Source organism: Selenomonas timonae, assembly GCF_014250475.1.
Classification (GTDB): Bacteria; Bacillota; Negativicutes; order Selenomonadales; family Selenomonadaceae; genus Centipeda; species Centipeda timonae.
In genome coordinates this window covers 1,670,455-1,785,797 of sequence record NZ_CP060204.1, presented here as the reverse complement: position 1 = coordinate 1,785,797, position 115,343 = coordinate 1,670,455, and the positions used below count along the sequence as shown (strand labels likewise).

Genomic DNA, 115,343 nt, shown 5'->3' with positions numbered 1-115,343 from the left:
GTCAGCGTCGGTCTTACCGTCGTAGGTCTTACTCTGCTGCGCGACTGCGCCGAGGGTCAGCGCACGCTGCGCGATCGTGCCGATGCCCGTGAGCGCAGTCTTATCGAGCGTGTAATTGCCCGCGCCCGTGCCCGTGAGGGTCAGCCCGCCAAAGGTGACGGCTTTGTCTGCGGCGGCATTCTTGTCCGTGTATGTGCCTGTGCCCGTGACCGTGATGCCCGTGCCCTCGCTGCCGACAAAGCCCGTGAGGGTATAGTTCCCGCCCTTCGTGAGTGACTGCGTGACGTTTGCATTGCCGTCATAGGTCTTGTCAAAGCGTGCGCCGCCCGCGAGCGCGAGATTCAGCTGCTTCGCCGTGATCCTGCCCGCGCCCTGTGCAGTCGTCGCGGCAAGACTGTAGTTCGCCGCACCCGCGCCTGTGAGCGCGAGCCCTGTATAGCCCACCGTATTTGCCGCAGCGACGTTCTTATCGTTGTATGCCGCGCCTGTGGCGGTCGCCGTTACGCTGCCTTCCTCGCCCGCGACGACATTGCCGAGCGTCGCTTGGAACTTCGACGTGTCTGCGGCGGTATTGCCGTCGTAGATCTTACTCTGCGCCGCGACGGTATCAACGGTCAGCGCACGCCGCGTGATCGTCCCCGCGCCCTGTGCCGTGGTGGCGGCGAGCGTGTAGTTCCCCGCCTCCGCACCTGCGAGGGCAACGTCCGTATAGCCTACTGTGCCTGCCGTCGCGACATCCTTGCTGTTATACGCCGCGCCGCTCGCAGTCGCCTTCACGCTGTTCTCCTCGCCTGCGACGACATTATTCAGCCCCGCATGGAACTTCGATGCGTCTGCCAATGTATTTCCGTCGTAGGTCTTCGTCTGTGCCGTGACTGCGCCGAGCGTCAGCGCACGCCGCGCGATCGTACCAATGCCCGTGAGCGTGGTCTTGTCGAGCGTGTAGTTGCCCGCGCCCGTGCCCGTGAGCGTCAGCCCGTTAAACGTGACAGCTTTGTCTGCGGCGGCATTCTTGTCGCTATATGTGCCTGTAGAGGAAGCGAGCGCAATGCCATTGCCCTCGCCCGTAACAAAGCCCGTGAGGGTATAGTTCGTCCCCTTCGTGAGCGACTGCGTGACGTTCACATTCCCATCGTAGGTCTTGTCAAAGCGCGTGCCGCCCACGAGGTCGAGCGTCAGCTGCTTCGGCGTGATTGTCCCAACGCCCTGCGCCTTTTTGATGGTATAGTTCTTCGCCCCCTCTCCTTTGAGCGCGAGATTTTGGAACGTCACTTCCTTATCCCTGCCTGCGTTCTTGTCCGCATACGTGCCCATGACATTACCCGTCGCCAGGTCGATATCCGCGCCCTCGCTGCCGACAAAGCCCGTGAGACCATAGTGCTGCCCCTTCGTGAGCGTCCGCGTGACGTTTGCATTCCCGTCGTAGGTCTTGTCAAAGCGCGTGCCGTTCGTAAAGTTGAGCGTCAGCTCCTTCGGCTTGACTGTGTACGCGCCGCCGGTGATGTCATACTGCTCGCTGTAGGCATAATATGTGCCGGCATCCTTCCCTGCCGTCCAACTGATACCGGGGGCGAGACCCGCAATCGTCGGAGCCGTGCCGTTGTAGACACTCTCGCGGTTTGCAAGATGCTTCGTCCGGAGGAATGCCGTGAGCAGCGGCATGGTCTTGCCGTCGTAGATGCGCCACGGCGTCCTCTTGCCGCCCTCGGTGGCAACGTCACTGCCCCATGCCGCGTATGTCGCCGCCTTCTTCATATCGTCCAGACTGTGCTCTTTGACATCGCGCACTGTAGTATTTCCCTGCTCTTTGCCAATACCCTTCCGGATCAGAGCGCTGTTCCCATCCTTTACACTGCCCTCCTTCCATACGGCATGGCTGACCGTGGCATCGTTCAAAATTCCCACAACGCCGCCGACTTGCGAATCCGTCTGTCCCGCTCGTTGCTCCACGTCTCCCGTCTGCACGGCGTTCTGAATGCGGCTGTCCCACTCTACCGAGCCCGCAATGCCGCCGAGCTGCCTATTTCCTACGACCTTGCCCGCATTTCGGACGTTCTGAACGGTGCAGTTGCCAATCACATATCCCACAATGCCGCCGACCGCACCGGTCCCTTCGATCGTGCCATCATTGTAGGCATTCTCAATCCTACTTTGGTTTAGTGTTCCCACAATGCCGCCGGCACAGTTATCGTAAAGTCCAGTACCGCCTCCATGAACCTCACCGCTGAAGGAGACGTTCCGTATGGCAGACCATTCTGCACTTCCCACAATGCCGCCGACATCCTTCACTCCCGACACGGAGGCACCCTTCAGGGAGACATTCTCGATGTGCGCGCTCTGGATGGATCCAAACATCCCGCGAGAAACCGTCCCGGTAGTATCGGTCGGTGGCTTAATGGTAAGACCCGTGATCGTGTGCCGAGCGCCGTCAAATCGTCCCGTAAAGGACCCTCTAGTAGCATCGCCAATCGGCTGAAAGCCCTCGGTCCAGTTCTTTGTCTCGCTTGCATTGATGTCATCCGCGAGCATATAACTGCCGAGTATCTTCCTCTTATCGGGATCCGCGTCATAAAGCTGATTCACGTCCATGTGCTGCAGCTCGTAGACGTTATGCACGCGCATATAGTCATAGTCCGTATGCGCCGTGCCGCCGAGGTTCTGGACAACCCACCCGCGCGATGTTGCAGATTTTGAATTGTTCGCATTCGCATAGTCGGAAACATTCTTGGTGACCGTTGCGCCGTTTACGGTAAAGTTCCGCGTCGTGGTATTGGCGACATCGTAGCCAATATGCGGCGTTTCCTCGCTGCGGATCGTGACCGCGCTGCCCGTGAGCGCCGTGCCGTTTGCGTCCGTTACAGCATCCGTGTTGAGGACTTTGACGTTCTTGCCCTCGATGTAGAGTTTGCTCGCCTTTACCGTGCCGAGGTTCAGCACGTCGCCCGTCTGTGCAGACGCAGTGAGTGGACTTGTTCCGTTTGTCCTGAATGTGTTCGTCGCTGCGGCAATATCAGCGGGATTTGCCGTCGAGAGGTAGAGTGCGCCCGTATTGACCTGCGAGCCCTTCGCGAAGAGGATGCCGTGCGGGTTGACGAGATAGACGTTCCTGCCGCCCTCGATCGTGCCGTAGATGTTCGACGCGCCCTCGCCCGTGACGAGGTTCAGATAGTCGCGTGTCTGATTGCCGCCGTCGAAGCGCACCTTCTCGTTCTGCTCGATGGAGAAGTCCTCCCAGCGGAGGACGTTGTGCTCCGTCTTGCCCGCGATGTCCATGACCGTGCCGCTCGTGGAGATATTCGCCTCTCCTGCGTTCGCTGCGGCGTTCGCGCCCTCGATGGGGAGCGCATACGCCGTCTGTGCGGCAAAGGGGGCGGCGAGTGCACCCGCAACGAGGGCACAGAGGAGTTTGCGGCGCAGCTGCTTCTTCGATACTGATTTCATATTGCTTCGTCCTTTCTTGTTTTAGAACTCGATGCGCACGCCGAGATTCGCCTTCCACTTCTCGCTGATGGCATCCGCGCCCGCCGTACGGCTGAGCTCGCCGTAGATGTCCGCTCTGCCGACGCGGCGCATGAAGCCCAGTCCATACTCGAAATAGCTGTCCCGCGCTGAATAGCTGCGATCAATCGAGGTGGAGGCATACTGCGCCCGCATGTGGAGGTCGCCCTTGAACTCATGCAGAAAGCCGAGCTTCAGATAGACCGCGCCGCGCTCATCCTCATAGCCGATCTGCGTGCCGATACGCCCGAGGAGTGTGGTGACGGCATCGTTTGCGATGTGAGCCCCCGGCAAAGAACCTGCACGCATCGTGTAGTCTGCCGCGCCGATGCGTCCATAGTTCAACTCAACCTGTGGTGTCCAGTAGAAATGCGGGTTGATGGCTATGCGGTGTCCGTATTCGACGGAGATGTTCCAACCGTTCACACCGTAGCCGCCCGTGTATGCCGTACCGTCAAAGACGGCGGTTGCGTCGTTCGTCATGCGTCCGTATTTCACGATCGCGTCGAGGTAGTCGCCGCGTTTGCCCATGTAGCTGCCGTACACACCGAAAAAGTGTGCACGATGGCTGCCGTCGAGATCGCTGTTCCGCGCCGTGCCGCTCGATGTTGAGGCTGCAACCCCCATGAAGAGCGTGCCTCCATGGAGCGAAGCAGCACGGTCAATACCGACCTGTACGCCACTGTAGCGCCCCTCCGTAGGATAGCTGCCGAACTCCGTCCTGCCGCCGTAGCCGCGCACCCACGCGCCGGATGCTCCGCCCGCACGCAGTCCGCCCATGCGCCGATGCAGGTCGTTGTTCTCGCCGCGCCATGCACTGAGCTGGGCGAGTGCCATATCCATGAGAAGGTCGGCCGTGCGCAGCGCGGGACCCGGGGTTGGATTGGGGGTTGGATTTGGGTTGGGGTTCGGATTCGGGTTTGGATTCGGATTCGGGTTCGGATTCGGATTTGGGTTCGGATTCGGATTGGGGTTCGGATTCGGATTCGGGTTCGGATTTGGGTTGGGGTTAGGATTCGGGTTTGATTCGGATTTGGGTTGGTTAGATTCGGTCGGGTTCGGGTTCGTGGGGTTCGATTCGATTTGGGTTCGGGTTGGGGTTCGGATTCGGGTTCGGGTTCGGGTTCGGTTCGGGTTCGGTGACGATGGTGTCATATCTGTAACCTCGATCTTTGTTACACACACGATCTTTCTACCGTTCTCCGTTGCCTTAAGTGTCGGTTTTACCTTGAAGTCCTTTTGCAGCAGCCCTGCCGCAACAGCTTTTCGCGTAATATACTCCGATGCCTCTACTGTATCACCCGTATTGTCGGAATCCAGTACGGGAATGCCGCCCGCGACCGTGGGGGCAATCACATAGTTTGTCTGATTTGCGGCATCGTTCATCTTCGGGTCAAAGCCGATTTGCAGCTTGTACTGATTGCTCGCTCCTGTAACACCGTTTAGCGTGATCTTATCTGCCTTGTTCTCCGTAAGATTCGTGGAGATGCGGAAGGTCGCGCCATTAAGCGCCGCCCGCGTATTGTCAAAGGTCAACCTGCGCTCTCCTGCAGGAGTAGTGTTTGGACGCTTTTCGTTTGGTGCAGCAAACGCCATGTCGATCACGCCGCCATTCGCCGAGAGATGGAAGCCGAGCGGCTTGTTCTGATCCTCTGCCCAGTGCAGTCCCCTGTCCGTACTCGTCTCACCAAAATCCTGTGAGAGCGTATAGTCATCCCCCTTCGGATACCACGTCGCCCCATCCGAGAGTTCGAGACGTACGCCGCCGCGTTGATGCAGAGCCTTACCGTCTAGATCTGTAATCCCGCCCGCAAAGTAGGACTTCTCGCCCTTCAGATAGAGATTGACATAGCCGCCCTTCTCGTAGGAGTTATCAGGTCTGCCCACGAGAATATCGCCGCGCAGCTCTACCTTGCTCGTTCTGTCAGGATTGATCCTCAGAATCCCCGACCAGTCCCCCGTACCATCCCCGCGACTGAGCGCCTCGAGGACATTGCCCGACGAATTTATAATCTTGACATTTCCCTTGAGGGTTGCCGTACGGTTCGCATGCTGTGACGTGGGAGTATCCTGATCGATGCCCTCCACTGTGATCGTTCCATCCGCAATATCCACATCATCCGTCACCGTTACATCCGCTGTATAAGTCTGGGACGCGGTGATCGGTGCGGCGAGTGCCGTACTTGGCACAAACGCTGTGCCAAGGGTGAGTGCAAGAGCGATCTGTGCGCTAAGGCGCATCTGTTTGTTGTCTGCATTCGTCTTCATGTTCAATGCTCCTGTCCCGATTGATTGATCCTGCTCGTCTGTTCCAGATAGAACTGCATGAGCCGCTCCGCCGCCGCGTGAAAATACTGCGCCGCCGTGCGGTAGTCCTCCGCCTGCTCGGCGTGACAGCCCGCGAGGTAGGCGATGCGCGTCTCCCACGGCTCGGACGGCGTGAGGTCGCTCCACGGCGATCTGCGCACGATCTGCCAATATGGCTCACGCACACGCGGATCGGCATAGCGAACCCACGGTTTCCCCTCGTTGAGAAAATGCCAGATCGTATGCTCCGCCGCAAAGTCCACATCCCACGGCGCAAAGGCATCCATCAGCCGCACATGACGCTTTTCGAGCACGGCAAAATCCCCGTCCAGAACATAGTTGAGCGCGTCCTGTTCGAGGAGGGGGAACGAGATGCCATGCGTGCGCCACGCATCGAGGACGCATGCGGTCAGCTGCATGGAACGCCACCGCGCGAGGTCGATGAGCATGACGCCCGCGTTGAAGTAGTCCGTCCCCTGCAGGCCGATGCGCTGTGCCTTGCGTACACCGTCGCCCTCACGGGCAGCGGCGAGCGGTGTCGTGCCGAGCTCGTGCACATAGAGGTCGGCGAGCCGCCCGACGCAGAGCGTGTCGGCATCGAGGTAGAGGATCCGCGTCAGCTCCTGCGGTACCAGCTCCGGCATGAGAATCCGCGTGAATACGCTGCGGTTGATCCGCTCATGCGGAATCCCGTTGGGAAATGGAATGGCATCGAGTGCCGCGCGTGCGTCATAGATATGGACATCCGTCCTCGGAAAGGCGGCACGGAATTCCTGCAGTCGTTCGATGTCCTCCTCCGCGATCCCGTCACAAACAAGATGAAAGCCAATCTCCTCCCCCGTATTCTCTGCGGCAATGGAGGTCATGACGATGCCCGCATACTTCACATAACGCGCGTCCACACCGAATGCAATCTCGCAACGCATCATTTCCACCACTCTCTGAGATAAAAGGACAATATGCCCGTAGGATACATTTGCTTATACTATCATTATTTTCTCATATATAAGAAAAAGTTCAATAAAAGTTGTCATAAACGCCGAAAGTATGTCATGAACGCAAAAGATTTTAAATTGGACTTGCGTATTGCAAGACTTTTTCATAGAATATTTTAAAGAGAAAATCAGGAGGTCATTATATGAAGATTGCTGTACTGGACGATAATGCGGATGATCTGCACGCGCTATGCGCGATGATTGATACCGTCTGCGCGGAGCAAACGACGCGCCCCATGATCCGTGCATTCACGGACGACAGGAAGTTCCTCGCACATATGTCCTCCGCGCGCGCCGACATTGTTTTTCTCGACATCTATCTAAAGGAGCGCACGGGCATCCGTACGGCGCAGATTCTGCGCTCCTTCAATACAAGCTGCGCAATCATCTTCGTGACATCGAGCCGCGAGCACGCGATCGAGGCGTTCGATGTGACAGCGTCGCACTATCTCATCAAGCCCGTGACGGAGAAAGGTGTCCGCGCGGCGCTTGCACGCACGCCATTTTTTAAGAAGGATCGCCCGACGATCGCGCTCACCATTGACTATACGGAGCAGCGCATACCAATCGAACAGATCCGTTATGTCGATGCCAACGGACGGCGCTGCTCCTTCCATCTGGTAGACGGTACGACGCTCGCCCCCTATATGACGATGGCACGCGCACGCGAGCTCCTGGAGCCTCTGCCGGTTTTCCTGTCCTGCCACCGCAGTCTGCTGATCAATATGGACTATATACGCCAGCTGACATCGGATGGAGTCCTGCTCATGGACGGGACTCTCCTCCCCATTGCAACGCGCCGCACAAGCGAGGTCGGTCACGAATACCGCACCTATATGCTGCGGAAGATGCGCGCAGGGTTTACGCCCTGAAATATTCTGCATGACGAGGCACTCCGCTTTCTCCGTCTGTATATAGGAGAAGATTCATGAATCTGCCGATTACATTTGAGTTGTTGCAGCATCCGCTCGCCGTTCCAATGGTGACGCTGTTCTATACGATTGTCCACGTTCTGCCCGGGAATCTGATCCGTCTCTATCTCTTCCGCCGCTATCTGCGCTTTTCCCCGCAGTTGGTTATCGCGGGGCTGCTCGTGCTCATCGGCATCGAGGCAGTCATCCAGATCGAGGCGGTCACGGTCTTCTCGCGGCGCATCGCCTTTCCGTTTCTCTTCTTTATCTTCTTCTATCTGGTTGCAGTGACACGCGTGCCGATTGCCAAGCAGATCTGCATCATCGCCCCGCTCGGTCTCCTCTGGTTCGGTATGCAGACGGCAGTCTTTGCCATCGAGGATGCCTATCCTGTATTTGAGATCCCATTCCTGCTCTCAGGGCTGCTCATCCTCGCAAGCCTGCTCGTCATCGCTCCGTTCTGCCTGTACTACGGGCGTACAGTCGCCGATCCGCTGCTCGCAGATGACTCCTTCGACGCCGTCTGGAAGCCGCTCGCATGGCTTGGTACGCTCATCCTGGTGCTCACTATTCTCCTGTCTCCGTTCAATGAGCTGCGAACAAATACGGCGCTTTTCGTCCGTCTGAGTGCGGCAATCGGCGCATTCTGCTGCATTGGGCTGGCCCTCTACGCCATGAACGAACGCCTGCGGCAGCGCGCGCTGCGCGAGCAGCTTGCACACGAGGCAGAGATGGCGGAGATCACGCGCCAGAATGCGGTGCAAATGGAGGAAAACGAACGTGTGACACGAATTTTTCGCGCGCAGTTCACAGAGCTGATTGAAGAAGCAGAGGAAAAGCTCGCGTACGAGGACTATGCGGGCATCGAGCAGCTGATGCGCGATGCTGCTGCGCAGATTAACACGAGCTATGCTCCTGTCTGTGCAAATGAAATTGTGAACATCCTCATCGGTTACTGGCAGCCTGTCTTTGATCGTCTGGGCGCACGTACGGAGTACCGCATCGAGATCGGTACGGAGAATCCCATCGACCCGCTCGATCTGACAGCCATCCTCGGCAATCTCCTCCGCAATGCAGCAGAGGCGATGGAGAGCCTTGCCCCGGGAACAAAGCGTATTCTTCGTCTCGCACTCGTACATCAGGCAGATTTGCTCTTTCTGACGATGGACAACAGCTTTGACGGCACGCTGCGCTATGATGCGGACGGCAATCTGCTCTCGTCCAAGCGCGCCCACAGCGAGCGTGGCATAGGGCTGGAAAGCATTCGCACAAGTCTTGCGCGCTATGACGGCACGATGGAGGTCACGGTCGAGGACGGTCTCTTCGCAGTCGATATAACACTAACTGCGGCAATGGGCGCGCACAGAGAGATCTCTTCTGTAGGAAGCAGCGATCAGTACGGGAAGGCAGACGATATATCATGAGTGATTTTGAAATTCGGCTGCTGCATACACTTGTATGCGCGCCTCCCTTTGATCTCCTGATTTTCTATTTTTTTCGCAAACGTCTAAGTTTTAGGCGGTCATACGTCATCATCGGCTATCTTCTCCTACTCTCCTTGACGATGACTATACAGATGTCATCCACATTGGATATGTCCCTGACCGCGCTCCTGTGCCGCCCGCTCGCCCTCCTCTATATGACGGCGGTGATCCGCGATCATCCACTGCGCATCCTGTCGATTGCGCTGCTCGTCTATCCGCTCCTCCTGCTTGCATCGACGCTCGGGACGACGATGGAGATCTTCTTCGGCGAGGGGCTGCCGCATGGGCTGTGGAAATGTCTGCTGATCCCGATGTTCTTCCTCCTCGTTCTGCCTGCTGCGCTGCATACGATCCGCCATCTGCTCACGCCCATGCTCCGTGTGGATGACTGGAGGCTCTGGATGTACCTCTGCGGCTATGAGCTGATCCTCATTGCGCTCGCAGTTGCTGCCGATCCGTCGAGCAGCTCCGTCCGTCCGACCATCATTGCCGCGCGCCTGCTGCTCCCGTTCGCCCTCATCCAGTATCTTCGCGTGTCCGATCTCCTCACCCGCTATACGGAGGAAGGGAATGCCCTCCATCAGCGGCAGATGCACGAGCGGATGATCCGCAAATCAGAGGAGGCGCGCTATCATACAATGCTGGAGATCTGGCGCAGCTCGCGGCGCATGCGTCACGATCTCAGTCACCATGCGACGTTGATTGCACAACTCGCACGCGAGGGCAGACGAGAACACCTTGCGGCATATCTGCACAATCTCGCGGAGCAGTTTACTGTGATGCCCGAGATAAAGAAGTGATCAAAAATAGAGCTGTTGCACAAAGTCGTTTTGACTCGTACAACAGCTCTTTATTATGCTTTTGTTCGTATTGGGCGTTCAAAACGCCCCTTCCACTGCTTACGCGATCCTCCTCCCCCGTCGCAACGGGGGAAGTGGCGAACGCAGTGAGCCGATAAGGACACTTGTGATCTCGAATCAGATTTTCTCCGCCAGCCGCTCTGCGAGGAGGGTGTAGCGGCGGCGCGTGCGGTCGTTGCTGACCGCCGCAAAGAGCGCCATGCGGTCGCCGACGATGATAACGCCCTTCTTCGCGCGCGTCACGGCGGTATAGAGGAGGTTCCGCTGCAGCATGATGTGATGCGCGCGCACAAGTGGCAGGATGACGATGTCGTACTCGCTGCCCTGACTCTTGTGAACGCTCATCGCATAGGCGAGTGTGAGTGCGCCGAACTCATCGCGCGTATAGGGAATGTCCATATTCTCCGCAAAGGTCACAACCATGTGCTCGGAGTCAATCCTCGTGATGCGCCCGATGTCCCCGTTGAATACGTTCTTCATATAGTCGTTCCGCGTCTGCATGACCTTGTCGCCGAGGCGGAAGCCGGCAGCCTCCTCCTTGCCCATGCCCGCAGGATTGAGCGCATTCTGTAGGCTGCGGTTGAGCAGATCAACCCCACACGCCTCGCGCCGCATGGGCGAGAGCACCTGCAAGTCCATGAGTCCCGTGCCCGCGCGCAGCAGGCGCGTGCAGAGCGAGACGATCTGTGCGGCGGCATCCTCACTCGATACGGCGGGGACAAATGTGAAATCCGCCTCCGTAAACGAGGGCACGCGCCCCGCATTGATTGCGTGGGCATTCAGCACAATGGTGCCCGTATTGTTCTGTCGGAAGATCTCCGTGAGGCGGACGCTCGGAATGACGTTCGAGCGCAGGATGTCCTTGAGCACGGAGCCAGGGCCGACGGCAGGCAGCTGATCCACGTCGCCGACGAGGATGACGTGTGTGCCGGGAAGCACGGCGGTGAGAAGATGCTGCATAAGCACAATGTCCATCATGGACACCTCGTCGATGATGATGACATCCGCCTCGAGCTGTGTCTCGGCGTCGCGCCCGAAGCGCATCTCGCCGTCCTCCCTGCCCTGCGCCTCGAGCATGCGGTGCACGGTTGCGGCAGGGCAGCCCGTCGCCTCCGCGAGTCGCTTTGCCGCGCGCCCTGTCGGCGCAGCGAGCAGGATCTCAAGCCCCTGCGCGCCGAGGATGTCGATCATGCTCCGCACAACGGTGGTCTTGCCCGTGCCGGGGCCGCCCGTCAAGACGAGGACGCCGTGCGTGAGCGAAGCGATCACAGCCTCGCGCTGTGCGGGGGCAAGGCTGACCGCATGATCTGACTCCCATGCGGCAACGAGAGACTCCGCATCGTGCACATGAATATGATCCGCCTTCTTCTGCAGCATGAGGAGAAGGCGTGCCGTCATTTCCTCCGCCTTGTAGAGCTGCGGCGCGTAGATCAGCCTCTCACCCATCTCGTCCACGGCATAGAGACGGCTCATCTTCACCTCGCGGCTGATGATCTCCATGACCTCAGTCCGCGTGACACCGAGCCGCTGCGCCGCGCGATCTGCAAGCATGGCCTCCGGAATGCAGCAGTGGCCGCCAGAGGAGATCTGCGTGAGCTCATAGGAGAGCCCTGCCGCAATGCGCTCGGAGGAGTTCTTCTCCCATCCTGCCGCGACGGCGATGGTATCTGCCGTGATGAAGCCGATGCCGTCGATCTCCTGCGCGAGACGGTAGGGCGCCTTCTCCATCACCTCGATTGCAAGCGAACCGTACGCCTTGAAGATGCGCGCAGCATATGCACCCGTGACGCCGTGCTCCTCGAGCCAGAGCATGATGTCCCTGAGCTCGGACTGCCGCATATAGGAGGCGACGATCTTCTCCACGGTCTTCGGGCCGATGCCCGCGACCTCTTTCAGGCGGCTCGGCGCGCGCTCGATGATCTGCAGTGCCTCCGCGCCGAATCGCTCCACAATGCGCCGCGCCATCGCGGGGCCAACGCCGTCGATCGTACCTGACGCGAGAAAGCGCTCGATGCCCGCCGCACTTGTGGGCGCGCTCACGCGCATTCGCTGCGCCTGGAACTGGCGCCCAAAGCGCGGATGCGTGACCCAGCTGCCCGCAAGATACACCTCCTGACCGACGAGGGGCGCTGCCCCGCGCACAGTCGCGGTACACTTCCCCTGCTGCGCTAGACGCAGACGAAAGACGGAGAACGCACCGTCTCCCGCAGAAAAGATGATATGGTCGACAACGCCTGTCAGCTCTTCCTCGGCGGAGTGAAAGCCAAGATTTTGCTGAAATTCCATGTCACGCCTCCGTCAGCTGCTCCCACTTCTCATAGTGCTGCGTGATCTCGAGCTCCTTTGCCGCATACGCCTCGGCGATCTCACGGCTGCGCTCGGGATCGAGCTGGGTCTCGGGGCGGTTCATCTCGTACTCGAGCCCCTTGAGCTCCGCCTCCGCCATCGCAATCTCCGCCTCCGTGCGCTCAAGCATCTCCTGCCGCCGCGCGGCGGGAATGGCGTTATGCACGGCTGCCTTTGGCGGCGTCTTCTCCGCACGCGGCTGCTGTGCCTGTGCGGGAGCGGGACGTTCCCTCTTCTCCGCCCCGCGCTCTTCTGCCGCTTCCTCTGCCTCGGCTTCCTTTTTCATCAGATAGTAGCTGTAGTTGCCGAGATACTCCGTGATCTTCCCGTCACGCAGTTCGAGCGTGCAGTTTGCCGTCTTATCGAGGAAGTAGCGGTCATGCGAGACGGCGATGAATGTGCCGGGGAACGCCATCAGCGCCTCCTCGACCGCCTCGCGCGCGGGAATGTCGAGATGGTTCGTCGGCTCGTCCAGTACGAGGAAGTTCGCGCCCGTCAGCATGAGTTTCAGAAATGCCACGCGTGCTTGCTCGCCGCCCGAGAGTGCCCCGATGAGCCGCTGCACGTCGTCGCCGTGGAAGAGGAATGCGCCCAGATAGTTTCGCGCCGTCTCCTCGTCCAGTCCGTATGTATAGCAGATCTCATCGAGGATGGTCTTGCTCGGATCAAGCCCCTCGTGCTGCTGCGAGAAGTAGCCGATCTTGACGCGGCTGCCGATCTTCAGGCGTCCGCTTGCCTCGAGCTCGCCGACGAGAATCTGCAGGAGGGTCGTCTTTCCGACGCCGTTCTCCCCGATGAGCGCCACGCCGTCCCCCTTACGGATGAGGAGGGAGATGCGGTCGAGCACACGCTGCCCGCCGGGGTAGGCAAATGTAATGTCCTCAAGCTCCGCCACGCGCTGCGCGCACTCCGTTGGCTTCGTAAAGGCAAAGTACTTGAAGCGCGCTGCCTCGGGCGGGAGCATGATGCGCTCAAGGCGATTCAGCTGGCTCTGCCGCCCACGCGCCTGCTTCGCCTTGATACCCGCCCGATAGCGGCTGATGTACTCCTCGGTCTTCTTGATCTGCGCCTGCTGCTTCTCATAGGCACTCAGGAGAGCCGCACGGCGGTCGTTCTTCACGCGCATATAGTGCGTGTAGTTGCCCGCGTACGCCGTCACCTCGGCGTGATCAAGCTCCAATATCCGCGTTGCAACGCGGTCGAGGAAGTAGCGGTCATGCGAGATCAGGAGGACTCCACCGCGATAGGATTGCAGGAATTTTTCGAGCCACTCGATCATGCCAATGTCCAGATGGTTCGTCGGCTCATCGAGGAAGAGAAAGTCCGGCTCGCGCAGCAGTGCCTTCGCAAGGCAGATGCGCGTCGTCTGCCCGCCGGAGAAATGGCGCACATCCTTTGCAAGATCCGCCTCGGAGAAGCCGAGTCCGAATGCAACGCGGCGAATGCGGCTCTCGAAGTCGTAGCCGTCCATCGCCTCGAAGCGCGTCACGAGGTTCCCGTATGCGGCAAGCTCCTCCTCGCTCGCCGCTCCGCCGGCAATGTCCTGCTCCATGCGCTCCTTCTCCGCACGCAGCGCAATGAGGTCGGAGAACGCGCTGCGCAGCTCTTCGTAGAGCGTGTCATGGGAGAATACCGCCTGCTGCTCGACATAGCCGACGGTATCGGCACGATCCATTACGATCTGGCCGCCGTCGCTTTCCTCACGTCCGAGCAGAATGCGCATGAGCGTCGTCTTGCCCGTGCCGTTTGCGCCGACGAGCCCGACCTTGTCCCCACGCTGTACTTCGAAATTCACATGTGAAAAGAGCGTCCGTATGCCGTACGCCTTTTCGAGACCAATGACCTTCAAGCTCCCCATATCACTCTTCTCCATCCGCATGTACGGCATCAGGCCGATAGTCGCGCCCAATGATGACAATCGCCTGCTGCTCTCCCGCCCCGTCGACAGGCATGATGACGCAGGGGAACGGCATGCCGTAGAATAGGTTCACGTGTGTTTCTGCCGTCATGATTGCTGTCTTTGGACGGTCAGACGCATTCCCCGTTTCCACACTCGAAATACGGAATCCCTTTGCTCGCAGCGTATCGGCAATCTCCGCACCCGCACCGTCGATGCCGCTCGCATTGATAATCATAACAGAGATATCGTCCGCAGTATCCTTGCTGCTCTTCTTTACCGGCGCAGGTTCCTGCTTCTCCTTCGCCTCTTCTCTCTGCACCGCAGCTTTCTTCTCGGCAGCGCTGCGCTCAGCACGCTGCTCTCCGATCACACGGTCACCCTCTGCGAGCAGTTCCTCAGAGGAGGGCAGCAGCTCCCTGTCGTCCTCTTCCGCCATGATGCGCAGTCGCTCCGGCATGTCCTTCCGATAGACGGCTGCATCGTGCTCCGCCGCCTCCTGCATGCGCTCGGACATTTCCTTGCCCACGCCTGCAAAGAGCTCTCTGCGTGTCTCCACAAGATCTGGAATCCAGTAGCTCACATCGCCGAGATAGGCAGGGGTTCCCGCAACCATCTGCATGGAGATGCCGTCCGACTCCATGTCCTTGAGACGCGTTGCCAGCGTCAGCAGCTGGCGCGTTGTCAGATCCGTATCAACCGCATTCTTCACCTCATCGACGACTGCCGCAAGGCGCGGGAGTACCTGCGGAGAGAGGAATTGTGCCAGGAGTGCGCGCATAAAGCGCTGTTGCCGCCCAATGCGCCCGATATCCCCCTCGCCGTCACGATAGCGCACGTATTGAATCGCCTGTGCGCCGTTCATATGCTGCTCCCCGGCTTGGAGGTCGATGACGAGGCCGCCGTTGTCGTCCCACGGATCCTCATAGTACATCCGCTTCTCAACGTCGATGTCCACGCCGCCGACGGCATCTACAATCCGCTCGAACGCCGAGGTGTCGATCATGATGTAATGCGTGACGGGAGCACCTACGAGCGCACTGACCGAGGCGAGCGTCATCTCGTGCCCGCCGAACGCATAGGCGTGATTGATCTTATCGTAGCCATAGCTGCCGACCTCGATGCGCGTATCGCGAGGGATCGAGAGCAGCGCCGCGCGCCCGTTCTCCTCATCGACGGCAGCGAGCATCAGCGTATCGCTGCGGCCGACATCCCCCTCCCTGCGGTCGACTCCCATGAGGAGCACATAGCCCAGCTCATGTTCCGGCAGATCGGCGAACGCATTCACATCGCGCAGCGAGCCTGACATGAAGTAAGAGCTTGCATAGTAGATGCCGCAGACGAGCAAAAAGGACAGTGCGAATACAGCCCCTGCGTATTTGATGAATGTACGGTCCGCTTTTTCGTGCGGTGATTTTTCCTGTGACAATCCGTATATCGTCCTCTCCCAATAGATTGTTATCAGTATAACAAAAACAAGAGTTCCATGCAAATGGAATGATGAGACCTATTCCTCTTTACAAAATATAGTATTTCATGTAAACTTAACATATCTATCAATACTATTTGACCGCAATCAGGGGAGCTGCTCTTGTCGGCAGAATGCGGCGATACATACCGAACGGAGCAAGGGGGAAAAAATGCTACGACTTCCTGTCTCGAAGTTAAAGGATGGCATGGTGCTTGGGCAGAGTCTGTTCAATACCGCAGGGGGAAGCTACCTCGTCAAGGGACAGCCGGTTACGATTGACTATATTCGAAAACTGCATCAGCTCGGCATTCAAAATATTACCGTGACCTCCATGGACCCGAGCCACAAGCTTCCGCCGCCGCCCGATGTGATCGAGGAGAAGACGCGCGTCAAGGCAATCGGCGCTGTCTACGATACGTTTCAATCGATCGAGGAAAGCGGGACGCTCGACATCCCTGCCCTGCAAAAGGTGACGGATGCGATTGTCTTCGACCTTTTCGACAACCATGAAAACCTCGTCCAGCTGACGGACATCCGCACGCATGACGCCTATACCTTTGCACACAGCGTCAACGTCGCCGTCCTCTCCGCGATGATGGGGATGCTCTGTCATCTACCGAAGGAGGATCTGTCGCTCATCACGCTCGGCGGACTTCTGCACGATCTCGGAAAGATCGAGGTGCATACGGATATTCTCAACAAGAACCGCAGTCTGAGCAACAGCGAGTTCGACATCATGAAGAAGCACCCCTCCGATGGTGCGCGGCGCATCCTGAAGATGCCGGGGCTGCCAAAATCGAGCATACTTGCGGCAATCGCGGGTCAGCATCACGAGCACATCGACGGAACGGGCTATCCGCGCGGCATTAAGGGCGATGAAATGCACCGCTTTGCAAAGATTGCGGCGATTGCAGATGTCTACGATGCCCTCACGAGCGAGCGCCCCTACAAGAAGGCGTATATGCCAAACATCGCCTACAACATCATGCACAACATCAACAAGGGGCAGTTCGACCCGAAACTGCTCGATCTGTTCTTCAACAATGTCGCCCTCTATCCCGAGGGTGCGGTGCTCAAGACCACGTTTGGCTTTGCCGTTGTGAAGGAGAGCAAGTTCGGGCGCACGACAACGCCCGTCATCATCCTCTTTGCCGATACCAACGGCAAGCTGCTGAGTCAGCGCACGGTCATCGATCTCTCCGAGGAGAAGGATGGTGCCGAATCAATACAGGTCGTTCCAACGGGCAATGACCTCTACCATTTCATCCATGAGCTGGGCGTCGATCCTTCTTACTACCTCGAGGAAGAGCGTGAGAAGGACAAGGCGGCAGGAATAAAGCCCTCCGGAGTCCCCACCTCGCCGCGCATGCGCATGAGATCATACTGAAATACAAAAAAACCGGACGTGACTGTCCGGTTTTTTGTGCATTTATCGTTCTTCCAAAATCTTTGCCGCCATCTCCTCCACTGTCATGCAGTCTGCGACGGGATAGCCCGCAGCGTCGAGCTTCTGTCCAAGCTGCAGGAGATGCGGCGCGGCAAGTGCGGCGCGCGCGAGGAGTTCGTCCTGACGAAAGAGCTCCTGGGGCGTCCCCTCGCCAATCACCTGCCCGCCCGCGAGGATGACCATGTGATTGGCAACACGCAGGATGTCCTCCATGCTGTGTGAGACGAGGACGATGCTGACGCCGCGCTCCCTGTAGAGCATGGTGAGCATGGAGAGCAGCGCCTCACGTCCGCGCGGGTCGAGTCCTGCCGCCGGCTCGTCGAGCACGAGGTAGTGCGGTGCGAGCGCGAGTACGCCCGCAATCGCGACGCGTCTGCGCTCGCCGCCCGAGAGTGCGAATGGGGAGCGATCACGATATGTCTCGGGCAGATGGACGAGTTCCATCGCCTCGCGCACGCGGGCTTCGACCTCGCCATCCGTCAGCCCCTGATTGCGCGGGCCGAAGGCAATGTCCTCATAGACCGTCTCCTCGAAGAGCTGATGCTCGGGATATTGGAATACCATGCCGACGCGAAAGCGCGCCGTGCGTGCCGCCTCTTTTTCCGCTTTGCTTTTACCATAGAGGCTGACGCCATCGACACGCACCTGCCCTGCTGTCGGCGTGAGAAGTCCGCCGATGAGCTGCATGAGCGTGGATTTGCCCGCGCCCGTCTCCCCCGCAATCGCCGTAAATGCGCCCTCTCTGATCGTCAGTGTGACATCGTGCAGCGCAGTGTGCGAAAGCGGCGTGTCCTCCATGTAGGTGTAGGACAGTGATTCTATCTCGATAGACAATGCAGCAGCTCCTCATCCGTTACGATATCCTGCGGGAGATCCCGCCCGCCGCGCCGGAGGCGTTCGGCGATGTCGGCGGCAAGGGGCACATCCAGTCCCAGTGCACGCACCTTCTCCGGCTGCGAGAAGATCTCGCGCGGCGTGCCGTCCATGACGACCTGCCCCGCATCCATCAGTACGATGCGGTCAGCCGCAATCGCCTCTTCCATAAAATGCGTGATGTAGACGATCGTCATGCCCTGCTCCTCGTGCAGCCTCTCTACGGCGCTCAGTACCTCTGCCCTGCCGCGCGGGTCGAGCATCGCCGTCGGCTCGTCGAGAACGAGCGCGTGCGTCTGCATGGCAATCGCGCCCGCAATGGCGATACGCTGCTTCTGCCCGCCCGAGAGGAGATGCGGCGCCGCCTGTGTATAGCGCTCCATGCCGACAAGCGCGAGCGCATCCGCAACACGCCGCCGTATCTCTGCAGGCGGCACGCCGAGGTTCTCGGGGCCGAAGGCGACATCATCCGCCACAACCGCCGCAATGAGCTGGTTGTCCGGATTCTGGAACACCATGCTGACCTCCTGTCTGATGTCCCAGCGCAGTGCCTCGTCGCGCGTATCCATGCCGCGCACATAGCAGTGCCCCTCGCTCGGAAGGAGGAGTGCGTTTAGATGGCGCGCGAGGGTCGACTTGCCCGAGCCATTCGCGCCGAGCACCGCAACGAACTCCCCCGCGCCGATGGAGAGGGTGACGCCGCGCAGCGCCTCGTGTCCCTCGCCCTCACCGCTTTGGTAGACGTGGGTGACATGATCGAGTTCAAAAAATTTCTCTGCCATAGTTCTCTCTAATTCTTTATGCGTGTTTTGAGGTGTACGCGGAATGTCGTGCCCTTGCCCATCTCGCTTTCGACCGCAATCGCCCCTCCGTGCGCCTCCGCGATCTCGCGCGCAATAGCAAGTCCCAGTCCGTTGCCGCCCATGCGACGTGAGCGCGCCTTGTCCACGCGGTAGAAGCGGTCAAAGATGCGCTCCTGATCCTCGGGCGCAATGCCGATGCCCGTATCCGCGACGGAGAGCTGAACGCCCCCCTTCTCCTCCTGCAGTGAGACAGTGATGCGCCCATGCTCCGGCGTATACTTGACTGCATTGTCGACGAGGATCAGGATGAGCTGACGGATCTTCTGCTCGTCCGCATTGATCTCCGTGCGCTTCGGCAGCTCCTCGGCGATGACGATGTCCTTCTTCTCGGCAAATGGGCGCATGATGCGTACCGTCTGCTGTGCGGCGGCGACGAGATCCATACGCACGGGCTTCAGCTGGTTTGCCCTGCCATCTGTACGTGCGACGGTGAGGAGGTCGCCGACGAGCTTCGTCATCTTCTTGACCTCGTCGCGCACATCCTCGATGACCTGCTTCAAAAAGGGCGAGGTGATCGAAGGATCGCTCCGCAGCAGATCTGCCGAGGCAAGCACGACGGCGAGCGGCGTGCGCAGCTCATGCGAGGCATCGGCGGCGAACTGGCGCTGACGCTCGTATGCCTCGCGCACGGGCTTCATCGCGCCGCCCGAGAGCACGTAGCCGACCGCTGCGGCGCAGATGAGTGCGAGTCCCCCGAGGACGGCGAGCGCCCATGTCGCCTTCTCCATGCCGTTGTACATGGCGGTGACATCCTTGCCGACGTAGACCGTCTGGACGGGCAACGGCGGGCTGAATACGGTCTGCGCCGTCATCATCACCTTCGTCGACGCGCCGCGCTCGTTCGTCTTTGTAAAGACGCGCACCTCCCGCTCGGGTGCATCCCATACGCCCACGATGTCGAGCACAAAGGACTCGATGCGGTACGAGGCGCGCGAGAAGCTGACGAGCCGCCCCTGCCCGTCGAACACATAGTAGAAGAGGCGGTCGTTCGTGCTGCGGTACAGCTGCGTCTCGTCCACATCCGTGTCTGCATGGAGCAGCGCGTATGCCTGTGACTCGGAGACGCTGTCCGCCGTATCAAGGAGCTCACGCGCCTGCTCTGACGTGATCGCCCACTCCATCGTCTTGTGCATGGCAAAGAGGAGGACGATGACCAGTCCTCCCATGACAAGCGCATAGCGGAGCATGAGCCGCAGTCGGCTGCGGCCGAATACGTTCTGCTCGTTCAATGCGGCGTCTCCAATTTGTAACCGACGCCACGAATCGTCTTGATCGCATCGCCCTCGCCCGCTGCGTCGAGCTTCTTGCGCAGCATCTTCATATAGGAGTCAATGTTGTTCGAACTGACATCCGCCTCAAGCCCCCAGATGCGGTCGAGAATGATGTCGCGCGGCACGACGATGCCGATATTCTGTGCAAGAAGATCAAACAGCTGGAACTCGCGCGGCGAGAGCTGAATCACCTTGCCGTTCTTCTCGAGAATATTCGCCGTGCGGTTCAGCTTGAATCCGCCGATCTCATCCACCTCGTGCTGAATCCTCTGCGTCGCACGCCGCCCAAGCGCGCGCAGACGCGCGAGCAGCTCTGAGAACTCGAACGGCTTGACGAGGTAGTCATCCGCGCCCGCATCCAGCCCCGTCACGCGATCCTCCACAGAATCGCGCGCCGTCAGCATGAGTATTGCGCGGTCATACCCATTGCGGCGCAGGCGCGCACACGCCTCCACGCCCGTCTCTCCCGGCATCATCCAGTCCAGGATCAGGATGTCGTACTCCGTATAGGTCGCATACTCATAGATGTCCTTGCCGTCCGTGACCCACTCCACCGTGATGTCATTCTGTTCGAGCATATATTGAATGAGCTTTCCGAGGCGCAGATCGTCCTCTGCCAAAAGCACGCGCATAATATCATCTCCCTATCGAAAATTATAGGAAAACGGGGTGAAAGATAGCTGAAAGCGATTTTTTATTCGCCAAAGTACGAATTCAGATCAATTTCCGACAGATTGTGCACAATGCGCGCACAGCCTGAGAAGTCCTGTACACCGCTGTGCGGGCTGCAGAATCCGATGCAGGTCATCCCCGCACGCACTGCCGCCTGTGCCCCCACCGCAGCATCCTCGAGGACAAGGCAGTCCGCAGGAGCAACGCCGAGCAGCTCCGCCGTCTGCAAGTAGATCGTCGGATCGGGCTTCGACATGGGAAGCTCCGCGCCCGAGACGATGGCGTCGAATTTGTCCGCAATCCCCAACGTCTCTGTGACATGGTTGATTGTTTCATAGGGGCTCGAGCTTGCAATGGCCGTGCGGATGCCGCGCGCGCGCAGCGCATTGGTCGCCTTGATGAGGTCGAGCGCGCCATCGATCGCAATCAACTCCTCTGTTTGAAGCAGATGCCGCATCAGCACATCCTTTTCCGCAACAATGCCCGCCACATCATAGGATGCATCGTATTTGTCCTTGATATCCTCGAACATCGTTGCGTCACTCGTGCCGCGGTACGGCATGAGCAGAGCTTCGTCCGTCTCGATGCCATAGCGCGCAAGGAGGATTGTCTCCGCCTTCATGTGGATGATCTCGCTGTCGACAATCACGCCGTCCATGTCATAGATAAATGCCTTCATTTAATTTCGCCTCCTATTTTATGTGATCTGCCGCAATCATGCGGTAAAAAACGAGGGTACCCAGTCCGTAGCCCGTCAGCATGATGAACCCCATTGGAATCGCCGTATGATCGCCCGCAATGCCGACGACGGGCATCATGCACGCGCCGAGCAGCATGGAGAAGCAGCCGATGAGCGCCGAGGCGCTGCCCGCGTTCTTTCCCTGCCGCGAAAGCGCAAGGGAGAAGCTCGCAGCCCCCATCACGGACAGCGGAACGACCGTCAGGAAGAGCAGGACGAGAATCACGGCAATCGGCGCAGAGAAATAAAAGCCGACGAGGAGCAGCGCGCTCCCCACGAACGGCACAAGTACGGCGTATTTCAGCATGACGATGTCCGGCACACGCCCCGCCAATCGCGCGGGCAGAACGCCCGCGAGCAGGAGTCCCGCGCCGATCACGGCAAAGATTATGCTGTAGACCTGCGGCGAGACGGCATAGATGTTCTGAAAGACAAAGGAAGATCCCGAGAGATACGAGAAGAACGCGCCGAACACGAAGCACTGCAGGAGGCAGTGCCCGAGGAAGTAGCGGTCACGTAGGAGCGCGGGAAATTTCTTCAGCGAATCGGTCATATTCGCGCTCCGCTTCTCCTTCGGCAGGGTCTCCCGATAGATGAGGGTCGCCCCTGCGAGGAGGACACCGATGAGCGTGAGGAGTACGAAGGTCGCGCGCCATTCGGCAAAGAAGAGAATCTGACCGCCGATGATCGGTGCAATGATCGGCGCGAAGCCGTTTACCATCATCAAGACCGCAAAGAAACGCGTCAGCTCCGCGCCCTCGCAGACATCGCGCGCAATCGCACGCGCGATCACAATGCCGCTCGCCCCCGCAAATCCTGCAAAGAAGCGGAAGAAGAGGAAGAGATAGATGTCCTCGGCGAGGACGCAGCCGAGCGTTGCGCCGATAAAGACGAGCATCCCGATGAAGAGTGGAATGCGACGCCCGTGGAGGTCGCTCAGAGGCCCCGCGAGAATCTGCCCGAGCGCCATGCCGAGCGTCGTCATTGTCAGCGTCAGCTGGACGAGCGAAGTTGACACAGCAAAGTCCGTCTGCACCTCGGGCAGCGCGGGCAGGTACATATCGGTCGAGAGCGGCGCAATCGCCGTCATGATGCCGAGAAAAATCGTCAGCCACAGGCGCGTGCGCGTGTTCATTGCCATATCGTTTAGCTTTCCCCCTGTGTTTCGCAGCAGGTCTCTGTGTCAGAAGTCCCAATGTTTTTCTTCTGCTTTATGAGCCATGCCTTGACCGTCTCCCAGATTGCCGTTGCAATCACGATGCCCGCCGCAATGGATACGGCGTAGAGGAAGGTCTTGATGCCTTGCGCGCCGAACCTCTCCCAGTCTGCCGCAACGGCGTAGAACATTGTGCGGTACAGCGAACCGCCGGGCACCATCGCAATGACACCGATAATGAGGAAGATGGTCGCGGGGCTTTTGTAGAAGCGCGCGAGAATCTCCGCCGCAATCGTGGCAAAGACCGCGCCTGCAAAATAGCCCGCGAACTCGTTCCACTCCATCGCGACAAAGAGCATCGTAAAGCCCCACGCACCCATGCAGACGACTGCGCCCACGGCAGCGTCCTTGATGTGCCCGTGCCAGAGCAGGTGGAAGCAGAAGCCGCCGACAAACGAGGTTAGCAGATACACCCACCATGTCGTTTCAAAGGCGATGAGCGTGCCCGTCGCGCTGAACGCAAAGCCCGTCGCGATGAGCAGGCTCAGGATGAACGCCTCTGCGCTCTTGATGAGCCCCGAGATTGTCTCCTGACTGAACATATCACGAATCGAATTCATCAGAGCCAGCCCCGGAATCACAGGCATGATATTGCCCATATTGATTGCAGCGGGATGAATGTCCATGCCGACCCACATGAAGGAGTTCGCGAGGATGCCCCCGATAAAGCTGAGCAGGACGAGCGCAAAGTACGGATTCAGCTTCGTCTGCCCGAGCAGATACTGCACGAGGCGCAGAAAAACGCCGACGATGCCCGCGCAGACGGCATCCTCGAGTCGTCCGCCAAAGAATGCGGAGAAGCTCGCGGCGATCAGCGCCCAATAGAAGAGAGACGCCTTGAGGGAGATGGTCTCCATCGTATCGATCTCGCGAATGCGCGCCTTGATCTCATCCGAGGTCTTCGGGTTCGCGCAGATCTCGCGCGAGAGCTGATTCAGCGCCTTGAGCCGCTGAAAGTCGAAGTTCTGCCCCGGCACGCGCCGCATCTGCGTAAGGACGCCGATGTCGTTGCCACGCAGCGTCACAATGATGCTCGTCGTAATGACCATCACGTCCACATGGCGCACGCCGTAGGCGCGGCAAATGAAGTTGATCGTGCGCTCCACGCGGCTGACCTCCGCGCCCGTAACGAGCATGCGCTGCCCGATGTCGATTGCGCGCTCGAGGATGTTGTTGATGTTGATTCGTGCTGCTTCGTTTATCATAATGAACATAGTTATAGCATGAGTTGACGGTCTTGTCACGCCTTTTCAGAGAAAAACAGCAGAGTCCCGCCTTGAGACTCTGCTGTCATATTCTTTTGAAATTTACTCGACCGTAACCGACTTCGCAAGGTTACGCGGCTTGTCCACATCGCAGCCGCGCGTAATCGCCGCATAGTAGGCGAGCAGCTGCAGGGGGATGACGGAGAGGATCGGCATGATGAACTCATCCGATGCCGGCACGTGCATGACGTGATCGACATACTTCTCAAGCTCGGTATCGCCCTCGGCGGCAATGCCGATGACGACGGCGTCGCGCGCCTTGACCTCCTTGATGTTCGAGAGCGTCTTCTCGTAGACATTGCGCTGCGTTGCGAGCGCGATGACGGGCACCCCCTCGACGATCAGTGCGAGCGTGCCGTGCTTCAGCTCGCCCGCCGCATATGCCTCGGCGTGGATGTAGGAAATCTCCTTGAGCTTGAGCGCGCCTTCGAGCGAGACGGCATAGTCCAGACCGCGCCCGATGTAGAAGACATCCTCGTTGAAGCCGTATTGCTTCGCAAAGGTCTTGATCGGATCGACATCGGAGAGGATCTCCGAGATCTGCGCGGGAATCTCCTGCAGCTGTGCAACGAGCTCTGCCGTACGCTCCGCCGCAATCGTCCCCTTGATCTCTGCCATATAGAGCGCGAGCATGAAAAAGAGGACGAGCTGGGTCGTATACGCCTTCGTCGAAGCGACTGCGATCTCAGGGCCTGCCCACGTATAGACGACCTGATCCGCTTCGCGTGCAATGGACGAGCCGACCACATTCGTGATCGCAAGGGTCTTTGCCCCGCGTCGCTTCGACTCCTTCAGCGCTGCGAGCGTGTCGCTCGTCTCGCCCGACTGGGAGACCACGATGAGAAGCGTATGCTCGTCGACAATCGGATCTCGATAGCGGAACTCCGAGGCGACGTCCACCTCGACGAGGACGCGCGCCATCTTCTCGATGTAGTATTTGCCGACCAGCCCTGCATGGTATGCCGTGCCGCACGCGACAATGTAGATTTTATTGAACGAATTGAGATACGCGGCATCCCATCCGAGCTCCTCGAAGGAAATCGACTTCTTATCCCCCGTGATGCGCTGACTCATCGTGTCGCGCACCGCTTTCGGCTGCTCGTTGATCTCCTTGAGCATGAAATGCTCATAGCCGCCCTTCTCCGCCGCCTCGGCGTTCCACGTCACCTCGAACACCTTCTTCGGCACGACTGCGCCCAGATGATTCGTCACCTCGACCGCATCCTTGCGGACAATCGCAAGCTCGCCATCGGCAAGGATATAGGTACGGCGTGTCTTCGAGATGATGGCGGGAATATCCGAGGCGATGAAGTTCTCGCCCTCGCCGAGTCCGATGATGAGCGGGTTGTCCTGCTTCGTGCACAGCAGCATATCCGGATGCTTCCGGCTCATGAACGCGAGCGCATACGAGCCTTCAATCCGCTCGAGCACCGCGCGCACGGCGGCAATGAAGTCCCCGCTGTATACCTCCTCGAGGAGGTGTACGACGACCTCGGTATCCGTCTCAGACTTGAAGACATGCCCCTTTGCAATGAGCTCTTCCTTCAGCGAGAGATAGTTCTCGATGATTCCGTTGTGCACGATGGCAAAGTCACCGTGGCAGTCCGTATGCGGATGCGAATTCACATCCGACGGACGCCCGTGCGTCGCCCAGCGCGTATGCCCGATACCGAGGCTGCCCGTCGGCACATTCCCCTTGATCTTGTCGCGCAGTGCAGCGAGGCGTCCGACGCTCTTTTCGACGCGAATCTCACCGTCGTTGTAGACGGCAATGCCCGCCGAGTCATAGCCGCGATACTCGAGCTTTGAGAGTCCGTCGAGCAGGAACTCCGCCGCCTGACGATCCCCAACATAACCCACGATTCCACACATAAAAATACCTCCTGATCGAAAAGGAATCCACACGAAATGAATTCCCCACAACATCGTTCAGGGATTTCGCTCCATCTGCAGCTTTGTCCGCAGGGTCACCCCTGCGCTTTGACCGCAGACTCTCGACAGAGCGTGCCGGAAGGCATCCGCTGACGGCTCGACAACCTTCTCCTCGTCCTCTGAAATGCGACGCATCCCAGAGCCAGCGCTAAGAAAAAATCTTTTTGATAAAAGAAATCCCTATGCATCTACGATGCACAGGGTCATTCTATCCGATATTGTACGAGAAGTCAATCATTTACATAGTGACTGAAGCTGCCGATCACAAGCTGCGGGAACTCCGCGTGAAGCGCCTCCATAAATCCCCTCGTGCCGACGGGTGCACCCTCTGCCTGCGGCATCGTCTGCAAGAAAATCGTCGGGTCAATGTTCAGATTCCGCATCTGTATCATCTGAACGGGCAGAACGCGAAAGAATTCCTGCCACGCTGCAAGCTCTTCCACACGATCCGTAAAGCCCGGGAAGTGCAGGAGGTTCAGCGAGACGTAGACGCCGTGATCGAGCGCGTAACGGAGGGATTCCTTTACGTTGTCCAACGGATAACTTGCGCGATAATATGCATCATAGCTCTCGTCGCGTGCACTGATGATGGAGACGCGCAGGGAGTCGAGTCCCGCGTCCACAATCTTCCGCATTCCTGCGGGAAAGCCCGCGTTCGAGTTCATATTGATCTGCCCGCGCTGCGTCACGGCACGAATCCTACGAATTCCCTCGGCAATCCGATCCGCCGCAAGTGACGGCTCACCCTCGCAGCCCTGCCCAAAGCTGATGATGCCGTCGGGTGCAATGGAGAGATGGTAGATGCCGACCTCGGCAATCTCCTCCGGCGTCGGCGAAAATGTAATGCGCTCCTGCGGCGAGGGACAGCACTCCGAGCTCTGCAGCGAGATACATCCGAGACAATTCGCATTGCATACAGGCGATGTCGGTACGCCGCACTCCCAACGCCTGTAGAAGAGATTCTGCGCCGTCAGGCAGTGATAGTTCAGCGAGCAGTTCCCGACCTGCTCCACAATGCGGTTATGCGGCAGCTCCTTCATCGTGCGACGCACGAGTTTTTTGAGTTCCTTTCCGTTGTAGTTGGCAGGATCCCATTTCTCGTTTTCATCCGTATAGACGGCGGCGACGCAGAGCTGCCCGCGATGGGAGACGACAGCGGTATATCCGTAGAGCGGCAGCGGCGCAGCGCCCTCCATGCGGTCGAATGCGGGCAGATGCGTGCGCGTATAGCCCTGCGGGAGGATTGCCGCGACCGCCGTGCCCGCGATGCGCTTCTCCGTGCCGTCAGCGCCCTGCCCTGTAGCCAGATGATCGGGCATAAACATGAGATCGGCGCTCTCGGGAAGAGGAATCAGATCGTCAGGACGGAGCGGAAGATTGGACGAACCAATGCGCCCCATCCCACGCACGCCCTCTGCCTCGCAGATGTTTCCGCGAAGGTCGGCGTAGACCGCCGTGATCTCACTCCGCTGTGCACGCTTCGCTGCTTTCGCCTTCATGACTCTCCTCTTGTTTTCGCGCCTTCTTCTTGTGCGGATTGTAACGGTTCATCGCGAGCTCCACGCCGTCCGTCACAATGCACTCCACGGCGGGCAGGAGATAGCCGATCGCCTCGCGAATTTTCGGCGCATCCTCCGCAAGGAACGGCGCAAGCACGTGGTTGATGACCGTCCACCCCGCAGGCGGCCGCCCGACACCGATGCGGACGCGCGCAAAGTTCTCGCCACCGACGTGTGCAATGATAGACTTGATGCCGTTGTGCCCGCCCGAGCTGCCCTTTTTCCGAATGCGCACCGTCCCCGCAGGGATGTCCATGTCATCGTGAACGACGGTCAGATCGTCCGCCGCCATCTTATAGTAGGAAAGCATGGGGCCGATCGCCTCGCCACTGTTGTTCATATAGGTGAGCGGCTTGACGAGAAAGACCTTCTCGCCGCCAATGCGCACCTCTGTGACAGCCGAAAAAAAATCTTCCTTCCATGCGGGCGCGTTCAGCCGCTCCGCGAGCGCGTCCACGAGCATAAAGCCGACGTTGTGCTTCGTCTGGGCATACTCCGCGCCGGGGTTGCCGAGCCCCGCAATCATCTTCATGATTTACTCCTTCGTCGGATCGCCGATCAGGAAGAGATAGGCGAGCACAATGATACCGAGCGCGATGCGGTACCAGCCGAATGCCGTGAAATCATTGCGTTTGATATAGCGCAGGAGGAACTGGATCGAGAGGATGGAGACGATGAATGCCGTAACCATGCCAACGCCCAGAATGACAAGTTCCGTGCCCGAGTAGTTCCATCCGAATTTGACGAGTTTCAAAAAGGATGCGCCGAACATGACGGGAATCGCGAGGAAGAAGGTGAACTCCGTCGCAACGTAGCGGCTCGCACCGAAGATGATGCCGCCGAGGATCGTCGCGCCTGAGCGGCTTGTGCCCGGCACAAGCGAGAGCACCTGAAACATGCCGATGATGAACGCCGTGCGGTAATCAAGCGCAGAGAGGGCGTCCACACGCGGCGTGCGGCGCTTGTTCCAACGCTCCACCACGATGAAGAGCACGCCATAGAGAATTAACATGGAGGCGACCACGGGCGCATTCATGAAATGCTCTTCCATATATTTATTGAAGGCAAGTCCAATCACGGCTGCGGGCAGACAGGCAACGATGACCTTGCCCCAGAGGTCGAGAGTTGCGCGGCGCTCCGCCTGCGACTTGCTGCTCAGAAACGGATTGAGCTTCTCCGCATTCAGCACGACAACGGCGAGAATCGCCCCGAGCTGAATGACGACGAGGAACATATCCATGAACGCCGTCGACACATCGAGACGGATGAACTCATCGACGAGGATCATATGCCCCGTACTGGACACGGGCAGCCATTCCGTCAGACCTTCCACGATGCCGAGAATGACGACCTTCACCAATTCTACCAATGCAATATCCACTGTAAATATACGCCTCCTGTGAGTTTCTCAGTAAAATCCCGCCTATTATAGCACACTTCTCCGCTTTATGCACAAAAAAGGCTGCCGAAGCAGCCCTTGATTTGTGATTATAGTCTTACACGAGCCCGTGTGCGAGCATAACATCCGCAACCTTCGAGAACGCAGTGATGTTTGCACCTGCGACGAGATCGTCGGGGTCAGCGTAGAGCTCCGCATTCTTCTTTGCATCGCGGTAGATGTGGCTCATGATCTTGCGGAGGCGCTTATCAACCTTCTCAAACGTCCACTGACGACGCTCGGAGTTCTGCGACATCTCGAGTGCCGAGACTGCAACGCCGCCCGCATTTGCCGCCTTTGCAGGAGCAAAGAGAACACCGTTCTTCTGGAAGTACGCAATCGCGTCAAGCGTGGACGGCATATTTGCGCCCTCGCCAACCGCCTGCACGCCGTTTGCAACGAGCAGCTTTGCAGACTCCAGATCGATTTCGCTCTGCGTTGCGCACGGGAGCGCGATATCGCATTTCACCGACCATACGCCCGTGCAGCCCTCGTGATACTCTGCATTCGGATGCGTGTCCGCATACTCCTTGATGCGCGCACGACGGACTTCCTTGATGTCCTTGAGCGCTGCGAGATCGATGCCGTCCGGATCGTAGATGTAGCCGTTCGAGTCGGAGCAGGTGACAACCTTTGCGCCGAATTCCTGCGCCTTTTCGATCGCATAGGTCGCAACATTGCCCGCGCCGGATACGACGACCGTCTTGCCCGCAATGTCGATGCCCTTTGCCTCGAGCATATCCTGCACAAAGTAGAGGAGTCCATAGCCTGTCGCCTCGGTACGCGCAAGGCTGCCCCAGTAGTCCGTGCGCTTGCCCGTGAGGACGCCTGCGTCATAGGAGTCGCGGATGCGCTTGTACTGGCCGAAGAGATAGCCGATCTCGCGGCCGCCGACGCCGATGTCGCCCGCAGGAACGTCCACGTTCGGGCCAATGTGGCGATAGAGCTCCGTCATAAAGCTCTGGCAGAACTTCATGACCTCGTTGTCGGAGCGACCATGCGGGTCGAAGTCCGAGCCGCCCTTGCCTCCGCCGATCGGAAGTCCCGTCAGTGCATTCTTGAAGACCTGCTCAAAGGCGAGGAACTTCAGAATGTCGAGCGTGACGCTCGGATGGAAGCGCAGACCGCCCTTGTAGGGGCCAAGCGTGCTGGACATCTGAACGCGGAATCCACGGTTGACCTGAATCTCGCCCTTGTCATCCACCCACGGCACACGGAACGAGATGATGCGATCCGGCTCGATCATGCGCTCGAGGATCTTGTGCTCCTTGTACTCGGGGTGCTTCTCCAAAAGGGGAACGACGGATGTCAGAACCTCGGATACCGTATTCTTGAAATGCGTTTGATCGGGGTCGCGCTTCGACACCAGATCGAGAATATCATTTACATACTGCTTCATGTCAGACATTATAATTCCTCCCTCTGTTTGTTCGGTGCCCTTCATCGAACGTGACTGAGTATAGCACACGGCACAAAGGTTTGTATAGGGATTACAGTCATGAATACAATATGCAGTGGAAATACAAAAAAGAAGTGCCGATTGCGGCACTTCTCCAAAATTTACAGGTGATAGGGTTCTCCCCTGCTGATCTTGAACGCGCGGTAGATCTGCTCCATAAGAAAGAGTCGGATGAGCTGATGCGGGAGCGTAAAATGCGAGAACGAAAGGCGCAGATCAGCACGTCTCCTGACCTCATCTGCAAGCCCAAAGGGACCGCCGATCAGAAAGGCGATATGACTCCGCCCGCCAACGGTGAGTGTGTCAATCTTTGCCGAAAACTCCTCCGAGGAGAGCTCCGCGCCGCCCACATCCAAGACGATGAGATAGGCGTCCTGCGGCACCTGTGCGAGGAGGCGCTCCCCCTCGCGGCGCAGGATATCCGCCTTTTCCGCAGCGGAGGGCTTTTCCTTCATCCGCTCCTCTGCAATCTCGATCGTGCGCACGTCCGCGTATGGGCGCAGACGCTTCTCATACTCCGCGATTCCCTCGCGCAGATATTTCTCCTTCAGCTTCCCTGCACAGACAACGGTGATCTTCACCGGTCATCCTGCGGCATTTCTTCGAGCGTGACCTCTGTCTTGCGCTTCGTATCGTTGCGGTCGTAGGTCACAGTCACCTTGTCGCCGACCTTGTACGAGGCGATCTTCGTGCGCAGCTCCGCAACACTGTTGACCTCCTCGCCGTCGATCTCGAGGATGATGTCGCCGCGCTGGAAGCCTGCCTTGCCGCACGGGCCGTCGAGCGTCAGGCGGAAGATGTAGACGCCCTTGTCGATGTTCAGCTGATAGCCGTAGCGTGCCGCCGTCGCTGGGTCAAAGACGGATACACCAAGGTACGGACGCGCCACATAGCCCTTTTCGATCAGTTCGTTCACGATGGTCTGCACCGTATTGATCGGGATGGCAAATCCCATGCCCTCGACGGCAGCAGCAGCAACCTTTGCACTGTTGATGCCGATGACCTCACCATCCGCATTGACAAGCGCACCGCCCGAGTTACCGGGGCTGATTGCCGCATCGGTCTGCAGCAGCTTTACACGCTTGTCGCTGACATCGAGCGTGCGGTTCAGTGCGCTGATGACACCAACGGTAACGCTGCCCTGAAACTCAAGCCCGAGCGGGTTACCGATTGCAATCGCAGGCTCACCGACCACAACCGTATCCGAGTTGCCAAAAGTCGCCGTCGGCAGATCCTTTTCATCCACCTTTACCACGGCGAGATCCGTGAATTCATCCTGCCCGATAAGCTTGCCCTTGAGACTGCGCCCATCGGAGAGCGAGACAATGATCTCCTTCGCCCCGTCAATCACATGATTGTTTGTCACGATGTAGCCGTCACTGCGGAAGATCACGCCGGAGCCGACGCCCTCCGTCTCGACAGGGTTGTTGAACCAGTCACGGGCGACCGCCTTGTTCGTGATGCCGACGACCGCAGGGCCGACCGCCTTTGCCGCACGTACGACAGGTGTATTGCGCGCGTCCGAAAGACCTGAAACGTCGACCGTCTGCGCCGGCTTCATGCCGCCGACCGTGTTGTCTGCCGCCGTCCCCATCGAGCAGCCGCCGAAGATGACAAAAGACGCCATGACAGCTGCGGCGACGAGGGCAATGCCCTTGCGCTTCTTGATTCGGATGTTCATAGAAACATCTCCTTTTCACATAATAATTTCTGCCCCGCCCTCCGGCAGACAGCTCTCTATGTCGAGCGTGATGCCGCGTGAGGCGAGGATGTCATTCACCGTATCGCGCGCGAGCGTCGGACGGTTGTTCTCCTCCGAGAGATGCGCGAGATAGACCTTGTGCGGTGGCTTCTTCATACGCGTGAGCGCCCATGCGGCGTCACCGTTCGCAAGATGTCCGCGATTCGAGAGAATGCGCCGCTTGAGCGGCCACGGGTAGCTGCCCTGACGCAGGAGGTCGGCGTCATGATTCGCCTCAAGTACGAGCACGTCCGCCCCCTCCATCGCATCCTGCACCGTCTCGGTGACAATGCCGAGATCCGTTGCCAGCGTGCAGCAGTGCGAGCCTTCAAGGCGAAAGCCGCACGGCTCTGCCGCATCATGTGAGATCGGAAAGGGGCGCACGGTCACAGCACCGATGGTGAAATCATCCGAAATGCGGTGCATGTCCTCCGCAAATGCCGCGCCGCCGTCGATGCCCGCAAGCGTTCCACGCGTGGCGAGGATCGGCACATGGTACTGCTTGGCGAGCGTCCTCAGCCCGCGCACGTGGTCGATATGCTCATGCGTCACGAGCACAGCGTCCAGAGACTGCGGCTCGACGCCGCGCGCGCGCAGCCCCTTTGTGATCCGCGCCGCGCTGATGCCCGCGTCAATGAGAATGCGCGCGCCATCCATCTCCACATAGACCGCATTTCCCTTGCTTCCGCTCGCCAGTACTGCTACCTGCAACGAACATCCCCCTTTCTTTCGCACATCATATTCCTTTTTTCTGTAAATTGTCTGCATATTTTCTTTGACGGGTATGTGATGATTGCAGGAAATGCGAATCTGCGGATCAGCCCTGCGACAGACACAGATCCGAGTGGATTTTTCTCCTACGATGTCATATCATTTTCCCACAAGAGCGCTTCCTGCTCCAACCATATGCCCTCGGCGAGCATGACGCGGATGAGTTCGTGCCACAGGGCAAAATCCTCACGGCAAAGAAGCGCCTTGAGGCGTTTTTTCTGTGCGTCCGTCAAGTTTTGGGCAAAGGCACGATGGGCGCGCAGTTCCTCCACGTCCATCCGATACGGTATCAGATGGGAAAAGAAGTTCTTGCGCAGATATTCAAAAATGCGAATCCCGCCATAGTCCAGATCGCCCCAATGCGCTATATCAGGGGGCTGCATTCTCGAAATCTTCGACAGCAACGCCTGTATGGTGCGATTTGGAAATCCCGCCGTATAGATGAGGAGGTAATCCGCCCCCTCCTGTGCAAGGACCTCTGCATTCGTCAGATTCTCGACCGTCAGGATGGAGGGCGGCAGCGTTTCAATCTTCATTGCTGCTACGGTGTCATAGGTCAGCTCGATCCCGCCCGCAAAGTCGGCAAGCATATACGCTCTTCCATGCAGCGAAAAATCCATGCGCCCTGCAATCCATACTTTCCCATGATGACCCGTGATGCCCGCCATATCCAGATACGCGGCATCTGTTTCACAGGGTTCCTCTGCGAAGCGCCGCAGAAGGATGAGAAGGGGCGTCTCGATGCATCGTTCAAAATACTTGCTGTCGCCAAAGACGCGCTGACTGAATACGCGCTTCGGTATGGCATTCTCCCCCGCAGCGGGAAGTGAGAGGATGGCGCGGATCAGATTTGCACAAAGTGCCTTCTCCTTGGGTAGGAATGCGGGAATCCTGTTCGCGGACAATATTCTATGCGCTTCGTTGCAGCAACGCCGCACCCATACGCCCTTTGCCGCCGCCAGCCGCGAAATCTCAGAACGGTACTCCTCCACGCGCACAAGCGGCATTGTGCGCCCCATACGCTCATAGAGCTGCGCCGCATCCACTGCAAGCAGAATGCGCTCGATCCGTCCCGTGCCATGACGCTCCCACACGACAGAGATCATGCCCTGCCGTTCGAGTTCCTCTGCCGCCGCCTCGATTGCCTCACGCCGATCCGCATCAAGCTCGTCCGCATAGGCAGAGGCAAGCGCTGATTTCCGCAGGCGAAACTGAGGCCGCCGTCCCGCCCCGCCGATGGCAGCGTTGCTGCGCTCGTATTTCTCGAGAAGGATGCTCAGTATCTCCCGCTCATAGTAAGTCCTGCTCTCCGCTTGCCTCATGTGTCATCCCCTTCTCCCACGTCCGCACATCGCCCAATTCATCAGTAAAGCAGTGATTGCCCGCATTTGTTACGATGATCGACTGATCCATCAGGGGGGCAATGGCGGCGAGCTTCTCATCCGGGACGGCGACAATCAGCTGCATGTCCATGCGCTTGATGAGCTGAATGCAGGATTTGATGCGCTCCTCGTCCATTTTATTGAACGCCTCGTCAAAGACGGTGAGGCGTATGGTCTTGTCGTTGTAAATCTGCTGAAACGCGGCAAGGATTGCAATGTAGAACGGCGTCTGCGTCTCGCCGCCCGAGGTCTGCCGCAGAACGCGCGAGTACAGATAGGACTGCCCCGCTGTATCCGTGATGCGGATGTCGTAGTCGAGATAGCGCCGATAGTCGGAGAACTCCTCCTGTTCCTCAGGCGTTCCTTTGACCAGTTTTTCAAACAGCTCCATCGCCTGCTCGTTTGCCGCCGCATCGGTCTCCGCAAAGAGCCCGCCCGCCATCTCCCAATCCGCCGTCATGACCGCATCGTAAAACGGCTTGTACTTCGCGCTGGGCGTGATGAGGAAGCTGTATTTATCCTTGTGGAACTGAAATTGATCGAGCGAATAGTTCAGGTCACGGAATTCATGCCGCGCACTCTCGATCGCTTCGCGCATACTGAAGATGAAATGCGCCTTGAACTCCATCTCCGACTGCGCCAGAGCCTCGCGCGCCTTCTCCTCGAAGGCGGGAATATCCGTCGCCGCAAGGCGTGCGTGGATCTGTGCGTAGTAGGCATGATCGGGGTCATAGACGTGCCCCGTATCGCCGTGTTCCAGCCCGTAGCGCTCGCGCGCGACAAGCAGCTGCTGCCACATATTGTCACGCCGCGTCTCGTTGCCGCGCCGGCTGCTCTCGTAGCTCTGCAGACGCTCCTCCATGCTGCGCTCGCCGTGTGCCTCCTGCATGAGAGCGGCAAGCCGCGCCTCGGCTGCCTCGGACAGCTCCGGATAGGCATCGCGCCACGCCCGAACCGCCTGCCCCGACTCCTCCTCCGCGCGTGCAAGAAGCGGCAGTGCGCGCTCCGCCTGGTCGAGCGCAGACTCGGCACGGGCCTGCTCCTTCGTCGTCTCACTGCATGCGCGTGCCGCCTCCTCTGCGCGCTGACGCGCCTCCTCATAGGCGGCTTTCAGGCGCTCCGCCTCGCTGAGATCCATGCCGGAGAGCTCCTCAGCCATCCGCGCCAGCTCCGCTGCGCAGGCTTCGAGTTCGGACAGGACGCCCAGCTGCTCGGCAAAATCTCCATACCGATGCAGAGGCTCGTGCAGAAGGTCGGCAAATGTCTGCATGCGGCGCGCTTCCTCTGCGAGCGCAGCAAGTCGTTGACGCACCTCCTCCAACTCCCGCTGACGGATCTCTAGCTGACGCTCAATCGCGCCCGCGCCGATGTACGGGATCTCATAGAAGCGCCGTGGTATCTGACGCGCCACAAGACCCTTGTAGGACATACAGCTCTTGGTTGCGGCGCTCCGATACGTTATCATCTCCTGCTCGTCCGCAGCCTGCATAACCGACCCAAGCAGATGGTCAATGCGCGCCTGTGCAAGGGGATTCTTCGCCTGCAGGAGGGCTGCAAGCGATCCGTTTTCCTGTACGCCGAGATACTTTTTCTCTGCCTCCGTATTGACAAGCCCGACGCCGTCGAAATGGCGCTGCTTCTTTTCACGCTCATAGATATGCAGCGCCTCACGAAAGACAGACTCATCCACGAGGAGATCGAAGCGCTGGGTGTTCAGATAGCCTTCCAGTGTATCGCGCCACTCCTCGTCCAGAATCTCCAGCTCCTCGCAGAGCACATAGACCCCGGAGCGTCCCGCAAGCCGCTGCTCCAAGAGCTCCTTGAGCCGCGTCATCTCGGGGCGGTATTTGCGCTGCCGCCGCTTGAGCCCGTCGATCTCCGCGCGCAGTTCCTCCTGCCTCGCTCCGGCTGCCGTCTGCTCCTGTTCCAAGAGGAGTGCGCCGCGCTGCATCCCTGCGCCGATCTCAGCGAGCAGTGTGCCGCCATCGCGCAGCCCCCCTTGCAGCTGCCCAATCTCCTCCGCCCGTACGTCAGCCTCCGCCGCATGTGTGAGTATCTGCGACAGCTCGCCCAAGGATGCCGCCGCGCCCTCCGGCAGCGCATAGAATTCGCCCGCAGGATATGCGGCAAGCGCTGCAATTCGCTCGGATTCCCGCAGCATTTTCTGCTGCAGCTGTCGATGGGATGCTCTGAGCGCACGCTGCTTCTCCTCGCATTCCTTCTGCGCTGCAAGCAGTTCGTCACGCCTTCGCTTTGTATCATTGCCCTGCCACGCGGCATATGCCTCCTGCTGCTCAAGATTCCTGCGCTCGGACAGCCGCTCCTGCTCGTGCATTCTGACCTGCAGCTCATCCACGCGTTCGCGGCAGGACTCTTTCTGCATACGCCCCGCATCCAGCTTTTCCGCCTCGCGCATATGCCTGTAGGACAGGAGGACAAACTCCTGCTCGCATGCGGTATCCCGCCACTTGCAGAAGGAATCATAGTGCTCCTGCAGCGTTTCCAGTTCGTGCTTCTGCGCGCGCAGCCCCTGCAGATCGCGCTCGAATTTCTGATAGGAGTAGAACACCTCGCGCAGGACGTCCAATTTCAGATCGCGCGGGAGGAGGATGTACTCATAGATAAAATCGCGCACCTGATTGATGGGGCGAAAGGCGAGCGCGCGTGAAAAAGCCGGCAAGAAGCGTGCAGAAAGCTGCCCCAGTCGGTTCATCAGGCGCCGCTACCACTGCTTCTTCCCCGTCTCGAAGACGCTGCTGCCGTGTGCATAGCGCCGATGAAATGCCTCCCGCGTATAGAGCGCGCCGTCCTCCCCACGAAACTCGACCTCCGAGAGGGCACGTCGATCGAGCAGGAAGAATTCCTCCTGCAAACTATCATCGCGGAAGACATCGACCACATATCCTGCAAGAAAGGAAACCTTTTTTATATCGTCATAGAATTCCAGCACGATGTAGGAGGTAAATTCATCCGCGCGCAGATACTGTACCCCTTCTGCCTTGATCTTGCCGCGCAGATAGTGCAGCAGCGTCCGCCGTGCTTCCTGCGTCGCCGCCGCGTTGAACCGCGCCTGCGTCTGACTCCCAATGAAGATGTACTGCAGGGCGTCGAGCAGGGTGGACTTGCCCGCGCCGCTGTGCCCCGAGAGCATGGTTGCCGAGCCGAAGGAAATCTCGTCCTCATCGAAATAATGCCAATTAATGACCTTCATTTTCCGCAGCTTCTTCATCGTCCTCCTCCTTTCTCTGCCGATAGATCTCCAGTCTCTTGTGCAGTTCCGACAGCTCCTCCCCGTCGACGGCAAGCACAAGCGTGTGGAAGAGGCGGATGCGTGCCTCCTCGGACAGCTCCCGATCGAGTACATCTGCGAGGCGGTATTGCTTCGAGAGCTGTGTGAGGCGCTGCAGTGCCGTTTTCTTGAGGTCTGGCAGATGGAGTGCCAGATATTTGGCGCGGATCTCTGCGAGCGTGGTCATCGGGAATGTGCTCAGACTCAGCCCTGTACGCTTTTCCTCATAGATGAGCCGCAGTACGAGCAGCCAGATGCTCTCCTCCAACGTCAGGGATCGCCTGTGCGCCATCCCCGTGGAGAGCAGCCACACAATCTCATAGCGCTCGTCCACGCGGAACTCCCATCCGATCACCTGAAAATACTCCACAAGCTCCTCGCGGTAGCGCCGCGCCGCAATGTAGAGTGCGGCATCGTGTTCGCGCGTCAGAAAATTGCACGCCAAAAGCGACTGTATAACGCTCCGGATGCGTGTGCGCTCCTCTTCGTTCAGCAGTTCCAGCTTCATTTTCTCTTCTCCCTGCGCCTGAGCGTGCGGTTGCTGTATCGTATCGTATCCTGCTCGCGTATCTCCTTGTGCTTGCCCAGCCGGTATTTCGCCAGCTCGTCGTGCCCATAGAGATAGACATAGAGCAGCTGCAGGAGGTCGGGCTCCGCCGTCTCACGGAGGATGGTCAGCAGCTCCTCGATCTCCATCGAGCCGCGCTGCCCGAGCACATCCAGAATCCACGCCTCGATTTTCTGCCGCGAGATGCCGCGCGCAACGCGCTCCGCACTCTCACGCCGCACACGCGCACGCAGCTCCTCATCAATGCTGCGCACGGGCGTGGCCGCAGCCGGTTCCAGAATGCGCTTCTTACGCGGTACATAGCGGGATGAGGGTAGGAGCATATCCATTGCTTGCAGACGGAAGAGGCGCGCCAGACCCCCGACCTCGCTTCCCTCCTCGCGCGCCTCGGCTATGGCGAGGAGAACGCCCGCAATCATGCTTTCCGTTCGAGCACTGCCCGCCTGCTGCAAGTACAGCGCACGCTCGTAGGACGCGCGCACATACTGATTGTGGCGACGGTCGATCTGGGCAAACATATCATCGAGTCCCCGATAGATCTCCTCGATCGTCTGCAGCGATGCGTTCATGCGGTATTCCGCAGTCTCCACCGAGTCGGCAAGCTGACGGCGCACGGCATCGTCGCAGAGGGCACGCAGACGCTCCTTGTTCTGCCGTATCTCCTGCACTTCCTGTAGGATGCGGATACGATAGCGCGAGACGTGATCCGAGGTCTTGAGGCGATGATAGCTGCGATCCACAATGTCCGCCCGATATTCGACGAAATGATGAGACAGCACATCCTGCAGACTCGTCTGTGCGGAGACCTGTTCCATCTTGCTCTTGATATTGTTCAGCAGAATGCGCAGTTCCTCGACGAACTCCTCGGCGAGCCGCTCCGCCTCGAGCACAGCCATGCTCGGCTGCGCCTTTGCCGCCTCGCCCGAGAGCACCTGATAGGTCGTAAAGGCAAAGCGCTGGTACTCCACCGCACGCCCCTCGCAGAGATTTGCAAAAAGCCCCCACAAGCGGCTGCTGTAATGTGGGAGCAAAATAAATATTTTGAAGTTTTCACGCTGCTCATAGTCCAGCCAGCCGAATTCCTTCATGCGGCGGATCATGTGATTTGCTTTGGCGCGCGACTCCTCCGCGCCGGCATCCTTCGCCGAAAAGTCCTCATCCTCGTAGGCAACGCCGGCTTCCGCCCAGCTCTCGATGAGCTCCTGGAATTTATCGCGCAGAATCTCCTGCTCGATGCCGAACTGGGCAAGGCGGTACCGCTCGTAGAGGCAGAGTCCCGCCTCCGCATAGATCCGCCGGCATTTCCCCGCCAACAGCCCGAAGAAATGTTCGGGCAGAACATCAAACAGTTCCATTTCCTCACCTTACGTTCTATTCACTTACGCGCAAGTTCTTCCTTCATCTGCGCAATATGTGCCATGATCTCCTCGGAGAAGGTGTCCAACGATTCCTTGCTCTTGCGGTCGCCGTGGAACGAGATCGGCATGCCGTACATAATGCGCAGCTGCGGTATCAGCCCACCGTTTGTAAATATGCGATGCGTGTTCAGAATGGCAACGGGCACAATCGGTGCGCCCGTCATGGCGGCGATGAGAGCGACGCCCGCCTCCGCCTTTTGCAGCTCGCCCGTCTTGCTGCGCGTGCCCTCGGGGAAGAGCCCCAGAACGCGCCCCTCCTTCAGCACCGTAACCGCCGCCTTGATCGCGCCGCGGTCGGATGCGCCGCGCTTCACGGGAAAGGCATGACAGCGGCGAATCGCCGCGCCGAAGATCGGATTCTCGAACAGCTCGATCTTCGCCATGTAGCTGACGGGGCGCTCGATGAGGCTCGCCATGAGCGGCGGGTCGATATTGCTCGCGTGGTTTGCAGCGAGGATGACCGCGCCCTCAGCGGGGATATTCTCACGTCCATAGACGCGCGTGCGGAAAAGGGTATAGAAAATCAATCGGAAGAAATACTGTAAAAATCCGTAAAGCATATCCGCCCCGCCTATTCCGATAGTTCCAAGATCCGCGCGACAACGTCGTCGATGGAGAGCGCCGTCGAGTCGAGCAGCACAGCGTCCTCCGCCTGCCGCAGAGGTGAGATTGTGCGCTCGCTGTCCTGCTTGTCACGGGATGCAATCTCATCTTTCAGCTCATCAAAGTCAACGGCATAGCCCTTTGCCACCATCTCGTCATAGCGGCGGCGTGCGCGTTCCTCCACGGATGCCGTGAGGAAGATCTTCACGTCGGCATTTGGCAGCACATTCGTCCCGATGTCGCGCCCGTCCATCACAACGGCACCGTCCACCGCCATCGCGCGCTGCAGCTCCACCATCTTCTCGCGGACGGGGCCGAGTGCCGCAACGCGCGAGACGATGTGCGTGACCTCGGGCGTGCGGATCTCAGCGGTCACATCCGTGCCGTCGACCGTGACGCGCGTACCACTCTTCGTGCAGGCAAGGCGCACGTCGATATCGTGAACCGCACGCAGGATCGCCTCATCGGTCGCCTCTTTGTCATCCCGCAGGGTTTTCCAGGCAACGCCGCGATACATCGCGCCCGTGTCGATATAGGTATAGCCGAGCTTTTCCGCCACAATCTTGGCGACGGTGCTCTTGCCCGCACCTGCGGGGCCGTCAATCGCAATCACACGCTTCATAAAGATCCTCCTTTGCTCAGACGCTCCATCTCGGAGAAGAATGCCGGATATGAGATATTCACGCTGTCCGGCTCCTCGATCCGAACGCCCTCCGCCGCCACGCCGAGGACGGCAAGCGACATTGCCATGCGGTGATCGCCCCAGCTGCTGACCTGCGCCTGACGTATCTCAGTTTTTCCGTGGATGATGAGCCCGTCCTCCTGCTCCTCGACGCTGCCGGGCGCGAGCTTTTGAAACTCCTCGGCGATTGCGTGGAGACGGTCGGTTTCCTTCACACGCAATTCGCCCGCGCCCGTGATGACGGTATCGCCCTCGGCAAAGAGCGCGGCGACGGCGATCACGGGAATCTCGTCGATGAGGCGCGGCATGATCTCCGCACCAAAGGAGATGCCGCGCAGGGACGCCGACGCGACAATGATGTCCGCCACGCGCTCCCCGCCGCTCGTGCGCTCGTTTTCGAGCTGAATATTAGCGCCCATCTCTGTGAGTACGTCGAGAATGCCCGTACGCGTCGGATTGATGCCCACATTTTTCAGCAGGAGTCGGCTGCCCTCGATGATTGTACCTGCGACGAGGAAGTACGCTGCCGAGCTGATATCCCCGGGCACGGTGATTTCCTCGGGCGCACGATAGCCACCCTCCTCCACGGGGAATAAAGTAACGTTCGTCCCTGTGCGCTCCAAACGCACGCCAAAGCCCGCGAGCATCTGCTCCGTATGGTCACGCGATACATATGGCTCTGTCACGGTAGTCGGTGCATCAGCATAGAGCCCTGCAAGCAGAATTGCAGACTTGACCTGTGCACTCGCAACAGGGCTCTCATAGTGGATGCCGCGCAGCTTCTCTCCCGTCGGTACAATCGTAAGCGGGAGGTTGTTGTTTGTATTTCGCCCGTAGATTCGTGCGCCCATCGCGGAGAGCGGCAGGAGCACGCGCCCCATCGGGCGGCGCGTCAGCGATGCGTCACCGCAAAATGTCGAGAGGAAGGGCTGCGGAGCGAGCAGTCCCATCATGAGGCGCAGAGTCGTCCCGGAGTTGCCCGCATCGAGCACCGTCATCGGCTCGGTCAGACCGTGCAGCCCCTTCCCCGTAACGATCAGCTCGTTCTCATTCAAAAACTCCACATCCACGCCGAGCGCGCGCATGACGCCGACCGTCGAGAGGCAGTCCGCCGCATGGAGAAAATTCCTGATATGAACGGGCGTATTGCCCAGCCCCGCAAACATGACGCTGCGGTGCGAGATGGACTTGTCGCCCGGAATCTCGACCTCGCCCTGCCAGCCGTGCCGCACGGGCGCAATCGTTTGAATCTCTGCCATTCACTTGTCCCCTTCCAAATTCCAAACGCTGTAAGAACCGGCGGCATGTCCCATCGAAAACGCCGCCTGTAAATTGTAGCCGCCCGTATGCGCATCCACATCGACCAGTTCGCCGACGAAATAGAGATGTTTCACAAGTTTGGACTCCATTGTGCGCGGATCGATCTCTCGCGTCGCAACGCCGCCCGCCGTCACAATCGCCTCTGCAATGGGACGCGTCCCCGTGACCCGCAACGCCAGCGCCTGCAAGGTGTGTACGAGACGTTCCCGCTCCTTGGCGGAGACCTGCTGGGCGGAGCGCTCGGGCGAGAGGTCTGCCGCATTCAGTACGGGATCGATCAGGCGCTTTGGCAGGAGATCGATCATCGCATTGCGGAGCTGCTTGCGCTCGTACGTTGCAAAGTCGCGCTCCACGCGCTCGCGCAGCTTCTCGTGCGTCAGTGCGGGTTTCAGATTCAGCCGCAGCTCGAGCTCCTCCTGTCCCGCCGCAAGGAGTTCCGACGCGCGTCGACTCAGCTGCAAAATAATGGGACCCGTTACGCCGAAATGCGTGAAGAGCATCTCCCCGAAGAAGTCCTGTTCCTTTCTGCCCGCATGGTAGAGGGTCGCGCGCACATTGCGCAGCGAGAGCCCCTGCACATCCTTCACCCACGCATCACTTGTCACGAGCGGGACAAGCGCGGGGAAAATCTCCGTCACCGTGTGCCCCGCCGCACGTGCAAGCGCATAGCCGTCACCCGTCGAGCCCGTCGCGGGATAGGAGGCGCCGCCCGTCGCGAGAATCACGGCAGCCGCCTCGATCTGTGTGCCGTCCGCAAGTCGGACACCACACACACGACCGTCCTCGATGATGAGTTCCGTCACCGCTGCATTCGTCCGAATCTCGACCTTTTGATCGTGCAGATGGCGCACGATAGCATCCACCACATCGAGCGCACGGTCGCTCACGGGAAAGACACGATTGCCACGCTCCGTCTTGAGCGGTACGCCCAGACGCTCAAAGAACGCCATGACATCCACATTGTCAAAGGCGCGCAGACTGCTGTTGAGGAATCTGCCGTTGCCCACAATGTTTTTGATGATGTCAGGAATCTCGTCTGCGCTTGTGACGTTGCAGCGTCCCTTTCCCGTAATCATCATCTTGCGCCCGACACGCGGCATCTTCTCGAGAAGCAGAACGCTCCCGCCGCACTCTGCCGCTGCCGCCGCTGCCATCATGCCGGCAGGTCCCGCCCCCACCACAATGATTCTTTTCACGCTCTGTCACCCCCGCAATTTCACGAAGCTCCCGAATCTCCTCTGCCGTCAGATGACGGAATGCCCCGCAGGCAAGTCCTCTCAGCGTCAGCTGCGCGAATCGCACGCGCCGCAGGGAGACGACACGGCAGCCAATCGCCGCAAACATACGGCGCACCTGACGATTGCGCCCTTCGTGAATGATCGTCTCGACCACCGTGCGTCCTTCCTCTGCCCTGAGGATTCGTACCCTTGCAGGAGCAGTCATGCCGTCCTCGAGGAGAATCCCACGGCGCAGCTGGGCAAGCCCCGCTTCTGTGACTTCCCCGACAATCTCCGCATGATATGTTTTCGTGATCTCAAAGCGCGGATGCAGGAGACCCTGCGTCATCGCGCCGTCATTCGTAATGAGGAGCAGCCCCTCCGTATCTGCGTCCAATCGTCCCACGGGATAGAGACGTGCCGAAAAGTCGGGCAGGAGGTCGAGCACGGTCTTGCGTCCCCGATCATCCCGTGCTGTCGAGAGATAGCCGCGCGGTTTGTTGAGGAGGATGTAGTATTTCTGCTCTTCCGCCCCTATTCGTACACCATCAACGGTGATCTCGTGCTGTGCGGCATCGTATTTCGCGCCGAGCTCCGTCACAACAGTACCGTCCACCGCCACGCGCCTCGCACGAATCATTTCCTCTACTGCTCGTCGTGACGCCACGCCCGCATGGCTGAGGATCTTCTGCAGTCGTTCTTCCATATCGCTCCCTATCGCACCTTGACAGCGCTCTCGCCCATAAGCGCCGTAAGAGCCTGACGCACCGCCGCCGAACCGTCAATCCAGTAATTTTCGTGCAGCGGACGCCAGCTCCCGTCACTGCGGACATAGACGGGATGATCTCCCGGGTGTGCGGCAAAGAGCTCCTGCATCTGCGTCCACAGCGTACGGCGGTCAGCATCGGCAGACGGAATCAGATAGAAGGAGGAACGATATTCGCTCATCCGCCAGATCTGATCGGCGAGCAGCTTCGGCTCCTCGCCCGTCGTATCGACATGCCCCTCCACGACGAGAATCATATCCGTCTCCAAATCGGACACGTGCGCATAGAAGACACGCGGAAACACCGTTAGTTCGATCTTGCCGCTGAAATCTTCAAGCTCCGCGAAGAGCATGGTGTCGCCCTTCTTCGTCGTAAAGCGCTTCGTACTCGTCAGTATGCCCCCGATCCGCACGAGCTGGCGATCCCTCTTTACCGTGTTCGGAATTTCGCCGATGGAGAGGAGCCCGCCGAGCGTATCGCTGTAATCGTCGAGCGGATGTCCCGTGATGTAGAAACCCGTCGCCTCCTTCTCCCATGCCAGGCGCTCACGCGCAGTGCTCGGCGGAACATCGGAGGGTATCTGAATCTGATGAACCTCCTCCATCGTGTCCTCCCCAAAGAGGCCGATCTGCCCGCTCATGAGATCGCGCTGACGGCGCGCTGCATCCTGCATCGCGGCATCAAGCGCCACAAGCATCTGATTGCGCTCCGTGCCGAGGCTGTCAAACGCGCCGCATTTGATGAGGCTTTCGATTGCGCGCTTGTTGACCGTACGCATATCGACGCGCGCGCAGAAGTCCACGAGCGAGCGGAACTGTCCGCCCTCCGCGCGCACGCGCTCCATGCTCACAATCGCATTCTCGCCGACATTGCGCACGGCGGCAAGCCCGAAGCGGATCGCGCCATCCTCGATGCCGAATGTCGCCGCACTCGAGTTGATGTCGGGCGGCAAAATTTTAATCCCCATCTGGCGGCAGAGCTGAATGTAGACGGGAATCTTGTCCGTCTTGTCCATAATGCTCGTCAGAACGCCTGCCATGAACTCGACAGGGTAATGCGCCTTGAGATACGCTGTCTGCCATGCAAGCAGTCCGTAGGCAGCGCTGTGAGACTTGTTGAACCCATAGTCCGCAAAATGCGTCAGGAGGTCAAAGATATGGTTCGCAAGCCCCGCCTCAATCGCATTCTTCGCGCAGCCCTGCAAGAAGATCTCCTTCTGCGCCATCAGGAGGTCGTGCTTCTTCTTCCCCATCGCACGGCGCAGGAGATCCGCCTGACCGAGGCTGAATCCCGCGAGCACCTGCACAATCTGCATAACCTGCTCCTGATAGAGTACGACGCCGAACGTCTCCTTGAGGATTGGCTCGAGCAGGGGGTGCATGTAGACGACCTCTTTCTTCCCGTGCAAGCCGTCGATGAAGTCCGTCACCATCCCACTGCCGAGCGGCCCCGGACGATAGAGCGCAACCGTCGGAATGAGATCGACGAAGCCCTTCGGCTGCAAGTCCTTGACGAGATTCGTCATGCCCGCTGACTCCATCTGGAAGACAGCTCCTGTATCTCCATCACACAGCATTTGTGATGTTTTCTCATCGACAAGTGGTATCGCATCAACATCCAGTTCAATCCCATGCGATGTACGTATATGACGCACTGTATCTGCAATAATGGTGAGGGTACGCAGCCCCAGAAAGTCCATCTTGAGCAGACCGAGTGCTTCCACATCGTCTTTGTCGAACTCCGTAACAAGCGTGCCCTCAGAGACCCAGACGGGCACCTGACTCGACAACGGATTCTTCGCAATCACAACGCCCGCCGCATGGATGGAGGTATTGCGCGGTAACCCTTCAATTTTGCGCGCGAGGTCGATCACTCTAGCGACGTTCTCGTCCTCCTCGTAGGCACGGCGAAAATCCGCGGACTCCTTGAGTGCGCGCTCCAATGTGATATTCAACTCTGCGGGCACAAGCTTCGTGATCGCAGAGACCTCGCTGAACGACATTTCGAGGACGCGCCCGACATCGCGAATCGCGCCCTTCGCTCCCATCGTACCGAAGGTGGCAATCTGTGCGACATGGTCGTCGCCATAGCGCTCCTTTACATACGAAATCACCTTCCCGCGGTTGATATCGTCAAAGTCGATATCAATATCCGGCATGGATACGCGTTCCGGATTGAGGAAGCGCTCAAAGAGGAGCGCATACTGCAGTGGATCGATATTCGTGATCTCGAGGAGATAGGCGACAATGCTGCCCGCTGCCGAACCACGCCCGGGACCAACGGCAACGCCGTGCTTCCGCGCGTAGTTGATGAAGTCCCACACGATGAGGAAGTAGCTCGCATATCCCATGTCGCGAATGACGCCAAGCTCATAGGAGAGGCGCTCGCGAATTTCATCCGTGACATCCGCATAACGCGCAGAGAGGCGCTCCTCACAAAGTGCACGAAGATACGCGTCGTCGCTCTCATAGGGCGCGGGCAAGGGATAGAACGGGAGCTGCAGTTCTCCAAAGGTGAAATCCACCTGACAGCGCGCAGCAATCTTCGCCGTGTTCTCAATCGCCCCCGGATAGTCCGCAAAGAGCGCCGCCATCTCCTGCTCCGATTTCAGATAGTAATCGGGACCCGAAAACTTCATGCGGTCAGGATCGTTGATGGTTCTCCCTGTCTGCACACAGAGAAGAATGTCATGAAATTCGCTATCGTCTGCATGGACATAGTGCACATCATTTGTTGCAACAAGGCTAATCTCATGTTTTTTCGCAAGATCACGAATCGCATGGTTGACTGTCTTTTCCTCAGGCAGACCATGATCCTGTATCTCGAGAAAGAAGTTCTCCCGACCGAAGATCTCCACATATTCACGGACGAGCACGTCCGCCTGCTCCATATTCCCGCGCAGGATTGCCTGCGGAATTTCCCCCGCCACACAGGCAGAGAGCGCAATAATTCCCTCGTGGTATTTCCGTAGCAGCTCCTTGTCCACACGCGGCTTATAATAATATCCCTCGATATTTGCGAGGGATATGAGCTGCACCAGATTGCGGTAGCCGGTTTCATTTTCGGCGAGAAGGATTAAATGGTAGTAGCGTGTGCCGTCCACCTCCGCGCGCTCCTGCCGCATACGCGGCGCGAGATAGACCTCGCAGCCAATGATGGGATGGATGCCCTGCGCCTTTGCTTCCTTATAGAATCGGACAGCACCGTACATAACGCCGTGATCGGTCATAGCGACTGCGTCCATGCCGAGCTCCTTCGTGCGCCGAACAAGTTCCTTGACACGGCTCGCACCGTCGAGCAGACTGTACTCTGTATGCACATGCAGATGTGCAAAGGCCATGCTTCTCCTCCCTTCCGTTCATTTATCTCGTCAAGTCTAAATTTTCGATGCGCAGAATTTCTCCCAGATTTCCTGATATAGGTTTTCCAAGTCTTCCATATAGCCTTGTACGTTCATCAGGGGCGAGCGCTTCATATTTGCGCGCAGTCCCATATGGTACGCCTCGATCAGCTTTGGCGACTCTGCAAGTTGAACCGCGCGTCGTACATAGTTGATGTCGTTCTCCGCAACGAGCTCGCGTACGCCCGCATTTGTCAAAATGGAGGCACCGAAGCGGGAGCCGTGCGTACGCCCGCGCAGCGAGATGACAGGAACCCCCATATAGAGCGCTTCGCACGTTGTCAGACCGCCGTTATAGGGAGCGGTGTCGAGCGCGATGTCAATGTCCCGATACTGCTCGAGGTAGTCCGGACTATACGGACGAAATTCCACGCGTGTAAGATCATAGTTCAGCAAGGAGAGGCGGTGCTTGGCAAAATTGAGCCCTGCGTCAATGCTTGCGATCTTCCCCTTGATAATGAGCTTCGAGCCCTTAACAGATTCGAGAATTCCACGCCATAGGAGCAGGATTTCATCCGTAACCTTGGCAAAATTATTGAAGCTACCAAACGTCACATAGCCGTTCCTGCGCACGGGAGTCTCATACCCCGCCTCAGGCATTGCACGGATCTCCTCGGGCGCATAGCAGAGGTGGGAGTGCGGCATGCGCAGAATCCGCTCGGTAAAACCGACCTCTGCCGCGCGGTCACCCTTGGGAATGCAGATCTCATCGGAGAGGAAGTAGTCAATCACGTGCAGTCCCGTCGTATTCGTATAGCCGATCCCCGAAATCTGAACAGGAGCAGGACGGTACGCCATAATCGGCAGTGCGTTGTCTTGCGAATGTCCAGACAAATCCACCAATACATCAATCTTATCCTCTGCAATGAGTCGTGCCGCCGTCCGCGGCTGGCGTCCGCGCAGATCACGCCATGTGACACGACGTGTGCGGAAACGCTCCGTCACGGCATCGCTCCTGCCCGTTGCATAGCAGAACACCATGAACTGCTCGCCGTCAAAATGACGCAGCAGAGGCGTCAGGAAATACGAGACAGCATGCTCACGAAAATCGGGCGAAATATACCCAATGCGAAGTTTTCGCTGCGATGAACGTACGATATTGTCATGCACATAGGGCTGAACATCTATGAGACTGTCATAGTATTCCGCCTTGATCCGCCCCTCTTTCGCTCCGAGATGGCGATAGTTGCGCATGAAGAGATACTTGCTGTAGAGCTCCGCTGCTTCATCCGCCTCATCCGCAAGACGACTGGACATAAGGAGTTCATGAGCCGCCCCCTTTGCCTCTCCCGCCAGGTAGAGCGCATCGGCAAGCCATCCGCGTGCACGCTTCAGCATCTGATGATAGATTGCGTAGGAGAGATCCTCCTCGCCAAGCACCTTCGCCTTGCAGCTCAGTTCCTCAATCAGATCTGCGAGCAGCGGTATCTCGTCGTCCAGACGAAACTCCAGCGCCGCAAGTCCGGCCTGCACCATGCGGGCACGCGGATGGCGCGGCTGAACACTCAGTACCTTTGCAGCAAGCTCCTCTGCCTCGTCGATTCGGCCACTGTAGAGCGCCACTTCGGCATTGACGGCCATCGCGTCAATATCCCCCTCCATCAGGCGATCCACCTCCTGGGCACAGGCGCGCATTCCTTTCAGATCGCCATCGGCAGAGAATTTCGTTGCAAGCCTCAGCCAGTTGAGCTTTTCCTCCGCCGCGTGTTCAGCCTTTGGCGGCTGTTCCTGCATAAACGAAAACCTCCTTTCCACACAATTTATTCAAACCTCGGGGTGTAATTCTGCACCGTACTCATGCAGGAAAATCTTTTGATAGCGCTTGTACTCAGGTGCGAGCGGCTTCTCGCGTGGACAGTGAATGCACCAGAAGTCCTCCTCCTGATTCGGTACAACCACTTTAAAATCATGCCGCTGCATCTCCATGCACATCGAGGTGTCATAGAGATGCCAGCCTGTAAACAGATCCTCCCGCCAGCGGATGTCGTACTGCGTGGCGAGGAAGAGCCCATCCACCGCCTCCACGTCGATGTATGCGCCATCCGGCTCCATGCAGTGCGAATCCACAACGCTCTCAGGCTCGCAGTGATGGAGGACTCGCCCGTACGTGCGCAGTCCGTCCCACCAGACACCCGAGCGCGGCAGACTGCGGCAGCCGATCATACCGATCAGCCCGACCGTCTCGTCCGCAAAGATAGAAAGCAGATCCGCGATAAGATTCTTATTGACGACGAGCACATCCTGATGCAGATATACCTTGTATTTCGCATTTGTTGCACGCACCCCCTCGTTATAGCCTGCACACATGGATGCGGCATTCCGTACTGGTACGTAATCCACTGTCATCCCATCGGGAATATGGAGCGACTGTAAATACAAAAGACACTCACTGTATACATCCTCATCGTTGACACAAGTGATGAAGGCGACTCTATTCCGATCCAGATCCATCTTCTTATCTCTTTCCATTGGACATATCTCTCTGCATGCTGCGATAGCACTCTCGCTCGATCGGATCAACGCTCTCCATCGCACTCGCATCCATCATCTCGTAAATAAAATCACCCCGCCCATTTGCCTCCTCTAATATCCGCTGATAGAACGACTCTGTATGGACAACAGTCTCACGCACTAATGAAGATAGATATGCGGGAAACACCGCAAGGCGATCCACCATATCCCACAATCCGCACACTGATGCCGCACTCTCCACATCGTACTCAATCCGATGAATGAGACGTACAATGCGCTCACGTTCAGCCGACGTATACATGGATTTCAGCAGGGAAAGCTCTGGCATGGAACGATCCGCACGCACGAGATAGAACTCTGTCTCCAGATCATCCTGCTCGTTTTCAAAGCCTGCTGTCACGAGACGTTCAATCAGATCTTTCGGCGCTTCACGCTGCTGCTGACGCACGCGGACACTTTTATAAAACGAGGCATAGAGAAGATTTTCAAACTCACGTCTGGCGTAGAGACGGGAAACTATATTGTAATAATGTCCCTCCATCAGATTTTGGAGCACAGACCAATGCCGAATATTGCGGAAGCTTGTGAGAAGCGCCCCCGTCTCCTTGAGAAACATGGAAAAACCCGCAGCAATATCCTGCGGATTGTCGGCGTTCTCAAAGGTAAGATCCGAAATAATATAGTCAAAGAATCCACGCGTATAGGGGAGCGGCACCACAAGATAGTCCAGAATCTGCCAGTGAACCTCTGACAGCTCATCAATCTCCGCCTCGTCCGGCTCAGCCGCAACGACATAGAGCTCTGCCTGCGGAAACATCCTGCGCAGCTCATGCAGATACGTCAGACTCTCAATCACCAGAATGCGCAGATGTGCGGCATTCGGCTTTAGAAAGGCGAGCAAATCAGGACGGATTTTTTCAGCCAAGTGTTGCCCCTCCATTTTGTAATAATATCTCTGCGAACAAAGACCTTTTTATTATATCACAAAATGTAAAGAACATATACGGCTATACGTCCCGCTTTTATCCCAGAAGTGGGATGACAAAAATCTCCGGCGTCTCATAGGGATGTATTGCTCTGATCGCCGCAAGCGTCTCCTCTGCCCGATTCGCATCCACGCGCAGCTCGACCTTGAGTTCCGGCGCCTCGCAGAGTTCACCGATTGTCCCCTCGTACGGAGACGCCTCCGCGAGCGGACGCCATGAACCCGTCACACGGGAGTAAGCAAGACAGCTATCATAGTTCCCGATCTGTCCTGCCCCCACCGAACGGAGCGCCTGCCGCAGCTGGGGCAAATGCGACTCAGGGATAAATATCTCCAACTTCACGTATTTTATTTGCGTGGTCATGACGTGTCCTCCGTTTTCGGGTGCATTCAATCAATATTCAGACCGACATCGCTGCGCAGCTGTATTGCCTCCGCAATATGCGCCGCTGTGATGGCCGTACTTTGCCCCAGATCGGCAATCGTCCGTGCTACCTTGATAATGCGGTCATGCGAGCGTGCCGATAGGTTAATCTGATGAAACGCCGCCTCGAGTATCGCTTCCGCATCCTTATCCAGTCGGCAATATTTCTTTATCATACTGTGATTCATCTGTGCATTGCAAAAGAGGCCGTGTCTCTGCAATCGCTCGCGTTGAATAATGCGAGCCGCCACAACGCGCTGACGAATGGATTCAGAGGATTCCGCCTTACGCGTAGCATGAAGCTCCGCATAGGTTACACGCGACACACGGATATGAAGATCGATACGGTCAAGCAACGGCCCTGATAATTTTCGTGTATATCGCTTGATCTCGCCCGCAGAACACTCACATATATGATCCTTATCTCCGTGAAATCCGCAGGGGCACGGATTCATTGCCGCTACCAAAATGATACTAGAGGGAAAGGTCAGCGTCGCGTTCGCACGCGACACCGTAATCTGACGATCCTCGATTGGCTCACGCAGCACCTCAAGCGTCTTCTTGCTGAACTCCGGCAGTTCATCCAGAAAGAGCACGCCATGATGCGCAAGTGTCACCTCGCCCGGGCGCGGGATGCTCCCACCGCCGATCATCGCCACCGTCGAGGAGGTATGGTGCGGACTGCGGAAGGGCCGCGTGGTCACAAGCCCTGTATCTTTACCCAGCAGCCCCGAGATGCTATAGATCTTCGTGATCTCAATGGCTTCTTCCTTCGTCAGCTCCGGCAGAATCGAAGGCATCCGACGTGCCAGCATCGTCTTGCCCGAGCCGGGCACGCCGACCATGAGCACATTGTGCCCTCCCGCCGCTGCAATCTCAAGCGCACGCTTCGCCTGATACTGCCCCTGTACGTCCGCAAAGTCATCCGTAAAAGCAGCGTCCTTTTTCTGCTCTGTTGGGTGTGGTACAGCAGGAGTCAGCGTCTCCGTGCCCGTCAGATGGCGCACAAGTTGCGCCAGATTCTCGACCGCATAGACCTTCAGCCCGTCAATAAGAAGTGCCTCATCTGCATTGGACGGTGCAACGTAGAACTCTGTCAGACCGTGCTCACGCGCCGTAATCGCCATCGGGAGAATGCCGCTGATCGGACGGCAGTTCCCATCAAGGGAAAGCTCTGCCGAGAAAAGCGCACTCTGCACCGCCGCCTCCGGAACCATACCGTAGGATGCAAGGAGTCCGACGGCAATCGGCAGATCAAGCCCAGAGCTGTCCTTTCGCACATCGGCAGGTGCAAGATTCACCGTCACCCGCTCCTGCCGCAGTTGAATACCGGAGTTGCGGATGGCAGTGCGTACCCGCTCCTTCGACTCCTTTACCGACGTATCGGGAAGCCCGACCAGCTCAAAGCCCGGAAGCCCCGGAGACACATCCACCTCAACGTCGATAATCCGTCCGTCTATCCCGAGGGTCGTCGCACCATAGGTCTTTGCAAACAACGGCCTTCCCTCCTACGTTTCAAATATAAGAAAATTATAACACAGGATAGGGCAAGATGGCTAATGATTCTTTGCAAAAGAAAAGAGATTCCAAACGCTAGGTAGGGCGAATGGAATCTCACATATCGACAACTTTTCCGTTACCGTAGCACGATATGTGTGTGGTATTGCGTTAAGGCTTTATCTCGTTGGTTTAATCATGGGTTAAATTGTATTTTACTTTTTTGCTTCCAGATAAATTGTTTTTAAGGAATCACTGATAAATAGTGGATAATCACAGCCAGCTGATCCGCAGACACAAATTGCAATACAAAAGAGCGTGCAATACTGCTCTCATTGCCCCTTTTTCTTCCCCGAATCGCCCATTTCACCGGGAAATTTGGGAAAAAGGGCGCACTTATCCCATTGTCATGCAGAACGCCCTCTGCCTTCCTGCCCTCAAACACATGACGAGGTTCGCCGATGCAAAGAGCAGATAGTAACGGAGCAGGTTCTTCTTGATGCCACGATACCTTGTCCTGCCCGCTTGGAACAGCCGCTTCACAATGAGGAACGGATGCTCCACCTTGCAGCGGATGGAAGTTTTCTCGTGTTCGATCTTCTTGTCTCAGTTGACTCCTGCATACGCCTTTGTTGTGCGGTTCTGTGAAGGTCTTTTCGCAATACGGTAATCCACGCTCGATAGATGAGGATCTTCAAGGAGTTCTGCGCGCTTTTCCACGCCGAGATACCCAGAGTCCCCATAGACGCTGTGGTCATCCGCTCGGATCAATGCGTGCGCCTGCACGATGTCATGCACGTTGGCTGCTGTCCCTGTGATTGTATGAACGTAGCCTGTTGCCGCATCCGTACCGGAATGAATCTTCATGCCGAAGAACCATTGATTCCCTTTCCTGACGGAGTGCATTTCAGGGTCGCGGGTCTTCGTGGCGTTCTTGGTCGAGCTTGGTGCATGGATGATGGTGGCGTCAACGATTGTACCGCCGTGCATGATGAGTCCTGCGGCGTCCAGCCGCTCTTTCACGTCATCGAACATCTTGCGGGTGATGTCATGCTTTTCCAGCAGGTGTCGAAAGTGCAGGAGTGTCGTAGCATCCGGTGTCCGTTCGATGGAGAAGTCGATCTTCAGGAAGCGCTTCATGGCATAGCTGTCATAGATTGCATCCTCGATTCCCTCGTCCGAGAGACCGAACCAGTTCTGCATGAGATACATGCGCAGCATCGTTTCGAGCGGGATTAACTTCCTGCCACGCTCTTTCTGGACATAGAACGGCGCAATGAGTTCCATCCATTCTTTCCAAGGGATGATGGATTCCATGGCATCCAGGAAGGCTTCACGCTTTGTTGTTCTGTTACGGTTTGCCTATTCCATGTCTGTAAATGTTTGCTGCACCATTTTTGTCTCTCCCTCATCGTTTATTGTCTTTCTCTATTGTAATCTTTCGAGGCAGAGTTGCGCAACATAAGAATTTATCAGTGTTTCCTTAAGTTGTGCCGTAAATGCCTTGTAATCCTTGCTCGGAACGTATTTAAGAGAATTGCGTATCAGGTGAACAATGCACCGCTGTACCACGACGTTCTTAAAGATCGACTTTGCGCCGTCTTCCAGGCCGCTCACTCCGTCCATTGATATGAAGCCGATGTCCTGTACGCCGCGTGCTTTGATCTCGTCAAATACCTGCATCCAGTGATGTTTGCTTTCCGTATCGCCCATCCATAGCCCTAGAACGTCTTTCTTGCCTTTCAGGTCATATCCGAGGATCACATATACCGCTTGATCAGATACGCCTTTGTCACCGCGCATTGAAACATAGATACAGTCAACGAAGACAAATGGATAAAATGCCTTGAGCGGTCGATTTTGCCATTCATGCAGCTCATCAAGCACACTGTCTGTAATATGCGAGATTTGCTCAGCACTGAGCATAAAGCCATAGATGTCATCGATGGTCGAGGAGATGTCTCGCTGACTCATTCCTCTGGCATACATCGCGAGAACTTTTCCTTCAATGGACGAGACGTCCGTCTGTCTTTTGGGAACGATTTGCGGTGTAAAAGAGCCGTCACGGTCTCTTGGGACGCTGATGGGAACCTCGCCTGCTGAGGTTTTGAGGACTTTTTGGGTATATCCGTTGCGGCGATTTGCTGTATCCTTTTCGCTGCGCTCGTTGCTCATGTAACCGAGATGGTTTTCCATCTCGCCGTTGAGCATGGCTTCAAACATGGGGCCGAAGATTTCTTTGAGGGCGTTTTGCATGTCTTCTACACTCTTGGGCTGATACTCTTCGATAATTGCCTTAGCGAGCGTTGCACCGCGCCGTGGGGGTCTCTTTGACATAAGGTTTCCTCCTTAGTTTTTGACTTCCCCTCACGGGGAGTGCTCCTAAGCTGTCTTCCTACTTACACAGTTTATTATACACTCCCCGCTCTTTTGTATTGCAGTTTGTGTCTGCGGATCAGCTGGCCGTGATTATCCACTATTTATCAGTGATTCCTTAACTCATTTCCAATTTTTCTATATAATCTTTTGCTTTTTCAACTATATCAGAAATTCTTGGATATCCATCTTCTTCGATTACTATGTTCTCAAGAATATAATCAATAAGAACGCCTTCACCCATTTTCTGCTTTACTTCCTCATAATCCCATTCAGAAAAATCAAATTTCTTTTGTAATATATAAGGTACAAGTACTTGCAAATAATCGAGTATATCAAATTTACCATTTATACTTGAATGAAAAAGCAAATCAAAATATTGAAAAGCAATATCATTCCTAATATATGGCATAATTCTTAAGTTCTGCATACAATTAAATGTTGCCATCGCCCCCATGCAATGCTGAATTACTAAGATAAAAAATAGATCAGATTCACTCATCGATTCCATGAACGGAATATACTCTTTTTCGGCATTAAGAGCTTTTTTACATTTTTCTTCTATTGACAATTTACTATCTTCAATAGAATCAAAAACCAATCTTTCTTTTATCCAGCTGTATAAATGGTTATCTAACTCCTCATATGAAGAATTATCATTCTTCATTTCCTCAATAGAACCATACCGCTTAGAAAAAAACGACAATAACATTTGTTCCGCAGCATCAACAAGCGCCTTATGATATTCGTCGTTATCTGTAGTAGTTATTGTTTCTAATAGAATTACAAAAAAGTCTTCAGAATACTCACGTAAAAGCACAAGCATATCAGAAAAACAATCCTTTAAATATCTATTTGCTGTTTCAAAATTTATTTCACCATCTGTTCCATGATAAAAAGACGTCATTTTCATTAATGGATCATTTACTAACTTACATCCTTTTACAATAATATACTCTTTGTGACCAGAATTTTTTATATCCAATCTTACAGCCCCTGATAAATATGTTACATTATCCTCTTTATCAATATTTGAAAGAAAATAACGTATATAACGTTTCTGACGATACCAAAATAAGCGAACTTCTCCTATCAGCCTCTTAATATCTTCTTGTTCAAAACAATCTATTTTGTCTTCGTATTTTTCAAGAATAGAAAGATATTCCTTCATTATTCTCTTTAATGGTTTTGTTTCGATCAACCTAATTTCTCCCTCCTGAACTTACTCAACATAATAGAAATCCGGAAGTTCAATATATCCTGAAATAAGTTCAAATAATTTCCTCATAATCATATCACAATCATCTTGCACGCTTCTTAATTTCTGTTCGGCATAATAATCAGGGACAGTATGGTAATTATGGGCTGGATTGTCACATATAAGCATTGAAGTTTCTCTTATTGCTCCCCAAAAACCGTGAGTAAAATTTGTTCCATATTCGTAGTAAATTTCATACAACATTAGTTCATCACACAAAGTAAATTTTTTGTTTATCTGAGTTTTGTCAAAGTATCCAAAACTAGTATTAACAAATGCTTCGTCCATATCCTCATTAACAAGAAGTTCCATGATTCTTTGGTGAAACTGCGCATCATCAGAAACAGAATATTTCCCTTCCCTCATCTTGGCCATAACAAGCTTGTACTTCCCAAGTCCATAAGCCTTAAATCTATTATACACATCAGGAATTTCTTTTTCTTGCAACATAATATATTTCAAATTTATGTAACTTTCCACCATAGTTCTAAAAAGTATCCTTCCGCTTATGTTGTTCTCAAGTTTTTTTTCTGATATTTCTCTGTAAATTTTATAAATATAGCAAGTAAGCCCCATTATAACCGCATACTTTTCATCCATCTTTTTGTCATCATTAGTCGCAGCAATATAATCAATAACTTTTGTTATCTTATCAAAGAATTTCATTTTTTCACTTCCGTCCCACAGTATTATTAATGGATTACATTCAGATACTTCTCCCAATCTTCCCCATATCAATTTTGAAAATTCTTTACTACTATCAATACTACATAACCCTTGAAATGTTGACCTTATTACAGGTCTATACGTCCTCATTATCTCATCAGAATGATCATATTTGTAATAAGCAGTCAATGCCTGTGGCAATAGATCTACTCCACTTGAAATATGTAATCTCCCACTCTTTACATAGAACCAATCCAAGGCGAAACATATATCTGTTGTAAGCTCATCATGAAATTTACTACATTCTTTAATTATTGTAAAAAGTTCAGAAATGCTCTCATCAATATTTATCGAATAATCAAAAAAGAAATTATAAAAGACATCATCTATATCTGGTGTCACAACAATTGTAAATGAAGCCAATACATCACGATCCACATATTTTAAGACGATAGACCAAAAACGCTCTCTTTTTTCTCGCTCTAAGTCAAGTATTTTCGAAAACTGAGGAACACATATCGACCATGAGTTTAATTCATCAATAATATGATAAATTCTCTCTAAGCCTATTTTTCTCCCGTATTTATGAATAATTAGCCCAATCCATAAAAATTCTGGAAGCCAATTCTGAGACCAGCTCGATAAACTTAACGCAGATCCAAGCCCTTCCGGATCGGTATAAGGAGTATATAGTGTATCACCTTTTTTTATATGCTTTGATAGTTCGATTCTATCCATCAAAATGACTCCTCTCAATATAATAATAAATATATCTATTTCTCTTCTTCAAACATTAAAGAAAACCTTATCCCCTATTTTAAGGAATCACTGATAAATAGTGGATAATCACAGCCAGCTGATCCGCAGACACAAATTTCACAAATTGCAATACAAAAGAGCGTGCAATACTGCTCTCATTGCCCCTTTTTCTTCCCCGAATCGCCCGTTTCACCGGGAAATTTGGGAAAAAGGGCGCACTTATCCCATTGTCATGCAGAACGCCCTCTGCCTTCCTGCCCTCAAACACATGACGAGGTTCGCCGATGCAAAGAGTAGATAGTAACGGAGCAGGTTCTTCTTGATGCCACGATACCTTGTCCTGCCCGCTTGGAACAGCCGCTTCACAATGAGGAACGGATGCTCCACCTTGCAGCGGATGGAAGTTTTCTCGTGCTCGATCTGTCTGTCCCAATTCATTCCTTTGTATTCTTTCGTCATGCGGTTCTGCGAGAGTCTTTGGGCAATGCGGTAGTCCACGTCTGAAAGAGCGGGTGTCTCTCGGATTTCCGTGCGCTTTTCCACACCGAGATACCCTGAATCCCCATAGAAAAAATGATCATCTTCGCGGATCAGCGCATGGGCTTGGACAATGTCGTGCACGTTGGCGGCGGTCGCTGTGATCGTATGGACTTAGCCTGTTCCGGCATCCGCACCGGAATGGATCTTCATGCCGAAGAACCATTGATTCCCTTTCCTGACGGAGTGCATTTCAGGGTCGCGGGTCTTCGTGGCGTTCTTGGTCGAACTCGGTGCATGAATGATGGTTGCGTCAACGATTGTACCGCCGTGCATGATGAGCCCCGAGGCGTCCAGCCGCTGTTTTACGTCATCAAAGATCTTGCGCGTGATGTCGTGTTTTTCCAGCAAGTGGCGGAAGTGAAGGAGTGTCGTGGCATCGGGTGTCTGTTCTCTGGAGAAGTCGATCTTCAGGAAGTGTTTCATGGCGTAGCTGTCATAGATGGCATCCTCGACTCCCTCGTCCGAGAGACCGAACCGGATCTGCAGGATGTACATACGCAACATTGTCTCAAGCGGGATCAGTTTTCTGCCACGCTCTTTCTGGATATAGTGCGGCGCGATGAGCGCCATCCATTCGTTCCAAGGAATGATGGATTCCATGGCTTGCAGAAAGGCTTCACGCCGTGTTGTTCTCTTGCGGTTTGCGTACTCCATGTCGGTAAAGGTTTGCTGCACCATGATGTTGCCTCTCTCTCGTCGTGTTGCTGTCTTCCTCTATTGTAATATTTCGGAGCTCAATCGTGCAACAAAAGAATTTTTCAGCGTTTCCCTAACTTTTGGGGGGCAGGTCATTATGCAGTCCTATGTGTTTTTTCTTCACAACATACGAAATCCGTCCACAAGCACTGATTACGTCGCCTCATTTTCCTCTACTACAGGGGCTTCGGGCAGGAAATGTACCTCTACACTGCGCTGTGCTTTGGCAGAAAGCCACTCGGTCAGACGTGTACGCGCCGCTTCGTCCAGATCAGCTTGAAGATAGACGAACGCAATGTGCATTTCACTCAGAGAAGCCACTTTATCTGCCGCAGGGGCTGGGGCGTGCACACTCCCGACGGCGATGCGGGAGATTTGCGGAAATACAATGCGCGCCTCACGATTCCAGTCCAAGATGTAAGTGCTCTGCTTCTCGCTTTCCTCGCGGGCAGACTTGAGTGCGGTCACGGTCTGCTGTTCCTGCACGGTGGGAATGCCTCTTTTTTCAACCTCGCTGAGCCTGCGCTCGATCATCGCCTCCGTCTTTTCCCGCTCTTCCACCGTTTCCGCAGAAAAGACCTCCAGCTGGAATGGTCTGAGGTGTTTCTTTTCATGCAGCTTCTCCGTCAATGCCGCCAAGTCGTCCTCCGCTATTCCGGCAGTCGTAAATACCGTCAGCATTTTCTTCTCGTTGTCCAACGTATAGGAGATTGCCAGACGGGGCGGTGCTTTGAAATTCTCCTCGATATAACTCTTTGCCTGCTCGTTCTGCAGATTTTCCTCCACGCTCTGATACGCAAAGAAACAGCTGGGCAAGGTGACAATCATGGCAATGGTCAGCAAATAGTGTTTCTGCCTTGAAAACTCGACAGAATCCCGCGCAATCTTCGAGGGGACATCAATGATTTTGAGGACAACAAATGCCGTCAGACAGATAAAGAAACTGTTGATAAAGAACAGATAGAGAGCCCCCACCGCGTACGCTGTCACGCCCGTCGCAAAGCCATATCCTGCGGTACAGAGCGGCGGCATCAGAGCCGTCGCAATCGCAACACCGGGGATGACATTCCCGCCCTCTTTGCGGGTTACACCGATGATGCCCGCGAGCCCGCCAAAGACCGCGATCAAAACGTCCCAGATGGTCGGCGATGTCCGCGCAAGTAGTTCCGACGAGGGCGTATCAATCGGTGTGAGGGAAAAATAAAGCGTCGATGTGGCAATCGAAATGAACACTTGGGCGAACAGACTCCCTGCGCTGGAACAGATATATGTGCCGTCATAACGAGCAAGTCCATAGCCAATCCCAAGGATCGACCCCATCAGCGGAGAGATCAGCATCGCGCCGATAATGACTGCCGTACTGTTCATATTGAGACCGATGGAGGCAATGAAGATCGCCAGCATCAGGACACTGAGATTCGTCCCCCGAAACTGAACGCCAGCGTTGATCCGCTCTGTAATTTCCTGTATTGACGCAATGTCTCCATGCAAGTCAAAAATTTTTTTAGCTTATCCAAAATCAAACAAATATTCTCCTTTTGTCCTATATCAAGATATTGGTTATTTATGAAAATTATACCATAGAACACGCCGTGTTGCCTAATGCTTTTTTGAAAGAGATATTCAAAACATACAATATGACGAATGGAAGCTCTCCTATATTCTCACCCCTCAACACCAATCTCAATCCCGCCCTTGAAAACAACAATCACCGCTCCGCCCTCCTTAACCACAATGTGGTCGAGCAGCCCACTCCATAGCTCCTCGTCAAACGCAACCTGCTCCCCGTTGATACCGCATATCACTTGAATCATGCCCTCCAAGGTGTTTCTCTTGCTCTCCCTTTCGGCAATTTGCTCGTCCAACCTCATCAGATGATCCTGCTTTTCCAGATAGTGTGCACGAATCTTATTTTCCTGTTTCAGATACTCCGTCTGATCCTGTGCTACCCGTGCATTCTCACGAATCAGCATTTCGAGCCGTTCTGTCAAAACGCAGAGTTCCTGCTCTGTTCTATCGTGTTCCTCAGTCAACTCCCCTGTCTGGCAAACGCCGTTAATCAGGGATCTGAGTTCCGCAATCACATTCTCTTTGACTTCCACCAAGGAGTTCAGAGCCTTAACGAAAATCCGTTTGATTTCCTCTTCCGTCAAATGCCGTGTGCTGCACGGCTTCTCCTTGTGGGCATATTTCTTGTTGCAGCGGTAGATGATCCTGCGGTACTTATCCGTGGAGTGCCACACTTTCGCCCCGTAGTAACCGCCGCAGCAGCCGCATTTGATTTTGTTCGCGAAGATGCTCACGCCGCTGTGCTTCCCGTTCTGCTCTCTGCGTTTTATCTCCAATTGCACAAAGTCGAATAAGTCCGGCGGAATAATCGCCTCGTGGTGCTCTTCCACATAATACTGCGGAATCTCGCCCGTGTTCTTACGTCGCGTCTTATCCAAGAAGTCTGCCGTATATTGTTTCTGAATCAGCGCATCGCCGCGATACTTCTCGTTTGTGAGGATGGAGCGCACTGTGGAAATTAGACCGGCTGATTCACGACCGTTGGGTCTTTGAAGTCCCGCGCCATCAATGTCGGACATTTCTCCTTTGCAAAATGAGAGTGGCAGCCCGTGGTCATGGCATAGACCGCATGACGGTCGGCTGTGTTGAGGGTAAAACTCACATTCTCTGCGATGCCGCTTCCCTGCGGGCCGTTCTTCTCCTGTCGTCCGATCATCGAACCTTGGATGGAAACAACGGCAACGCCGCCCTGACAGCACGCAGGGTTCCCGCCGCTTTGGTCAATCGTCCGCGCCGTCTCCGTTTCGTATATGCCAGAGTTTGGGTTATCCGAGCGCATAGCGTTGGACTGGAATGACGAGATGCCGTATGCTTGTACGTCCTTCAATACAAGCGGCTGATTGTTCCCGCCCGTGCCGTAATGGCGAGAGACCGTCGGCGCAACAGGAAGGGGTCCGCTATACCGCGCGTCTGCCCCATGCGATTCAAATACGGCAGGGACTCTGCCCGCACGAAGCGTTGGAGATGTCTCCTCCGCATAGCCAATGCTGCGGCTCTGTGCGGAATGCTCGGTACAGAAACCCGCACTTACCCTCTCGCTTGCCGTTCCAGTGCCATCCGCAAACTCTCTGGCAGTGCCTTGCCACGCAGCGAAGCACGGCGCAAGATCCCGACGCACGCTTTCGGTGTCAAATAGTATCTCTCCGGCACTTGATCCTCCAAAATCTGCGACAAGGTAGATTCTGCGCCGACGCTGTGGAACTCCCCAGCCCTGTGCGTCCATGAGCCGGTACGCAACGCTCCATCCGTCTCCCAGAAGAATGTCTGCGTATGCCCATCCATCCTTTTGAGGCAAAGGCACCTCGGGAGCCTGCGGCTCCTTGATGCGGACGATCTCCGTAAGGACAGACTGGAAGTCACGCCCCTCGGCACTTGAGAATGCTCCCGCGACGTTTTCCCACACGATGAATCTCGGATATTTCCCATCCGTCCCCCTCCTCATTTCCCGAACGATACGAATTGCCTCGAAGAACAGTATGGACTCCTGCCCATGCAGCCCCTCCCTCCGTCCCGCGATGCTGAGATTCGTGCAGGGAGAACCGAAGGTGATGATGTCCACAGGCTCGATCTCATCGCCGTGAATCCGATGGATGTCTCCAAGATGTTTGACGGAAGGAAGCCGCTTCGTGGTGACGCGAATCGGGAACGGCTCAACCTCCGATGCCCACTTTGGTGTAATCCCCGCAAGAACAGCACCGAGTGTGAATCCTCCACTCCCGTCAAACAAACTCCCGAGCGTCATCATTTCACAGAATGAGGGGAAGTCATGCGCTCAAGCATCTTGCCCGTCATCCAGATTGCCCCGTCGATGACAAGCGGCAAGAAGATGCGGTCACGGAATCTGCACCATCCCGTTTCCTTCTCGGCACTCTCGCGAAGTGCCGCCGTATACGCCGCCGATACTTCACACGCCGCCGGGAGTCCTTTCTCGTGCAGCCAAAGAACGGTCGCTTCCTTTGCCTCCGTCCGCACGAAATCCCCCACATGATTCTTCAACTCATTTTGAATGTGTTCCAGTTTCATCTTCAGCACTCTCCTTCATAGTCCGTTACTCCGCGTGCAATCGCACGCGCGAATTCATCCTGCCGGCTGCGGAGCAACTGTGCATCACCCGCATGGTCGATAAACGCAAGCTCCACAAGTATGGCAACCGCATCGGTGTTGCTAAGAACGTACAGACCGTTAACACCGGGCTTTGCGCCCTTCACGCCGCGATCCACAGTTCCGATCGCATCCACGATCTGATTCTGGATGCAGCGTGCCAGCTTCTCGCCTTCGGTGCTTCCGTAGTAGTGCCACGTCTCCGTCCCGTTCGCACTGCCGTTACAAGCGTTGCAGTGAACAGAGATGAACACATCGGCATCCGCACGATTGGAAGCGGAGACAACTTCATGGAGGCTATCAGATTGCAGACAGCCGCCCACCTCGACACCTGCGGCAGCGAGATAACCCGCTACAAGGTCTGTGACGTTCTTTGCCACATCGCACTCACGGAGTCCATAGCCGCACGCGCCGGGGTCGGGATTCCCGTCCGGGGCATGACCTGGATTCAAAAACAAACGCATCACGATACCTCCTCTACTCTTGGCACATCCGCATACGGAATGCGCTCACCATCACGTTCCAAAAACACATCTTCGATGTTGCCGTCCTTGCTCTGGATGTACCGCTCGACGGCGACATCCACGAACTTCGGCTCAAGCTCTACGCCATAGCAGATACGCCCCAACTGGTCACAGGCGATGAGCGTTGATGCAGAACCAAGGAAGCCATCGAGAACGATACCGTTCGTCTGCGTACACTGCTTGACGAGATACGCGATGAGCGGAACGGGCTTCGAGGACGGATGTCCGCAGCCGTCCTTCTTCGAGTCCTTGATACGGTCGAATGCAAAGACGGTAGTCTGCTTTTGATCGCCGTACCATCTGTGCCGCCCGTCCTTCCGCCAGCCCCAGATAATCGGCTCGTGGATGTACTTCCAGTCCGTCCGTGTGAGGACGAGACGGTCTTTCTTCCACACTAGACCTGCGCCAACTTTAAAGCCCGCATCCTCATAAGCGTCATGAAAGATGCGGGCTTTTGCTGTTGCGTAGAAAACGTAGATGGATGCGTCCGTCGCCATCGCCGAGTGAAAGGCGATAAAGGCAGATTTCAGGAAGTCGTAAGCGTCCTTGTCATTCAGATCGTCATTCTTGATTTTCCCCGACGTGCTTTCAAGCTGGATCATATATGGGGGATCGGTGCAGACGAGATTGACTTTCTCGCTGCCGAGCAGACGTTCATACGTCTCCGGCAACGTGGAATCTCCGCAGATAACACGATGCTTGCCGAGATGCCAGACATCACCAGAGCGAGAGACGCAAGGTCTCTGAAGCTCTGCTTCCACATCAAAGTCATCTTCCTGCGCTTCACCATCATCCAGTGAGAGCAGATCGGCAATCTCGGATTCGTCAAAGCCCGTGAGCGAGATGTCAAAGTCCATACCCTGCAAGGCTTCCATCTCGACGCGCAGCATTTCCTCGTCCCAGCCCGCATCGAGTGCGAAACGGTTGTCCGCGAGGATGTATGCCTTCTTCTGCGCCTCGGTCAGATGATCGACGAATACGCACGGCACATTCTCCATGCCCTCTGCCCGCGCCGCTGCAACACGTCCGTGTCCTGCGAGAATGCCGTAGTCCTTGTCGATGATGACGGGACTCACAAATCCAAACTCACGCAGACTGCCGCGCAGCTTATTGATCTGCTCCGGCGAATGTGTTCGTGCATTGTTGGCATACGGGACGAGCCTCTCGATTGGAACGAGCTTCATCTCCGATGTTGTTTTGTTCAAATGAATCCCTCCTTACTTCCTCGAACGCAGCAGCCGCTCCATCCGGTCCTCCTGCGGAGAGCCGACGAATGTGGTGGTGCAGTTCTGCTTTACGATGTCGAATATCTCATACCAGAGCAGATTGGACTGCTTTTGAAATGCCTGTCCCATCTGGACGAAGGGGCTTGCAATCGCACCTCCTGTCGTCGGATGCTTTCCAATGAGCCCGTATTGACTCATCGCCTCCTCACACTGGATGAAGCGGGCAAATGCCTGCGCGTAGCTTTCAATCAGGCGCGGATTCACAAGCCGCTCACAACCGCGCTCCTTGAGCCACAGCCACGTCTCGCGAAAAATCTCATCCGCACCGAGCGGCTTTCCGTTCCGCTGTCGCGCAGACAGGAACTCGCTCGGCGTTGGCATCTCCTCACCATAGAGGTCGGCGGCGTCCACAAGGTCTGTGCCGTCCAGTTCCGTCATGGGAAACTCCATGATGTGCGCCGTTCGCCCGCCCGCGATTTTATCTGCCAGTGCTTCGGGCTTATCTCCCGCGCGGATGCGCCGTCCTCCGCGATTTGTACCGTCACGCGCCATCTTTTCGTCCCCTTCCCTTAATACCCCGTTTGAACCGACGTTTTTATGCGTACGCCCCCTCCCCGGTCTAGCAATGGCGCGGTTTTAGAGATTTAACCGCCCCCTAGGGGGTATCCATCGCCTCTGCCGCGCTGATGAATCCGCTCATGACAGGATACGCAGAGCGACATCAAATTGCTCTCGTCATGCGTGCCGCCGTCGGCGAGAGGTCGAATGTGATGCACAAGCGTCGCGAGGACGTACCTGCCCTGCTCCTTGCAGCACTCGCAAAGTGGATGCGCTGCCAAATAGCGGTCACGAATCCTGCGCCACGCGCTGCCGTACCTCTCGTGCTGATCGTAGCCACGAGCGAAATGGTCATAATGCCTCTGCATCGTTTTCTCGTGCGTCTCGCAGTAGCAGCTTTTTCGATCCGTAAGGTTCGGACAGCCCGTCATGCGGCAGGGTCGCTTCGGCTTTCTCGGCATCGCTTCACCTCCATCAAAAAAGCCCTCGCGGAGAATTGCTTCTCCGAGAAGGCTGATTCCATATCCTATTCTTGCTGAGTGTATCATATCACATCGGTCGTACTGACATCAACCTGACATTCACTGACATTTTGTGACATTTTTCCGCTTTTTGACATTTCATGACATTCCCTGACATTTCATGACATTTCATGCTCTTCACGAAGGAACGACCACACTTTGCAGACCGCGCTCATGGATGCGGTATATCTGTCGCTCCCCGACTTCCATGCGCCTGGCAATCTCCGTGACCGTGTGATACCCCATGTAGCGCATCTCCAAGACCAGCCGCTCATCCATATCCTCCACAGCCTGTATCACGCCATAGATCTCGGCGCGGAGGCTTACCAAGCGGTCAATCTCACGATCAATCTCCTCCTCCTGCTCCACCAGCTTCACCACCACATCGGAGAGCTTGTGCGGATTCTTCGTAGCACTCCCCGGCATATCGCTAAGGACGGTGGTGGTCTTGGTGGCCATGCTGCGCAGCCGCACGGACTGTTCCAACATACTGTCTATTTTTCTGTCAATCTTGAATGCCTGGCTCAGATATTCCTTAGCTGTCATCATGATCAGCCCTTCTTTTCGTAGCGGGAGCAGCCCGGCTGCCAAACGTCGCCACCTGTATATCCTATGGGAACAGTCTGCCCCGCCTCCTGCACACAGTCGTTGCAGTTCCAGCATGTAAGTCGATGGGCGCAGGATGGGCAGATACATTTTTTGCAAGACGCGTGCGTTCCGCATCGATCATGGGGCATGACTTCCTCGCTGTCAAATTCCTCCGTGCCTTCCCAAATTGTCAGCCGATGATGAACGGCGTACAGATATTCCTCCATGCAGCCGTTGCTGTCCTTCCAGTTTCCTGCCATGATCAAACCGTTGCATTTGCCGAGAAGCGTCTTGCACTGTTCCAAGACCGTATCGTAGGGAATCTTGGCGGCCTTCAAGTGCCGCATGGCATCCAGCGGATTGACGAACAGGACATGCGGGTATTTCCTGGCGAGCTCCGCCGCAATCGCCGCTGCTGCCTTGCGGTTCTCTTTTTCAGCTCCCGTGTAGGGATGGGAAATATAAATCATGTTCATAGCGATCTGCTCCTTTCTTACTTGCAGTGCCTCAGCGCGTCTCTTGCTGTAGGGTCGCTGTAGCCTTCCCCATTGCGGTTCGATGTGCGCTGAATCCCCAGCTGCTTGATTTCAATGTGAATCCCCGGCTCTGCCGCCCACTGCTTTTCCACAATCTCCCGCACGACTTGGGCATCGTCCTCCCAGTAGCCGCACTTGGTCATGCAGTCCTTGAGCATTTTCTGCAGATTGTCGGTGTCCGGGCGGGTCGTGCGCCACTCGCCGCTTTTATGGGATTTGCCCATCGGAAAGAGCCATGTGGTGCGAAGTTCCAAGGCTCCGTCCAGAGGTGCGGTCGGACGGTGTTTCCCCAGATGTGCGGTCAAAAGCACCTTTGCCTTCTTTAGGGGAGTCGGGTCATAAAATATCGGTCTGCCGCCCACGATCCGCACGGATTTCTCCTGCGCGGTCGCCGTAGGAGGATTGATGTCGAGGAAAAATATCATTTTCTAAACCTGCCTTTCTTTTGGTTCCTCTCGGCTGTTTTGTCACGTTACTCTCCTCAAAGGGGAAGGACAGGACGTAGTACGTCCTTCCCACTTTGGGAGGGTAACGACGTTTCTTCTGTTTATATGTATATATAAACAGCGTAGAAGAAGAATTTACTCAAAATCCTTGGAAGCCCCGTCATTCCTTAAGATACGGCCTTTTTTGAGGATGAATTCGCCGTCCAGTTTTTTGAGTCTTGCGTAGACGGTTTTGTCCGATACATTGAGATAACCCATCATGTCGGAAACCGTCACGTTTCCGTCCATATTGAGTGCCTGATAAGCGTTTCGGAACTCCTCCGCACACGCCTCCGCAGTCTTGGCGTGGCTGTTCTTCATGCGTCCCGCCTCCAGTGTTCCCTGTGCGGGCATCTCACCAAGATTGCCATTCGTGTCCAACCGATGAATGGGATACTCGAACCAGAAGTTCACCGGCTCGATGTTCTCGAATTCACGAAGGCTCGACTCCAAACGCCAAGCCGTAGCGTGACCGTCACGCAGGTTGTTCTTGATGTCTTCCGTGAGTTCCAACTGGATCATGTCAAGCTGGGCATCGGGGTCGCGGGCAAATACGCCGGAGCCGGAAGCCCTGTCCATCGCCCGCTTGTTCCCCTGCGCGCCCTTGCTGTGATGATGGCAGTAAATCGCAGAGCAGCCGGTCTCCGTGCAAATCTTGTCGAACTGGTTGCAGAACTGCCCCATTTCGGATGCGTTGTTTTCATCTCCCGTGATGACCTTGTAGATGGGATCGATAACAATGGCATCCAAATGCTGGTCACGAACACGGCGGACGAGTTTGGGCACAAGCTGGTCTAATGGCACAGCGTGGCCTCTCAAGTTCCAGATGACGATGTTTTCCGATTTGTTTATAGGCAGATGAAGGGCATCGTAAATTTTGAGGAAGCGGGTGATGCAGCTTGCCGGATCAATTTCGAGATTGACATAGAGCACCCGCCCTTGGCGGCAAGTGAACCCCAGCCACGGGATTCCCTCAGCGATGGAGACGCAAAGCTCCATGAGGAGAAACGACTTTCCCGCCTTGGACGATCCGGAAATGAGCATCTTATGCCCGCGCCGCAGGATTCCGTGGATCAACTCTTCGGGGAGCAAAGGTGGATTATCCTTGTACGCCGAGAGTGGGGTCATTGGTGGAAGTTCATCCGTCACGCCCTCCACGAAATCCATCCAGTCCGTCCATGACTTCCTGCCGATGTTCGTTGCGGCGAGGTACTGGCGATTGCCGTTTCGAGTAAGCCCCGGCATCCGGGAAAGCCGTGAGGGATTGCGGTTCTGCTTGTCGATGGGGACGCCCTGATTTTCCATGAAGTCGTAGAGAAAAGCCACGCGCTTTCGGTATTCCTCATAGTCAGCGGCATCCACACGCACTATGGCATGAAGGCTCTTTCCTCCACTATGCACCAGAGCTGCAATCGGCAGTTCCAGCTTGCGAAAGAAGACATCCTGCTCGGCGATGGGAAGCGTATCGGATTCCACCAAAGCATACTTGTACTTGGTGACGTTCTCGTTTTTTACGCCCTCGCCGTCCAGCGGATTGAACCGAATCCAACCGCCCACCTCCGGTTTCCAGTCACCCACGGTTGCTCCGATGTCATCGGCGTGCTTCTTGAGGGATGCGATCAGCTCCCCTGCCGTGCGGTCGTACACGCCCTTACTGGGCAGCCACTTGCCCTCGCCCCCCTGCCATACGTCGCCCGTGACATAGCCCACTCGGTCAGCAGGATCAAACAGCAGAGAGAGATAGTCGATCAAGTCCTGCACGGGATTCCACGCATCGGGCGGCGAAAATCCGTTGAAGCCGTCGTTACCGTCATATTCGATGGTGTCATCCCATGCCATCGCGCCCTCAGCGCAAGGAGTCCAACCGCGCTCTTTTGCCAGCTGCACAATCGTGCCACCCTTGACGGGAGTGGCCGTGCCGCTAAAGCCCGCCCACTTCTTTTCGCATTCGCCGGGATGGTAACGAGGATCTCTCTGACTCCAATCATCCCAGATGGAGCATGGATAACCTTCCTCCTTGAGTGCCATGCCAACCTGAATCCAGTCGGCGCGGTCAACCTCCGCAACGTTGATGTACTTCAAAGCCGACAAGATATTCTTGTCCATGAAAAATCACGTCCTTTCACGGTGTATATACGGACGGCGTCATCCCCTCTGGGGGACGCGCCAATGATTCATCGCCAAGCGGGAGATCAGAGCACTGGCTGCATCGAACTGCCACGTGCCTACGCGCCGAAAGCCGTAACGCTCCAAGCAGCGGATCTGTTTGGGTGTGGCGAGTCCTTCCTCCTGCCGCCGTTTCAGACGGTCGATGAGGAGCGAGGCAAGCCCGGCGTTTCCCACGGTGTCGGGCAGGATGCCGCGATTCTCAAGGAAAGCAAGCTGCTTTTCAGACGGCGGTCCCATTTCCCAAGGGAAGGTCGGTTCGTAGCTTGTGAGATCCTCAGCGGCGATGGAAAGCGCATACTGGATCGGATCTACCAGCTTTTTCTTCTTGCTCCGCATCGCGGCAAGCTCCCTCGCCAATGCTTCCTCCCGTTCACGCAGCACGTCCCGCTCTGCCTCCTCTTCGGCTTCGAGAATGTCCACTTCTTCGTCATTTCGGAGGTTTTCATCCATCATTGCGGCGATGTTCGCGTCCTTGGCAATGAGAGCCGATGGTCTGCAGAGATCGTGACGCTCCGTCAGCCAGAGAAAGTCCAACAGGAGCAAGTTCTCCTTGCCCGGAAAGAGCCGCATGCCGCGTCCCACCATCTGCTGATAGAGGCTCCGCACTTTGGTGGGGCGCAAAATTACGATGCAGTCCACAGCGGGGCAGTCCCAGCCTTCTGTAAGGAGCATGGAGTTGCATAGCACGTCATACATGCCATTCTCGAACTCTGCAAGGATTTTCGAGCGGTCATCACTCATGCCGTTGACTTCCGCTGCCCTCATGCCGACATCATTCAACATCTGGCAGAATTTCTGCGATGTGGCGATGAGCGGCAGGAACACCACGGTCTTTCTGCCCCTGCAGTAACGCGCCATTTCGTTTGCGATCTGGTGAAGATACGGCTCCAACGCGCAGCCGATGTCCGCTGCGCTGTAATCCCCGCCGGAGATACCCGCCTTGCTGATATCCAGCTGCAGGGGAATCATCCGCGCCTTGACGGGAGAGAGATACCCCTCCCGGATGGCGCGGCTCATGGAATACTCGTAAGCCTGTGAGTCAAAAAATGTGCCGAGCGTCTGCTTGTCTCCACGGTCGGGTGTTGCCGTTACGCCGAGGACATTGGCATCCGGAAAATGCGCGAGCACACGCTGATAGCTCTCCGAGAGTGCGTGGTGCGCCTCGTCCACGATGATGTCCTGAAAATAATCCTGCGGAAACATCGAAAGCCGCTTTTCTTGGCAAAGGGACTGCACCGATCCTACTGTCACGGAAAAGAAACTGCCGAGGCTGCGGTTCTCTCCCTGCTCAAATGCTGCATCAAGTCCCGTGAGCATCTTCAGCTTGTCAGCGGCTTGGCTGAGAAGTTCCCCACGATGCGCCATGATGAGGACTCTGTGTCCCAACTTCACTTGATGTTCTGTCACCGAGGAAAACACAATCGTCTTTCCGAGCCCTGTGGAGAGGACGAGGAGTGTCTTGCGACGCCCCTCGCTCCACTCGGACAGGATTGCCTGTTTCGCCTCGACCTGATACGGTCTAAGTTCCACTTGCTTGTCCTCCCATCAGAACGGAATGTCCGCCGGGCTGACGGGAATCCCGCCGAAGTCTGCAGAGTCTTCGACCGGAAAGAACTTCTCGTCATAATCGTAGAAGCGGTCCACATCATTGGTCTGTCTCTCGTTGCCGTCCCGGTCGGTATATTTGCGGGGTCTGAAATGAGCCCGCCCCTTTGCGCCTTCGAGATTGTTCCAGTTCATCGCCAGCCGCTCGCCGTGCTTCTTCCTGCCGATGCACCGAAAGAACGCTGAAATGCGCCACTCCACGAGGCGGTTCAAAATGAGATCGGTGCGGACACTGGCGACGCCCTGCTTCGTTTCCACCTGCAGGGTCAGCGTAGCCTTGTTGCAGGCCTGCATCTTGGCGCTCCCCGGAAAACGCCCCCGCTCAAAAGCGGACACCACGAAGTTGTAATCCCCCTCGGGCAGGAGGATGAATTCCTGACCATCGCTTTCGATGGTGTCAGTCCAATCCATACCCACGTTGTTGTTGACAAATTCTGCCATGATGTATTTCCTCCCTTAAACAACAGCCTTACGATTCTGCTGAATGATGTCAAAAATCTGATCCCAGTAACGGATGACGTAGCCATACAAAAACTCGTCGGGATAGTCGTCAATCGGGGTCTCCACTGAGTATTTCCCACGGGCGGCGACCACCTGCCGCACCTCCTCCTCGGTGACGCCCTTCTCTTTCAAAATGCTGCGGAACACATCGGCAGCGCTTTCTTCCTCCGGCAGGTTCTGCTGCTGCGGTGCCGGTGCTTCCTGCTTTGTCGTCTGCGTGACGGTTGTGGCTGCCGGAGTCTGCCCCCGCGAGAAAATATGGGCGATGTGTTTGTAGTCCAGATCCAAGACTTCCGGCAGCGGCACACGGCTCTTTGCGTCCCATGCGGGATGATGGGACGTGTACATGACACGCTTGCCGCCCTGTGCCTTCTGCGTGTTGTTCTCCGAGGTGACCACAAAGGTCTGGTAGTTGCAAAAGAGCAGAATGTCGCACCACTCCTTGAGAAGCGGCGCTACCTGCTTGCTGAGTTTCATCTCCCAGCGGTCGTATGCGCCCATCTCGTCCGGCTGTTCAAACTTCCGCATCTTGGCATGTGCCGTGACCACCACATGGATCCCAGAAGTCAGAACCATATCCAATGCGACGAGAAGCCGCGAAAACTCCTCGCCCAAATAGGTATAGCCCTTGCCGTAGCCGAAAGACTCGATGGAGTTCTGCTTGTACTTTGTGCAGAGGTAGCTAACGATCAACTGCTCTGCCCAATCGGCGGTATCCAGCACCAGTGTCCTGCACAAATCCTTGGTCGCTGCCACTTCTTTGACCACGGAGATCATTTCCTCCCACGACTGCGGTTTCTCAATGCGGCGCACATCCATGTGCGCTGTTCCACCCTCGGTGTCGATGAAGAGCGGATCGGGGAATTTGGCGGCAATACCGGATTTGCCGATTCCCTCAGACCCGTAGATGACCACCTTTTGGGCGCGGTCAATTTTCCCTTTCGTAATGTTCAGCATGATCTATTTCCTCCCTACTTGATCCGAAGGCTCCGTCCTCTCGGCTCCAAACGTGCGCCGGGGACTTCCTCGCCGCCGCTTAATGCCTCATAGAGAGCCTCGCGATTCACTTCCTTATGCGCCGGCACAGTGACGAGGTATGCCTCCGGGATAAGAGCGGCATCGTCAATCTTGAGGGGCTGTTTGCCGCCGTTCTTCTGAACGCTCATGACACCGTACCTCGTGGGAACTTTGGATTTCCCCATCGCATCGAGGTTCTGCCGATACCACTCCTTGATGCGTTTGATGCGGTTCTCTAAAATCTGCCGCTGCGCTTCAAAGCGTTTCTCTTCCTTTCGGTATGCCTCCGCATACGCTTCCAACGATTTGATGAGCGCGATGCCGCCCGCGCATTTCTCCTCAAGGGCGCACTCGATGGACTGCAGCCCCTCTTCCAAAAGTTCCAAGTCCATCGTTTCATCTAAGACGAGGTCAAAGAGTGCATTGAAGCCTGCGGCAAGCTCATAAAGCGGTCGTGCCGGCATAAGCATTCTCCTTTCTCTTCTCGAAGATGGCTACCTCGTCCACGGAGTCTCCCGGCACGATCACCGTGAGCTTCACGGGACAGCCAAGGAAGAAGCGAAGCAGACGCTCCCGCACCGTGAGCCGACGGCAAGCCACGATCCCACCATTGGTACGTTCCTTGGAGACCTTGATGTTGAGTGTGTGATTCATCTCGATTCATCCTTTCCAAAGGGCGGTTTGATGTTGCCCTTCACCTAAGAGCCACGGGTAACGCAAAACTTCATGGTTTTCAGAGAAAAATTTTTCCATCGGGCAAGAATTTCTTGAGCCGCTGATAGATGCGCCGCATCCGCTCCGATATGGTGCTTTCCAATACACCCTCCTGACGTGCAATCTCCGACTGGCGCACACCTTCCCAAAACACGCGCCGCAGAAGTTCCCGCTGCTGAGGACGAAGCTGCGCGATGGCGTGATGAAGCTCCGAATAATCCGCGCCGAGCAAAGCCGTTGGCACATCGGGCATGGCATCCGCTCTCCGGCGGTCAAGATCATCGGCAGACAAGTGGATATGGCGACGCGTCTCGGTGCGATTCCTACGGAAAGTCGGAGCATTGACCTCGGCATCCAAAATCTCCTGTGCCGTGCGCCGCTGAACTGCGTTCTTGTCCTCGGCGGCATTCAGCCTCTCCTGATAGTCCGCCTCTACCATGACGGTGCATTCCTCCTCGGGAACTTCCAAAACAGTCGGATGGATCTTGTCTTCGTAATACAGAGCAATTTTCATGGTCGTGTCCTTTCCGCCTTGGATGCGGGCGGCAGGAACACAAAAGGCCGATACACGCGATGTACACCGGCCTCTTTCGCTTGAAGATGGGCGCAAAAAGTCACGGTGGAAACACCGAAGTGCCAATACTGCTTGTGCAGTTCGTCTCTTCGTGCGTTCCCGCCGCCTCTAATGGCCATCTCAAGGCATTGAGAAATTTACAAGATTTTCGATTACGGCTTGTGAATGTTCACATTCACATAAATTCCATTAACAAAAATGTAGATTTTTCCCCCTCACTGCTGATATAATAGAAACTGTGTTTTATCTGCGATGATGTTCTCTCACCATCCGGGTAAAGCATACCAAATCCGCTCCCTCGAAAATTGGACTCCGGTGGACGGGAGCGGACAGACTCTGTCCACTTTTCGCGAAGGGGGAGTTTTGTGTTAACCATCAGTCTGTTTTTACAGATCATGAGAAAGTACGTTGGTGCGGAGAACAAATCAATACCGAGTTTCTGCGCCTACTTCTTCGCCCTCTTTATGAAGGAACCGATCTCTTCTCGCGAGGTTGGTCTGGACGATGATGACAAGTACTACCCTTTCGGCAAGGAATCTGAGAAAAGTGCCGCCTACAAAATGTACAAGGGAAAGAGAGACATCCCGGAATCTGTCCTGCGGGCGGTTCATGCCAATCTCGACAAGAGCCGCTTCTTGGAAGCAGCTGCGGATATCCCCTTCGATGCCCGCAAAAATCTGTGCACCGACCTCTCTCAATACGGGGTAGATTGCACCACAGACAATGTAGACGAGACGTGCGCCGAGATTTTCTGCAGCATCATCAAAGCGGAACTGCAAAAACTCCCCGGCGCCCAAATTGATCTCTTTGAAGGAAGGAATGAAGTCGGCGAGGTTGTTCCCGCCGTGCCGATTCACCCCTCCCGATTTGCGAATGGCTCGGTCTATCTGCTCAGCGGCGAGATCATCAAACTGCATCCTGCCCTAATGCCTCACGAGGACATCAACGACGCCACGCTCCCGTATATCAATGCACTCTGCGAGGTGTATTCGGAGCGTCTCGAAAGAGAAGTCACCCCCGATACCGCAGGAGAATTGCCGGAGAATCTGCAGCAGCATTTAAAGCGGCAGAGAGAGGCATATTTCGATGCCAAAAGCATCCAGCACAGCGTAAGGGATGCCTTCGTAGACGGAGAGCACCAATTTGACGCGCTGAAGGATGACGCCTATGACGGCATCGAGATGGTGTATTTTGACGAGAATCATGAGACTGGTTACGTCCGCCTGCAGGAAGTATTGAAGAAAATCACCAGCACAGAACTTGCCAAGTCGAACCTCGTCAATATCAAGGGCTTCATCTCGAACAGAACACGGAAGGGCGTCTGCCATATCTTGGTAGATGACGAGCGAATCAAATCGTGGGTGAACATCGATGCCTAAACTGTTCAATACGTCCTTTGAGGTGTCACTTCGCATTTTGCTCATCCTCTCTGCCGTAAAGCCGCGTTCCATAACCATTGACCGCATCGCGGCGTATGACCTTATGACAGTCTATGGACGGGATTTCGGTATGGCAGAACAAAACCTGCACGGCGAAAACCAGTTCAGTTTTAGTGAACTCCCCGCCAAGCGGGAGCAGTTAAACGGCGCACTGAGATCCCTTGTGCTGGACGGCTTTATCTCTGTAGCCCCCTCCCCCGGAGGATTCTTGTTCGGACTGAATGAGCGCGGCCGTGAGTTCGTGAAATCCATGCAGTCCGAATACGCTGCAGCATATATGGAGACAGTAAAAAAGACACACCGAATGCTTGGAAAAACATCCGATGCGTCTTTGCTTTCAAAGATTACGCGACAGGCGATGGACGCGCTAAAGAGGAGATAAATGGATGGCCGGAATATATTTTAGCCGTGTCACGGCAAGAGGCATAGGCAAGCGCGACTCTTTCGTGGATTTCACCCCCGGTCTGAACATCATCTGTGGGCGGTCGAATACCGGGAAGACCGCCGTTGCTCGGTGTATTGATTTTGCTCTTGGCAAAATGGGTGACTTCCCCATAGACGAGACTTTTGGTTATGACGAAGTGGAACTTCTGGTGCAGGCTGCCGATGGCACGATCAGTATCACGCGTAAATTTCACAAGGATCAAGTGGACGTGATAACCAACATCCCCGGCATGATGAGTGACAAATACAATCTGAAATACAGTCAGAGTCAAAGAAACGGCTTGCCTGTGCTGAGTGACCTGCTTTTGAGCGCAATGGGGATTCCCGTCCCCTGCATGGTGATCAAGAACATCGATTTCAAGCGGGCACCACTGACACTCCGAACCTTCCTCCACATGCTGCTCTTTCTCAACAATGACATCGGCAAGGTAGAATCCGTGTTGGAGCCGAAGGAAAGCATTCAAAAGACCGTCTTTCTCTCTTCCCTGCTGTTTTTGATGACCGGCTCCAATTTTCCCGAGCACGATGAGCAGACCAAGAAGGAAATCCGAATCGCAGAGCGAAATGCCATTTTAAGATATGTGAACAGGCAGATCAGCAACATCTCTGAGAAGAAGAAGGTGCTGCAAAAACAGATGACGGCGTTTCAGGGCATTGATGTGGAGCAGCAGATGACCGCCCTCATTGCAGGGATTGAGCAGACGGAATCTGCGATCTCTGCAGCTCTCTCCCGCCGACAGGAACTGGTGCAAGAAATCAGCGAACTGCAGGAGAAAATGACTGAGGCGGAACTGATGAAGTCCCGGTACACCGCCCTCAAGAGCCAGTACACAGCCGACATCAAGAGACTGACCTTTATTGCCGACGGCGAGATGAGTCGGAGCGTTCACGATAAGAACACCGTCTGCCCCTTTTGCGAAAGTCATTTCACGCCCAAGGATGATGAAACCTACATCGAATCTGCCCGTGGAGAACTGTCCCGCATATTGGCTCAGATGAATGATTTGACGAAAGCAGAACAGTCGCTCGCCGAGGAAATGAACTGGATGTCAGAGGAGATGGCAAAACTCGATGCCGAGAAGGACAGCATCGAGTGCCACATTCAGCAGGAGCTGCGTCCTAAAGCAGAGGCGATGCGCAAATCACTCGCAGACTACAAAAACTTCCTGCAATTAAAGCGCGAGATGAGCGTAATCGACGATTTTGCAGTCGGCTGGGAGGCAGATTTAAGGAATCCTCCGGTCGAGCCGGAATCTGCGTTGCAATATCATCCCAGAGAGCATTTTGATGACGATTTCAAAAGACTCATCAACCAATATTACAAGGACATCCTTCGTGAATGCAATTATTCGACAGAGCCTATTGTTGCCAATTTCAACATCTCCGATTTTGATATAGAGATTAATGGGCATAAAAAATCTACCCATGAAGGGCAGGGATATACGTCCTTTGTCAACAGCGTAACTGCACTCACCTTCCGTCACTATCTTGCCCACCATGGCAAGTATTACCCGGGCTTCCTCATCATTGACACGCCCCTTCTTGGTCTTGACCAAGGCGTAGCGGATTCTGCGCCGGAAAGTATGTGTTCCGGACTCTTTCGCTATTTCATGAACCACCAAGAGGAGGGGCAGCTGATTATCATTGAGAATTCCAAGAATCTGCCGGATTTGGACTATGAGGCAGCAGGAGCCAATGTCATCACCTTCACCAAGGGGCTGACGGAAGGCCGTCCCGGTTTTCTTCATGGCGTAGAGTAAGCGGAGACGGATATGCGAATCACTTATAACAGGCTGTGGAAGCTCCTGATCGACAAAGGCATGAATCGGCAGGATCTCAGGCGTATAACGGGCATCAGCCCCGCCTCCATCGCCAAGCTGGGCAAGGGAGAGAATATCACCACAGACATTCTTCTGAAGATATGTGTGGCGCTCGATTGCAATATTGAAGATATTATGGAGTCCGTGAAGGAGTAGGCTCATGCAGGATTTGATCACTCTCGATATGAACACTCCCTCCATCCAATATCTATGCCGTAAGGATAAGCAGCCGGCAAAGGTCACAGCAATAGTCGGTCGGTGCATGAGATGATTGAACAGATGCTTTTCATGAAGGTCAGTCAAAAGATATATGCACGATTGGAGGATTTGTGCGATGGAGATATTTCCCCCAGTAAAATAGAGATGCTTTCGGATGAGAAAATCGGATCTATCGGCACATCAAAACCGAAAGTGTCCTATATTCGAAATCTCACCAATGCTATCATCACTGGAGATGTAAACCTTGATGATTTAGCGCATAAATTTGATGCTGAGGTTATGGCTGCACTCACAAAAATCCGTGGTATCGGCAGTTGGACGGCAAAATGTATCTGATTTTCGGGCTGAATCGCCTGGATATCCTTCCTTTTGGAGATGGTGTATTTTTGCAAGTCTATCGGTGGATGTACAAGACGGATGACACGAGCCGAAAAGCCGTGGAACAGAAATGCCAGAAATGGAAGCCGTATTCGGCCATCACGGCGAGATTTCTCTATTGAGCTTTAGCGGCCGGGTTTACAAAATCAGAGTTTCATTTATTCAACCAAGAAGGGAGCAATTACCATGACCCAAAAAAAACGATTACCAAAACTTCCACAGCTTCTCGAAAGAAAAATTAGTAAAACGGGTCAGACCCGTGGAGCAGACGATGATGTCATTTATCAAAATCGTGTAGGGCGAAATAATACCGTCTTGATTCCGTTTCATCAATGGATACAAGACGGTAATTTGAGAAAACTTGCAAGAGAGAACATATTTGAAAAAGGATATATCGTTCTGATTCCCCCTTCGGAGTATTTTTCGTGGGAAGATCCCCAAAAAACGCTTTTCGAGAATGCTCTCGTTCTCGGAAATAACGCTCTTATCTTTTACGAAACGAGAAGTGACTGGGACTCTCACAGTCCAGAGATGCTCAAATGGAAAGCCGCCAATTGTAGGCAAGCGCCTCTTGGTGGCGAATATGTAGCACGAGTACCGGCAACTACAGCAAATGATGCCGAAAAAGCAAAGAAAATAAACCTTGGATATGCCTCTCAATCCCCCAAAGGTGCAGGGATTCGTCTGTATGAATATGCCAATCAAGCCACTATTGCTGCTTGCCGTCAGCAACTTGAGGCAGAATACTGGCTCTGTTATGATGCCGTAGAAGTAGCATCCGAAAACGGAATGACAAAAGAGGATGCACTCTCCCGAAAAGAACGAATACTTAAGTTGTGCGAAGAACAAGGTCTTCTTGATTACGGAAGATTAATGGAAATGCGTATCATCAACAGCCAACGGCACACGATTTGCCCTTTATGCCTAAAAGAACTTTCTGGCCGTGAATTTCTCAATCGTGTGAAGCAACCTGAGGGAAGAGAAGTCCCAGATCTAACCGTTACACAAGTTAATCTTTTCCATATTGATGAACTGAAGTTCGGTGCATTTAACCATAAGCCATATAATCTGGGCTGGGGGCATCATTTCTGTAATGTAGTTGTCAAAGATTCGGGAATAGCTCAAACATTAACATGGATGCAATCAGTACTGAAGACCAATAAAAAAGCAGGGTTTATCGATCAGGATTAATCTCTGTCATTAAACAAACGAGTACACAATATGTAGTGCCCCCCAAAAGCTAGATTTTCTAAGTCTAACTTTTTGGGGGGCAGGTTGTTACTGAGCTCTCGTTAATAATTCATTCCCGAAGAAATATTCTCCTCTCAGCTTATTTGATGCATAGTTGCACCACTTGGGGTCGATCTCCATGAGTATGCTCAGTCTCTTTAAACGTGTTGCTGCAACCCCTGTGGAGCCGGAACCAGAGAAACAGTCCAGAACGATGTCCCCCTCAAATGTAGTCGCACTAATTGCGTGTTCTAGTAAGTCAATCGGTTTTTCGGCAGGATGTTTACCTCTATACTGCCGTACATTTTCAAATGTCCATACATCGGTAAACTCGACATCCTTACAGACATTAAAGGGACGTATTATATCCTCATAATCAGGTATACCATTTACTCCCGCCCCTGTTAATGCGTCTTTTAATCTATCATATTGCGCTTTGCTCGGAATATTTCTGCCTACTTCCCAATTCGCCACTGCTCCACCGTGATTTATCTTCCCGTAAGATTTAGTTATCTCAGCCAACTCTTTCATGGACATCTTTGCCGTTTTACGCCATTTTGTAAGCTGGCTACCAAAATAACTCTTGAAAAGATTTCCATCCTCTGCCCCCTCAAGAAACAGTATTTTCTCCGAATGCGGATACCACTGACGCAAAGACTCTTTTTTCATTTTTTGTTTCCAACCGTCATACCCTGGAGCATTAGGTTTTGTCCACGTTATTTCCGAAAGTATATTAAAATAGTCCGAGAACATCATCTGCAATTGTGCAGACATCGTTGAGGAACAAAAGCAAAAAATGCTACCATTATACTTTAATACCCTTTTCCACTCGATTGCAAATTGACGCATCCAGTCAATGTAATCTTCGTCTTTTGAAAAACTCGTATCGCCTATAATGTTCTTTTTCCTGGTTGAATGATATGGAGGATCAGTCAATATCAGCGCAATGCTATGGTCTGGAATTTGTCTTAGCAACTCTAAGGAATCACCACATATTATAACGGAGTCATCAATTCCAAAATCAGTCTCTTTAAATTTTGTCTTTATGTCGTTAAATACACCTAATGTGTCCATATTTCCCCTCACAAATTATCTATCCCTTAATCTATTGCACTTTTTCCGCTCTTGACCCATTCGTCCAGCTCGGATAACTTAAACTTCCAGAGTTTACCAATTTTGTGGGCTGGAATCCCCGTTTTCTTCTTTATCCAATCACGCACAGTTATGGGACGAACACCCAAATGTATGGCTGCTTGTTCTAATCCTATCCAATTCTCGCTGACTTGCTCTTCCGTGCTCATGTTACACCTCCTAACGAGCCAATAAACATCTACCGACTACAAGAATAGCAAACTTTTTTTGAAATATCAACGGTTTTTATCTGTCTTCATATATTTGATGATGTTTTATTATGCTTAAATATGTTTTTTATTATCTTAACAATTGACATACTAGCTTAACGATTCCCCCCAGCAATCGTTAATAGGGTATTCATCGTTAATAGAGTATGTCCCCGACAACTCCGACGCCATCGAGTTTCGGGCAAAAGAAAAGACTGCCTAGGAGCAGCAGTATCGTGAACCCCTATATCCCAAGCGGTCTGACGGATTGGACCCCATCGTTGCATTGTATCAAATCGGAGCGTAAGACATCTCCGCGCGTGTCGAACGTCCATATGTTCTCTTTTTCGAAGTAAATCTCTACACCGTTTTCCTTGAGCTTACGGACATTCTGCAGAGAATCCACGGTGTTTCTCGCGAAACGGCTGACGGACTTTGTGATGATGAGGTCGATCTTGCCGGCAAGGGCATCCTCGATCATCTGGTTGAAGCCGTCACGCTTCTTTGTGTTGGTGCCGCTGATGCCCTCGTCCGAATACATACCGACGAAATCCCAGTCTGCACGGCTCTCGATGTAGTTCTTGTAATGCGCCATCTGCATTTCGTAACTGGAAGCCTGTTCTTCATGATCGGTCGAAACTCTGGCATATCCTGCCGTCCTGCGCCGTCTTGGTTCTGCCGTAACTTCCGACCGAAACACTCTGGGAGTTGCAGGAATCATCCGCACTGTCTTTGCCATCGGTATGCGCCTCCTTCTTTCAAATGGAAAATCACTGTATCATCGGATATGGTGATCCGCTCGACGTTCTGCACAATCTTGCCCTCGTAGCCATTGCCAAAGAAGGATGCCGCAGCTTCCCTCAGCTCGGATTCGGGCAGCCGTTTCAGTCGGCATTTTGTGCGCGGCTGACTGCAAGACCACACCTTAGTTCCCTTCATCCATGTATCCCGCTCACACTTGCTGCCGCAGGAAGTACAGTAGACTTTGTTCGTAAAGGGATTACTGCCGCGTTGCCCGTTATAGATGCGGGCAATCTTTTTTATGCGTCCGTTGACAAGATGGAAGTCGATTCGATCACCGTGAATGACAATCTTGGACACCTTGCGCCTGAGTTCCGCAGTATCGAAATCATCCTTCTCCATGACGGTTCTAACCGCAGCCACAAGCTCCTCTTCCTTGATCGGACGGCTGTCACAGGATTCCCTACCTTTCCGCTCCCTTGTGTTGCAACCCCATCGCCTGTACTTCCCGGCAGTTCTTCTGCTGAAGCCGCCGCCGCAACATCCGCATTTCACCATTCCGGAAAACGGAAGAAGAACAGGATTCCGATTGCTAGACTGCGCGGCTCTCCGTTTCCGTATCTCTTGTGCCTTGTCGAAATCTACCTTTGACACCAGAGGCTCGAACACTCCATCCACGAGATAAAGAGGCAATTCTCCCTTATTCCGTTTGCGGATATGCCCCCCACTGATGTAGTTCTTCTGCAGCGCCATTGTGCCCGTGTAGGAGATGTTGGAGAGGATGTCCTTTACCGTGGTCTGCTCTATTGGTCTCCCCTGCCGTCCTGTGATTCCGCGCCCCGCAAGTGTATTGGCGATGGCGTAGGCAGATTCTCCGGCAAGGTATCTCCGGAATATCTCCTTGACGATCTTGCCCTCAGCAGGGATAATGCGAAACATCTCACCGTCCCATTGGTAGCCGTACGGTGCTTTATGCCCGTTCGGAATCCCCTGTGCGAATCGTCTCCGTACGCCCCACCGAATGTTGTCGCCGATGCTTCTGCTCTCTTCCTGCGCAAAGGATGCGAGCAGCGTCAAGAGCAGCTCTCCGTCTTCGGATGTGGAATCAATGTTCTCACGCTCGAAGCGGACGGCAATCCCCTTCTCTTTCAACTGTCGAACGGTATGAAGGCAATCTACGGTGTCACGGGCAAAACGGCTGATACTTTTAACAAGCACCAAATCAATCTTCCCAGCGTTGCAGTCCGCGATCAGCCGCTTGAACTCATCTCTGTGTGTAGTGCTTGTCCCTGTGATTCCTTCGTCTGCGTACACGCCGGCATATTCCCATGCGGGGTTCTTTTGGATGAGTGTACTGTAGTAACTGACCTGCGCCGCAAGGGAGTGGTGAAGCGTGTCCACAGAGACGCGGGCGTAGGCAGCCACACGCAGCTTTTTCTGCAATATAGGGCTTGGTTGAACTCTTCGTATCTTCATGGTGCTCCCTCCTTTCCACTCCCATATTCCCGTACTATCCGCACGATAGCAAGTCAATATCTGAAAATAGAAGCCCGATGACGGGGCGATATTTCTCGCGCATTTTCGCTTCAAACGCAAGATACTCATCCTCTGACAAAAGTCCGCTCTGCAGCATTTTCCATGAAGCACGCATCACCATCTGATACGTCATTTCCCGTATTCCTTCTTCCTTGCTCATCTCAACATCTCCCTTCATGAAACAGCAGACAAAAACGGCACTTTTGGTCACCCAAAAAGTAAAAAAATAACCCGACGATCATTCGCCGGGCGTTGAGGTTGTTATGTATCTTACTGATTTTTAAGACTATGCATCATGTCCTGCAATTTCTGTGGGACGGGAAGCCCCATCCGCGCTGCGTTCTCGATGATCGAGATCCCCTCATTCGAGATGTAGAAGAAGATCACGGCAGAGCGCAGGACGCAGCCGCTCCCGATGATGTGAACATCTAACACATTCGCCACGCCGACAAGGGTGAAGATGCAGACTTTCTTGCAGATTCCCTTGAAGCCGATGGCGCTCGACAGTTTCTTCTCAACAATCGCACGGAGAACACCAGTAACATAGTCCGTCGCGACAAATGCGACAAGTGCATAGAGCAGATCGTCGAAGCTGCCAAGAAACTCACCAACCACGATGCCAATGCCTGCCGCATAGAGGCGTATTGTCAAAATCTGATCCATCATCAAAGACCTCCTGCCTTTTTCCATTTATTGAGATTGCTCATCCTGCGCAGACGGTAGTTGTAGCATCCGCGCATCAGTTCCGTAAACTGACCGTCTTTCCATAAATATAAGGGCGAGCCTGTGCTGACAAGATATTTCCCCTGTCCCAGAGGGCAGAGACTTGTACGGGCAGTCGGATTCGTTTCCAGTTCCATAAGCAGCTCGTCCTTTGCACTGTAAATCTTTGAAATATACCTTTTCCCGGAGATAAGATAATCCAGATTTGCAGGAAAGCGCATATACATTCCATCATGGAGAGGATAGCGGACACTGTAATCCGGTGCGCTCCATCTGCTTTCCGAAGTATGAGATTCCCCTGTAACAGAGTCTCTTGACGTTGTTTTGGTTTTCTCCATCCAAGGTTCCATGTTCTGACCGTCGAAGAACACATATCGGTCTGTGCTGACATGGCTTCCGTCTCCCCCATGCTCTGATGTTGCGTGCCATATCATCACTTTGAAGTTCCCAGCTTTATCCACCCGCCCGCCTTCTGTTTGACAGCTATAGAGGTCAGTGGGACCGGATACGACGGGAGCACCAAACATCGGCACAAGATCGTATGAGGCAATAATCTCTCCGTTGCGTTTGACAGAGAGAATACTGTCACGCTGATCTGCCCCGATGAGCGGGAACACGAGAGCATTGACAGCTTCGAGGGTATAGAGATTTCCCCGTTCATCTATTTCTGCATCGAGCATTCCATAGCCTGAGACATACGCAAAGCGGCTACTGCTGTTGACCATCCATATATCCTCTTTGGAAAAGCCGAGCGGATGAATCTTTCCTTTTGCGTAGTACGAATGGAGCATCTGGTTTTTTTGATCCTTCCACTTTATCTGGAGGAGCGGTATGCCGGAAAGGACATTCGTCGGAACGTAGCTGCTGCCCCCCTCGGATTCATGCCCGTAGACGCAGCGACCGTCCGTCCAGATCCACTCTCCCTCACGAACCGTTCGATTCCCTATGCAGGTAAGCCACGTACCATCGGCAAGCACCCGATTCCCGCGCACTGCTTTCACTCTAGCCCTGTGCATCGTCTCACGCTCCCACGATAACGGCGGTACCACCCTTTGAAATCTGTACCCACACTAGACTGCCGTCTGACGTATTGCAGTCCACTACCGCACGAAATGGATAGGAGCGCTCGCCGATATGAACACGTCCATTCTGAATCCTTCCGCGCTGTGCCTGTGACTCAACCACCTTCGAGTTCTTTATCCCTGCCCTTATCGCCGCTGCAAGCCCCAGAACGCCGTTCATCCGTACCACCTCACCATCTTGATCGTCTGCCGCAGAATACGCGGCGTGAGTTCCACAGTATTGGACAGCAAGAAGTATTCGTGTCCCTCGAAGCGGATGCGCTCGGTGAAATCAACGATGTGGTCAATGTCGGGAATGCTGCTACGAATCCGTGCGCGAATCTCCACGGTGACCGTCTCCTGCGTCTTGCGATTGAGCCACTCGATTTCTCTCGTCAGCATTCGCAGATAATCTGCACCCACAACGGGAAACTCCGTGTCAATGAGCGAGGAGTACGGAAGCTCATCATCGCTCGCGTAACTTGCACCAAGGCTGAGATTCGACTGCTCGACGGTGAACTGACTCGCCTTGCCGCCGGGCTTTCCCTGCGAGAGGGAGCTTCCTTCAAGCACACCGTCCACATAGACGGTAGTCGCATACCATCCGTAGCCGAGCGGTGCGTGGTAGGTGATGCGCTCCGTCCCCTTCTCACGACTCCAATCCTCCCAGTCATATTCCGTGTGCTTCTTTCCGTCATGGACTGCCTCCGTGGTACGTTCCCACTCCTTGAAGAGGTAAACGTCGCGACCTGTGGAGGCGTATGCGTAATCCGTGCGGCTGGTCGAGCCGTCCACGTTGTGCGTCCGCTTTTCTGCGAGGTATTCCCCATCGTAGGAATAAGTACTGTAGCCGTTCTCATTCGTCTCGCGCACGAGAAATCCATTGGAGTATGTGCGGCTGATCTCTTTGAATGAAATCGTTCCCGTGAAAGGGATAGGCGCAGTATCTTCCTCGTTATGCGCCCCGCTCTCGTGATTGTTGTTCGCGCTGTGCCAGACGGAACGCAGAAGTTTCCGCTCAATGGTCGGCTGCGCGTGCGGCCAGTGCGTGATGTCAATGACAGTCTCCTCCATGCCGCGCTGAATGATATGGAGCGTGTCGCCCCGTATGAACACATTGATCTGACGCTGCGGCAGTTTTGCCGTCCATCCGAAGAGAGCGGAGATGAAATCATGGTACGTCATTCCACTCCCCTCGAAGTTCTGCGACGGTGTGAAATCATCGGTCAGACGATGCAGCTTCAAACCAAGTGCCGCCGCGATCTCGGCCGCATAGCGCGACACCTTCGCCCGCTCGACGTAGATATGGATGGGCGTATAGAGGAGGGTGTCCTTACTGTACGTCCCCTTGACAGACTGCACGATGCCGCGCTGACTCGTTTCCTCGACGAGAAATCGGAAGGCATAATCCATCACCCGCCCCTGAGCACTGTCGCCGATGGAGAGCGGATGTACGGTTTCGAGTTGGACGGTGTCTGAGAGTGTAAGTTCACCAAGTGTCACAGAGAAGGAGCGAATGCCGCGCTCTCTAAACGCTGCGTAGGTCAATGTATGAGGAATCTCGATTTTCGTGTCTGCAACGATGCCTGATTGTTTGACAAGAGTTCGTTTCGTATCTACGAGAACCGTACCACAGCGACCAATGCGCCGCTCGGTGTCGCCCGTTACCGTGATTTTCTTAACGATCCGAATATCGCGTAGGGTATCTGCATGAACGGAACAAGATAGATTGAGCCTGCGTGACGTATCTCCGCTGACCTGCACGGATTGACGGAATACGGGAATCACCGTGGCGTATATAATCGGTTTTAGGTGAATCCGCCCCATCGGCAGCCATGCGATGCAGACGGCGGGTTTCAGCTTGATGCTCATGTCCCCGCTCTCCATCCAAACTGCCGCCCCATGAGTTCTGCAATCCTCATGGAGACAGTGCGCGTGTCCATAACGGTGGATGTCGGATTCTGTTCGGCGATATGTCTGCCGTATTCCGTAACATTCCCTCCGCTCTTTTCAATCGCCGTCAAAGCACACAGTCCCTCTGCCGTGCGATAGGCAGGATTCCCGATGAGGGAAATCCCCGTCACACGCGAGTCCGCACCATACTGCGTGGACAAGGCGGCAACATCGACTGTTTGCAAAAGCTCCTGATTCGCAGCCGTCGCCTCATAGCTTCCGTCGCCGCAGTCGGTCATGTTCGTCTGCGTCGCTTGGACGGGCAGTATAACGACCTGCTCTCTCGGACTAATCGCCTCGTCCGAGAGGATGAGATTCGAGATAAGGACGTCCTCTGTTCTGCTGTAAAGCGTTATGGTCTTTTCACTGGAACTGTAGGCGTACCAAAAAGAGCAGTCCTGCTTGTTGCAAACCTCACGTTCGTTTAGGATCGCCCGAAAGATACCGTCATGGTTTTGCCCCGGTTTGACCTGAAACCACAAGGTATTGACTGCATTTACGCGAATGCTGTCGGAAGTGGCAATGGTATCGTTATTGTTGTTTCCCTTCATGCGCCACCTGCTCCAGGACGTTTCCGCACTAACGATGATGTAGCCTCCAATCGCAAGGGTAAGTTTGGCACTGTCTGCATTCTCCGGTGCTTTGAAGTACAGATCCAATTTCCCGTAAAGCTCTGTGGGGAATCCTGAAATCGTCAGACCTTTGTCACCAGTCGGCTGCCAGAAGGATATGCCCGTCTTACTGTACTGCTCGCCCGTCACCGTCGTGCCGCCACGAACCGAAAGTAGCTCCGCATAGCCCGGATTGATGTATTTGAACGCCATACGAACCTCCTCAATTCGAGACTAGGAGTCCCTCTGCCTGAATGTCCACGCTCGTATCCTGCTGTGGCGGCTCATCTGCACTGCTGAGCGCCTTGACCCAGAAAATCGTATTCTTATCAGCAACATTGGATAATGAGATACTGTCTTTCCACTCGGCGGACTCCAATACCGTTTCAGCAGTGTATCCGTTATTGATTGCCGCTTTCCACTTATCCGCATGATCACCGACAAACTTGATTGTCAAAGCTCCGTCGATGTGGAAGCCGCTCTCGCAGCGCACGGCGCACTTGACGGCTTTCTGCTCGCCCTTGCCCGCATCGAGGAGGACGGAGATGGGCGCAAGCTCCGTGCCGGAGCTGACCTCCGTCCCGTCCTTACCGCCCTCGGTTGGATTGTTCATATAGATATGCAGCAGTTCTGCCATTGTCATACCCTCCAAAATTCTAAAGACAGTTTATATACCTTCGGGAAATGCGCCATATACTCGTAGGACTTCACAACAACGCGCATGGAGGGCAGGATATTCCCGCCCTCGTCGGTCACGGACACCATCGTGCGGCTGTCCCAGTAGCCTTTGATTTTCTCCCAATCAGCAGCAGTGACCGTGACCGAACAGGAAACACGGTCGCCTTCCGGGATATGACCGAAATCCTGAACCACAGCACCGCCAACAATCTCCAAAAGCTGCTGACGGTCATCGGGAACGATCTGCCAGCTCTCGACACTCAGCGTTCTAACCTCACCAATGTGAATATGAATTGAAATCACCTCCAAGTGCGTTCTCGACGGCGGGTCGAATACGGTCGGCGACGTGGTCGGCAAGCATACACATCCCCTCGTTGTCCTCCGTGACAGCGTTTTCGATTTGCACCTGTATGTGAATTTGGCGGTTGTCCGTCATGGATGGCGCGGTTTGCCCTTCATGACGAGAATACGAAGTATTTTGTCCACCACTTGAAACAACCTGCGCCTGTTGTCCAAGCCCTGCCATCATCTGTGCATACGAGAACTCCTGCCCATTCACACGAATGCGGGAACTGTCCTCACGCTTCTCGGGAGCGAAATTCGGCAGCAGATTCTCCATCGCCCATTTGCGCCCGGACTGGAACTGCTGCAAAAGCTCCGGTGTCAGCCCCAGATCCTCTGCCGTAAACTTATTCTTCTTGCGAAGGTACTCCATCAGCCCGACCTGCCCGGATTTCTTGAACACCTGCAGTTCCTCTTTCTGGGAGCGGAGGACTTCCAGAGCGGCATTACGCTTGGCATCGAGTTTCTGCTTCTCCGCCCAACGTGTCGCTTCGACCTCGTCCAGACCTTTCTGCACCCACGCATCCTTCTCGCGCTCAATCTCAGCAAGACGATTCTCAAGCTCGGTTTTCCAGATAGCGTCTATGTTTGACGCGACATCCCGTTCCCACTGCTCCATCACTCGTGCTTTGCTCTCACTGAGCCACGCCTGCGTCTGCACCTCGTCCAAGCCCTTCTGCCGAAAGGCATCGGCTTCGCGGGCGATGGAGTCCAGCTTGTTTTGGAGATCCGTCTTGTAGAGCGCGTTCGCCTTGTCCACAACGTCGCGCTGAAAGTCAGCGTAGATTTTCGCTTCCTTTGCCAAGCGGTATTCGTCGATGAGGTGAGGATCTGCACCCTTCTGAAAGAACTCGAAGGATTCGCGATCCAGAGCATGAAGGCTGTTCTGGATGTCCGTATGCGTCAGTGTATATAAGCTGTCCGTCAGTTGTGCGGTCGCCTTTGCAGATTCACTGACCGTCTTTGCAGCATCTTTCTCAGCCGCCGCACGGATTTTCGCAGCTTTGGCATTCTGCTCCTGCGCCTTGGCATTCTTCTCCGCCTCGGCACGCGCCTTCTCCTCTGCCGCCGCTTTCTCTTTGGCAAGTTTCTGCTGTTCTTGGTACTGCTTGTATTCATCACCATAGAGTGCGTCCAGAACGGTGCCGCCGATAAACGGAATCGGGATAAGGGGCGCAGCCACAGGATGATTCTTTACGAGCCACGCATTCGCTTCTGCGTGTTCATTGACCTTGTGAATCTGCTCGCCGACAAAGCCTGCAAGCTCCGCGACGGTCTTGAGTGCCTCGCCCCATCCGAGCACAGCATCCTTGATCTCGTCCTTGTTGTCACGGATCGTTTCAACCAGAGATTCAAAGCCGTCATTGATCTCCGGCATGAGTTCCTCGGCAACAGGAAGCAGTGCCGCACCAAGCGCAAGTTTCAGCTGCCCCGCTTCCATCTCCATCGCACGCCATTTGAGATAGGTCTCATGCGCCTGTTCCGGGTCAAGCAGACCCGTGGTCTTGACGCGCGAGGAAATGGTCATAAGGTCTTCATATTGTTCGAGAATCGGGATGAGTGCCGCACCACGAGCCCCGAGGACTTCGGCGGTATATGCTTCCTCCATTCCCGCTTCGCTTGCGGTCTTGTATCCCTTGGCAAGCTGCGCCAGCTGCTCATTGAGTGGGAGGAGATTCCCCTGCTGATCTTTGAGTGCGATCCCGAAGTGGGAGAGTGCGCGAGATGTGTCATTTCCGCTCTCTCCTGCAGCGGATACCTGCTTGTCAAGACGTGCAATCAGCGGAATAATGCTCTTGATGTCCGTATCCGCAAGCTGAAACATACGCCCCAGTTCAGCGGCTTCCCCCGCAGAGACGTGAAGTCGTTGCGTCAGCTTGTAGACGTTCTCACCCGCAAGCATCGCGTCTTTTGTAATGTTGAATAGTCCTGCACCTGTTGCCGCAACAGCCATAACTGCGGCCATCTTTGCAGACAACACATTGAACCCGCTCGTTAGATTCTTGATACCCGCCTGTGCCGCCGTCATGCCCGCTGAGATACGTCCGCTGAGCGTGCCGGAGAGAACGGCACTTTCCTTGAGGCGATGATTCAGCTTTCGCACCTCGGCTTCGGTCTGCGCAACTGTCCGTTGCTGACGTAACAGGTTACTTTCAGCACGCCGATAGGACGCACTATCCACGCCGTCATTCTTCTTGGCAGACTGCAAAACAGCAGCAAGAATCTGTTCTTTTTGCCGCTGAATATCCAACTCGCGGTTGATCGCCTGATGGCGTACCCTGATCTTGTCGAGTTCCGTCCCCACACCGTCGAGTTTCGCGAGGTCAGCATCCAGTTTCAGATGGATATTATTCGCCTTACTGTTGAGTCGTGCAATGGAGTCGGAGACGGTCTTGCCCGCCGTGTCGAAGTCCAGCTGCAGCTGTGCGATGTTGAGACCGATGTCGAGATAGAGTTCATCAATCTTCTGTCCGCGCTTTGCCACTCTATCCCCCTCCCTACATCACGTCGTCAATATAGCGTTCACATTGCTGCTGTTCGCACAGTGCCGTTACCACAAGCTGATCGAGCAGGAACGTAATCTCATGTGCGTCAATTTCCTGCATCGTCCACCCATAAGCAGACTGCAGCCGCTCGTAGTAACGCAGTAGATTCTGGTACGGAGAAAGAACTACGCCTCTTTCCCCGTCTCCCCGTTTGGGAGGTTCACCAGTTTGGAGAAGGTCAGCGACTGAATCCAACGGAAAAGGGAGCGCGTCAACGGTACGATGTCCGCGACATCTACATTCTCCTCTACGGATTCCTTTGTCACTTCCTCCCGGCCGAAGCCGAGGATAATCAGACGGACATGTGCATCCAAGAAGTCCTCAAGATTCATGTCCTGTTTGTCGGCATCAAAAAAGGCAAGGAACTCACGCCAGACCTTCATCTTCGGAGGGTTCGGCGTGATCTCCCTGCCCGCAATATGCAGTTTCGGTGTATCCATCATGTCCTCCCTCAGACCTGCTCGTACCACTTCGTCCCAGTCTCAGCGGCAAAGCCCGCCGCCTCCTCGTCTGCCTTTGCGTAGGACAGCCCGTCCGAGAGACGGTAGATTGCCTTTGCCGTGAGCGTCGGCGTATCGAACTGAATGCTCTCCTGCTTCGAGTTGCCGCTCTCGGAAGGTTCGAGGAACTGGACTTTGTAGAACTTGGTATATCTCTTCTTCCCGTTCCTCTTATCCGACTGGAAGAGAACAGCGAAGTACGGCGCAACGTCATCCTTGCCCGCCTTCATCACGCCGTTTTCGATACTGTGTCCCAGAAGATACGCCGTGTATTCCAAAGGAAGCGCGGCGGTATCGAAGGTCAGATCGTAGGATGCGGTATTCGACGCCGTATCCACGGACTGACCGTCGGCAAAAAGCTCCGCTTGATTCGTCTGTGGCTTGATGTCCACCTTGCGGAGCAGTTTTCCGAGCGGAATCGGAGCTTCGTAGGTCGCCGCTCCTCCTGCCACATCGGTGAGCATCTTCGCGATATGAAGTTTCTGGATGTTGATGAACTGCCCGCTCGTCAGATTCCCTGCGGGCTTTGCTGTTGGTGTTGGACTTGGCATTTTATTCTCCCTCCACTGCTGTTCTGTAATCTGTGATCTCCACGAATATATCTTTCTCGACAATCTCCTGCGTCTGTGCACGGACAAAGCCGAGCGGCAGAAGTGCGTTCTGCACAGCGCAATGAATCTCTCGAAACCGTCCGTCCTTCGTCAGAATGTGGATGCGCACCGTGATTCGCCGTTCCAGTTCCGTGCCATCTGCTGAGAGTGCAGGAACATCCGAAATAACGGAGTAAACGACAATCGGGTATGTCCCAGCATTGGGACTGCGCCCGTGGTAGACGCCCTTCTTTCCGTGAGCGAGAAGCTGCGTCAGCTCCTTTGAGCGTACAAGTGCCTGATACACCATCCGTGCCGTACTCATTTCCCTCTCCTCCGAATGGCAGACCTTACGGCATCGACGATGGCAGAACGGATCCCGTCCTTCTTGGCATCGAGCGCGGGATAGAGAAACGGACGGTTGATGCGTGGGCTGAACTCAACGAGTACGCCATAGGGAACGCCATCTTGAGACTCCGCATCTGCCGCGATCCTCCAAACAGAGCCGTCCTTCCGGCGCAGACGTTTGTGGATGGAATCCCGCAGCGCACCTTTGACCACGCGCTTATCTGTTCCCGTATAGACGGGACAGCGGTTCTTTGCCTCCGCGACCACATCGTCCGCGCCGCGCTCAAGTGCTGCCTTTGCCGCAGCCGTCGCCTCCGCGCCGAGTTCCGATAGAATCTTCTCGGCAGAGACGAAACCTCGGTATCTAGCCATCTTCCACCAACTCCTTGCATTCCATCACGAGCCATCGCTTCTTCCCGCCAAGCAGATAGGGCGGCGCAATGGGTGTGAGCCGCTTCCCATTCCACTGCACTAGGTCGGTCACGCGCACATCCGCACGGTAACGAATGACGATGCGGTAATCCACCTCCTGCACCTTCTCCGCATAGCCGTCCGAGATTTTCGTCGCAAACGGAAGAACAAGCGCCCACGCTTTACCGACTTCTTGTGTTGTTTGCACGAGGATATTCCCCTCATCGTCCGTATCTGTGACGGGACGCAGAATAGTGATTCGGTGACGCAGTTCGCTCATCGACACCCTCACCTAAAAGACCTCCTTCCGCACACCGAAGAGAAGCGAGCGCAGCGTCAGCGCAAGCCCTCTGTGATCCGCTTCCTCCCGATGTTCATAGAGATAGGATACGGCATAGAGCACCGCGACACGCACGATTGCCTGATCTTCAACCTTGGACAGCTTCTTCACGCGCAGGAGAGCCGTACAAATCTGTTCTGCCGTTTCAGTAAAGTGCATGAGGAGATCGTCCTCCTCATCCCCGTCAATGCGCAGATACTGCTTGACTGCTGCAAGCGGCACAAGCATAGAACCACCTCCCCTCTTGCCGCAAAACCAATGAAATCGCTGATAAAATGGATAAGTGGACGATTTATCAGCCCTTCATCTTGAGCGTCTGCACAGCTTCCTCAAGAACGAGTTTGCCGTCCACACGTTCCTTCATAACGTAGCCGACCATGCCGTTGCCCGCAAACAGCTCCTTGAGTTCCTGCAGGGAACGTGTCCCACGGTCGCCGATGTTGTAGTAGGAGTAATCGCCGAACGCGATGACGGTCTTGCCCGCCGCGATGCTCGGCATATATGCCGAGGAATAGACGGGGTAGCCGAGCAGACGGTCGGGTTCGCCCATCTGGTACGACGGCTGCCAGAAATACGCACCGTTCGCGTCCTTGAGCTTTCGGATGCTTGCAAGGGTCTGATCGTTGACGATGAACGACGCATTCTTGCGGTAGGGACGCTTGAGGCTGTAGACGAGCGTCACGAGTTCGTCCGCCTTGATGTCTGCCGCCGCCGTGGTGACGGATGTCTTTGCCGAGGTGAGAAGCCCCTTCGGCTTGTGCGTCCCATCGCCGTTCAGGAAAGCATCCTCCTCTGCGTTGCCGAGTGCCTTGCCGAACTGCTCAATGAGGTAGTTCTCAAGCTTGAAGGCGTTGTCATAGAGCAGTTCCTCCGTCACCTTGACCGCGACATGGAGCTTGTGCGCGTCGAGAACGATCTGGGCAAAGGTCGCGTCCCCGAAGGTAAGTGCTGCACCCTCCTCAATCCACGCAGCCGCAGGTTTTGTGGCGGCGATATTGATCTTGTGCTCCCCACTCGTGGTGATCGTCGTTGCAAGCGGACGCAGGACGTTCTCCTCATTCAGAACGTCGATCAGACGCTGGTCGTATTCCTCGGGAACGAGATAGCCGCCGTTTGCATCCACACCCTCCTGCAGGACGTTCTCCACCTGACGGAAGTTCGTGCGAAGAGCCTTCAGCATCGCCGCACGGTATGCCTCGCTTGCACGTCCCGTCTTTTCAGCGGCAAATCCCGCGCCCGGCAGATTGGTAATTGCCGCCGTTACTGGCTTTGCCAGCTGCGCATCGAGAATCGCCTGACGCTCCATGCGCTCGATGTCCTTTCCGAGTGCGAGCACCTCATTCTCCATTTGCTCGTATGCTTTGGCATCCTCGGCTGTGAGATGCCCGTCTTTCTCATGAGAATCCAGAAACTGCTTTGCCTGTTCCCACATTTCTGCACGCTTCTCGCGCATTGCCATGATCTTATCCATGTGTTTGTCCCTCCGTTAATGTGACATAGAAAAGAGCCGTCGTTTGAGCGGCTCTGCATCGACATTATTTGTTTGTGTCCCCTGCCCGAATTTCGAGAGCAGGGAGTTCGTGACGGCGGCACGGGAGAAAATCAGCCCGTCTGCCGCCTCGCCTGTGAGATGTTCCCGATTCTCATAGAGGACGGAATCCGCAAATCCAAGCTCCACCGCCTTCTTTGCGTTCATCCACGTCTCGGCATCCATCAGCCGTGAAATCTTCGCACGGGACAGTCCTGTTTTGAGTTCGTAGGCGTTGATGATGCTCTCCTTGATCTCGGCAAGGAATGTGATTGTCCGCTCCATCTCGTGTGTATCCCCGATGGAGACGGTCATCGGATTGTGGATCATAATGGTAGCCACGGGTGACATCTCAACGGTTGTTCCTGCCATTGCGACGACGGATGCGGCAGACGCGGCAATCCCGTCAATCTTGACGGCGACATTCCCCTTATACTCCATGAGCATATTGTAGATCTGCGCCGCCGCATAGCAGTCCCCGCCCGGCGAGTTGATCCAGAGGTCAATATCTCCCTCGGCAGCATGCAGTTCAGAACGAAACATCTGAGGTGTGACTTCATCGCCCCACCACGTTTCGTCCGAGATTTCACCATCCAGAAGCAAGATACGCTTCTCCCCCTCGTTCCGTACCCAGTTCCAAAATTTACGTTTCATCACTTACTCCCTTCTGCCTAGCGGCAAACAGCCCTGCGTCCCTCAGTTTTGTCATATTCCCGTTGATGAGGTACAGATCGCCGCCCTCGTCCGCTTCGATGGGGTTCATGTCCTCAAGGCTGCGGATGTCATTTGCCGAAAGCCATCCGTTCTGCCGCCCGATGGCATATCCCTCCATGCGGCTCTTGTAGTCTCCGCGCAGAAGCCCATCCACATTGAAGCGGATGAAGTAATCTGCCCGCTCCTTGTCCGTCAGCAGTGCTTTTTGAAGCGACTGCTCCCAGCGCACAACCCACGGATTCAACGTATACTTCACGAACTCCAAGGACTGCTGCTCGATGTTCGAAAACGAGGATTTCTCCAAGTCTCCGATCATATGCGGCGGCACACGGTAAAGACGTGCAATCTCGTCGATCTGAAACTTCCTCGTCTCAAGGAACTGCGCCTCCTCCGGCGGTATGGCAATCTGCTGATACTTCACGCCTTCCTCAAGGACGGCAATCCTGCCCGTGTTCATCGTACCGCCGTAGACGGCGTGCCAACTCTCACGGAGCTTTGACGGGTCTTTGAGAACACCCGGATGTTCCAGAACACCGCCCGGACGCGCCCCATTCTTGAAGAAGGCGGCACCATATTCCTCTGTGGCAAGCGCAATGCCGATGGCATTCTTTGCCATAGCGATGGGACTGTAGCCAACCAGACCGTCGAAGCCGAGTCCCGGGATATGCAGAACATCCTCATGGCGCAGACGAATCTGCCCCTTGTCCGCAAAATTCGGATTCTCCTCCGTGCTTCGCATATAGGTGTAGTAGAGCTCCCCCGTACGGCTGTCACGGCTCACATCCATCTTGTCCGGGAGCATCGGATAGAGTCCAAGGACACGCCCCCTGCCATCCCGAAGTATCTGGGCATAGGCATTTCCCCACAGAAGGAGATGTGCCATAAGTGTCTCGCGGAATACGAAACTCGTCATCTCGGGATTAGGCGCATCGTGGAGCAGGAAGTACAGCGGATGTTCCGGCACGCGCTCTTTGCCCTGCCCTTTGTATTTATATACGTGAAGCGGCAGTCCTGCGATGGATTCAGCGAGGATGCGGACACAGGCGTATACTGCCGTCGTCTGCATTGCCGTCCGTTCGTTGACTGCCTTGCCCGCCGCCGTCTGCCCAAACAAAAAGGACAAGCCGCCAAGATGATTCGTAGGCTTGTCCCGCGAACGGAAGAGTTTGCTAAATAGGTTCATGGAATCCTCCATTTCCAAAACGGCATGTAAAAAATCTCGCCACAGAAGATGATGAGAGTAAGAGCACCGCCCTTCCGAGCGGCACTCCCTCATTTCGGTTTAGAAGTTTTCGATGCAGGAAAGCCCCATGCTGTTGATGTCGGCTGTGAATTTCGCGCCCCGCGCAATCTCGTCGGCGGCTTTCAAAAGCTCCTCCGGCGTGGGATTTCCACCCATCTGGCAAATGCTGGCATTGGCTTTGATGTCTCGGAAAACCTTGCGGGCTTCCCAATCCGTCTTCTCGTAATCCGTTTCTTTGCGAATCTCGATGCGGATGCAGGTGTCGCGGTCGCTTTCGTTCGCCCAGCCCATCGTGTTTTCCTGCATCGCGAATCCGTATGCGGCGGCCTTGCTCTCGATGATCTCGGCAATTTCCTTCTTCGTCATTTTCTTTTCCTCCGTTTCTTGGTTCTTCGGTTTTCCCTTTCGGTATGTGTATATTCCCGTACTATCGGCAAAATAGCAAGGCCATATGTGAAGATAAAGAGTGTATACGATCGCCCTAAAACACCCACACACCACGGCTCTCATACACCGATTCCGACGTATCATTCCCGCAACGGATCGCACGATCCAGTGCCATGATAAGTGCGATCACACCGTCGATCTTCTCCATAGATTTCTCCTTATCTGCCTTGATGTTCCCCGCAGGGTCGGTGCGAATGAAGATGTTGTCTGCCATCCAGCGCATGACGGGATGCCCGCCGTGCGCTATTGTCTTTTCCAAGGTCAGCTTCATCAGTTCCTTGGTCGGCGGGCTCATATCCTTGAAGCCCTGCCCGAATGGAACAACGGTGAATCCCATGCCCTCAAGGTTCTGCACCATCTGCACCGCGCCCCATCGGTCGAAGGCAATCTCGCGGATATTGTACTTCTCACCCAGTTTCTCGATGAACATCTCGATGAATCCGTAGTGAACCACATTTCCCTCTGTCGTTTGCAGGAAACCTTGCCTCTCCCACACGTCATACGGCACATGATCACGCCGCACACGCAGGTCAATGTTCTCCTCGGGAATCCAGAAATACGGAAGCACGGCAAACGGCTCATTTTCCTCCGTCGGAGGGAATACAAGAACAAATGCCGTAATATCCATCGTGGAGGAAAGGTCAAGACCGCCGTAGCAGACGCGCCCCTCCAAGGACTCGGCATCCACAGGTGTGGCGCACGCATCCCACTTATCCATCGGCATCCACCGTACAGACTGCTTCACCCACTGATTCAAACGCAGCTGACGGAAGCTGTTCTCCTCGGCGGGATTCTGCCGTGCAGAGTCACAGGCTGCCTGTACCTTGTCGATGCCGACTGTAATCCCGAGCGACGGATTCGATCGTTTCCAGACCTCCGGGTCTGTCCAATCCTCATCCTCCTTCGCTCCGTAGATCACGGGATAGAAGGTCGGATCAATCTTTCGCCCTTCGAGAATATCCTTTGCTTTCTGGTGTGTCTCGTAGCAGATGGACTGCGTATCCGTCCCCGCCGTAGTGATGAGGAAGTAGAGCGGCTGCATACGCGCATCGCCGGAGCCTTTCGTCATAACGTCAAAGAGCTTGCGGTTCGGCTGTGTATGCAGCTCGTCAAACACAACCCCGTGTATATTGAAGCCGTGTTTCGAGTACGCCTCTGCCGAAAGCACCTGATAGAAGCTGTTCGTCGGCAGATACACCATCCGCTTCTGGGAGGCGAGGATCTTCACCCGCTTGCCGAGTGCGGGACACATCCGCACCATATCTGCTGCGACCTCGAATACGATGCTTGCTTGCTGACGATCAGCAGCACAGCCATACACCTCGGCACGCTCCTCCCCATCGCCGCAGCAAAGAAGAAGTGCAACGGCGGCGGCAAGTTCGCTGTTGTGCGTTGGAACGAAGGATTCCCCTACCAGATAACAATGGCTTCTGCTGTCCACTTGAATGCACTGCATGGGGACTCTCTCTGAGAGCGGCACAATGTCTGCCAGATAATGAAAACAGGAGCGAGTGACGGGCAGGTTTCTTTTCTCGATCTGCAGCGTCTTTGCCGCAGGGATACGGATAACAGAGCGATGCACATCTTTTGCATTCCCCCTATATCGCTCGCGATATTCCATCGTCCGACGGTAGATTTCGCCCGTTGTCCAAAGTACGGAGCGCGGCTCACCGATGATGTAATCCACATTCCAGAGATGCCGCTCCCCTGCCACGATGGACGATCCGTCGCGGAAGGTCAATCGATAGGCTTGCTCCGTATCATCCACATCGCTCTTGGCGACAACTCGGCAGGGCTGTCCGTTTTCGTCAAAAACGGTATCTCCCACACGAATATCACCCATTGTAGTGAATCCGTTCGGTGTCGGGATTTTCGTATTGAGTGCCAACTGTTTTCCCTGTTTCTTGGGAATCTCAACATACGCCGTGTTGAACTGGCGATACCCGCTCGGCTTCAAAATTCCGAAAATGTCTCGGATAATGCGCTCCTGCCAGTCGATGAGTTCGAAGGGCTTTCCTGCCCACGTCCCCTTCGTATGGCACAGGCACTCGATAAAGCCCACAGCATAGTCCGCAGCGGCTTTGTCATAGTGCGATTCCTCTGCCATGAACTTTGTCGGCTTGTAGTCCGTCAGTTTCCGCAAGCAATCACCCCCATCAAAAAAGAGCCGCCGTCAGCGACTCAAAAACACAGAAACGAGAAGCAGCCCCGAAGGGCTGTTTTGTTGTTCGGCGTGGCTTAGATGCGCTTCATGCACCAAGCCATCGCGTGACCGCCGTCCTCGAAAAGCTCGGTGGCGGCTTCGACAAGGTTCAAGCGGCATTCAATGTCCGCGAAGCCTGTCTCCTCTGGCGTTTCGACCATCTCGTAGACGGCTGCGTGGAAGCCCCAGCATTCCATCCCGACGACAAGGATCTGCTCGCCGTAGCGAAGGATCGCGCCGCTCGTTCCGAACCGCATCTCATCGAGGTGCTCCATCGTGGTGGTCTTCGGCCATCTTGCTTCTGCGTTTCTCATTTTGTGTTCCTCGCTTTCTGTGTGTAGGTTGTTCCCTTTGGTCATGTACATATATGCATCTAAACGCAGAATATAGCAAGTCGTATTTTGAATAAACTACACTTATTTTTCGAGAGAAACACAGCCCCGAAAGGCTGTGCTAAATCCCTAGAATCGTAAGCTATTTTTCACCCGTGAGGATAAATCGTACATACGTCGCACGGTCTTCCTCGATGAAGCAGACCAGTTCGTAGAACCCCATCTCGAACGCCATCCGCTGAACTCTGGGGACGTCGAACATATTCACCCGCCCGGAGTTGCGGATGTCCATGATCTGGGAAACAACCTTCTCGTTCATGATCTGTCGCCTTTCTGCACGATGTGGAAAGAGTCCACACCGGGGATCAGGCTCAGTGACGATCCTGTCTCCCACCGAACGAGAAGCTGTCCCGCGTCATCGACGCCCATGACCTCGCCCCTCGTCCCCGTCGGCGGGGCTTGCGGATCGTCCATCGAGAGGAGTTCCACTCTCGTCCCGTGCGGGTACCGCTCTCGAAGTGCGGCAATCTGCTCTCTACTCGGAAACCGCATGATCTTCAGCCTCCTTCCGATGTCCGCTCTTGAACGCGCTGCTGCCGATGAGGTTCTGCAGGAGGATCTTGCGGCTCTCCTTGTAGGCGCTGCCGATCATGCCGAGGCGCAGGAGGAAACAGCGGAATGCGTATTTCTCGTTGTCCACGATCTTCTCCTTTGCCGTGACGCGCTTCTGCGTCCGTGCCATCTCGCAGAGCTTACTGATAAACTCGGCGTATGCCTTTGCCGTCTCGTCGGTGATTGTGCCGTGTAGCCATGCAAAGGTGATGCGGTCATCGATGAGTGTGTAGGTTGCCTCTTTGATGTCAAAGGCGTGGCGAATCAGCCGCCCCTTGCTCCGAAGGAGTGCGTCCAGATTCTTCAGTGCCGTCTCGGTGAAAAGGCTGCGTGGGAGACTGATGGAAAGGTTGTCCTCATCGGTTGCTGCAACGACAGCTTCCTCCATCGCAGTAACTTCTGCCGGCGTTTCTGTTGGTGTCAGCTTATCCTCTGCCGGATCAACTTCGCTAGGCTCTTCCACCGCCGCTTCCGGTCGGCTCGGCTCATTCGCCCCTGTGTCCCCGCAGAAAGCCTCGTTCTCCCCATCCTCGGACGTGAAACCTGCCTCGCGTAGTGCCGTGCGCACACGCGTAACAGTCGCTTCGTCTGCGGCATCATCGAAGCAAAGGATGCCGTCCTTCGTGATTTCGAACGCACCGACCTTGTAGGAAAAGCTCGGTGCGCCGCAGTATGTGGGCTTCGTCTCAAGCACCTTGCCGACGATCCCGACCATCGCCTTGCGCTCTTCCTTCTGGATGTTGTAATTGACCTTCATTTTGAAAACCTCCTTTATGAACTTTGGTCATTACATTCATCACTCGTATGGGAAGAATTAGCAAGCGGATTGTGTTGTATACACCATAGCCTCAGTGAGATAAACCACAGAGTATTATCATTTCACAGAATGAGGAGCAGTCATCCGCTCGAGCATCTTGCCCGTCATCCAGATCGCCCCGTCAATGACAAGCGGCAGGAAGATGCGGTCACGGAATCTGCACCATCCTGACTCCTTCTCGGCACTCTCTTTCAGTGCCGCCGTATACGCCGCCGACACTTCACGCGCCGCAGGAAGCCCCTTCTCATGCAGCCATAGGACGGTCGCTTCCTTCGCCTCCGTCCGCACGAAATCTCCCACATGATTCTTCAGTTCGTTTTGAATGTGTTCCAGTTTCATCTTCAACACTCTCCTTCATAGTCCGTTACCCCACGCGCAATGGCGCGGGCAAATTCATCCTGCTGCGAACGCAGAAGCTCTGCGTCACCCGCATGGTCGATAAACGCAAGTTCCACGAGCACAGCGACCGCATCGGTGTTGCTCAGAACGTACAGACCGTTGACACCGGGCTTTGCCCCCTTCACGCCGCGATCCACGGTTCCGAGTGCATCCACAATCTGATTCTGGATGCACTGTGCCAGTTTCTCTCCCTCTCCGCTTCCGTAGTAGTGCCAGACCTCCGTTCCGTTTGCCGTGCCGTTACAGGCGTTGCAGTGAATGGAGACAAACACATCGGCATCCACACGGTTGGAGGCCGATACGACCTCATGCAGACTATCGGACTGCAAGTTGCCGACCACCTCGACACCTGCGGCACTCAGATAGCCCGCAACAAGGTCAGCGACGTTCTTTGCCACATCACACTCTCGCAGCCCATACCCAAACGCACCGGGATCTGGATTCCCGTTCGGTGCATGACCCGGATTCAAAAACACACGCATCACGATTCCTCCTTCGCTTTTAACACATCCGCATACGGAATGCGCTCACCGTCACGTTCCAAAAACACATCTTCGGCATTCCCGCCTTTGCTCTGAATGTATCGCTCGACAGCGACATCCACGAATTTCGGCTCAAGTTCCACGCCGTAGCAGATACGGTTCAACTGCTCACAGGCAATCAGTGTCGATGCCGAACCAAGGAATCCGTCGAGAACGATACCATTCGTCTGTGTACACTGCTTGACGAGATACGCGATGAGCGGAACGGGCTTCGAGGACGGATGTCCGCATCCGTCCTTCTTCGAGTCCTTGATGCGATCGAATGCAAAGACAGTGGTCTGCTTCTGATCGCCGTACCACCTATGCCGTCCGTCCTTCCTCCATCCCCAGATGATTGGCTCGTGGATGTATTTCCAGTCCGTCCGTGTGAGGACAAGGCGGTCTTTCTTCCAAACGAGTCCCGCACCAACTTTAAAGCCCGCATCCTCATAAGCGTCATGAAAGATGCGGGCTTTTGCTGTTGCGTAGAAAACGTAGATGGATGCGTCCGTCGCCATCGCCGAGTGAAAGGCGATAAAGGCAGATTTGAGGAACTCGTAGGCGTCCTTGTCATTCAGATCATCGTTCTTGATCTTCCCGGACGTGCTTTCAAGCTGGATCATGTACGGCGGGTCCGTGCAGACAAGGTTGACTTTCTCACTGCCGAGCAGCCGCTCATATGTCTCCGGCAGTGTGGAATCGCCACAGATAACACGGTGCTTGCCGAGATGCCACACATCACCCGACCGAGCGACACAAGGCTTTGCGAGTTCTGCATCCACGTCGAAGTCATCTTCCTGCGCATCACCGTCATCCAGTGAGAGCAGGTCGGCAATCTCGGCTTCGTCGAAGCCTGTGAGTGAGATGTCGTAGTCCATCCCCTGCAGGGCTTCCATCTCAACGCGCAGCATATCTTCATCCCAGCCCGCGTCAAGTGCGAAGCGGTTGTCTGCGAGGATGTACGCTTTCTTCTGAGCCTCGGTCAGATGATCGACAAAGACACAGGGAACGCTCTCTATCCCCTCCGCCCGCGCTGCCGCAACACGTCCGTGTCCTGCGAGAATGCCATAGTCCTTGTCGATGATGACGGGACTGACGAATCCGAACTCGCGTAGACTTCCGCGCAGCTTGTTGATCTGTTCGGGCGAGTGCGTCCGTGCATTGTTGGCATACGGGACGAGCTTGCTGATTGGAACTAGCTTCATCTCCGATGTTGTTTTATTCAAATGACTTCCCTCCTTACTTCCTCGAACGCAGAAGCCGTTCCATCCGATCCTCCTGCGGAGAACCGACGAATGTGGTGGTGCAGTTCTGCTTTACGATGTCGAATATCTCATACCAGAGCAGATTGGACTGCTTCTGGAATGCCTGCCCCATCTGGACAAAGGGGCTTGCAATCGCCCCTCCTGTGGTCGGATGCTTGCCGATGAGCCCGTATTGACTCATTGCCTCCTCGCACTGGATGAAGCGGGCAAATGCCTGCGCGTAGCTTTCAATGAGCCGTGGATTCACGAGCCGCTCACAGCCGCGCTCTTTCAGCCACAGCCATGTCTCACGGAAAATCTCATCTGCACCGAGCGGCTTGCCGTTGCGCTGCCGTGCCGACAGGAACTCACTCGGGGTTGGCATTTCCTCGCCGTAGAGATCGGCGACATCCACAAGGTCTGTTCCATCCAGTTCTGTCATTGGAAACTCCATGATGTGCGCGGTGCGCCCGCCCGCAATCTTGTCTGCCAGTGCTTCGGGTTTGTCTCCCGCCCGGATGCGCCGTCCTCCGCGATTTGTTCCGTCACGCGCCATCTTCTCGCCCCCTTCCTTTAATACCCCGTTTGAACTGACGTTTTTGTGCGTGCGCCCCCTCCCCGGTCCAGTAACGGCGCGGTTTTAGAGATTTAACCGCGCCCTAGGGGGAATAAAAAGTATTGCATTTGCTTCACTTTCGCGTTACAATAAACAAAAGGAGGTTATGCATCATGTCCAAGACCGCAACAATCAATATGCGCATCGAACCGACAATCAAAGCGCAAGCTGAAACCGTTTTTTCCAGTTTCGGTATCTCCGTGACCGACGCCATTAACATCTTCCTGCACGCATCCATCATGGAGGGAGGCTTTCCCTTCCAACCGAAACAGCCCCGTTATAATAGGGAAACACTTCTTGCCATGCAGGAAGCACGCGACATCATGGATGGTAAAATTGAGCCGAAGCGTTATCCGTCGCTGTCCGCACTGATGGATGATCTGGATGCGGAGGATGCCCATGCTTGATCTCGTCACCACCACGCAGTTCCGCAAGGATTTAAAGAAGCTGCGCAAACGTGGGGCAGATATACAAAAGCTGGATGATGTTCTGAAAATGCTCTGCGCGGAAAAACAACTGCCCGAAAGGTATCGGGATCACGCACTCGTTGGTGATTACATTGGTTTTCGCGAATGCCACATCATGCCGGACTGGCTACTCCTATATGCCATCGACAAAGGAAAACTGATTCTGACCGCTTCCCGCACGGGTTCACATAGCGATCTCTTCTAGCCGATTCATTGGAGTCGGCTTTTTATTTTGGTGCTTTCCGTTGATGAATCCGCTCATGACAAGACACGCAGAGCGACATCAAATTGCTCTCATCGTGCGTGCCGCCGTCGGCGAGAGGTCGAATATGATGCACAAGCGTCGCGAGAACGTATCTGCCTCGCTCCTTGCAACACTCACACAGCGGATGCGCTGACAAGTGACGGTCGCGAATCCTGCGCCATGCACTGCCGTATCTCTCGTGCTGATCGTACCCACGCGTGAAGTGGTCATAGTGCCGCTGCATCGTTTTCTCGTGCTCCTCGCAATAACAGCTTTTTCGATCTGTAAGATTCGGGCATCCTGTCATGCGGCAGGGGCGCTTCGGCTTTCTCGGCATCGCGCACCTCCTCGATGGCATGAAAAAAGCCCTCGCAGAGAATTGCTTCTCCGAGAAGGCTGATTCCATATCCTATTCTTGCTGAGTATATCATATCACTGTCAAGGTAGTGACATCAAGACGACATCGACTGCCATTTAGTGACATTTAGTTACATCGGAGAAATATTTTTCAGTCCCTCGCCATGGAGCCGATAGATTTGACGCAGCCCCAGTTTCATTTTCGATGCAATCTCTGCCCACGAGTGATAGTTCATGTAGCGGAGATACAGCACACGTCGCGCATCCCTGTCCTCTACCTGCTGCACCCTTTCGTAAATCTCAGAGCGTAGATCAACAAGACGGTCAATCTCACGGTCGATCTTCTCTTCTCGGTCGATGATTTTCGCGATGGTATCGGAAAGCTGCGATGTGTTCCTCGTTGCATTGCCCGGCATTCCAGTAATGACCGCCGTGGTCTTTTCTGCCATGCTGCGGAGAACTGCGACCTCCTCCAACATACTCTGGATTTCATTGTCAATGTTCCATGCCTGACTGAGATACTCTTTTGCTGTCACACAAACTCCCCCTCTAACTGTTGCAGAAGCCATTCTCCGTTTATACTCGTCAACTGACCAAACCATGCGGAACGAAAGAACCGCTCCGTGTCGCTGCGCATCGCCATCGCCTCGACATTCTCCACCGCTTTGCGAAGAACCGTCCGCGCCCACCGATAATCCTTTGCCGCCTGTTCGATGATTGCATTGGCAAGAACCTCACAGTTCATCATGGGAAGCCACCTCCAGATTCGCTTTGACAGCATCGATCAGAGCCGTCTGGATCTTGTCTTTCCGTTCAAGAGCTTGCATAACATTCTCATCCATCGTCCCTGCCGTGATGATATGGTGAATGACCACGGTCCCTGTCTGCCCCTGCCGATAGAGACGCGCATTGGTCTGTTGGTAGAGTTCCAAACTCCACGTCAGACCAAACCAGATGAGCGTCGAACCGCCGAACTGAAGGTTGAGTCCATGTCCCGCACTCGCTGGATGAATCACGGCGATTGGGATTTTGCCCGTATTCCAGTCCGCAATATCTGCACTCGACCGAATCTCTCGAACAGGAATCCGCGCCTTGATCCTCTCAAGATCATGCCGATACCAGTACGCAACGAGTACGGGCTTTCCATTCGCACTCTCGACAAGATCTTCGAGTGCATCCAGTTTGCGGTCATGCAGGTGGACGGATTTCCCGTCCTCCGTATAGACGGCTCCGTTTGCCATCTGGAGGAGTTTCCCGGAAAGTGCCGCCGCACTGACGGCATCAACCTCCGTACCACCAAGGGCAACCACCATGTCCCGCTTCATCCGGTCATAGAGTTCCCGCTCACGCTCATCCATAGCAACACATACGCTATTTGAGATGAGCTGCGGCATTTTGAGATAATCCTTGGAACGCATGGAGATGGTGATGTCCTCAATTCGTCGGTAAATTTCATCCTCCGCGCCCTCGCGGGGCTTGTAGCTGAACACCATCTGTTGATTCCGTTTGTCGGGAAGGAAGAAGTCATTGCGGTAATGGGAGATGAATTTGCCGAGCCGTTTGCCCATATCCAGAAGACGAAACTGTGCCCAGAGATCCATGAGTCCATTTGCCGACGGTGTTCCCGTCAGCCCCACAATTCGCTTGACCGAGGGACGCAGCTTCAGGAGAGAGCGGAATCTTTTTGCCTGATGAGATTTGAACGATGAGAGTTCATCTATGACGATCATATCAAAATCCAACACTGCGCCGCTCTCCTCAATCAGCCACTTTACATTTTCTCGGTTGATAATATACACATCCGCATGCTGCATGAGTGCCGCCGTCCGCTCCCTCGGTGTTCCCATAACCACAGAGGCGCGGATGTTTTTCGTGTGCTCCCACTTTATGATCTCCGACGGCCATGTATCTCGCGCCACACGCAGCGGAGCGATAACGAGCACCTTGCCGATCTCAAAGAAGTCATGCAGGAGTTCCTCGATTGCCGTAAGCGTGACGACTGTCTTCCCAAGCCCACAATCCAAGAAAATCGCGGCTTCCTTGTGATGCAGGATAAAATCCTTGGCGTATGTCTGGTAAAAATGCGGTTCATAGCGCATTGATAATTCCTCCGATCTCTTCTTTCCCATCGACCACATAGACCTTGAATCCGAGCGCACGCAGTTGCTCGATACGCCACACCTGCAAGGGGCGCGGCTTCCTGCCCGGAGCCTTAAGTTCCATAAAGCACATCTTGCCGCCCGGCATGAGCACAAGTCGATCCGGTACACCTGCACATCCCGGAGATATGAACTTCAGTGCAAGCCCGCCGTGCGATTTTATGACCATTGTGGTGTATCTTTCCAAATCACGCTCTCGCATTGATATTCCTCACTTTCAAGGCATGAAGTGATGGTAGTGATGGTTGCCGCCTATATCTTTATATATATAAATATTTTTATTTTTTCTTTCTTCCTAAGTTTTCTTTTTTCCCTATATATAAAAGATAAAAGAACTGTCACTACTATCACTCATGTTCCGTAATCCCAATAATGACAAGGGGTTGAGCCGGTGACAGTTCTTTGCTTTTACTGCCACCGAACGCTCACTGCTGTCACAAAAAATCTTCTTCCGATCCGTTGTAGGGCACTGTGTATTCGCGGACAGCGTCCTCATTCAGAATCAAATCCTTATACACGCTGCCGTAACTCCGGCGTATGGTCATTGAGCTGAAATCCGTCTTGTAATACCGAGCCAGTGTGGTTCTGAACTCCCGTGCGGTCTTGGCAAAGCCATTGTTGTTGTCCCTGCACCATGCCTGATAGATGCGGTAGACCTTGCCCGTTGTGACCTCGCTGCATTTTGCTCCCTCGGGACGTTTCATCATGCACTCTGCATGGAAGGCAAGCACGGAGTTGTTCTCGACCATGTATTCCTCTCTTGCCGACAGAACCGACTGCGGCTCTGTGAACCGGTAGCCGTTTTGGATGACCGCACGCAGCGCATGGACGGCTTTGCGGACGATCCCGTCACGCTCGGCATAGAGCTTTTCTCCGAGAAGCCTGTCCTGCTTGTCGATGGGAATGGCATTTTTGCAATGTACCTGCATGATACGGTCATGCACCCACTGCCCGTCATCGCCGCCGAACCTCGGCAGCTGATTCATGCAGAACCAGAACAGTCCGTTGAAAGTGAACTCGAATCCGTTCTGCCCCTTGAACTCTGCGAAGATGCTGTCCCCGCCCGTGCATTTCTTGAAGGTCTTAAGTTCATCCACAGTGATGAAGCTCATGTCGGAACTGCCCGCAAGGCGCATTCCGTAAATCAGCCCCGTGCCGAACCGTGCCTCGATCTCACGAAGGTCAATGCCGACGTAGTTCCCTCTGCCGAGCAGCTGCTCCACGAGACATTTGAGACGGGATTTCCCCGTATCCCCCGCTCCGTACATAAAGAGAGCCTTCTTCATACGCCATCCTTTGACGTTGGACAGACACGCACCGATGAACTCAAGCAACAGTCGCTCAATCTCGGTGTCGCCATCTGTGAGTGTCTGCATGAATGCATCGAACACAGGTGTCGCAATCTCTTCACACGCCCACTCGCACGGAATCTGTATGGTGGATAACAGGTCGGAAGCATGTTCGGTCAGTTCCATCGTGGAGAGATGAAGGATTCCGTTTTGGAAGTTGATGATGTCCTCATCTGCATTGAGGTCGGAGTCCTTGATATAGTTCAGATCCGTTGTGAGGATGCGAAACGTCTCATCCACCTTTCGCATCTCAATCATCTCTGAATCGTAGGATGCAATGCAGTTTTTGATGAGACCTTTCAGCATATCGTCGGCATAGAGTCGGTATACACCGCCCTCGTAGACATAACGCAGCACGCCATGCCGCGCACTGTCGCGAACAAAGATGTAGTGCAGGTTCTGCCGAATGTAATCTGCAAGTGCCGGACAGCTGATGACGGGATTTCCCTTTGCGTTGAAGTGAATGAAGTCCGGATGCTCCATCGCTGCTGCATGGAACACGCCATGACACGCTTCCACGCCCGTACGGATGGTCGCTGCCTTGTAGTCCTCGCGCTCCCACTTACGGCGGTAAAGCGCGGACTGGCGAAAGACAGCATCGATCAGGGCTGGATCGTCACCTGTACGAAAGGCAATCAGGGCACAGAGGGCGGCATCTGCTTCCGAAGCACTGCCATACTCCGAGATGTCGCCACGGTCAAAGAGCCGCGCAAACTTCCCACCATTCTTCGCTTTTCGCAAAGAACAAACAATGTCGAAGATGGCACGGTCGCCGTCCTCATTTGGACGGTAGTTCACAGGCTGCTTGCGCAGCATATCCTTCCTGAGTGTGGTAAGTACGGCTTCTGTCCCATCGTTAAGAGGTGCATCGTGGAATACATCACCCATGAATACCGCAAAACGGTTGGTCAGCCCTCCAACGTAGAGTTCCATTTTGTTGTGCGGATTTTTGACGTAGAATTTCGGATCGAGTTTTTCCTTACCGTCCTTGTCCTTTGTTTTCGGGATGCGGTCATAATCACAGCATCCATAGATGTGGATTCCATTTCCACTGATGGACTTCTCGGCGTAGGTGTCATGTCTGCGGATCTGCAGCTGCACCATCGCATCCGCTTCGTCCCTGTGGTCAATGTCCAAGAAATACATTCCCTTCGGGATAATGAAGCCGACACCGCTGTAGGACGATGCCTCTGCCGCATGCCGGGCTTCCTCGAACGTCACCCAACTTGCCCGAAATGCATGATTCGATCCCGTGATACCGCCGTCTGCGGCACAGGGCTTCTTCGTGGACTTTCCATCCTTTTGGACATACTTCCAACAGACCCAGATTTTCTCTTTCTTGAGTTCGTCGACGGTCATCCCCATACGACCTCCTCGCATTTCGTGTTGAAATACCGTATCGGGATGCAAAGAGAACGCGCCTTGGCGATCTCTTCCTCCATCCCTTCGGTGATTTCCGTACCGAATGCCCAGAGTTCCCTGCACTTGCGCAGGAGAACAAAATTCATGTGAATCGCAAGAGCGCGATCCTGCTCCTCGGACATGAACTGTGGGAACAGCAGATGAGGTGCCAGAGGAATACACCCACGCCGAACGGCAAAGCGGCAATACTCCCGCGCCCGCATGATATTGACACGCAGATTGTTACGGTATGCCGAACATATGTAGATGATCGGGAAAGCGGCGTTCATCTCCCTCTCGAGAGTCCTCATTGCCGCCCCCGCCGTCGGATCCGGATAGTGAGATTCGTTGAAATGCTGCATAAATTTCTCCTTTTTAATCACGGGGAAATCACATGCCCTTTTCATAAGAGTGCAGACAGAAAAAGGGGAAGTGGTCACCATTTCTTAAAAGTTTTTTCAATCAAATTTATTTTGATAAATACATATGCTTCGGATTCCTTCATAGATGTTTGCAGGAAAACTTGTTTGTACACGCGAATATTAAAACGAATAAAGGAGGAGGCAGATGGTACGACCTATTGTCAAAGATGCCATGTTTCTAGGGCAGCCCTCGGAGGAAGCGGCAAAATCCGATCTCTCCATTGCAAACGACCTGATCGACACACTCAAAGCTCACGTCGGACATTGCGTCGGACTTGCTGCCAACATGATCGGAGAGAAGAAGCGCATCATCGCTGTATGCGTTGGAAAATCTCATCTTGTTATGCTGAATCCGGAGATTGTAAAATCGTCCACGGAACAATATGAAGCAGAGGAAGGATGCCTGTCCCTCCCTGGACAGAGAAAAACGCTGCGGCATGAATGGGTTGAAGTCGTATACCGTGATATAAAGTTCCGCAAACAGAAAAACAAGTTCTCAGGATTTACGGCACAGATTATTCAACATGAGATTGACCACTGCAATGGCGTCTTGATATGAAAACCTCGGGCTGCGTTTATGGTAGTCCGAGGTTTTAAGCTTCATTGATACTTTATTGACTTTTTTGCTTGTTTATATATATAATACAAGCAAAAAAGTTTATAGGAGGTGGTTCACATGACGCAGCAAACGACTATTATGAACCTCATCCATCAAAATAACGGCATGCTGACAACAGCGAAAGCTGTGTCTTTCGGCATGTCCCGCAGTATGTTGGCACATCTCGTCAAACAAGGACAGTTGCTCCGTCCCACTCGCGGGCTATACACGCTGCCCGAGATATGGGAGGATGAGTTTCTCAATCTGCAAACACGATTCAAACGTGGCATCTTTTCACACGAAACAGCACTCTTTCTCTGGGATCTGACGGATCGAACGCCGATCGCCTACCATATGACCTTCCCAACGAACTACAATCTGGCGAATCCGAAAAAGGAAGGCGTTCGCTGCGCACAGGTGAAGCCGGAGTGGTATGCACTCGGTATAGCAGAGATAAAATCTCCTGCCGGCAATTCGGTGCACTGCTACTCGATAGAACGGACACTCTGCGACATTCTGCGCCCACACCACGCTGCTGATATTCAGATCACCGCAGAGGCGTTCAAACGCTACATGGACAGTCCGCAAAAAAACATTCCTCTGCTCTCCGAGTATGCGCAGCGTCTCGGCGTAGAGAAAAAAATACGGACGTATTTGGAGGTCCTGCTGTGAAGAATGCCATGCAATTAAAAGCGGCCATCAGCAAAATGGCAAAGGACAAGCACATTCCTGCCCAGCTTGTGATGCAAAATTATATGTTGGAACGCCTGTTGGAGCGCATCTCTCGTTCAAAATATCAAGGGAACTTCATCCTCAAAGGCGGACTGTTGATCGCCTCCATGGTTGGTCTTCATTCGCGTGCCACAATGGATATGGACGCCACCATCCGAAATCATCCCGTGAACGAAAACAGCATAAAAACAATGTTCGAGGAGATCGTCTCCATCCCCATCGACGATGATATAAGCTTCAGCTTCCAAGGTGTAGGAAAAATCCGAAAAAACGATGCCTACGGTGGATACCGCATCTCACTGACCGCAAACTTTCCCCCTATGAGAGTTCCACTGAAACTGGACATTACAACCGGCGATAAGATCACCCCTGAAGCAATCGAATACAACTATCCGATGATGTTCAGCGACGATACGTTGGAGATTTTTGCGTACAATCTTGAGACGATTCTCGCCGAAAAATTGGAGACGGTAATCTCTCGCAGCGACCAAAACACACGTCCAAGAGACTACTACGATATTTTCATTCTCAGCAAGCTGAAAGAAAATGAGATAGACCGTGATATTTTGCGTAAAGCATTGTCCGAAACTGCCCAAAAGCGCCATTCCGGTGACCTAATCCCGCAGTATCACAGTATCATGGGGCAGATTGTAAAGAGCAGTGCAATGCAGCAACACTGGAAAACATATCAGCGCGATTATGAATATGCGAGAGAAGTCGAATTTTCCTCGGCCTGCGAAACCATTATCAAGATTATGGACTCAATTCGTTGAACTGAAAAGCAAGCGGCATCTGTCAGTCAGGCAGATACCGCTTTTTCAGTCCTTCCGATAGAACTCACACGCATACCCGTCCGCCTTGAGCGGCAGGTCCTTCGACCACGGAGGGCTCTCGGCCATGACAGAACATATTTCCTCGACCGAGGAGACTCCATGCGGCACTTCGAGCACGATTTCATCATGAACGTGCATCACGATGTCAAATCCCCTGTTTCGCAACTGTTTCATTGCAAAGACAAGCAGATCTCGTGCCGTCGCCTGTGTGATATTCTCAACAAGTTTCCCGCCGAAGGTTTCAATCCGCTCCCACTTCTTCGTCATACCGAGACCTTCATAGGCGACAGATTCCCCTCCGAATCGATTCTCTCCGATGCGCGGCTTCACATACGCGAGTTCTCTGCCGCTCGGCAATCGTATAAACAAAACGCCGCTCTTATACGCACAACGAATGCCATGTGTTTCTACTTCAACGCGCCGTTTCACACAGGTCTTGACGGCACGATCCACATCCCACCAGAATTGCACGATATGTGGATTCGATGCACGCCACAAATCCACGAGCGGTTGAAGTTCCTCCTCCTTCATGCCGGACTCGACCGCGCCCATCGCAATAAGAGCACCGACGGAGCCGCCGTATCCACAACTCAAAACCGCCTGCTTTCCTTTCTGGCGCAGATCTGCATTCTCGCCATGCTTTTCGACCTTGCAGTGAAACATCCGAGATGCCGTTTCGCAGTAAATATCTCCGTTCTTTTGAAACACATCAAGTACCCACCGCTCCCCCGCAAGCCATGCGAGGACTCTTGCTTCGATGGCAGCGTAGTCGGCGACAATGAAGCGGCAACCGGACCGTGGAACAAATGAGGTACGAATAAGCTGAGAGAGCACATCCGAGGTGCTGTCATAGAGCATATCCAGAAGGTCGAAGTCACCGTTTTTGACAAGGGTGCGAACCTCCTTCAGTTGCGCGAGATGGTTTTGGGGCAGATTCTGTAACTGAATGAGCCGCCCTGCGAAGCGCCCCGTTCTGTTTGCACCGTAGAATTGGAACAATCCACGCGCACGGTGATCCGCTCCCGTGACTGCTTCCATCGCCATATATTTCTTTACACTCGTCTTGGCAAGCCGCTGCCGAAGTTCCAATACCTCCCGCACGTCTCCCACGGCTGTTTTGAGCATTTTGCTCACTTCACTTTTTGCAAGAGATTCCACAGAGAGTCCTTTCCCGCGCAGCCAGTCCATAAGCTGCAGCGGAGAGTTCGGATTTGCAAGACCAGTGAGATTCTGCGCCCGCTCAAGACAAATTACCTTGCTGCGCTCATCGCAACGAATCGCCTGTGAGACAAATGTGGTATCTACCGAAATTCCACGGTCATTGATTTCTTGGTCGATGACGTAGTTCTCCCACTCACTCTCCGATACGGGAAATTTCTGCAGCCGTGCTTGAATTTCCATCTCCGTTTCCACATCCCGTTTGTTGTATGCCTTAAACAGTTCCCACTTTTCCGAGGCATCCTCAGGAAGATTACGTGTCCTGCCGCCGTTGCTCTTGGTCGCCTTGCACGGAACACAGAAATACCGTATGAGGTCTTTCCCCTCTTCCAATTTCTGTCGATCAAGACGCAGTACCGCCCCTACGTCTTTCAGAGATAACGGGAGTCCGAGCGTTGCCGCCCAAATCATGGAGCAACGCCATGCGTTCGGTTTCAGGTGAATGCCCAGATGGCGAGATAGACATACGCGCTCAAACATTGCGTTGAATGCCCATTTTGTGACAGTCTCATCCGTCAGTACTGCAAGAATCTCTTTTGGGATTTCTTCCCCATTCGCCAGATCCACAACCTGCACTTCTCCTCCATCCACAGAATATCCGAACAGCAGGATTTCAAAGTCCTCTGCCTCCGCATATTTATATACGCCCGCCTTTGCAAGCGGGACGCTTGAAAATGTCTCAATATCGATACTGATTGACTTCATATCTGTTCTCCCATAAAAACAGGCGACGGCTTACGCCGCCGCCCATTCCTGCAAATTCCGCTTGGTTAGCTGAGAAAGTCCTCGTCCGCATCGTCAAGGTTCCGGAAATCCGATGCTGCCGTTGTACGCCCGCCGAGTGGTTCGCCGTCCGCAACTTTCTGGATGTTTCCGAGACCGCAAGCAATGCCTTTGTTCCCATTGCTGTTGAACGCATAGAGCGTAATGCTTACATGGGCATAGCATCCGGAGTAGACCTCGTCACGATCCAGAATCGGCTGTACCTTCGAATCGACAATCTGCGGAGCCGTCCGTGAATTTGCGTTGATGAAGTATGCATCCTTGTAGTTCTCGTCATCGGGACGCTCCACATCGCCGTCGCGCAGCGGCAGCTTGATCGCTCCCTTGTTCGG

At 54.7% G+C, this 115,343-nt stretch carries 109 protein-coding genes and 7 pseudogenes (2 of these 116 only partly in view); 15 read left to right on the top strand and 101 right to left on the bottom strand.

Translation table 11 applies throughout. The features are described 5' to 3' along the window. The 3 genes in view from H1B31_RS08605 to H1B31_RS08595 are tightly spaced (at most 21 nt apart) and all read right to left on the bottom strand, a layout consistent with a single transcriptional unit that may run on beyond the window. On the bottom strand, window positions 1-3,441 hold the 5' portion of the coding sequence (locus H1B31_RS08605; RefSeq protein WP_185980015.1) for a YDG domain-containing protein. It extends 651 nt beyond the left edge of the window; only the first 3,441 of its 4,092 coding nucleotides appear in the window; it begins with the start codon at window positions 3,439-3,441; its stop codon lies beyond the left edge, outside the window. A gap of 21 nt (window positions 3,442-3,462) precedes the next feature. Further along, window positions 3,463-5,766, bottom strand: a complete 2,304-nt coding sequence (locus tag H1B31_RS08600) for an autotransporter outer membrane beta-barrel domain-containing protein (RefSeq protein ID WP_185980014.1) — start codon at window positions 5,764-5,766, stop codon at window positions 3,463-3,465. A gap of 2 nt (window positions 5,767-5,768) precedes the next feature. Continuing rightward, entirely contained in the window at window positions 5,769-6,734 is a 966-nt protein-coding gene (locus tag H1B31_RS08595; RefSeq protein ID WP_226372097.1) for a glycosyltransferase family 8 protein, read from the bottom strand. Window positions 6,735-6,943: 209 nt separating this feature from the next. Between H1B31_RS08595 and H1B31_RS08590 the strand changes: the two genes are divergently transcribed. From H1B31_RS08590 to H1B31_RS08580, 3 genes are read left to right on the top strand one after another with little or no spacing between them, the layout of a single operon-like run. Further along, window positions 6,944-7,672, top strand: coding sequence for a LytR/AlgR family response regulator transcription factor (locus H1B31_RS08590; protein WP_185980013.1), 729 nt, complete (start codon window positions 6,944-6,946; stop codon window positions 7,670-7,672). Between the two features lie 56 nt (window positions 7,673-7,728). After that, a complete protein-coding gene (locus tag H1B31_RS08585; RefSeq protein ID WP_185980012.1) occupies window positions 7,729-9,135 on the top strand; it encodes an ATP-binding protein in 1,407 nt (468 codons plus the stop codon). After that, window positions 9,132-9,995: a beta-carotene 15,15'-monooxygenase gene (locus tag H1B31_RS08580; protein WP_185980011.1), complete on the top strand. Its 864-nt coding sequence runs from the start codon at window positions 9,132-9,134 to the stop codon at window positions 9,993-9,995. The genes H1B31_RS08585 and H1B31_RS08580 overlap by 4 nt, the downstream gene beginning before the upstream one ends. Window positions 9,996-10,172: 177 nt before the next feature. Here H1B31_RS08580 and recD2 read toward each other — a convergent pair whose 3' ends face one another. The 3 genes from recD2 to H1B31_RS08565 are packed head-to-tail and all read right to left on the bottom strand — an operon-like array spanning window position 10,173 to window position 15,727. After that, a complete protein-coding gene (gene recD2 / locus H1B31_RS08575; RefSeq protein ID WP_185980010.1) occupies window positions 10,173-12,341 on the bottom strand; it encodes an SF1B family DNA helicase RecD2 in 2,169 nt (722 codons plus the stop codon). A gap of 1 nt (window position 12,342) precedes the next feature. Further along, window positions 12,343-14,259 carry an ABC-F family ATP-binding cassette domain-containing protein gene (locus H1B31_RS08570; RefSeq protein ID WP_037345854.1) on the bottom strand — a complete coding sequence of 639 codons (1,917 nt, stop codon included), beginning with the start codon at window positions 14,257-14,259 and terminating at the stop codon, window positions 12,343-12,345. A 1-nt stretch (window position 14,260) separates the two neighbouring features. Beyond that, window positions 14,261-15,727: an LCP family protein gene (locus H1B31_RS08565; RefSeq protein WP_185980009.1), complete on the bottom strand. Its 1,467-nt coding sequence runs from the start codon at window positions 15,725-15,727 to the stop codon at window positions 14,261-14,263. A 211-nt stretch (window positions 15,728-15,938) separates the two neighbouring features. Here H1B31_RS08565 and H1B31_RS08560 point away from each other — a divergent pair, with 211 nt between their 5' ends. After that, window positions 15,939-17,156: an HD-GYP domain-containing protein gene (locus H1B31_RS08560; RefSeq protein WP_185980008.1), complete on the top strand. Its 1,218-nt coding sequence runs from the start codon at window positions 15,939-15,941 to the stop codon at window positions 17,154-17,156. 42 nt (window positions 17,157-17,198) lie between these two features. On the opposite strand, the gene H1B31_RS08555 is transcribed toward H1B31_RS08560, so the two are convergent. The 54 genes and pseudogenes from H1B31_RS08555 to H1B31_RS08295 form a co-directional block, all read right to left on the bottom strand. Beyond that, entirely contained in the window at window positions 17,199-18,050 is an 852-nt protein-coding gene (locus tag H1B31_RS08555) for an energy-coupling factor transporter ATPase (protein WP_185980007.1), read from the bottom strand. Further along, on the bottom strand, window positions 18,035-18,871 hold the full coding sequence (locus tag H1B31_RS08550) for an energy-coupling factor transporter ATPase (RefSeq protein ID WP_185980006.1): 837 nt from the start codon (window positions 18,869-18,871) through the stop codon (window positions 18,035-18,037). The genes H1B31_RS08555 and H1B31_RS08550 overlap by 16 nt, the downstream gene beginning before the upstream one ends. 8 nt (window positions 18,872-18,879) lie before the next feature. After that, window positions 18,880-20,181: a sensor histidine kinase gene (locus H1B31_RS08545; RefSeq protein WP_185980005.1), complete on the bottom strand. Its 1,302-nt coding sequence runs from the start codon at window positions 20,179-20,181 to the stop codon at window positions 18,880-18,882. Further along, window positions 20,178-20,855, bottom strand: a complete 678-nt coding sequence (locus tag H1B31_RS08540) for a response regulator transcription factor (RefSeq protein WP_185980004.1) — start codon at window positions 20,853-20,855, stop codon at window positions 20,178-20,180. The genes H1B31_RS08545 and H1B31_RS08540 overlap by 4 nt, the downstream gene beginning before the upstream one ends. Window positions 20,856-20,917: 62 nt before the next feature. After that, window positions 20,918-21,574 carry an HAD family hydrolase gene (locus H1B31_RS08535; protein WP_185980003.1) on the bottom strand — a complete coding sequence of 219 codons (657 nt, stop codon included), beginning with the start codon at window positions 21,572-21,574 and terminating at the stop codon, window positions 20,918-20,920. Between the two features lie 13 nt (window positions 21,575-21,587). Continuing rightward, on the bottom strand, window positions 21,588-22,775 hold the full coding sequence (locus H1B31_RS08530; protein WP_185980002.1) for a multidrug effflux MFS transporter: 1,188 nt from the start codon (window positions 22,773-22,775) through the stop codon (window positions 21,588-21,590). Window positions 22,776-22,780: 5 nt separating this feature from the next. Then, window positions 22,781-24,064 carry a threonine/serine exporter family protein gene (locus H1B31_RS08525; RefSeq protein WP_185980001.1) on the bottom strand — a complete coding sequence of 428 codons (1,284 nt, stop codon included), beginning with the start codon at window positions 24,062-24,064 and terminating at the stop codon, window positions 22,781-22,783. Window positions 24,065-24,157: 93 nt separating this feature from the next. Further along, a complete protein-coding gene (glmS, locus tag H1B31_RS08520) occupies window positions 24,158-25,987 on the bottom strand; it encodes a glutamine--fructose-6-phosphate transaminase (isomerizing) (protein ID WP_185980000.1) in 1,830 nt (609 codons plus the stop codon). A gap of 290 nt (window positions 25,988-26,277) precedes the next feature. After that, a complete protein-coding gene (locus tag H1B31_RS08515) occupies window positions 26,278-27,546 on the bottom strand; it encodes a radical SAM family protein (RefSeq protein ID WP_185979999.1) in 1,269 nt (422 codons plus the stop codon). Continuing rightward, a complete protein-coding gene (pth, locus tag H1B31_RS08510) occupies window positions 27,509-28,138 on the bottom strand; it encodes an aminoacyl-tRNA hydrolase (RefSeq protein WP_185979998.1) in 630 nt (209 codons plus the stop codon). The genes H1B31_RS08515 and pth overlap by 38 nt, the downstream gene beginning before the upstream one ends. A 3-nt stretch (window positions 28,139-28,141) precedes the next feature. Next, the gene (locus H1B31_RS08505; protein ID WP_009440295.1) at window positions 28,142-28,987 is read right to left on the bottom strand and encodes an undecaprenyl-diphosphate phosphatase; all 846 of its coding nucleotides are present in this window, start codon (window positions 28,985-28,987) and stop codon (window positions 28,142-28,144) included. Window positions 28,988-29,102: 115 nt separating this feature from the next. Next, window positions 29,103-30,452 carry an NADP-specific glutamate dehydrogenase gene (gene gdhA / locus H1B31_RS08500; protein ID WP_185979997.1) on the bottom strand — a complete coding sequence of 450 codons (1,350 nt, stop codon included), beginning with the start codon at window positions 30,450-30,452 and terminating at the stop codon, window positions 29,103-29,105. A 152-nt stretch (window positions 30,453-30,604) separates the two neighbouring features. After that, the gene (gene rlmH, locus H1B31_RS08495; protein ID WP_009440297.1) at window positions 30,605-31,084 is read right to left on the bottom strand and encodes a 23S rRNA (pseudouridine(1915)-N(3))-methyltransferase RlmH; all 480 of its coding nucleotides are present in this window, start codon (window positions 31,082-31,084) and stop codon (window positions 30,605-30,607) included. Beyond that, window positions 31,081-32,184 (bottom strand): S1C family serine protease, encoded by a 1,104-nt coding sequence (locus tag H1B31_RS08490; protein ID WP_185979996.1) that lies wholly within the window; start codon window positions 32,182-32,184, stop codon window positions 31,081-31,083. Before H1B31_RS08490 ends, rlmH begins: the two co-directional genes overlap by 4 nt. A gap of 15 nt (window positions 32,185-32,199) precedes the next feature. Beyond that, a complete protein-coding gene (locus tag H1B31_RS08485; protein ID WP_185979995.1) occupies window positions 32,200-33,012 on the bottom strand; it encodes an MBL fold metallo-hydrolase in 813 nt (270 codons plus the stop codon). A gap of 89 nt (window positions 33,013-33,101) precedes the next feature. Then, complete coding sequence (locus H1B31_RS08480) at window positions 33,102-34,337, bottom strand: Wadjet anti-phage system protein JetD domain-containing protein (RefSeq protein WP_185979994.1); 1,236 nt, start codon at window positions 34,335-34,337, stop codon at window positions 33,102-33,104. Beyond that, window positions 34,306-37,110 carry an SbcC/MukB-like Walker B domain-containing protein gene (locus tag H1B31_RS08475; protein ID WP_226372095.1) on the bottom strand — a complete coding sequence of 935 codons (2,805 nt, stop codon included), beginning with the start codon at window positions 37,108-37,110 and terminating at the stop codon, window positions 34,306-34,308. The genes H1B31_RS08480 and H1B31_RS08475 overlap by 32 nt, the downstream gene beginning before the upstream one ends. A 9-nt stretch (window positions 37,111-37,119) precedes the next feature. After that, window positions 37,120-37,626, bottom strand: coding sequence for an ATP-binding protein (locus tag H1B31_RS11480; protein WP_226372094.1), 507 nt, complete (start codon window positions 37,624-37,626; stop codon window positions 37,120-37,122). Further along, entirely contained in the window at window positions 37,595-38,194 is a 600-nt protein-coding gene (locus tag H1B31_RS08470; RefSeq protein ID WP_185979993.1) for a DUF4194 domain-containing protein, read from the bottom strand. The genes H1B31_RS11480 and H1B31_RS08470 overlap by 32 nt, the downstream gene beginning before the upstream one ends. Then, window positions 38,191-39,609, bottom strand: coding sequence for a Wadjet anti-phage system protein JetA family protein (locus H1B31_RS08465; protein ID WP_185979992.1), 1,419 nt, complete (start codon window positions 39,607-39,609; stop codon window positions 38,191-38,193). Before H1B31_RS08465 ends, H1B31_RS08470 begins: the two co-directional genes overlap by 4 nt. 20 nt (window positions 39,610-39,629) lie before the next feature. After that, entirely contained in the window at window positions 39,630-40,232 is a 603-nt protein-coding gene (locus tag H1B31_RS08460) for a lysophospholipid acyltransferase family protein (RefSeq protein ID WP_185979991.1), read from the bottom strand. Window positions 40,233-40,243: 11 nt separating this feature from the next. After that, complete coding sequence (cmk, locus tag H1B31_RS08455) at window positions 40,244-40,897, bottom strand: (d)CMP kinase (RefSeq protein ID WP_009440307.1); 654 nt, start codon at window positions 40,895-40,897, stop codon at window positions 40,244-40,246. Further along, entirely contained in the window at window positions 40,894-42,216 is a 1,323-nt protein-coding gene (gene aroA / locus H1B31_RS08450) for a 3-phosphoshikimate 1-carboxyvinyltransferase (protein ID WP_185979990.1), read from the bottom strand. Before aroA ends, cmk begins: the two co-directional genes overlap by 4 nt. Then, complete coding sequence (locus H1B31_RS08445) at window positions 42,217-43,473, bottom strand: BaiN/RdsA family NAD(P)/FAD-dependent oxidoreductase (RefSeq protein ID WP_185979989.1); 1,257 nt, start codon at window positions 43,471-43,473, stop codon at window positions 42,217-42,219. It abuts the gene before it with no gap. Window positions 43,474-43,579: 106 nt separating this feature from the next. After that, window positions 43,580-44,200, bottom strand: a pseudogene (locus H1B31_RS08440) (pseudouridine synthase); the annotation flags it as partial. An 8-nt stretch (window positions 44,201-44,208) separates the two neighbouring features. After that, the gene (locus tag H1B31_RS08435; protein WP_185979988.1) at window positions 44,209-47,601 is read right to left on the bottom strand and encodes a DNA polymerase III subunit alpha; all 3,393 of its coding nucleotides are present in this window, start codon (window positions 47,599-47,601) and stop codon (window positions 44,209-44,211) included. A gap of 36 nt (window positions 47,602-47,637) precedes the next feature. Next, window positions 47,638-49,395: an O-linked N-acetylglucosamine transferase, SPINDLY family protein gene (locus H1B31_RS08430; RefSeq protein WP_185979987.1), complete on the bottom strand. Its 1,758-nt coding sequence runs from the start codon at window positions 49,393-49,395 to the stop codon at window positions 47,638-47,640. 30 nt (window positions 49,396-49,425) lie between these two features. After that, window positions 49,426-50,130, bottom strand: a complete 705-nt coding sequence (locus H1B31_RS08425; protein WP_185979986.1) for a glycosyltransferase family protein — start codon at window positions 50,128-50,130, stop codon at window positions 49,426-49,428. Continuing rightward, window positions 50,117-51,058 carry a hypothetical protein gene (locus tag H1B31_RS08420; RefSeq protein WP_226372093.1) on the bottom strand — a complete coding sequence of 314 codons (942 nt, stop codon included), beginning with the start codon at window positions 51,056-51,058 and terminating at the stop codon, window positions 50,117-50,119. The genes H1B31_RS08425 and H1B31_RS08420 overlap by 14 nt, the downstream gene beginning before the upstream one ends. Window positions 51,059-51,155: 97 nt before the next feature. After that, complete coding sequence (cutA, locus tag H1B31_RS08415; RefSeq protein ID WP_185979984.1) at window positions 51,156-51,482, bottom strand: divalent cation tolerance protein CutA; 327 nt, start codon at window positions 51,480-51,482, stop codon at window positions 51,156-51,158. A gap of 26 nt (window positions 51,483-51,508) precedes the next feature. Next, window positions 51,509-53,038, bottom strand: coding sequence for a YifB family Mg chelatase-like AAA ATPase (locus H1B31_RS08410; RefSeq protein WP_185979983.1), 1,530 nt, complete (start codon window positions 53,036-53,038; stop codon window positions 51,509-51,511). Window positions 53,039-53,435: 397 nt separating this feature from the next. Beyond that, window positions 53,436-54,401: pseudogene (locus H1B31_RS08405) on the bottom strand (IS5 family transposase); the annotation flags it as partial. Between the two features lie 117 nt (window positions 54,402-54,518). Further along, a pseudogene (locus H1B31_RS08400) lies at window positions 54,519-55,376 on the bottom strand (IS256 family transposase); the annotation flags it as partial. A 157-nt stretch (window positions 55,377-55,533) separates the two neighbouring features. Continuing rightward, window positions 55,534-56,616, bottom strand: a complete 1,083-nt coding sequence (locus H1B31_RS08395) for a hypothetical protein (RefSeq protein WP_221933438.1) — start codon at window positions 56,614-56,616, stop codon at window positions 55,534-55,536. A gap of 21 nt (window positions 56,617-56,637) precedes the next feature. After that, window positions 56,638-58,077 carry a DUF5677 domain-containing protein gene (locus tag H1B31_RS08390; RefSeq protein WP_185979982.1) on the bottom strand — a complete coding sequence of 480 codons (1,440 nt, stop codon included), beginning with the start codon at window positions 58,075-58,077 and terminating at the stop codon, window positions 56,638-56,640. Between the two features lie 240 nt (window positions 58,078-58,317). Further along, a pseudogene (locus H1B31_RS08385) lies at window positions 58,318-59,313 on the bottom strand (IS5 family transposase). Window positions 59,314-59,487: 174 nt separating this feature from the next. After that, the gene (locus tag H1B31_RS08380; protein WP_185979981.1) at window positions 59,488-60,825 is read right to left on the bottom strand and encodes a DUF389 domain-containing protein; all 1,338 of its coding nucleotides are present in this window, start codon (window positions 60,823-60,825) and stop codon (window positions 59,488-59,490) included. 173 nt (window positions 60,826-60,998) lie between these two features. Next, a pseudogene (locus H1B31_RS08375) lies at window positions 60,999-61,865 on the bottom strand (recombinase family protein); the annotation flags it as partial. After that, a pseudogene (locus H1B31_RS08370) lies at window positions 61,865-63,148 on the bottom strand (DNA cytosine methyltransferase); the annotation flags it as partial. The pseudogenes H1B31_RS08370 and H1B31_RS08375, both read right to left, overlap by 1 nt. Next, window positions 63,145-63,426 carry a hypothetical protein gene (locus H1B31_RS08365; protein ID WP_037347181.1) on the bottom strand — a complete coding sequence of 94 codons (282 nt, stop codon included), beginning with the start codon at window positions 63,424-63,426 and terminating at the stop codon, window positions 63,145-63,147. The gene H1B31_RS08365 and the pseudogene H1B31_RS08370, both read right to left, overlap by 4 nt. A gap of 2 nt (window positions 63,427-63,428) precedes the next feature. After that, window positions 63,429-63,968 (bottom strand): N-acetylmuramoyl-L-alanine amidase family protein, encoded by a 540-nt coding sequence (locus H1B31_RS08360; RefSeq protein ID WP_185979979.1) that lies wholly within the window; start codon window positions 63,966-63,968, stop codon window positions 63,429-63,431. Beyond that, window positions 63,968-65,233 (bottom strand): site-specific DNA-methyltransferase, encoded by a 1,266-nt coding sequence (locus H1B31_RS08355; protein WP_185979978.1) that lies wholly within the window; start codon window positions 65,231-65,233, stop codon window positions 63,968-63,970. The genes H1B31_RS08360 and H1B31_RS08355 overlap by 1 nt, the downstream gene beginning before the upstream one ends. A gap of 12 nt (window positions 65,234-65,245) precedes the next feature. Further along, window positions 65,246-65,806 carry a P27 family phage terminase small subunit gene (locus tag H1B31_RS08350; RefSeq protein WP_185979977.1) on the bottom strand — a complete coding sequence of 187 codons (561 nt, stop codon included), beginning with the start codon at window positions 65,804-65,806 and terminating at the stop codon, window positions 65,246-65,248. 92 nt (window positions 65,807-65,898) lie between these two features. Beyond that, window positions 65,899-66,273: an HNH endonuclease gene (locus H1B31_RS08345; protein ID WP_185979976.1), complete on the bottom strand. Its 375-nt coding sequence runs from the start codon at window positions 66,271-66,273 to the stop codon at window positions 65,899-65,901. Between the two features lie 198 nt (window positions 66,274-66,471). After that, entirely contained in the window at window positions 66,472-66,882 is a 411-nt protein-coding gene (locus H1B31_RS08340) for a DUF1492 domain-containing protein (RefSeq protein WP_009441546.1), read from the bottom strand. Between the two features lie 2 nt (window positions 66,883-66,884). After that, window positions 66,885-67,397, bottom strand: a complete 513-nt coding sequence (locus H1B31_RS08335) for a DUF4406 domain-containing protein (protein ID WP_185979975.1) — start codon at window positions 67,395-67,397, stop codon at window positions 66,885-66,887. 17 nt (window positions 67,398-67,414) lie between these two features. Then, the gene (locus H1B31_RS08330) at window positions 67,415-67,882 is read right to left on the bottom strand and encodes a RusA family crossover junction endodeoxyribonuclease (RefSeq protein WP_185979974.1); all 468 of its coding nucleotides are present in this window, start codon (window positions 67,880-67,882) and stop codon (window positions 67,415-67,417) included. A 156-nt stretch (window positions 67,883-68,038) separates the two neighbouring features. Further along, window positions 68,039-70,048: an AAA family ATPase gene (locus H1B31_RS08325; RefSeq protein WP_185979973.1), complete on the bottom strand. Its 2,010-nt coding sequence runs from the start codon at window positions 70,046-70,048 to the stop codon at window positions 68,039-68,041. A 39-nt stretch (window positions 70,049-70,087) separates the two neighbouring features. Beyond that, complete coding sequence (locus tag H1B31_RS08320; RefSeq protein ID WP_185979972.1) at window positions 70,088-71,641, bottom strand: DEAD/DEAH box helicase; 1,554 nt, start codon at window positions 71,639-71,641, stop codon at window positions 70,088-70,090. A gap of 15 nt (window positions 71,642-71,656) precedes the next feature. Then, window positions 71,657-72,157, bottom strand: a complete 501-nt coding sequence (locus tag H1B31_RS08315; RefSeq protein ID WP_185979971.1) for a hypothetical protein — start codon at window positions 72,155-72,157, stop codon at window positions 71,657-71,659. A 15-nt stretch (window positions 72,158-72,172) separates the two neighbouring features. Beyond that, on the bottom strand, window positions 72,173-73,174 hold the full coding sequence (locus tag H1B31_RS08310; RefSeq protein WP_185979970.1) for an ATP-binding protein: 1,002 nt from the start codon (window positions 73,172-73,174) through the stop codon (window positions 72,173-72,175). A 14-nt stretch (window positions 73,175-73,188) separates the two neighbouring features. Continuing rightward, on the bottom strand, window positions 73,189-73,698 hold the full coding sequence (locus H1B31_RS08305) for a siphovirus Gp157 family protein (protein WP_185979969.1): 510 nt from the start codon (window positions 73,696-73,698) through the stop codon (window positions 73,189-73,191). Continuing rightward, window positions 73,676-73,888, bottom strand: a complete 213-nt coding sequence (locus tag H1B31_RS08300) for a hypothetical protein (protein WP_185979968.1) — start codon at window positions 73,886-73,888, stop codon at window positions 73,676-73,678. The genes H1B31_RS08305 and H1B31_RS08300 overlap by 23 nt, the downstream gene beginning before the upstream one ends. Window positions 73,889-73,967: 79 nt before the next feature. After that, window positions 73,968-74,462: an RNA polymerase sigma factor gene (locus H1B31_RS08295; RefSeq protein WP_185979967.1), complete on the bottom strand. Its 495-nt coding sequence runs from the start codon at window positions 74,460-74,462 to the stop codon at window positions 73,968-73,970. A 425-nt stretch (window positions 74,463-74,887) separates the two neighbouring features. On the opposite strand from H1B31_RS08295, the gene H1B31_RS08290 reads away from it, so the two are divergent. From H1B31_RS08290 to H1B31_RS08265, 6 genes are all read left to right on the top strand, one after another. Further along, window positions 74,888-75,901 (top strand): ABC-three component system protein, encoded by a 1,014-nt coding sequence (locus tag H1B31_RS08290; RefSeq protein ID WP_185979966.1) that lies wholly within the window; start codon window positions 74,888-74,890, stop codon window positions 75,899-75,901. After that, complete coding sequence (locus tag H1B31_RS08285) at window positions 75,894-76,343, top strand: ABC-three component system middle component 2 (protein ID WP_318842486.1); 450 nt, start codon at window positions 75,894-75,896, stop codon at window positions 76,341-76,343. Before H1B31_RS08290 ends, H1B31_RS08285 begins: the two co-directional genes overlap by 8 nt. Window positions 76,344-76,347: 4 nt before the next feature. Beyond that, window positions 76,348-78,165, top strand: coding sequence for an AAA family ATPase (locus tag H1B31_RS08280; RefSeq protein WP_185979964.1), 1,818 nt, complete (start codon window positions 76,348-76,350; stop codon window positions 78,163-78,165). 12 nt (window positions 78,166-78,177) lie between these two features. Continuing rightward, window positions 78,178-78,381: a helix-turn-helix domain-containing protein gene (locus tag H1B31_RS08275; protein ID WP_069180671.1), complete on the top strand. Its 204-nt coding sequence runs from the start codon at window positions 78,178-78,180 to the stop codon at window positions 78,379-78,381. 111 nt (window positions 78,382-78,492) lie between these two features. Continuing rightward, complete coding sequence (locus H1B31_RS11300; protein ID WP_221933437.1) at window positions 78,493-78,780, top strand: DNA glycosylase family protein; 288 nt, start codon at window positions 78,493-78,495, stop codon at window positions 78,778-78,780. Between the two features lie 228 nt (window positions 78,781-79,008). Further along, entirely contained in the window at window positions 79,009-80,013 is a 1,005-nt protein-coding gene (locus H1B31_RS08265; protein ID WP_185979963.1) for a BstXI family restriction endonuclease, read from the top strand. Between the two features lie 87 nt (window positions 80,014-80,100). On the opposite strand, the gene H1B31_RS08260 is transcribed toward H1B31_RS08265, so the two are convergent. From H1B31_RS08260 to H1B31_RS08105, 32 genes and pseudogenes are all read right to left on the bottom strand, one after another. After that, window positions 80,101-81,126 (bottom strand): DNA-methyltransferase, encoded by a 1,026-nt coding sequence (locus H1B31_RS08260; protein WP_185979962.1) that lies wholly within the window; start codon window positions 81,124-81,126, stop codon window positions 80,101-80,103. A gap of 26 nt (window positions 81,127-81,152) precedes the next feature. Then, complete coding sequence (locus H1B31_RS08255; protein WP_185979961.1) at window positions 81,153-81,353, bottom strand: helix-turn-helix domain-containing protein; 201 nt, start codon at window positions 81,351-81,353, stop codon at window positions 81,153-81,155. A gap of 343 nt (window positions 81,354-81,696) precedes the next feature. Beyond that, window positions 81,697-82,131, bottom strand: a pseudogene (locus tag H1B31_RS08250) (recombinase family protein); the annotation flags it as partial. Continuing rightward, on the bottom strand, window positions 82,110-83,609 hold the full coding sequence (locus H1B31_RS08245) for a recombinase family protein (RefSeq protein ID WP_185979960.1): 1,500 nt from the start codon (window positions 83,607-83,609) through the stop codon (window positions 82,110-82,112). The gene H1B31_RS08245 and the pseudogene H1B31_RS08250, both read right to left, overlap by 22 nt. Before the next feature lie 34 nt (window positions 83,610-83,643). Further along, window positions 83,644-83,829, bottom strand: a complete 186-nt coding sequence (locus H1B31_RS08240) for an SHOCT domain-containing protein (protein ID WP_026762616.1) — start codon at window positions 83,827-83,829, stop codon at window positions 83,644-83,646. 110 nt (window positions 83,830-83,939) lie between these two features. Next, the gene (locus H1B31_RS08235; RefSeq protein WP_037350539.1) at window positions 83,940-84,332 is read right to left on the bottom strand and encodes a phage holin family protein; all 393 of its coding nucleotides are present in this window, start codon (window positions 84,330-84,332) and stop codon (window positions 83,940-83,942) included. A gap of 2 nt (window positions 84,333-84,334) precedes the next feature. Further along, window positions 84,335-85,117 (bottom strand): hypothetical protein, encoded by a 783-nt coding sequence (locus H1B31_RS08230; RefSeq protein WP_226372092.1) that lies wholly within the window; start codon window positions 85,115-85,117, stop codon window positions 84,335-84,337. A gap of 295 nt (window positions 85,118-85,412) precedes the next feature. After that, window positions 85,413-85,634 (bottom strand): hypothetical protein, encoded by a 222-nt coding sequence (locus H1B31_RS08225; protein ID WP_185979958.1) that lies wholly within the window; start codon window positions 85,632-85,634, stop codon window positions 85,413-85,415. Then, on the bottom strand, window positions 85,631-87,325 hold the full coding sequence (locus H1B31_RS08220; RefSeq protein ID WP_185979957.1) for a hypothetical protein: 1,695 nt from the start codon (window positions 87,323-87,325) through the stop codon (window positions 85,631-85,633). Before H1B31_RS08220 ends, H1B31_RS08225 begins: the two co-directional genes overlap by 4 nt. Continuing rightward, complete coding sequence (locus tag H1B31_RS08215) at window positions 87,322-88,230, bottom strand: hypothetical protein (RefSeq protein WP_185979956.1); 909 nt, start codon at window positions 88,228-88,230, stop codon at window positions 87,322-87,324. The genes H1B31_RS08220 and H1B31_RS08215 overlap by 4 nt, the downstream gene beginning before the upstream one ends. A gap of 10 nt (window positions 88,231-88,240) precedes the next feature. Next, window positions 88,241-88,654 carry a hypothetical protein gene (locus H1B31_RS08210; protein WP_185979955.1) on the bottom strand — a complete coding sequence of 138 codons (414 nt, stop codon included), beginning with the start codon at window positions 88,652-88,654 and terminating at the stop codon, window positions 88,241-88,243. Between the two features lie 2 nt (window positions 88,655-88,656). Then, the gene (locus H1B31_RS08205; RefSeq protein ID WP_185979954.1) at window positions 88,657-88,998 is read right to left on the bottom strand and encodes a phosphoribosylformylglycinamidine cyclo-ligase; all 342 of its coding nucleotides are present in this window, start codon (window positions 88,996-88,998) and stop codon (window positions 88,657-88,659) included. Then, the gene (locus H1B31_RS08200) at window positions 88,970-91,522 is read right to left on the bottom strand and encodes a hypothetical protein (RefSeq protein WP_185979953.1); all 2,553 of its coding nucleotides are present in this window, start codon (window positions 91,520-91,522) and stop codon (window positions 88,970-88,972) included. The genes H1B31_RS08205 and H1B31_RS08200 overlap by 29 nt, the downstream gene beginning before the upstream one ends. Before the next feature lie 186 nt (window positions 91,523-91,708). Then, a complete protein-coding gene (locus H1B31_RS08195; RefSeq protein WP_185981269.1) occupies window positions 91,709-92,023 on the bottom strand; it encodes a hypothetical protein in 315 nt (104 codons plus the stop codon). 11 nt (window positions 92,024-92,034) lie between these two features. Continuing rightward, window positions 92,035-92,634 carry a major tail protein gene (locus H1B31_RS08190; protein ID WP_185979952.1) on the bottom strand — a complete coding sequence of 200 codons (600 nt, stop codon included), beginning with the start codon at window positions 92,632-92,634 and terminating at the stop codon, window positions 92,035-92,037. Between the two features lies 1 nt (window position 92,635). Beyond that, a complete protein-coding gene (gene gp17, locus H1B31_RS08185; protein WP_185979951.1) occupies window positions 92,636-92,998 on the bottom strand; it encodes a tail completion protein gp17 in 363 nt (120 codons plus the stop codon). Beyond that, complete coding sequence (locus tag H1B31_RS08180; RefSeq protein ID WP_185979950.1) at window positions 92,995-93,393, bottom strand: HK97 gp10 family phage protein; 399 nt, start codon at window positions 93,391-93,393, stop codon at window positions 92,995-92,997. Before H1B31_RS08180 ends, gp17 begins: the two co-directional genes overlap by 4 nt. Beyond that, entirely contained in the window at window positions 93,386-93,712 is a 327-nt protein-coding gene (locus H1B31_RS08175) for a phage head closure protein (protein WP_450097638.1), read from the bottom strand. Before H1B31_RS08175 ends, H1B31_RS08180 begins: the two co-directional genes overlap by 8 nt. Before the next feature lie 12 nt (window positions 93,713-93,724). Then, entirely contained in the window at window positions 93,725-94,000 is a 276-nt protein-coding gene (locus H1B31_RS08170) for a head-tail connector protein (RefSeq protein WP_009438355.1), read from the bottom strand. 67 nt (window positions 94,001-94,067) lie between these two features. Then, the gene (locus tag H1B31_RS08165) at window positions 94,068-95,243 is read right to left on the bottom strand and encodes a phage major capsid protein (RefSeq protein WP_185979948.1); all 1,176 of its coding nucleotides are present in this window, start codon (window positions 95,241-95,243) and stop codon (window positions 94,068-94,070) included. Between the two features lie 15 nt (window positions 95,244-95,258). Further along, the gene (locus tag H1B31_RS08160; protein ID WP_185979947.1) at window positions 95,259-95,954 is read right to left on the bottom strand and encodes a head maturation protease, ClpP-related; all 696 of its coding nucleotides are present in this window, start codon (window positions 95,952-95,954) and stop codon (window positions 95,259-95,261) included. Next, the gene (locus H1B31_RS08155; protein WP_185979946.1) at window positions 95,944-97,197 is read right to left on the bottom strand and encodes a phage portal protein; all 1,254 of its coding nucleotides are present in this window, start codon (window positions 97,195-97,197) and stop codon (window positions 95,944-95,946) included. Before H1B31_RS08155 ends, H1B31_RS08160 begins: the two co-directional genes overlap by 11 nt. A 99-nt stretch (window positions 97,198-97,296) precedes the next feature. Beyond that, the gene (locus tag H1B31_RS08150; protein ID WP_009438373.1) at window positions 97,297-97,623 is read right to left on the bottom strand and encodes a hypothetical protein; all 327 of its coding nucleotides are present in this window, start codon (window positions 97,621-97,623) and stop codon (window positions 97,297-97,299) included. Between the two features lie 115 nt (window positions 97,624-97,738). Next, entirely contained in the window at window positions 97,739-99,847 is a 2,109-nt protein-coding gene (locus H1B31_RS08145) for a terminase TerL endonuclease subunit (RefSeq protein ID WP_185979945.1), read from the bottom strand. 95 nt (window positions 99,848-99,942) lie between these two features. Continuing rightward, entirely contained in the window at window positions 99,943-100,221 is a 279-nt protein-coding gene (locus H1B31_RS08140; RefSeq protein WP_037350273.1) for an Nmad4 family putative nucleotide modification protein, read from the bottom strand. Between the two features lie 160 nt (window positions 100,222-100,381). Beyond that, window positions 100,382-100,558: a DUF5049 domain-containing protein gene (locus tag H1B31_RS08135; protein WP_006306644.1), complete on the bottom strand. Its 177-nt coding sequence runs from the start codon at window positions 100,556-100,558 to the stop codon at window positions 100,382-100,384. Further along, complete coding sequence (locus tag H1B31_RS08130; RefSeq protein ID WP_009438455.1) at window positions 100,555-100,791, bottom strand: DUF4314 domain-containing protein; 237 nt, start codon at window positions 100,789-100,791, stop codon at window positions 100,555-100,557. Before H1B31_RS08130 ends, H1B31_RS08135 begins: the two co-directional genes overlap by 4 nt. Then, entirely contained in the window at window positions 100,775-101,608 is an 834-nt protein-coding gene (locus tag H1B31_RS08125; protein WP_009438392.1) for a hypothetical protein, read from the bottom strand. Before H1B31_RS08125 ends, H1B31_RS08130 begins: the two co-directional genes overlap by 17 nt. A gap of 117 nt (window positions 101,609-101,725) precedes the next feature. Beyond that, window positions 101,726-102,007 carry a hypothetical protein gene (locus tag H1B31_RS08120; RefSeq protein WP_009438578.1) on the bottom strand — a complete coding sequence of 94 codons (282 nt, stop codon included), beginning with the start codon at window positions 102,005-102,007 and terminating at the stop codon, window positions 101,726-101,728. A 2-nt stretch (window positions 102,008-102,009) separates the two neighbouring features. Next, window positions 102,010-102,549, bottom strand: coding sequence for an N-acetylmuramoyl-L-alanine amidase family protein (locus tag H1B31_RS08115; RefSeq protein WP_009438400.1), 540 nt, complete (start codon window positions 102,547-102,549; stop codon window positions 102,010-102,012). Further along, entirely contained in the window at window positions 102,549-103,814 is a 1,266-nt protein-coding gene (locus H1B31_RS08110) for a site-specific DNA-methyltransferase (protein WP_102493614.1), read from the bottom strand. The genes H1B31_RS08115 and H1B31_RS08110 overlap by 1 nt, the downstream gene beginning before the upstream one ends. A 13-nt stretch (window positions 103,815-103,827) precedes the next feature. Continuing rightward, window positions 103,828-104,388: a P27 family phage terminase small subunit gene (locus tag H1B31_RS08105; RefSeq protein ID WP_185979944.1), complete on the bottom strand. Its 561-nt coding sequence runs from the start codon at window positions 104,386-104,388 to the stop codon at window positions 103,828-103,830. Window positions 104,389-104,561: 173 nt separating this feature from the next. Here H1B31_RS08105 and H1B31_RS08100 point away from each other — a divergent pair, with 173 nt between their 5' ends. Beyond that, window positions 104,562-104,855 (top strand): type II toxin-antitoxin system RelB/DinJ family antitoxin, encoded by a 294-nt coding sequence (locus tag H1B31_RS08100; RefSeq protein ID WP_006696279.1) that lies wholly within the window; start codon window positions 104,562-104,564, stop codon window positions 104,853-104,855. Beyond that, a complete protein-coding gene (locus H1B31_RS08095) occupies window positions 104,848-105,120 on the top strand; it encodes a type II toxin-antitoxin system RelE/ParE family toxin (RefSeq protein WP_185979943.1) in 273 nt (90 codons plus the stop codon). Before H1B31_RS08100 ends, H1B31_RS08095 begins: the two co-directional genes overlap by 8 nt. Window positions 105,121-105,142: 22 nt before the next feature. On the opposite strand, the gene H1B31_RS08090 is transcribed toward H1B31_RS08095, so the two are convergent. The 7 genes from H1B31_RS08090 to H1B31_RS08060 all read right to left on the bottom strand — a co-directional run bounded on the left by H1B31_RS08090 (window position 105,143) and on the right by H1B31_RS08060 (window position 110,787). Beyond that, on the bottom strand, window positions 105,143-105,496 hold the full coding sequence (locus tag H1B31_RS08090) for an HNH endonuclease (RefSeq protein ID WP_185979942.1): 354 nt from the start codon (window positions 105,494-105,496) through the stop codon (window positions 105,143-105,145). Between the two features lie 151 nt (window positions 105,497-105,647). Continuing rightward, window positions 105,648-106,052 (bottom strand): hypothetical protein, encoded by a 405-nt coding sequence (locus H1B31_RS08085; RefSeq protein WP_226372091.1) that lies wholly within the window; start codon window positions 106,050-106,052, stop codon window positions 105,648-105,650. Further along, window positions 106,049-106,261 (bottom strand): hypothetical protein, encoded by a 213-nt coding sequence (locus H1B31_RS08080; protein ID WP_185981267.1) that lies wholly within the window; start codon window positions 106,259-106,261, stop codon window positions 106,049-106,051. The genes H1B31_RS08085 and H1B31_RS08080 overlap by 4 nt, the downstream gene beginning before the upstream one ends. Continuing rightward, window positions 106,251-107,615 (bottom strand): DEAD/DEAH box helicase, encoded by a 1,365-nt coding sequence (locus H1B31_RS08075; RefSeq protein ID WP_185979941.1) that lies wholly within the window; start codon window positions 107,613-107,615, stop codon window positions 106,251-106,253. The genes H1B31_RS08080 and H1B31_RS08075 overlap by 11 nt, the downstream gene beginning before the upstream one ends. Then, window positions 107,605-107,877: a VRR-NUC domain-containing protein gene (locus tag H1B31_RS08070; RefSeq protein ID WP_185979940.1), complete on the bottom strand. Its 273-nt coding sequence runs from the start codon at window positions 107,875-107,877 to the stop codon at window positions 107,605-107,607. Before H1B31_RS08070 ends, H1B31_RS08075 begins: the two co-directional genes overlap by 11 nt. A 232-nt stretch (window positions 107,878-108,109) precedes the next feature. Further along, window positions 108,110-110,389: a DNA primase family protein gene (locus tag H1B31_RS08065; protein WP_185979939.1), complete on the bottom strand. Its 2,280-nt coding sequence runs from the start codon at window positions 110,387-110,389 to the stop codon at window positions 108,110-108,112. Next, the gene (locus H1B31_RS08060; RefSeq protein WP_185979938.1) at window positions 110,380-110,787 is read right to left on the bottom strand and encodes a DUF7768 domain-containing protein; all 408 of its coding nucleotides are present in this window, start codon (window positions 110,785-110,787) and stop codon (window positions 110,380-110,382) included. The genes H1B31_RS08065 and H1B31_RS08060 overlap by 10 nt, the downstream gene beginning before the upstream one ends. A 205-nt stretch (window positions 110,788-110,992) precedes the next feature. Here H1B31_RS08060 and H1B31_RS08055 point away from each other — a divergent pair, with 205 nt between their 5' ends. From H1B31_RS08055 to H1B31_RS08045, 3 genes are all read left to right on the top strand, one after another. Next, complete coding sequence (locus H1B31_RS08055) at window positions 110,993-111,406, top strand: peptide deformylase (protein WP_185979937.1); 414 nt, start codon at window positions 110,993-110,995, stop codon at window positions 111,404-111,406. 117 nt (window positions 111,407-111,523) lie between these two features. Next, on the top strand, window positions 111,524-112,117 hold the full coding sequence (locus tag H1B31_RS08050; RefSeq protein WP_185979936.1) for a type IV toxin-antitoxin system AbiEi family antitoxin domain-containing protein: 594 nt from the start codon (window positions 111,524-111,526) through the stop codon (window positions 112,115-112,117). After that, window positions 112,114-112,950, top strand: a complete 837-nt coding sequence (locus H1B31_RS08045; protein WP_226372090.1) for a nucleotidyl transferase AbiEii/AbiGii toxin family protein — start codon at window positions 112,114-112,116, stop codon at window positions 112,948-112,950. The genes H1B31_RS08050 and H1B31_RS08045 overlap by 4 nt, the downstream gene beginning before the upstream one ends. A gap of 45 nt (window positions 112,951-112,995) precedes the next feature. On the opposite strand, the gene H1B31_RS08040 is transcribed toward H1B31_RS08045, so the two are convergent. Next, window positions 112,996-114,933, bottom strand: coding sequence for a DNA polymerase (locus H1B31_RS08040; protein WP_185979935.1), 1,938 nt, complete (start codon window positions 114,931-114,933; stop codon window positions 112,996-112,998). A 65-nt stretch (window positions 114,934-114,998) separates the two neighbouring features. Beyond that, window positions 114,999-115,343, bottom strand: the 3' portion of a protein-coding gene (locus H1B31_RS08035; protein WP_185979934.1) for a DUF2815 family protein. 213 nt of this gene lie beyond the right edge of the window; the window shows 345 of its 558 coding nt (coding positions 214-558); the start codon falls outside the window, past its right edge; its stop codon occupies window positions 114,999-115,001.

Bases quoted from the DNA above. Each gene is read 5' to 3' on its own strand.
- H1B31_RS08140 (WP_037350273.1), bottom strand. From the start codon at position 100,221: ATGAGAAACGCAGAAGCAAGATGGCCGAAGACCACCACGATGGAGCAC.
- H1B31_RS08305 (WP_185979969.1), bottom strand. From the start codon at position 73,698: ATGCCGGCACGACCGCTTTATGAGCTTGCCGCAGGCTTCAATGCACTC.
- H1B31_RS08570 (WP_037345854.1), bottom strand. From the start codon at position 14,259: ATGGGGAGCTTGAAGGTCATTGGTCTCGAAAAGGCGTACGGCATACGG.
- H1B31_RS08165 (WP_185979948.1), bottom strand. From the start codon at position 95,243: ATGGATAAGATCATGGCAATGCGCGAGAAGCGTGCAGAAATGTGGGAA.
- H1B31_RS08590 (WP_185980013.1), top strand. From the start codon at position 6,944: ATGAAGATTGCTGTACTGGACGATAATGCGGATGATCTGCACGCGCTA.
- H1B31_RS08170 (WP_009438355.1), bottom strand. From the start codon at position 94,000: ATGCTTGTGCCGCTTGCAGCAGTCAAGCAGTATCTGCGCATTGACGGG.
- H1B31_RS08425 (WP_185979986.1), bottom strand. From the start codon at position 50,130: ATGGAAAGAGATAAGAAGATGGATCTGGATCGGAATAGAGTCGCCTTC.
- H1B31_RS11480 (WP_226372094.1), bottom strand. From the start codon at position 37,626: ATGAAGAAGCTGCGGAAAATGAAGGTCATTAATTGGCATTATTTCGAT.
- H1B31_RS08210 (WP_185979955.1), bottom strand. From the start codon at position 88,654: ATGGCAGAACTGCTGCATATCTATATGAACAATCCAACCGAGGGCGGT.
- H1B31_RS08365 (WP_037347181.1), bottom strand. From the start codon at position 63,426: ATGAAACTGGAACACATTCAAAATGAGTTGAAGAATCATGTGGGGGAT.
- H1B31_RS08265 (WP_185979963.1), top strand. From the start codon at position 79,009: ATGACCCAAAAAAAACGATTACCAAAACTTCCACAGCTTCTCGAAAGA.
- H1B31_RS08135 (WP_006306644.1), bottom strand. From the start codon at position 100,558: ATGAACGAGAAGGTTGTTTCCCAGATCATGGACATCCGCAACTCCGGG.
- H1B31_RS08585 (WP_185980012.1), top strand. From the start codon at position 7,729: ATGAATCTGCCGATTACATTTGAGTTGTTGCAGCATCCGCTCGCCGTT.
- H1B31_RS08195 (WP_185981269.1), bottom strand. From the start codon at position 92,023: ATGGATACACCGAAACTGCATATTGCGGGCAGGGAGATCACGCCGAAC.
- aroA (WP_185979990.1), bottom strand. From the start codon at position 42,216: ATGGCAGAGATTCAAACGATTGCGCCCGTGCGGCACGGCTGGCAGGGC.
- H1B31_RS08215 (WP_185979956.1), bottom strand. From the start codon at position 88,230: ATGGCGTTCAAATACATCAATCCGGGCTATGCGGAGCTACTTTCGGTT.
- H1B31_RS08295 (WP_185979967.1), bottom strand. From the start codon at position 74,462: ATGAAAATTGCTCTGTATTACGAAGACAAGATCCATCCGACTGTTTTG.
- H1B31_RS11300 (WP_221933437.1), top strand. From the start codon at position 78,493: ATGATTGAACAGATGCTTTTCATGAAGGTCAGTCAAAAGATATATGCA.
- H1B31_RS08075 (WP_185979941.1), bottom strand. From the start codon at position 107,615: ATGCGCTATGAACCGCATTTTTACCAGACATACGCCAAGGATTTTATC.
- H1B31_RS08280 (WP_185979964.1), top strand. From the start codon at position 76,348: ATGGCCGGAATATATTTTAGCCGTGTCACGGCAAGAGGCATAGGCAAG.
- H1B31_RS08095 (WP_185979943.1), top strand. From the start codon at position 104,848: ATGCTTGATCTCGTCACCACCACGCAGTTCCGCAAGGATTTAAAGAAG.
- H1B31_RS08470 (WP_185979993.1), bottom strand. From the start codon at position 38,194: ATGAAGCTGGAACTGCTGAACGAAGAGGAGCGCACACGCATCCGGAGC.
- H1B31_RS08315 (WP_185979971.1), bottom strand. From the start codon at position 72,157: ATGGCAGAATTTGTCAACAACAACGTGGGTATGGATTGGACTGACACC.
- H1B31_RS08235 (WP_037350539.1), bottom strand. From the start codon at position 84,332: ATGGATCAGATTTTGACAATACGCCTCTATGCGGCAGGCATTGGCATC.
- H1B31_RS08225 (WP_185979958.1), bottom strand. From the start codon at position 85,634: ATGAACGGCGTTCTGGGGCTTGCAGCGGCGATAAGGGCAGGGATAAAG.
- H1B31_RS08105 (WP_185979944.1), bottom strand. From the start codon at position 104,388: ATGGCGCGTGACGGAACAAATCGCGGAGGACGGCGCATCCGGGCGGGA.
- H1B31_RS08080 (WP_185981267.1), bottom strand. From the start codon at position 106,261: ATGAACTGTGAGGTTCTTGCCAATGCAATCATCGAACAGGCGGCAAAG.
- H1B31_RS08535 (WP_185980003.1), bottom strand. From the start codon at position 21,574: ATGAAGGCATTTATCTATGACATGGACGGCGTGATTGTCGACAGCGAG.
- H1B31_RS08155 (WP_185979946.1), bottom strand. From the start codon at position 97,197: ATGAACCTATTTAGCAAACTCTTCCGTTCGCGGGACAAGCCTACGAAT.
- glmS (WP_185980000.1), bottom strand. From the start codon at position 25,987: ATGTGTGGAATCGTGGGTTATGTTGGGGATCGTCAGGCGGCGGAGTTC.
- H1B31_RS08595 (WP_226372097.1), bottom strand. From the start codon at position 6,734: ATGATGCGTTGCGAGATTGCATTCGGTGTGGACGCGCGTTATGTGAAG.
- H1B31_RS08125 (WP_009438392.1), bottom strand. From the start codon at position 101,608: ATGAAGGTCAATTACAACATCCAGAAGGAAGAGCGCAAGGCGATGGTC.
- H1B31_RS08070 (WP_185979940.1), bottom strand. From the start codon at position 107,877: ATGCGAGAGCGTGATTTGGAAAGATACACCACAATGGTCATAAAATCG.
- H1B31_RS08055 (WP_185979937.1), top strand. From the start codon at position 110,993: ATGGTACGACCTATTGTCAAAGATGCCATGTTTCTAGGGCAGCCCTCG.
- H1B31_RS08090 (WP_185979942.1), bottom strand. From the start codon at position 105,496: ATGCCGAGAAAGCCGAAGCGCCCCTGCCGCATGACAGGATGCCCGAAT.
- H1B31_RS08480 (WP_185979994.1), bottom strand. From the start codon at position 34,337: ATGAGGCAAGCGGAGAGCAGGACTTACTATGAGCGGGAGATACTGAGC.
- H1B31_RS08460 (WP_185979991.1), bottom strand. From the start codon at position 40,232: ATGCTTTACGGATTTTTACAGTATTTCTTCCGATTGATTTTCTATACC.
- H1B31_RS08275 (WP_069180671.1), top strand. From the start codon at position 78,178: ATGCGAATCACTTATAACAGGCTGTGGAAGCTCCTGATCGACAAAGGC.
- H1B31_RS08160 (WP_185979947.1), bottom strand. From the start codon at position 95,954: ATGAAACGTAAATTTTGGAACTGGGTACGGAACGAGGGGGAGAAGCGT.
- H1B31_RS08465 (WP_185979992.1), bottom strand. From the start codon at position 39,609: ATGGAACTGTTTGATGTTCTGCCCGAACATTTCTTCGGGCTGTTGGCG.
- H1B31_RS08475 (WP_226372095.1), bottom strand. From the start codon at position 37,110: ATGAACCGACTGGGGCAGCTTTCTGCACGCTTCTTGCCGGCTTTTTCA.
- H1B31_RS08100 (WP_006696279.1), top strand. From the start codon at position 104,562: ATGTCCAAGACCGCAACAATCAATATGCGCATCGAACCGACAATCAAA.
- H1B31_RS08310 (WP_185979970.1), bottom strand. From the start codon at position 73,174: ATGCTGAACATTACGAAAGGGAAAATTGACCGCGCCCAAAAGGTGGTC.
- H1B31_RS08175 (WP_450097638.1), bottom strand. From the start codon at position 93,712: ATGAGCGAACTGCGTCACCGAATCACTATTCTGCGTCCCGTCACAGAT.
- H1B31_RS08190 (WP_185979952.1), bottom strand. From the start codon at position 92,634: ATGCCAAGTCCAACACCAACAGCAAAGCCCGCAGGGAATCTGACGAGC.
- pth (WP_185979998.1), bottom strand. From the start codon at position 28,138: ATGAAGATGATTGCGGGGCTCGGCAACCCCGGCGCGGAGTATGCCCAG.
- H1B31_RS08550 (WP_185980006.1), bottom strand. From the start codon at position 18,871: ATGGCAGAGAAATTTTTTGAACTCGATCATGTCACCCACGTCTACCAA.
- H1B31_RS08040 (WP_185979935.1), bottom strand. From the start codon at position 114,933: ATGAAGTCAATCAGTATCGATATTGAGACATTTTCAAGCGTCCCGCTT.
- H1B31_RS08240 (WP_026762616.1), bottom strand. From the start codon at position 83,829: ATGAGCAAGGAAGAAGGAATACGGGAAATGACGTATCAGATGGTGATG.
- gdhA (WP_185979997.1), bottom strand. From the start codon at position 30,452: ATGTCTGACATGAAGCAGTATGTAAATGATATTCTCGATCTGGTGTCG.
- H1B31_RS08345 (WP_185979976.1), bottom strand. From the start codon at position 66,273: ATGCCGAGAAAGCCGAAGCGACCCTGCCGCATGACGGGCTGTCCGAAC.
- H1B31_RS08530 (WP_185980002.1), bottom strand. From the start codon at position 22,775: ATGGCAATGAACACGCGCACGCGCCTGTGGCTGACGATTTTTCTCGGC.
- H1B31_RS08515 (WP_185979999.1), bottom strand. From the start codon at position 27,546: ATGAAGGCGAAAGCAGCGAAGCGTGCACAGCGGAGTGAGATCACGGCG.
- gp17 (WP_185979951.1), bottom strand. From the start codon at position 92,998: ATGAGTACGGCACGGATGGTGTATCAGGCACTTGTACGCTCAAAGGAG.
- H1B31_RS08300 (WP_185979968.1), bottom strand. From the start codon at position 73,888: ATGAATCACACACTCAACATCAAGGTCTCCAAGGAACGTACCAATGGT.
- H1B31_RS08150 (WP_009438373.1), bottom strand. From the start codon at position 97,623: ATGACGAAGAAGGAAATTGCCGAGATCATCGAGAGCAAGGCCGCCGCA.
- H1B31_RS08230 (WP_226372092.1), bottom strand. From the start codon at position 85,117: ATGGTCAACAGCAGTAGCCGCTTTGCGTATGTCTCAGGCTATGGAATG.
- H1B31_RS08490 (WP_185979996.1), bottom strand. From the start codon at position 32,184: ATGAACATCCGAATCAAGAAGCGCAAGGGCATTGCCCTCGTCGCCGCA.
- H1B31_RS08260 (WP_185979962.1), bottom strand. From the start codon at position 81,126: ATGGACACATTAGGTGTATTTAACGACATAAAGACAAAATTTAAAGAG.
- H1B31_RS08245 (WP_185979960.1), bottom strand. From the start codon at position 83,609: ATGAAGATACGAAGAGTTCAACCAAGCCCTATATTGCAGAAAAAGCTG.
- H1B31_RS08525 (WP_185980001.1), bottom strand. From the start codon at position 24,064: ATGTTCATTATGATAAACGAAGCAGCACGAATCAACATCAACAACATC.
- H1B31_RS08115 (WP_009438400.1), bottom strand. From the start codon at position 102,549: ATGCGTGTGTTTTTGAATCCGGGTCATGCACCGAACGGGAATCCAGAT.
- H1B31_RS08065 (WP_185979939.1), bottom strand. From the start codon at position 110,389: ATGGGGATGACCGTCGACGAACTCAAGAAAGAGAAAATCTGGGTCTGT.
- H1B31_RS08435 (WP_185979988.1), bottom strand. From the start codon at position 47,601: ATGGCCTTTGCACATCTGCATGTGCATACAGAGTACAGTCTGCTCGAC.
- cutA (WP_185979984.1), bottom strand. From the start codon at position 51,482: ATGACCACGCAAATAAAATACGTGAAGTTGGAGATATTTATCCCTGAG.
- H1B31_RS08390 (WP_185979982.1), bottom strand. From the start codon at position 58,077: ATGGATAGAATCGAACTATCAAAGCATATAAAAAAAGGTGATACACTA.
- H1B31_RS08340 (WP_009441546.1), bottom strand. From the start codon at position 66,882: ATGATGACAGCTAAGGAATATCTGAGCCAGGCATTCAAGATTGACAGA.
- H1B31_RS08255 (WP_185979961.1), bottom strand. From the start codon at position 81,353: ATGAGCACGGAAGAGCAAGTCAGCGAGAATTGGATAGGATTAGAACAA.
- H1B31_RS08335 (WP_185979975.1), bottom strand. From the start codon at position 67,397: ATGAACATGATTTATATTTCCCATCCCTACACGGGAGCTGAAAAAGAG.
- H1B31_RS08060 (WP_185979938.1), bottom strand. From the start codon at position 110,787: ATGCAGCATTTCAACGAATCTCACTATCCGGATCCGACGGCGGGGGCG.
- H1B31_RS08325 (WP_185979973.1), bottom strand. From the start codon at position 70,048: ATGGACAAGAATATCTTGTCGGCTTTGAAGTACATCAACGTTGCGGAG.
- H1B31_RS08120 (WP_009438578.1), bottom strand. From the start codon at position 102,007: ATGAAACTGGAACACATTCAAAACGAACTGAAGAATCATGTGGGAGAT.
- cmk (WP_009440307.1), bottom strand. From the start codon at position 40,897: ATGAAGCGTGTGATTGCGATTGACGGCCCCGCAGGTGCGGGCAAGAGC.
- H1B31_RS08540 (WP_185980004.1), bottom strand. From the start codon at position 20,855: ATGCGCGTGCTTTTGGCAGAGGACGATCTGCGCCTCGGAAAGCTCATT.
- H1B31_RS08285 (WP_318842486.1), top strand. From the start codon at position 75,894: ATGCCTAAACTGTTCAATACGTCCTTTGAGGTGTCACTTCGCATTTTG.
- H1B31_RS08580 (WP_185980011.1), top strand. From the start codon at position 9,132: ATGAGTGATTTTGAAATTCGGCTGCTGCATACACTTGTATGCGCGCCT.
- H1B31_RS08220 (WP_185979957.1), bottom strand. From the start codon at position 87,325: ATGAGCATCAAGCTGAAACCCGCCGTCTGCATCGCATGGCTGCCGATG.
- H1B31_RS08050 (WP_185979936.1), top strand. From the start codon at position 111,524: ATGACGCAGCAAACGACTATTATGAACCTCATCCATCAAAATAACGGC.
- H1B31_RS08350 (WP_185979977.1), bottom strand. From the start codon at position 65,806: ATGGCGCGTGACGGTACAAATCGCGGAGGACGGCGCATCCGCGCGGGA.
- H1B31_RS08180 (WP_185979950.1), bottom strand. From the start codon at position 93,393: ATGGCTAGATACCGAGGTTTCGTCTCTGCCGAGAAGATTCTATCGGAA.
- H1B31_RS08330 (WP_185979974.1), bottom strand. From the start codon at position 67,882: ATGATATTTTTCCTCGACATCAATCCTCCTACGGCGACCGCGCAGGAG.
- H1B31_RS08360 (WP_185979979.1), bottom strand. From the start codon at position 63,968: ATGCGTTTGTTTTTGAATCCAGGTCATGCCCCGGACGGGAATCCCGAC.
- H1B31_RS08600 (WP_185980014.1), bottom strand. From the start codon at position 5,766: ATGAAGACGAATGCAGACAACAAACAGATGCGCCTTAGCGCACAGATC.
- H1B31_RS08430 (WP_185979987.1), bottom strand. From the start codon at position 49,395: ATGCAGGAACAGCCGCCAAAGGCTGAACACGCGGCGGAGGAAAAGCTC.
- recD2 (WP_185980010.1), bottom strand. From the start codon at position 12,341: ATGGAATTTCAGCAAAATCTTGGCTTTCACTCCGCCGAGGAAGAGCTG.
- H1B31_RS08130 (WP_009438455.1), bottom strand. From the start codon at position 100,791: ATGCGGTTTCCGAGTAGAGAGCAGATTGCCGCACTTCGAGAGCGGTAC.
- H1B31_RS08560 (WP_185980008.1), top strand. From the start codon at position 15,939: ATGCTACGACTTCCTGTCTCGAAGTTAAAGGATGGCATGGTGCTTGGG.
- H1B31_RS08485 (WP_185979995.1), bottom strand. From the start codon at position 33,012: ATGCAGACAATTTACAGAAAAAAGGAATATGATGTGCGAAAGAAAGGG.